At 36.7% G+C, this 115,343-nt stretch carries 94 protein-coding genes, 2 tRNA genes and 1 riboswitch (2 of these 97 running past the window's edge); of the genes, 14 read left to right on the forward strand and 82 right to left on the reverse strand.

What is annotated here, in order from left to right:
• The 5 genes from rplC to rpsL all read right to left on the reverse strand — a co-directional run.
• Window positions 1-144, reverse strand: the start of a protein-coding gene (gene rplC, locus LACWKB8_RS06810; RefSeq protein WP_034980468.1) for a 50S ribosomal protein L3. It extends 486 nt beyond the left edge of the window; 144 of the gene's 630 nt are visible here — the first part of the coding sequence; its start codon is at window positions 142-144; the stop codon falls past the left edge of the window.
• Window positions 145-170: 26 nt separating this feature from the next.
• Complete coding sequence (rpsJ, locus tag LACWKB8_RS06815) at window positions 171-479, reverse strand: 30S ribosomal protein S10 (protein WP_038523766.1); 309 nt, start codon at window positions 477-479, stop codon at window positions 171-173.
• Between the two features lie 406 nt (window positions 480-885).
• Window positions 886-2,979, reverse strand: coding sequence for an elongation factor G (gene fusA / locus LACWKB8_RS06820; protein ID WP_038523769.1), 2,094 nt, complete (start codon window positions 2,977-2,979; stop codon window positions 886-888).
• Between the two features lie 22 nt (window positions 2,980-3,001).
• Window positions 3,002-3,472, reverse strand: a complete 471-nt coding sequence (gene rpsG, locus LACWKB8_RS06825; RefSeq protein WP_038523771.1) for a 30S ribosomal protein S7 — start codon at window positions 3,470-3,472, stop codon at window positions 3,002-3,004.
• Between the two features lie 14 nt (window positions 3,473-3,486).
• Window positions 3,487-3,894, reverse strand: a complete 408-nt coding sequence (gene rpsL / locus LACWKB8_RS06830; RefSeq protein ID WP_038523774.1) for a 30S ribosomal protein S12 — start codon at window positions 3,892-3,894, stop codon at window positions 3,487-3,489.
• A gap of 177 nt (window positions 3,895-4,071) precedes the next feature.
• Here rpsL and LACWKB8_RS06835 point away from each other — a divergent pair, with 177 nt between their 5' ends.
• Window positions 4,072-4,761 (forward strand): A24 family peptidase, encoded by a 690-nt coding sequence (locus LACWKB8_RS06835; protein ID WP_038523777.1) that lies wholly within the window; start codon window positions 4,072-4,074, stop codon window positions 4,759-4,761.
• 193 nt (window positions 4,762-4,954) lie between these two features.
• Here LACWKB8_RS06835 and rpoC read toward each other — a convergent pair whose 3' ends face one another.
• The 6 genes from rpoC to LACWKB8_RS06865 form a co-directional block, all read right to left on the reverse strand.
• Window positions 4,955-8,614, reverse strand: coding sequence for a DNA-directed RNA polymerase subunit beta' (rpoC, locus tag LACWKB8_RS06840; RefSeq protein ID WP_038523780.1), 3,660 nt, complete (start codon window positions 8,612-8,614; stop codon window positions 4,955-4,957).
• A 16-nt stretch (window positions 8,615-8,630) separates the two neighbouring features.
• A complete protein-coding gene (rpoB, locus tag LACWKB8_RS06845; protein ID WP_038523783.1) occupies window positions 8,631-12,269 on the reverse strand; it encodes a DNA-directed RNA polymerase subunit beta in 3,639 nt (1,212 codons plus the stop codon).
• 210 nt (window positions 12,270-12,479) lie between these two features.
• A complete protein-coding gene (locus LACWKB8_RS06850; protein ID WP_038523786.1) occupies window positions 12,480-14,975 on the reverse strand; it encodes an ATP-dependent Clp protease ATP-binding subunit in 2,496 nt (831 codons plus the stop codon).
• A 193-nt stretch (window positions 14,976-15,168) separates the two neighbouring features.
• The gene (locus tag LACWKB8_RS06855) at window positions 15,169-15,357 is read right to left on the reverse strand and encodes a hypothetical protein (RefSeq protein ID WP_038523789.1); all 189 of its coding nucleotides are present in this window, start codon (window positions 15,355-15,357) and stop codon (window positions 15,169-15,171) included.
• A 232-nt stretch (window positions 15,358-15,589) separates the two neighbouring features.
• A tRNA-Pro gene (locus tag LACWKB8_RS06860) sits at window positions 15,590-15,663 on the reverse strand.
• Between the two features lie 44 nt (window positions 15,664-15,707).
• A tRNA-Gly gene (locus LACWKB8_RS06865) sits at window positions 15,708-15,779 on the reverse strand.
• A gap of 199 nt (window positions 15,780-15,978) precedes the next feature.
• On the opposite strand from LACWKB8_RS06865, the gene LACWKB8_RS06870 reads away from it, so the two are divergent.
• On the forward strand, window positions 15,979-16,824 hold the full coding sequence (locus LACWKB8_RS06870; RefSeq protein WP_038523791.1) for a DUF2785 domain-containing protein: 846 nt from the start codon (window positions 15,979-15,981) through the stop codon (window positions 16,822-16,824).
• Window positions 16,825-16,856: 32 nt separating this feature from the next.
• Here the strand turns inward: LACWKB8_RS06870 and lysS are convergent, their stop codons facing one another.
• From lysS to pth, 12 genes are all read right to left on the reverse strand, one after another.
• Entirely contained in the window at window positions 16,857-18,398 is a 1,542-nt protein-coding gene (gene lysS, locus LACWKB8_RS06875; protein WP_038523793.1) for a lysine--tRNA ligase, read from the reverse strand.
• Between the two features lie 17 nt (window positions 18,399-18,415).
• Window positions 18,416-19,435: a tRNA dihydrouridine synthase DusB gene (dusB, locus tag LACWKB8_RS06880; protein ID WP_038523794.1), complete on the reverse strand. Its 1,020-nt coding sequence runs from the start codon at window positions 19,433-19,435 to the stop codon at window positions 18,416-18,418.
• A gap of 96 nt (window positions 19,436-19,531) precedes the next feature.
• Window positions 19,532-20,173 (reverse strand): histidine phosphatase family protein, encoded by a 642-nt coding sequence (locus LACWKB8_RS06885; RefSeq protein WP_052059672.1) that lies wholly within the window; start codon window positions 20,171-20,173, stop codon window positions 19,532-19,534.
• 117 nt (window positions 20,174-20,290) lie between these two features.
• Window positions 20,291-21,892 (reverse strand): ATP-binding cassette domain-containing protein, encoded by a 1,602-nt coding sequence (locus tag LACWKB8_RS06890; protein WP_038523797.1) that lies wholly within the window; start codon window positions 21,890-21,892, stop codon window positions 20,291-20,293.
• A 55-nt stretch (window positions 21,893-21,947) separates the two neighbouring features.
• Window positions 21,948-22,820 (reverse strand): Hsp33 family molecular chaperone HslO, encoded by an 873-nt coding sequence (gene hslO / locus LACWKB8_RS06895; protein ID WP_038523800.1) that lies wholly within the window; start codon window positions 22,818-22,820, stop codon window positions 21,948-21,950.
• 48 nt (window positions 22,821-22,868) lie between these two features.
• Window positions 22,869-25,151 carry an ATP-dependent zinc metalloprotease FtsH gene (gene ftsH / locus LACWKB8_RS06900; protein ID WP_038523803.1) on the reverse strand — a complete coding sequence of 761 codons (2,283 nt, stop codon included), beginning with the start codon at window positions 25,149-25,151 and terminating at the stop codon, window positions 22,869-22,871.
• Window positions 25,152-25,237: 86 nt separating this feature from the next.
• Window positions 25,238-26,494: a tRNA lysidine(34) synthetase TilS gene (gene tilS, locus LACWKB8_RS06905; RefSeq protein ID WP_038523806.1), complete on the reverse strand. Its 1,257-nt coding sequence runs from the start codon at window positions 26,492-26,494 to the stop codon at window positions 25,238-25,240.
• Window positions 26,481-26,849 carry a S1 RNA-binding domain-containing protein gene (locus LACWKB8_RS06910; RefSeq protein ID WP_038523809.1) on the reverse strand — a complete coding sequence of 123 codons (369 nt, stop codon included), beginning with the start codon at window positions 26,847-26,849 and terminating at the stop codon, window positions 26,481-26,483. Before LACWKB8_RS06910 ends, tilS begins: the two co-directional genes overlap by 14 nt.
• The gene (locus LACWKB8_RS06915) at window positions 26,849-27,226 is read right to left on the reverse strand and encodes a septum formation initiator family protein (RefSeq protein ID WP_038525035.1); all 378 of its coding nucleotides are present in this window, start codon (window positions 27,224-27,226) and stop codon (window positions 26,849-26,851) included. The genes LACWKB8_RS06910 and LACWKB8_RS06915 overlap by 1 nt, the downstream gene beginning before the upstream one ends.
• A gap of 73 nt (window positions 27,227-27,299) precedes the next feature.
• Window positions 27,300-27,542 carry an RNA-binding S4 domain-containing protein gene (locus LACWKB8_RS06920; protein ID WP_038523812.1) on the reverse strand — a complete coding sequence of 81 codons (243 nt, stop codon included), beginning with the start codon at window positions 27,540-27,542 and terminating at the stop codon, window positions 27,300-27,302.
• Window positions 27,543-27,551: 9 nt separating this feature from the next.
• Window positions 27,552-31,046, reverse strand: coding sequence for a transcription-repair coupling factor (gene mfd, locus LACWKB8_RS06925; RefSeq protein ID WP_038523814.1), 3,495 nt, complete (start codon window positions 31,044-31,046; stop codon window positions 27,552-27,554).
• 1 nt (window position 31,047) lies between these two features.
• Window positions 31,048-31,614 carry an aminoacyl-tRNA hydrolase gene (pth, locus tag LACWKB8_RS06930; RefSeq protein WP_038523817.1) on the reverse strand — a complete coding sequence of 189 codons (567 nt, stop codon included), beginning with the start codon at window positions 31,612-31,614 and terminating at the stop codon, window positions 31,048-31,050.
• A gap of 224 nt (window positions 31,615-31,838) precedes the next feature.
• Between pth and cbpA the strand changes: the two genes are divergently transcribed.
• Complete coding sequence (gene cbpA, locus LACWKB8_RS06935) at window positions 31,839-32,546, forward strand: cyclic di-AMP binding protein CbpA (RefSeq protein WP_038523820.1); 708 nt, start codon at window positions 31,839-31,841, stop codon at window positions 32,544-32,546.
• Between the two features lie 40 nt (window positions 32,547-32,586).
• Here the strand turns inward: cbpA and alr are convergent, their stop codons facing one another.
• The 10 genes from alr to LACWKB8_RS06985 form a co-directional block, all read right to left on the reverse strand.
• A complete protein-coding gene (gene alr / locus LACWKB8_RS06940) occupies window positions 32,587-33,714 on the reverse strand; it encodes an alanine racemase (RefSeq protein ID WP_038523823.1) in 1,128 nt (375 codons plus the stop codon).
• Window positions 33,715-33,716: 2 nt separating this feature from the next.
• A complete protein-coding gene (acpS, locus tag LACWKB8_RS06945; protein WP_038523826.1) occupies window positions 33,717-34,070 on the reverse strand; it encodes a holo-ACP synthase in 354 nt (117 codons plus the stop codon).
• Window positions 34,071-34,148: 78 nt separating this feature from the next.
• Entirely contained in the window at window positions 34,149-35,633 is a 1,485-nt protein-coding gene (locus LACWKB8_RS06950; RefSeq protein ID WP_038523829.1) for a DEAD/DEAH box helicase, read from the reverse strand.
• A 10-nt stretch (window positions 35,634-35,643) separates the two neighbouring features.
• On the reverse strand, window positions 35,644-37,011 hold the full coding sequence (gene murF, locus LACWKB8_RS06955; RefSeq protein WP_038523832.1) for a UDP-N-acetylmuramoyl-tripeptide--D-alanyl-D-alanine ligase: 1,368 nt from the start codon (window positions 37,009-37,011) through the stop codon (window positions 35,644-35,646).
• 132 nt (window positions 37,012-37,143) lie between these two features.
• On the reverse strand, window positions 37,144-37,392 hold the full coding sequence (locus LACWKB8_RS06960; protein WP_038523835.1) for a type B 50S ribosomal protein L31: 249 nt from the start codon (window positions 37,390-37,392) through the stop codon (window positions 37,144-37,146).
• A gap of 116 nt (window positions 37,393-37,508) precedes the next feature.
• Window positions 37,509-38,354, reverse strand: a complete 846-nt coding sequence (locus LACWKB8_RS06965; RefSeq protein WP_038523837.1) for a transporter substrate-binding domain-containing protein — start codon at window positions 38,352-38,354, stop codon at window positions 37,509-37,511.
• 10 nt (window positions 38,355-38,364) lie between these two features.
• Window positions 38,365-39,105, reverse strand: coding sequence for an amino acid ABC transporter ATP-binding protein (locus LACWKB8_RS06970; protein ID WP_038523840.1), 741 nt, complete (start codon window positions 39,103-39,105; stop codon window positions 38,365-38,367).
• A 6-nt stretch (window positions 39,106-39,111) separates the two neighbouring features.
• Entirely contained in the window at window positions 39,112-39,789 is a 678-nt protein-coding gene (locus tag LACWKB8_RS06975) for an amino acid ABC transporter permease (RefSeq protein ID WP_038523843.1), read from the reverse strand.
• Window positions 39,770-40,429, reverse strand: a complete 660-nt coding sequence (locus LACWKB8_RS06980; protein WP_038523845.1) for an amino acid ABC transporter permease — start codon at window positions 40,427-40,429, stop codon at window positions 39,770-39,772. The genes LACWKB8_RS06975 and LACWKB8_RS06980 overlap by 20 nt, the downstream gene beginning before the upstream one ends.
• A 454-nt stretch (window positions 40,430-40,883) precedes the next feature.
• Window positions 40,884-41,660 carry a MurR/RpiR family transcriptional regulator gene (locus tag LACWKB8_RS06985; protein ID WP_038523848.1) on the reverse strand — a complete coding sequence of 259 codons (777 nt, stop codon included), beginning with the start codon at window positions 41,658-41,660 and terminating at the stop codon, window positions 40,884-40,886.
• Window positions 41,661-41,793: 133 nt separating this feature from the next.
• On the opposite strand from LACWKB8_RS06985, the gene LACWKB8_RS06990 reads away from it, so the two are divergent.
• Window positions 41,794-43,251, forward strand: a complete 1,458-nt coding sequence (locus LACWKB8_RS06990; protein ID WP_038523851.1) for a glycoside hydrolase family 1 protein — start codon at window positions 41,794-41,796, stop codon at window positions 43,249-43,251.
• Window positions 43,244-44,665 (forward strand): PTS transporter subunit EIIC, encoded by a 1,422-nt coding sequence (locus tag LACWKB8_RS06995; RefSeq protein WP_038523854.1) that lies wholly within the window; start codon window positions 43,244-43,246, stop codon window positions 44,663-44,665. Before LACWKB8_RS06990 ends, LACWKB8_RS06995 begins: the two co-directional genes overlap by 8 nt.
• A 157-nt stretch (window positions 44,666-44,822) precedes the next feature.
• Here LACWKB8_RS06995 and LACWKB8_RS07000 read toward each other — a convergent pair whose 3' ends face one another.
• A complete protein-coding gene (locus LACWKB8_RS07000; protein WP_038523857.1) occupies window positions 44,823-45,731 on the reverse strand; it encodes an L-lactate dehydrogenase in 909 nt (302 codons plus the stop codon).
• Between the two features lie 150 nt (window positions 45,732-45,881).
• Window positions 45,882-46,796 (reverse strand): ribokinase, encoded by a 915-nt coding sequence (gene rbsK, locus LACWKB8_RS07005; protein ID WP_038523859.1) that lies wholly within the window; start codon window positions 46,794-46,796, stop codon window positions 45,882-45,884.
• A gap of 198 nt (window positions 46,797-46,994) precedes the next feature.
• Between rbsK and LACWKB8_RS07010 the strand changes: the two genes are divergently transcribed.
• From LACWKB8_RS07010 to LACWKB8_RS07020, 3 genes are all read left to right on the forward strand, one after another.
• Window positions 46,995-48,302 (forward strand): APC family permease, encoded by a 1,308-nt coding sequence (locus LACWKB8_RS07010; RefSeq protein WP_038523862.1) that lies wholly within the window; start codon window positions 46,995-46,997, stop codon window positions 48,300-48,302.
• Between the two features lie 230 nt (window positions 48,303-48,532).
• Window positions 48,533-49,279, forward strand: coding sequence for a DUF5986 family protein (locus LACWKB8_RS07015; RefSeq protein ID WP_038523865.1), 747 nt, complete (start codon window positions 48,533-48,535; stop codon window positions 49,277-49,279).
• A gap of 17 nt (window positions 49,280-49,296) precedes the next feature.
• The gene (locus tag LACWKB8_RS07020; protein WP_038523868.1) at window positions 49,297-50,436 is read left to right on the forward strand and encodes an ImmA/IrrE family metallo-endopeptidase; all 1,140 of its coding nucleotides are present in this window, start codon (window positions 49,297-49,299) and stop codon (window positions 50,434-50,436) included.
• Window positions 50,437-50,635: 199 nt separating this feature from the next.
• Here LACWKB8_RS07020 and LACWKB8_RS07025 read toward each other — a convergent pair whose 3' ends face one another.
• The 9 genes from LACWKB8_RS07025 to guaA form a co-directional block, all read right to left on the reverse strand.
• The gene (locus LACWKB8_RS07025) at window positions 50,636-51,025 is read right to left on the reverse strand and encodes a DUF3021 family protein (protein ID WP_038523870.1); all 390 of its coding nucleotides are present in this window, start codon (window positions 51,023-51,025) and stop codon (window positions 50,636-50,638) included.
• Window positions 51,026-51,027: 2 nt separating this feature from the next.
• Entirely contained in the window at window positions 51,028-51,480 is a 453-nt protein-coding gene (locus tag LACWKB8_RS07030; protein WP_038523873.1) for a LytTR family DNA-binding domain-containing protein, read from the reverse strand.
• A 1-nt stretch (window position 51,481) separates the two neighbouring features.
• Window positions 51,482-52,327 (reverse strand): hypothetical protein, encoded by an 846-nt coding sequence (locus tag LACWKB8_RS07035; protein WP_038523876.1) that lies wholly within the window; start codon window positions 52,325-52,327, stop codon window positions 51,482-51,484.
• A complete protein-coding gene (locus tag LACWKB8_RS07040; RefSeq protein ID WP_038523879.1) occupies window positions 52,328-53,182 on the reverse strand; it encodes an ABC transporter ATP-binding protein in 855 nt (284 codons plus the stop codon).
• A 165-nt stretch (window positions 53,183-53,347) separates the two neighbouring features.
• Window positions 53,348-54,925 (reverse strand): ABC transporter ATP-binding protein, encoded by a 1,578-nt coding sequence (locus LACWKB8_RS07045; RefSeq protein WP_038523881.1) that lies wholly within the window; start codon window positions 54,923-54,925, stop codon window positions 53,348-53,350.
• Window positions 54,915-56,516 (reverse strand): ABC transporter ATP-binding protein, encoded by a 1,602-nt coding sequence (locus LACWKB8_RS07050; protein ID WP_038523884.1) that lies wholly within the window; start codon window positions 56,514-56,516, stop codon window positions 54,915-54,917. Before LACWKB8_RS07050 ends, LACWKB8_RS07045 begins: the two co-directional genes overlap by 11 nt.
• Window positions 56,517-57,604: 1,088 nt before the next feature.
• Window positions 57,605-59,341, reverse strand: a complete 1,737-nt coding sequence (locus LACWKB8_RS07055; RefSeq protein ID WP_038523886.1) for a DUF2971 domain-containing protein — start codon at window positions 59,339-59,341, stop codon at window positions 57,605-57,607.
• Window positions 59,342-59,487: 146 nt separating this feature from the next.
• Window positions 59,488-60,198, reverse strand: coding sequence for an acetolactate decarboxylase (budA, locus tag LACWKB8_RS07060; protein ID WP_038523889.1), 711 nt, complete (start codon window positions 60,196-60,198; stop codon window positions 59,488-59,490).
• A 120-nt stretch (window positions 60,199-60,318) separates the two neighbouring features.
• The gene (gene guaA, locus LACWKB8_RS07065) at window positions 60,319-61,869 is read right to left on the reverse strand and encodes a glutamine-hydrolyzing GMP synthase (protein ID WP_038523892.1); all 1,551 of its coding nucleotides are present in this window, start codon (window positions 61,867-61,869) and stop codon (window positions 60,319-60,321) included.
• Between the two features lie 192 nt (window positions 61,870-62,061).
• Window positions 62,062-62,159: riboswitch (purine riboswitch) on the forward strand.
• Between the two features lie 81 nt (window positions 62,160-62,240).
• Here guaA and LACWKB8_RS07070 point away from each other — a divergent pair.
• Both LACWKB8_RS07070 and LACWKB8_RS07075 read left to right on the forward strand, forming a co-directional pair.
• Window positions 62,241-62,819 (forward strand): xanthine phosphoribosyltransferase, encoded by a 579-nt coding sequence (locus LACWKB8_RS07070; protein WP_038523895.1) that lies wholly within the window; start codon window positions 62,241-62,243, stop codon window positions 62,817-62,819.
• Window positions 62,819-64,132, forward strand: coding sequence for a nucleobase:cation symporter-2 family protein (locus LACWKB8_RS07075; RefSeq protein WP_052059674.1), 1,314 nt, complete (start codon window positions 62,819-62,821; stop codon window positions 64,130-64,132). The genes LACWKB8_RS07070 and LACWKB8_RS07075 overlap by 1 nt, the downstream gene beginning before the upstream one ends.
• A gap of 72 nt (window positions 64,133-64,204) precedes the next feature.
• On the opposite strand, the gene LACWKB8_RS07080 is transcribed toward LACWKB8_RS07075, so the two are convergent.
• Together LACWKB8_RS07080 and LACWKB8_RS07085 are read right to left on the reverse strand one after the other, a co-directional pair.
• Window positions 64,205-65,089, reverse strand: a complete 885-nt coding sequence (locus tag LACWKB8_RS07080; protein ID WP_052059675.1) for a phosphotransferase — start codon at window positions 65,087-65,089, stop codon at window positions 64,205-64,207.
• A 62-nt stretch (window positions 65,090-65,151) separates the two neighbouring features.
• The gene (locus LACWKB8_RS07085; RefSeq protein ID WP_038523898.1) at window positions 65,152-65,496 is read right to left on the reverse strand and encodes a hypothetical protein; all 345 of its coding nucleotides are present in this window, start codon (window positions 65,494-65,496) and stop codon (window positions 65,152-65,154) included.
• Between the two features lie 294 nt (window positions 65,497-65,790).
• Between LACWKB8_RS07085 and LACWKB8_RS07090 the strand changes: the two genes are divergently transcribed.
• Window positions 65,791-67,206: a C69 family dipeptidase gene (locus LACWKB8_RS07090; protein WP_038523900.1), complete on the forward strand. Its 1,416-nt coding sequence runs from the start codon at window positions 65,791-65,793 to the stop codon at window positions 67,204-67,206.
• Window positions 67,207-67,371: 165 nt separating this feature from the next.
• On the opposite strand, the gene tkt is transcribed toward LACWKB8_RS07090, so the two are convergent.
• The 22 genes from tkt to LACWKB8_RS07200 all read right to left on the reverse strand — a co-directional run bounded on the left by tkt (window position 67,372) and on the right by LACWKB8_RS07200 (window position 89,500).
• On the reverse strand, window positions 67,372-69,357 hold the full coding sequence (gene tkt / locus LACWKB8_RS07095; RefSeq protein WP_038523902.1) for a transketolase: 1,986 nt from the start codon (window positions 69,355-69,357) through the stop codon (window positions 67,372-67,374).
• A 27-nt stretch (window positions 69,358-69,384) separates the two neighbouring features.
• Window positions 69,385-70,752 carry a PTS ascorbate transporter subunit IIC gene (locus tag LACWKB8_RS07100; RefSeq protein WP_038523904.1) on the reverse strand — a complete coding sequence of 456 codons (1,368 nt, stop codon included), beginning with the start codon at window positions 70,750-70,752 and terminating at the stop codon, window positions 69,385-69,387.
• Window positions 70,752-71,057, reverse strand: coding sequence for a PTS sugar transporter subunit IIB (locus LACWKB8_RS07105; protein WP_038523907.1), 306 nt, complete (start codon window positions 71,055-71,057; stop codon window positions 70,752-70,754). The genes LACWKB8_RS07100 and LACWKB8_RS07105 overlap by 1 nt, the downstream gene beginning before the upstream one ends.
• On the reverse strand, window positions 71,054-73,093 hold the full coding sequence (locus LACWKB8_RS07110; protein ID WP_038523910.1) for a BglG family transcription antiterminator: 2,040 nt from the start codon (window positions 73,091-73,093) through the stop codon (window positions 71,054-71,056). The genes LACWKB8_RS07105 and LACWKB8_RS07110 overlap by 4 nt, the downstream gene beginning before the upstream one ends.
• A gap of 221 nt (window positions 73,094-73,314) precedes the next feature.
• Window positions 73,315-74,187 carry a fructokinase ScrK gene (gene scrK / locus LACWKB8_RS07115; RefSeq protein ID WP_038523912.1) on the reverse strand — a complete coding sequence of 291 codons (873 nt, stop codon included), beginning with the start codon at window positions 74,185-74,187 and terminating at the stop codon, window positions 73,315-73,317.
• Window positions 74,188-74,385: 198 nt separating this feature from the next.
• Entirely contained in the window at window positions 74,386-75,021 is a 636-nt protein-coding gene (locus LACWKB8_RS07120; RefSeq protein ID WP_038523915.1) for a hypothetical protein, read from the reverse strand.
• Between the two features lie 145 nt (window positions 75,022-75,166).
• A complete protein-coding gene (locus LACWKB8_RS07125) occupies window positions 75,167-76,438 on the reverse strand; it encodes a UDP-N-acetylglucosamine 1-carboxyvinyltransferase (protein WP_038523918.1) in 1,272 nt (423 codons plus the stop codon).
• Between the two features lie 128 nt (window positions 76,439-76,566).
• Window positions 76,567-78,186 carry a CTP synthase gene (locus LACWKB8_RS07130; RefSeq protein WP_038523921.1) on the reverse strand — a complete coding sequence of 540 codons (1,620 nt, stop codon included), beginning with the start codon at window positions 78,184-78,186 and terminating at the stop codon, window positions 76,567-76,569.
• A gap of 125 nt (window positions 78,187-78,311) precedes the next feature.
• On the reverse strand, window positions 78,312-78,866 hold the full coding sequence (gene rpoE, locus LACWKB8_RS07135) for a DNA-directed RNA polymerase subunit delta (RefSeq protein WP_038523924.1): 555 nt from the start codon (window positions 78,864-78,866) through the stop codon (window positions 78,312-78,314).
• Between the two features lie 47 nt (window positions 78,867-78,913).
• Window positions 78,914-79,318: a DUF1934 domain-containing protein gene (locus LACWKB8_RS07140; RefSeq protein ID WP_038523927.1), complete on the reverse strand. Its 405-nt coding sequence runs from the start codon at window positions 79,316-79,318 to the stop codon at window positions 78,914-78,916.
• A gap of 653 nt (window positions 79,319-79,971) precedes the next feature.
• Window positions 79,972-80,742 carry a carboxyl transferase domain-containing protein gene (locus LACWKB8_RS07145; protein ID WP_038523929.1) on the reverse strand — a complete coding sequence of 257 codons (771 nt, stop codon included), beginning with the start codon at window positions 80,740-80,742 and terminating at the stop codon, window positions 79,972-79,974.
• The gene (locus LACWKB8_RS07150) at window positions 80,732-81,586 is read right to left on the reverse strand and encodes an acetyl-CoA carboxylase carboxyltransferase subunit beta (protein WP_038523933.1); all 855 of its coding nucleotides are present in this window, start codon (window positions 81,584-81,586) and stop codon (window positions 80,732-80,734) included. Before LACWKB8_RS07150 ends, LACWKB8_RS07145 begins: the two co-directional genes overlap by 11 nt.
• Window positions 81,576-82,973: an acetyl/propionyl/methylcrotonyl-CoA carboxylase subunit alpha gene (locus LACWKB8_RS07155; RefSeq protein WP_038523935.1), complete on the reverse strand. Its 1,398-nt coding sequence runs from the start codon at window positions 82,971-82,973 to the stop codon at window positions 81,576-81,578. Before LACWKB8_RS07155 ends, LACWKB8_RS07150 begins: the two co-directional genes overlap by 11 nt.
• A gap of 11 nt (window positions 82,974-82,984) precedes the next feature.
• The gene (gene fabZ / locus LACWKB8_RS07160) at window positions 82,985-83,431 is read right to left on the reverse strand and encodes a 3-hydroxyacyl-ACP dehydratase FabZ (RefSeq protein WP_038523938.1); all 447 of its coding nucleotides are present in this window, start codon (window positions 83,429-83,431) and stop codon (window positions 82,985-82,987) included.
• A gap of 11 nt (window positions 83,432-83,442) precedes the next feature.
• Window positions 83,443-83,901 carry an acetyl-CoA carboxylase biotin carboxyl carrier protein gene (gene accB, locus LACWKB8_RS07165; RefSeq protein WP_038523940.1) on the reverse strand — a complete coding sequence of 153 codons (459 nt, stop codon included), beginning with the start codon at window positions 83,899-83,901 and terminating at the stop codon, window positions 83,443-83,445.
• The gene (gene fabF / locus LACWKB8_RS07170; RefSeq protein WP_038523943.1) at window positions 83,902-85,134 is read right to left on the reverse strand and encodes a beta-ketoacyl-ACP synthase II; all 1,233 of its coding nucleotides are present in this window, start codon (window positions 85,132-85,134) and stop codon (window positions 83,902-83,904) included.
• A gap of 10 nt (window positions 85,135-85,144) precedes the next feature.
• On the reverse strand, window positions 85,145-85,879 hold the full coding sequence (gene fabG, locus LACWKB8_RS07175) for a 3-oxoacyl-[acyl-carrier-protein] reductase (RefSeq protein WP_038523946.1): 735 nt from the start codon (window positions 85,877-85,879) through the stop codon (window positions 85,145-85,147).
• Window positions 85,876-86,826, reverse strand: a complete 951-nt coding sequence (locus LACWKB8_RS07180) for an ACP S-malonyltransferase (RefSeq protein ID WP_082229355.1) — start codon at window positions 86,824-86,826, stop codon at window positions 85,876-85,878. Before LACWKB8_RS07180 ends, fabG begins: the two co-directional genes overlap by 4 nt.
• The gene (gene fabK / locus LACWKB8_RS07185; protein WP_038523951.1) at window positions 86,813-87,766 is read right to left on the reverse strand and encodes an enoyl-[acyl-carrier-protein] reductase FabK; all 954 of its coding nucleotides are present in this window, start codon (window positions 87,764-87,766) and stop codon (window positions 86,813-86,815) included. The genes LACWKB8_RS07180 and fabK overlap by 14 nt, the downstream gene beginning before the upstream one ends.
• A 3-nt stretch (window positions 87,767-87,769) precedes the next feature.
• On the reverse strand, window positions 87,770-88,018 hold the full coding sequence (locus LACWKB8_RS07190) for an acyl carrier protein (RefSeq protein WP_038523954.1): 249 nt from the start codon (window positions 88,016-88,018) through the stop codon (window positions 87,770-87,772).
• Between the two features lie 37 nt (window positions 88,019-88,055).
• On the reverse strand, window positions 88,056-89,027 hold the full coding sequence (locus tag LACWKB8_RS07195) for a beta-ketoacyl-ACP synthase III (protein WP_038523957.1): 972 nt from the start codon (window positions 89,025-89,027) through the stop codon (window positions 88,056-88,058).
• Complete coding sequence (locus LACWKB8_RS07200; protein ID WP_082229356.1) at window positions 89,027-89,500, reverse strand: MarR family winged helix-turn-helix transcriptional regulator; 474 nt, start codon at window positions 89,498-89,500, stop codon at window positions 89,027-89,029. Before LACWKB8_RS07200 ends, LACWKB8_RS07195 begins: the two co-directional genes overlap by 1 nt.
• Window positions 89,501-89,808: 308 nt before the next feature.
• Here LACWKB8_RS07200 and LACWKB8_RS09030 point away from each other — a divergent pair, with 308 nt between their 5' ends.
• A complete protein-coding gene (locus tag LACWKB8_RS09030) occupies window positions 89,809-90,573 on the forward strand; it encodes a biotin--[acetyl-CoA-carboxylase] ligase (RefSeq protein ID WP_052059677.1) in 765 nt (254 codons plus the stop codon).
• A gap of 235 nt (window positions 90,574-90,808) precedes the next feature.
• Here LACWKB8_RS09030 and LACWKB8_RS07210 read toward each other — a convergent pair whose 3' ends face one another.
• Together LACWKB8_RS07210 and LACWKB8_RS07215 are read right to left on the reverse strand one after the other, a co-directional pair.
• Entirely contained in the window at window positions 90,809-92,413 is a 1,605-nt protein-coding gene (locus tag LACWKB8_RS07210) for an ABC transporter ATP-binding protein (RefSeq protein WP_038523960.1), read from the reverse strand.
• 470 nt (window positions 92,414-92,883) lie between these two features.
• Window positions 92,884-93,714 (reverse strand): helix-turn-helix domain-containing protein, encoded by an 831-nt coding sequence (locus LACWKB8_RS07215; protein ID WP_038523963.1) that lies wholly within the window; start codon window positions 93,712-93,714, stop codon window positions 92,884-92,886.
• 199 nt (window positions 93,715-93,913) lie between these two features.
• Here LACWKB8_RS07215 and LACWKB8_RS07220 point away from each other — a divergent pair, with 199 nt between their 5' ends.
• Window positions 93,914-95,272 carry an HD domain-containing protein gene (locus LACWKB8_RS07220; protein WP_038523966.1) on the forward strand — a complete coding sequence of 453 codons (1,359 nt, stop codon included), beginning with the start codon at window positions 93,914-93,916 and terminating at the stop codon, window positions 95,270-95,272.
• Window positions 95,273-95,322: 50 nt separating this feature from the next.
• Here the strand turns inward: LACWKB8_RS07220 and LACWKB8_RS07225 are convergent, their stop codons facing one another.
• The 12 genes from LACWKB8_RS07225 to LACWKB8_RS07280 all read right to left on the reverse strand — a co-directional run bounded on the left by LACWKB8_RS07225 (window position 95,323) and on the right by LACWKB8_RS07280 (window position 112,161).
• Window positions 95,323-96,915, reverse strand: coding sequence for an ABC transporter ATP-binding protein (locus LACWKB8_RS07225; RefSeq protein WP_038523969.1), 1,593 nt, complete (start codon window positions 96,913-96,915; stop codon window positions 95,323-95,325).
• A 92-nt stretch (window positions 96,916-97,007) separates the two neighbouring features.
• Window positions 97,008-98,597 carry an ABC transporter ATP-binding protein gene (locus tag LACWKB8_RS07230; protein ID WP_038523972.1) on the reverse strand — a complete coding sequence of 530 codons (1,590 nt, stop codon included), beginning with the start codon at window positions 98,595-98,597 and terminating at the stop codon, window positions 97,008-97,010.
• The gene (locus tag LACWKB8_RS07235) at window positions 98,587-100,206 is read right to left on the reverse strand and encodes an ABC transporter ATP-binding protein (protein ID WP_242491926.1); all 1,620 of its coding nucleotides are present in this window, start codon (window positions 100,204-100,206) and stop codon (window positions 98,587-98,589) included. The genes LACWKB8_RS07230 and LACWKB8_RS07235 overlap by 11 nt, the downstream gene beginning before the upstream one ends.
• 139 nt (window positions 100,207-100,345) lie before the next feature.
• Complete coding sequence (locus LACWKB8_RS07240) at window positions 100,346-101,320, reverse strand: ribose-phosphate diphosphokinase (protein ID WP_038523978.1); 975 nt, start codon at window positions 101,318-101,320, stop codon at window positions 100,346-100,348.
• 236 nt (window positions 101,321-101,556) lie between these two features.
• On the reverse strand, window positions 101,557-102,453 hold the full coding sequence (murQ, locus tag LACWKB8_RS07245; RefSeq protein ID WP_038523981.1) for an N-acetylmuramic acid 6-phosphate etherase: 897 nt from the start codon (window positions 102,451-102,453) through the stop codon (window positions 101,557-101,559).
• A 39-nt stretch (window positions 102,454-102,492) separates the two neighbouring features.
• Window positions 102,493-103,929 (reverse strand): PTS transporter subunit EIIC, encoded by a 1,437-nt coding sequence (locus LACWKB8_RS07250; protein WP_038523984.1) that lies wholly within the window; start codon window positions 103,927-103,929, stop codon window positions 102,493-102,495.
• Between the two features lie 13 nt (window positions 103,930-103,942).
• Window positions 103,943-104,836 (reverse strand): esterase family protein, encoded by an 894-nt coding sequence (locus LACWKB8_RS07255; protein ID WP_038523987.1) that lies wholly within the window; start codon window positions 104,834-104,836, stop codon window positions 103,943-103,945.
• A gap of 269 nt (window positions 104,837-105,105) precedes the next feature.
• Window positions 105,106-106,161, reverse strand: a complete 1,056-nt coding sequence (locus LACWKB8_RS07260) for a DUF871 domain-containing protein (RefSeq protein ID WP_038523990.1) — start codon at window positions 106,159-106,161, stop codon at window positions 105,106-105,108.
• Window positions 106,162-106,289: 128 nt separating this feature from the next.
• Window positions 106,290-107,387: a DUF871 domain-containing protein gene (locus LACWKB8_RS07265; RefSeq protein WP_038523992.1), complete on the reverse strand. Its 1,098-nt coding sequence runs from the start codon at window positions 107,385-107,387 to the stop codon at window positions 106,290-106,292.
• Between the two features lie 18 nt (window positions 107,388-107,405).
• Entirely contained in the window at window positions 107,406-108,761 is a 1,356-nt protein-coding gene (locus tag LACWKB8_RS07270) for a PTS sugar transporter subunit IIC (RefSeq protein ID WP_038523995.1), read from the reverse strand.
• 316 nt (window positions 108,762-109,077) lie between these two features.
• A complete protein-coding gene (locus tag LACWKB8_RS07275) occupies window positions 109,078-110,634 on the reverse strand; it encodes an SLAP domain-containing protein (RefSeq protein ID WP_038523998.1) in 1,557 nt (518 codons plus the stop codon).
• 183 nt (window positions 110,635-110,817) lie between these two features.
• Window positions 110,818-112,161 carry an MFS transporter gene (locus tag LACWKB8_RS07280; protein WP_038524001.1) on the reverse strand — a complete coding sequence of 448 codons (1,344 nt, stop codon included), beginning with the start codon at window positions 112,159-112,161 and terminating at the stop codon, window positions 110,818-110,820.
• A gap of 351 nt (window positions 112,162-112,512) precedes the next feature.
• Here LACWKB8_RS07280 and LACWKB8_RS07285 point away from each other — a divergent pair, with 351 nt between their 5' ends.
• Window positions 112,513-115,343, forward strand: the start of a protein-coding gene (locus tag LACWKB8_RS07285; RefSeq protein ID WP_166484952.1) for an SLAP domain-containing protein. Its footprint extends 8,059 nt past the window's final position; only the first 2,831 of its 10,890 coding nucleotides appear in the window; its start codon is at window positions 112,513-112,515; its stop codon lies beyond the right edge, outside the window.

Genomic DNA, 115,343 nt, shown 5'->3' on the forward strand with positions numbered 1-115,343 from the left:
TGCTTCGTAACCGTCTGATTCAACAGTCTTAACTTGCATAACAACGTTAGGAGTTGCTTCAACAACTGTTACGGGCACAAGGATACCATCTTTAGTGAAGATTTGAGTCATACCAACTTTTCTTCCTAAGATTCCTTTGGTCATGATTACACCTCTTTCTTTTTTAAAAATTAAAGTTTAATTTCGATGTCAACACCGCTTGGTAAATCAAGCTTCATTAAAGAGTCAACAGTTTTAGGTGTTGGGTTTAAAATATCGATTAAACGCTTATGTGTGCGCATTTCGAATTGTTCACGTGAATCCTTGTTCATATGTGGTGAACGCAAAACAGTGAACAATACCCTTTCTGTTGGCAATGGAACTGGACCTGAAATTTCGGCTCCAGTCCTCTTAGCTGTAGCTACGATCTTAGCAGCTGATTCATCGAGAATACCATGTTCGTAAGACTTAAGTCTAATACGAATTGATTGACTTGCCATTAAATTACCTCCTCAACGTCTTCTTTAAAAGATGACTAGCTTCCGCAAAAATTCCCGGCACTACCTCTGTGGCAATGCAGCCTGGTGTGCCGCAACCTTTTGCATCAATGCTTTACAACAAAATGCGTTTTAGGGCAGAATATGCCCTAGACGCACAAAAAATAGTATACCTGTTTTAAGCTGAAATATCAAGGATTATAGGATAAATTTTCTTAATATAATGCAAAAAATAGTATAGTTTTTATATAAAATTTGACTGCTAAATTATTAGCGCTGTTTAAAATACTACCTCAAACAAATCTTAGCAAGTTATTTGCCTAATCTTGAACACAAGTAAAAGACAAATTTATTTCCTAATAAACATATAAAAAAGAGCTATTGGACTTGCCAATAGCTCTTTTTCTAATTAGTCAGCGTTACCGCCGCGTTTTTTAATAATATCTTCTTGAATAGATTTAGGTGTTGGTGAGTAGTGATCAAAGACCATTGTGAATGTACCACGACCTTGAGTTGAAGAACGCAAGGTTGTAGCATAACCAAACATTTCAGCAAGTGGAACCATTGAATTTAATACTTTAGCACCTGAACGGTCCTGCATGTTGTCCATAGTACCACGACGTGCAGTAATTGAACCCATAACGTCACCTAAATATTCTTCAGGCGTAATTACCTGAACTTTCATAATAGGCTCAAGAATAACAGCACCAGCCTTAGGAGCAGCATTTCTCAATGCTAATGATGCAGCAACTTTGAAGGCAGCTTCAGATGAGTCGACTTCGTGGTAACTACCATCATAAAGCTTAGCTTTAACATCGATCAATGGGTAACCGGCAAGAATACCGTTCTTCATTGACTCTTGCAAACCAGCATCTACAGCAGGGATAAATTCACGAGGTACGACACCACCAACAATGGCATCTTCAAATTCGTAGCCTTTTCCTCTTTCATTTGGTGTAAATTCAATCCAAACGTCACCATATTGACCTTTACCACCTGATTGACGCACGAATTTACCTTGTGCTTTAGCAGGCTTAGTGAAGGTTTCACGGTAAGCAACTTGCGGTTCACCAATTTTAGCTTCAACGTGGAACTCACGCTTCATACGTTCAACCATGATTTGCAGGTGTAATTCACCCATTCCGGAAATCAAAGTTTGACCGGTTTCAGCGTTTGTTTCTGCTCTAAAAGTTGGGTCCTCTTCAGTCAATTTTTGCAAAGCAACATCAAGTTTGTCACGGTCAGCTTTTGATTCTGGCTCAATTGAAACTTGAATAACTGGATCTGGAACTTCCAAACTTTCCAAAATTAAGGCGTGATCAGGATCAGTCAATGAATCACCAGTTGTGGTGTTCTTCAAACCAATAGCACCCGCAATATCACCAGAAAAGACTTCAGGAATCTCACTTCTGGAGTTAGCGTGCATTTGCAATAAACGACCAACACGTTCACGGCTGTTCTTGGAAGCGTTCAAAACGTATGAACCTGATTCAAGGGAACCAGTATAAACACGAATATAAGTCAAACGACCAACAAATGGGTCAGTAGCAATCTTAAATGCTAAAGCTGAGAATGGTTTGTCATCCCCTGCTACTAATTCAACTTCTTCGCCAGTCTTTGGATCATGAGCAACATAAGGCTTAACATCTAATGGTGATGGCAAGTAGTCAACAACACCATCAAGCATCATTTGTACACCCTTGTTCTTGAATGCTGAACCGGCAAAAACTGGGAAGACTTTCAATTCCAGTGTAGCTTTACGAATAGCAGCTTTTAATTCATCAACAGAAATTTCATCACCGTTAAGGTATTTTTCCATGATGTCATCATCAACATCAGCTACTTGTTCAATTAATTCAGCGCGACGCTTTTCAGCTTCTTCTTTGTACTCGTCTGGAACTGGAATAGTATCCCATTTAGAGCCAAGTTTATCTTCATCATAAACATCGGCTACCATATTCAGTAAGTCAATAACACCTTCAAAGCTTTCCGCAGAGCCGATTGGCATCTGAACAGCCAAAGCATTGGCGTTTAAACGTTCATGCAAAGATGTAACAGATTTGTCAAAATCCGCACCAATCTTGTCCATCTTGTTTACAAAAACAATTCGAGGAACACCGTAAGTTTCAGCTTGGCGCCAAACGTTTTCAGTTTGAGGTTCAACACCAGCCTGAGCATCAAGAACAGTAACAGCCCCATCAAGTACCCGAAGTGAACGTTCAACTTCAATAGTGAAGTCAACGTGTCCTGGGGTATCAATAATGTTTATTCTGTAGTCATGCCATTGTGCAGTAGTAGCTGCAGAAGTAATGGTGATACCACGTTCTTTTTCTTCATCCATCCAGTCCATTTGTGAGTCACCCTCATGGGTTTCACCAATTTTATGGATTTTTCCAGTGTAATAAAGAATACGCTCTGTTGTGGTAGTTTTACCCGCATCAATGTGGGCCATAATACCAATATTACGTGTTTTTTCTAATGGAAATTCACGCTTATTAGCCATAGATTTTTCCTCTCCTTAAAAATTAGAAACGATAATGTGCAAATGCACGGTTGGCTTCAGCCATACGGTGAACATCTTCACGCTTCTTAACTGCTGAACCAGTGTTGTTTGAGGCATCAATAATTTCATTAGCTAAGCGTTCATCCATAGTATGTTCATTACGTAAACGAGCGTATGAAACTAACCATCTTAACCCTAAAGTGGTTTTTCTTTCTGGGCGAACCTCAACTGGAATTTGGTAGTTTGAACCACCAATACGGCGTGCTCTAACTTCCAAAACTGGCATAATGTTGTTCATTGCTTCTTCAAAAACATCAAGTGGCTCCTTGCCAGTCTTTTCTTTAACAATGTCAAAAGCATCATAAAGGATTGAAGATGCCTTAGCTCTTTTACCATCAATCATCAAGTGGTTGATTAACTTAGTTACAAGCTTTGAATTGTATACTGGATCTGCTAAAATATCTCTTTTAGCTACGTGTCCTTTTCTAGGCATTATTTAACTCCTCCTTAATCTTTCTTGGCACCGTACTTAGAGCGACCTTGCTTTCTGCCGTCAACACCGGCAGTATCAAGAGCACCACGAATAATATGGTAACGAACACCAGGAAGGTCCTTAACACGACCGCCACGGATTAAAACAACGGAGTGTTCCTGCAAATTGTGGCCTTCACCTGGGATATATGCAGTAACTTCAATTAAGTTTGAAAGACGTACACGAGCATACTTACGTAAAGCTGAGTTTGGTTTCTTTGGTGTCATAGTGCCCACACGAGTTGCTACTCCACGCATTTGAGGAGCAGGATTTGCTATAAGCTCCTTCTTCATACTGTTGTAACCGTAGCTTAAAGCTGGTGATTTTGATTTTGTCGTCTTTGAATGACGGCCTTTTCTTACCAATTGGTTAATGGTTGGCATTAAATTTTCCTCCTAAAAAATGATTATTTTGTTCACACACCCAGGAGTTTCTTTTTTAACTCCCAGAGAATTCTTCAAAATACACAAAGAATATTGTACTCCTTTATCAAAAAATTGCAAATCATTTTTTCTCATGAAAAAAGACCAATATTGCGTACTTGTATATAGGAGGCAAAAATGGACTGGCTTTTTAATATCTGTAATTTTTTAATAGGAACTTGTTTAGCTTCACATGCGTGTGTTGTTGTAGACCGTCTTGGCAAAGAGGATTTTATCTTTTCACGCTCCAAATGCAACTATTGCGGCTGTGAGTTAAGCTTGCTTGATGAAATTCCGTTAATTTCCTATTTATTTTTAAAAGGACGTTGTCGTTATTGTCATTCTGCAATTCCAATTGAATACTGGGTAATTGAATTTATCGGTGGCAGCGCCTATTGTACTATCAACTTCGCCGATAAGAAAAGTATTCTTACAGCAGTTGTGATTTTTTGTCTGCTACTGGCTGCTATTAGCGATTATCAAAAGCAGTCATTTGACGTGATACTAATTCTGCCCGCATTGATCTTGGCTTTACTTCAAGGTAGTAAAACCGTGCCGCAATACACTATTGTTGACTATTTTCAATTATTGCCCATTTTAATTCTCTTTATCTATGAAATATATCGGCAAAAACTGGGTAGCGGCGATTTACTAATCTACCTAATTCTCTCTTTTTATTTCCAACCTGAATTTGCCAATTTTACACTTTTATTAGCCTCAGTATTAATGCTAATTAACTTTATCTTAACCCACGTAAGAGAAAGCGAGCCAATTGCTTTTGTTCCGTTTATCTTTTTAGGATTGACGATTCAATTACTAAGCAGCTAAAAAAATACGCCCATACTATTATCACTGGCAAGCCAGCAGTATTTTTTTAATAAAAATGCTTAAAGTCAGTTACTTAATTTTCTTTTTTAGGTAATATCAATCTACTGGATGACTTCAGCTTTTTTGGAAAAATTAGATAAAAAAACTGCCCTGTTAAGTAAATACTAACAGGACAGTTTTTATTTAAATTATTTTATGATTCCTTAGCTTGGTCAGCTTCCTTCATCTTTTTTTCAATATCAGCAATTGAATAAACAGATTTAGGTTTCTTGACATCTGACTCAGGTTCCATATCACGATAAATCGGAAGACCTGTACCAGCTGGAATAATCTTACCAATAATAACATTTTCCTTTAATCCAAGTAGCGGATCATTCTTGCCTCTAATAGAAGCATCTGTCAGAACACGAGTAGTTTCTTGGAAGGAAGCAGCAGATAAGAAACTATTAGTTTCAAGAGCTGCCTTAGTGATACCCAAAATTACGCTTTGCGCAGTGGCAGGGATGCCACCAGAAATAATTACAGATGTGTTGCGGTCTTTAAATTGACCAATATCCATAATTTCACCAGGTAAAAGATCAGTTTCACCAGGATCAAGGACGCGGACTTTCTGCAGCATTTGTCTGGTTAGAACCTCGACGTGCTTATCAGAAATATCAACACCTTGCATTCTATAAGCTTTTTGAACTTCTACTAGAATATATTCTTCAGTAGTTAAAGTATCAGTAACTTGGATTAACTCCTTAGGATCAATTGAACCCAGAGTCAATTTGTCACCACGACTGACCTCATCACCTTCAGCTACTGCTACAGAAGCTGTATAAGGTACGCTATAACTTCTGGTATCAATTCTACCTTTAACAGTAATTTCACGAGTATGTTCTGCAGGGTTTTCTTGAATTGAATCAATCACTCCGTCGACTTCTGAAATTACTGCACGACCTTTAGGATTACGTGCTTCAAATAATTCTTGCACACGAGGAAGACCTTGTGTGATATCTTCAGCGCCGGCAACACCACCGTTGTGGAAAGTACGTAAAGTAAGCTGTGTACCAGGCTCACCAATTGATTGAGCAGCAACTGTACCAACTGCTTCACCAACTTCAACTTCCTCACCAGTAGCTAAGTTCATACCATAACATTTACGGCAGACACCGTGTGGCGTATCACAAGTTAAAATAGATCTTATCTTGACATTAGTTACACCAGCATCACAAATTTGGTGTGCCAAATTCTCGTCCATCATAACGTTACGGCCAACAATAGCTTCACCGGTCTTTGGATCCTTAACTGTTTCTGCTGTAAAGCGACCTAATAGACGGTCATAAAGTGGCTCAATTAATTCGTCACCTTCCATGATTGCATGAACGTCAATACCACGGTCGGTACCACAATCATCATCACGGATAATAACGTCTTGGGCAACGTCAACCAAACGACGGGTTAAGTAGCCAGATTGAGCCGTCTTCAAAGCAGTATCAGTCATTCCCTTACGAGCACCGTGAGTGGACATGAATAATTCCAGTACAGATAATCCTTCCTTGAAGTTGGAAGTAACTGGGATTTCGAACAATCCACCGTTTGGAGTCGCCATTAAGCCACGCATACCTGCAAGCTGGGTAAAGTTAGAAATGTTACCACGGGCACCAGAGTCGGCCATGATGGTAATAGGATTACGTGGATCATAAATCTGAGCAATTTCGTTTTGTACCTGATCCTTACAATCATTCCAAATACTAATTACTCTGTCATGACGTTCTTGCTCAGTGATCAATCCTCGTCTAAATTGCTTAGAAACAACGTCAACCTGCTTGTGCGCTTTTGCTACCTTTTCATCTTTATCCTGAATTTCAGGAACATCAGTCATACCAATAGTAATTCCTGAAGTTGTTGAACTGGTATAGCCCAAGGTCTTCAAATCATCAAGATATTCGGAAGTTCTCTGAACTTTGTAATACTTGTAAATAGTAGCAATAGAATCAGATAAGAATGATTTCTTAAACGGAGTTGAAATTAGATCACCAGCTACGGTGTCAATCTTTTCATGAATATCCTCACCTGGTTCCAAGAAATACTTAGCAGCAAGTGGATTATTCAAATTTTCTTCTGTAGGCTCGTTAACGTAGAAGTAATCTTCAGGGAAAATTTGGTTAAAAATAATACGTCCATACGTTGTGATGAAAATACCATGTTCATAACCCTTAGGCCATGCTTTCTTTGGCATCGAATCGGCGGACATCCCAATGATAGTGTGATAGTGAATATCACCGTTGGTATAAGCTACAGTGGCTTCGTCCGGTGAATTGAAAATCATACCTTCACCTTCACGACCCTTTTCAGCTTGGGTCAACCAGTAGTTACCCAAAACTATATCCTGAGAAGGAGTAACAATAGGTTTACCGTCCTTAGGAGCAAGAATATGATGAGCTGCCAGCATTAACATACGTGATTCTGCAACAGCTTCGTCAGAAAGCGGCACGTGAATAGCCATCTGGTCACCATCGAAGTCGGCATTGTAGGCTTCACAAGCAAGTGGGTGCAAACGAATTGATTTTCCAGGTACTAAGACCGGCTCAAAAGCCTGAATACTCAAACGGTGCAATGTAGGAGCACGGTTTAATAATACCGTTCTTTCCTTGATTACATCTTCTAGTACATCCCAGACATCATCATCTTCACGATCAATCTTACGCTTGGCACTCTTAATATTAGTGGCAATCTTACGCTGAACCAATTCGTGCATTACAAATGGTTTAAATAACTCTAAAGCCATTGGTCTAGGCACACCACATTGATAAAATTTCAATTTTGGTGAAACATCGATAACAGAACGACCTGAGTAATCAACACGCTTACCTAGTAAGTTTTGACGGAAGCGACCTTGCTTACCCTTAAGCATGTGTGAAAGTGATTTAAGTGGTCTGTTGCCCGGGCCCACAACTGAACGACCGCGACGACCGTTATCAATTAGCGCATCAACTGCTTCTTGCAGCATTCGTTTTTCGTTTTGCACAATGATATTTGGTGCATTTAAATCTAACAGTCTCTTTAAACGATTGTTACGGTTAATGACTCTTCTGTATAAATCGTTGAGGTCAGAGGTCGCAAACCGTCCACCTTCAAGTTGAACCATCGGGCGCAAGTCTGGTGGAATAACAGGTACTGCATCAATAACCATCCATTCTGGCTTGTTACCAGAATCTTTAAATGCATCTAAAATGTCGAGTCTTCTAATTGCACGCGTCCGTTTTTGACCAGTAGCAGTTTCCAATTCTTTCTTTAAGCTGGCAACTTCTTTATTTAAATCTACTTTTTGCAGTAAATCGCGAATTGCTTCGGCACCCATTTTAGCGGTAAAACGATTGCCGTATTTTGCCTTTTGTTCACGATATTCTGCTTCAGTTAAAAGCTGTTTAAACTCGAGGTCAGTATCGCCAGGATCAATTACGATGTACGCAGCAAAGTAGATAACTTCTTCAAGGAGTCTGGGAGAAATATCCAAAATGAGTCCCATTCTTGAAGGAATCCCTTTGAAGTACCAAATGTGAGTAACTGGCGCAGCCAATTCAATATGACCCATGCGTTCTCTTCTGACTTTAGACGAGGTAACTTCAACACCACAGCGGTCACAAACAATGCCGCGGTATCTCACACCTTTGTATTTACCACATGCACATGACCAGTCCTTTGTTGGCCCAAAAATGCGTTCATCAAACAGACCATCTTTTTCCGGCTTTAACGTACGGTAATTAATAGTCTCAGGCTTTTTAACTTCACCGTATGACCAGCTGCGAATTTTGTTCGGAGATGCAAGGCCAATCTGCATGCTTTCAAATTTATTTACGTCGATCAAAAGTTTAACCTCCTACTTATTGAGAAATCTTGTTATCATCATCGGATTGATCTACAGGAGCATTAGTTTCTTCTGGCTCTGCTTCTTCATCCTCAGAATTTGCGGTTTCTTCGGCTAACTTCTTCTTTTGTTGTTCTTCAGCCATCTTGGATAAGGTATCAATATTCAAATGTTCATTTGAATCATCATCCATATCACGAAGTTCAATTTCCTTATGATTCATGTCAAGAACACGAATATCTAAACCAAGAGATTGCAGTTCCTTAACAAGAACGCGGAATGATTCCGGAACACCCGGTTTTGGAATTCTTTCACCCTTAACAATTGCTTCATAAGCTTTAACACGACCAACAACATCATCTGACTTGTAAGTCAATATTTCTTGTAAAGTATATGCTGCACCGTAAGCTTCAAGAGCCCAAACTTCCATTTCACCGAAACGCTGACCACCAAACTGTGCTTTACCACCAAGAGGTTGTTGCGTTACTAAAGAGTAAGGCCCAATTGAACGTGCGTGAATCTTATCATCAACCATGTGAGTCAATTTCAGATAATGCATGATACCAACTGAAACACGGTTATGGAATGGTTCACCTGTGCGGCCATCGTAAAGAACGGTTTTACCATCTTTATCAATACCAGCTTTATGAACTGTATCCCAAACATCATCTTCATTGGCACCATCAAATACTGGTGTTGCCACATGAATACCTAAATTAGCTGCGGCACGACCTAAGTGTAGTTCCAAAAGCTGTCCAATATTCATACGTGAAGGGACACCCATTGGGTTTAAACAAATATCTACTGGTGTACCATCTGGTAAGTATGGCATATCTTCTTCAGGAACAACTGCAGCAACAGTACCCTTGTTACCGTGACGACCGGACATCTTATCTCCGACTTGAATCTTTCTCTTTTGTGCGATATAAACGCGGACTAAGGTATTAACTCCAGGAGAAAGTTCATCGCCATTTTCACGTGTATAAACTTTGACATCGCGGACAATTCCGCCACCGCCATGAGGAACACGTAATGAAGTATCACGTACTTCACGCGCCTTTTCACCAAAAATAGCGTGGAGAAGTCTTTCTTCAGCTGATAATTCAGTAACTCCTTTAGGTGTTACTTTACCAACCAAAATATCTCCGTCATGAACTTCGGCACCAACACGAACGATACCTTGACCATCAAGATCTTTTAGAGCATCTTCACCCACATTAGGTAGTTCACGAGTAATTTCTTCCGGGCCAAGCTTAGTATCACGCGCTTCAGATTCATAGTCTTCAATACTGATTGAAGTATAGACATCATCCTTAACCAGACGTTCAGAAAGCATGATAGCATCTTCATAGTTATACATGTTCCAAGTCATAAAGGCGATTACAGGGTTTTGACCTAAAGCCAGTTCGCCGTGATCCATTGTCGGACCATTAGCGATGACCTCGCCCTTTTCAACCTGATCACCCAGCTTAACGTTTGGCGTTTGGTTATATGATTTAGAGTTATTTGAGCGACGATATTTTTCAAGGACATATTTATCCAAGGTACTGTCAGCACGTCTTACTCTAATTGTATTGGCATCAACATATTCAACTTTACCAGCTGCTTTAGCTAAAACTGCGGCACCTGAATCATGAGCTGCGCGGTATTCCATTCCCGTACCTACAAGGCAGCTATGAGGATTAATTAAAGGTGCAGCTTGTCTTTGCTGGTTAGCACCCATCAAAGCACGGTTAGAGTCATCGTTTTCCAAAAATGGAATACATGCTGAAGCAACAGAAACAACCTGCTTAGGAATAACGTCCATGTAATCAATTTTATCTGGACTAACTTCGACGTTATCTTCCTTGTGTCTTGCTAAAACCAGATCATCCTTAAAGGAACCATCTGGATTAAGAGGAGTATTGGCACCCGCAATAATATAATTATCCTCAACATCAGCAGTCAGGTAATCAATTTTGTCAGTAACCTTATGAGTAGTCCAAGAAACGCGACGATAAGGGGTTTCAATAAAACCGTACTTATTGATGATCGCATAAGTAGCCAAGGAGTTAATTAAACCAATGTTAGGACCTTCAGGAGTTTCAATCGGGCACAAACGACCGTATTGAGTATAGTGAACGTCACGCACTTCATAACCGGCACGGTCACGAGTTAAACCACCAGGCCCCAAAGCTGACATACGACGTTTGTGAGTTAGCTCGCCCAATGGGTTATGTTGATCCATAAACTGTGACAATTGTGATGAACCAAAGAATTCTTTGATGCTGGCTACAATTGGTCTGATATTAATTAATTGCTGCGGTGTCACAGTTGAAGGGTCTTGAATTGACATTCTTTCCCTTACAACACGTTCCATGCGCGCCAAACCAATTCTAAATTGGTTTTGCAATAATTCCCCAACACGACGAATGCGGCGATTACCCAAGTGATCAATATCATCAGTATTCCCAATTTCATCTTGCAATAAGAAGAAATAATTAATTGATGCTAAAACATCAGCAGGTGTCAGATACTTAACTTTCTTGTCAATGTGACCGTTAGAAATTATCTTGACAACACGCTCTGGGTTAACTTTTGAGTAAACCTTAATTTCCTGCACATTAATAGGATCAGGTAAAACGCCCTCTTTAGATGGCTGATAGGTCACCATCTTAAAGTCATCACGATCAAGGTATTTTTCTAAAGAGTCCATTACTTCGTGGGTAACAACAGTACCCTTTTTAGCAATAATCTCGCCTGTATCCGGATCTGCTAAAGTTTCTGCTAAAGTCTGACCATATAAGCGGCTCTTTAATGATAATTTCTTGTTAACTTTATAACGACCAACCGGCGCTAAATCATAGCGACGTGGGTCAAAGAAACGTGCATAAAGAAGTGAACGTGAAGAATCAGTCGTTTTTGGCTCACCGGGACGTAAACGTTCATAAATATCCTTTAATGCTTCAGCTACACGGGAATCAGCCGGATTCTTATGGACGTCTTTATCCAAAGTAAATTGCAATGTATCACTTTGACCAAAAACATCTAAAATTTCATCATCTGAGCCGATACCAAGAGCTCTGACTAAAACAGTCAGAGGAAGCTTACGGGTGCGGTCAACACGCACATAAGATACATTTTTAGCATCAGTTTCATATTCAAGCCAAGCACCACGGTTAGGAATTACCGTGGTACCAAAAATCTGGCGGCCATTCTTGTCATAATCACCCGAATAATAAACACTAGGTGATCTAACTAACTGAGAAACGATGACTCTTTCGGCACCATTGATAATAAATGAACCAGATTCGGTCATTAACGGTAAATCACCAAAGAAAACATCTTGGGTTTTAATTTCACCGGTTTTTTGATTAGTTAATTTTAAAGTTACGTGCATTGGTGCGGCATAAGTCGCATCGTGATCACGTGCTTCATCGACGGTATATTTAGGTTTTTGCAGCTTATAACCTAAATATTCGAGGGAAAGCTTACCTGAAAAGTCACTAATTGGCATGATATCGTCAAAGACATCTTTAATACCCTCATCCAAAAACCATTGGTATGATTCGGTCTGCACATCTGTCAAGTTAGGCAGGTCCAACACTTCTTTAATGCGGGAAAAACTGCGTCTTGTCCGATGTTTGCCAAAATTCACTACGTGTCCGTTTAACAAGGAGAAAACACCCTTTCTGTCAGAGAAAGCTAATATTACATTTTGATTACAAATTCAAAAAGCCGGAATTTTATGCATAAAAAAGACAAAAACAACAATCGTCGTTTTTGTCCTTTATTATTTTGCTGGACAATAGATCAGCAAAATCCTGAAAATCAGCTTTTTTATCACGCACTACTATAGCAAACTATTAGTAGTGTGTCAATTATTTTACTTTGCGCCTACTAAATTATTTTTATCTTCTTTAATTACATCAAATTTCAAATGATTGCGACTGCAACCAATCTTTAATGTGTCTCCTGTTTGAAGATCACCCTTAATAAGCATAGAAGCAATCTCATCTTCAATATCTTTTTGAATTGCTCGACGCAGTGGACGAGCCCCCATCTCAGGATTATATCCATCTTTAGCAATCTTATCTAAAGCAGCACGGGAAATCTTTAGCTGTACGCCTTGCTTATGCAAACGATTGATTAATCTGCGCGTTAAGAGCGTTACAATCTGACGCAATTGTTTTTGATTGAGCTCATCAAAAATAATTGTCTCATCAATTCTGTTAAGAAATTCCGGTCTAAAGAATTGTTTTAAAGCCTGCCGTACTCGATCCTGACGCATTTTAACCTGACTGGTATTATCGGCATTAAAACCAACAGCTTGTGTCTCAAACAATGAACGTGAGCCTAAGTTGGAAGTCATGATAATAATAGTGTTTTTAAAGTCTACTTTGCGGCCCTTTGAATCTGTTAAGAAACCATCTTCAAGAACTTGCAACAATAAGTTAAACACGTCTGGATGGGCTTTTTCAACTTCATCCAATAATACAACTGAGTATGGATGACGGCGAACTTGCTCAGTTAATTGACCACCTTCATCATAGCCAACATATCCTGGTGCCGAGCCAATCAATTTACTATTGGCAATCTGATCCATATATTCAGACATATCAATTCTGATTAAATTGTTTTCCGAACCAAAGATAGCTGCAGCAATAGCTTTTGCCAATTCAGTTTTACCAACACCCGTTGGGCCCAAGAATAAGAATGAACCGATTGGTCTATTTTCATCTTTGATTCCGCTGCGGCCGCGGCGTACTGCACGGCTAACGGCAGTAACTGCTTTATCTTGACCAATTATGCGTTTATGTAAATCAGTTTCAAGGTTAGCCAGCTGTTTAGTTTCGTCCCTATTCATTTGTGTAACCGGAACGCCCGTCCAGTTAGAAACTACTTTAGCTACATCTTCAGGCTGAACCACAGCATCTTTGCTAGTTGCCTGATCAAGTTTAGCAGTTAGCTCATCTTGTCTTCTCTGCAAGCTGTTTTGTCTTTCTTGCAACTGAGCAGCTTTGGCAAAGTTTTGGTTAACAGCAGCACGGTTTTTCTCACTGATTACTTTTTCAATTTGATCATTAATCTGCAATAACTGATTATTTGAACCTTTACCAGACTTAATCTTAACAGCCGCACTAGCCTCATCAATCAAGTCAATAGCTTTATCAGGTAAATACCTATCTGAAATGTAGCGACTAGAAAGATCAACTGCATTTTCCAAAGCTGAAGTTGAAATTTTAACATGATGGAACTTTTCGTATTTAGGCTTTAATCCGTTTAAGATTGCCAAAGTTTCACTTCTAGAAGGTTCATTTAACCTGACAATTTGGAAACGACGTGCCAAAGCCTGATCTTTTTCAACATATTTTTGATATTCATCAAAAGTGGTAGCACCAATCATTTGAATATCACCTCGAGCTAGGGATGGTTTCAAAATGTTGGCTGCATCAATTGAACCTTCAGCTCCACCTGCACCAATAAGGGTATGCATTTCATCTACAAATAGTATGATATTGCCGTTGACGGTAATTTCCTTAATGATTTTCTTCATTCGATCTTCAAATTCACCGCGGTATTTGGTGCCGGCAACCAGACCACCTAAATCAAGTGAAATAACCTGTTTTTTGAGCAAATCATGTGGCACTTTTTTAGCGACAATGGCAGTCGCAATAGCTTCTGCCACTGCTGTCTTACCAACTCCCGGTTCGCCAATTAAAACTGGGTTATTTTTGTTACGCCGAGATAGAATTTCGATTACACGGGCAACTTCGCGATCGCGGCCAATAACCGGATCAATTTCACCGTTTTCAGCACGTTCATTCAAATTAACCGATACTTGATCAAGAGTGGGCGTGCTTGAGTTTCTGTTCGTGCTTTCTTCAGAACCATTAAAGCTTGACCAACTATTATCGTCTTGCTCGTTTTCATCCATATCTTGCTCATCTTCACCTAAACTATGAAGAATATCATTACGTAAACCATCAAGATCGATATTTAAGTTACGCAAAATAACTGATGCCAGAATTTGTTCATTTAAAACCAAACCCAATAGAATATGGCAAGTTTTAATTTTAGAAGAGCCTTCACGTTCTGCCAAAGTGCCAGCATACGCTAAAACCATACTTAAACGAGGAGACATTTGCATAAAACTTGTTTTACCAGCTGAGCCGTATCCCGTATAACGTTCAATTTCCTCACGAATTGCCTTCGGTGTTGCACCCCAAGCCCGCAAATTTTTGCCAGCTTCACCATCAGATTCAATTACCATCGCGAGCAGTACATGTTCAGTACCAATCAAACGATGATGAAAATTCTGTGCCTGCTCTCGTGCAATTTCTAATACTTGGTTTGCACTAGTCGTATAAGATTTTTTCATCATAGCACCACCTTTAAAAATGACGTGTATACACTATAAACCTTTTTGAGAATTTGTAAAATATTCTGTTTGAGGCCAAATGTAAGTGTCATGTCAAAAAACTTTGCAATCATTATATCAAAGACAAGCACTTCTTGCGAATTAACATTCTTCTTTATTTAGTATGCTCCTAAAATGAACCACGGTAACTTGACTATTTGGTTTTAAAATGGGAGATGATTTTACCAACTAATAATGCAAAAAGTACATAAGCAATCATTCTAATTAAATCCTGGATGACTCTATTGGGAAAAGCAATTTTTTGATCAATAAATAGACTATAACAGAATCCAAAAATAAAAAATGAAATGCCATAGATCAGGCTTTGTTCAATGCGGCTCATAGTTAAAAATTCTCCTAAAAAATCTATCACCAGATTTTAATAATTTATTTTTATTAGTATATTATTTTCAGTTTTAAAACTCAATTAGCTTTTTTAGTCCTTAAAGCCGGCTTTTCTTTCATGACAACGATTGTTAATTAAAATTGCTAAGAAATATTTGTTATTGCCTTGGTAAAGTATAAAAAAATCTCATACTTGCAAATTTAAAATTACAAGCATGAGATAGCGATGATCGGGAAAACAGGATTCGAACCTGCGACCTCTACGTCCCGAACGTAGCGCTCTACCAAGCTGAGCTATTTCCCGTTTATTAAAAAAACTCACCAAAAGCGGTGAGTCTTTTTCTTGAAAGCGGAAGACGGGATTCGAACCCGCGACCCCCACCATGGCAAGGTGATGTTCTACCACTGAACTACTTCCGCAAGACAAATATTATTATAGCAAACCAATTTCAATTTGCAACCTTTTTTACCAAAATAAATCGCTGAAATTAGCATTCTAACGGGAAAGCTTGCCAGCTTAGAGTTTATACCCGAAACTTTTTTAGATTTCGCGCTTTTTAGCTGCAATTTTTCTTTACAAAGAATACCTGTCAGTATTAGATTATTAAAAAAGCAATTGATGAAGAAAGTGGTAAGGAAACAAAATGCAAGAAGAATTGGAAAAATGGTTCAGTTAGAGTCCGGTAAACTAAGTTTTACGGATAATCAAATTGACTTCATGTTACAAAATATTGGCAATTTGGATCCTCACTTGCGGGATGACGTTGTTTATACTCTTTTTGCCCGGGGTTTTACTGAGAATTCCCTTACATCAGAACAGAAAGCAAAAATTGTTACCAGTTTTATCAATTCAAAAAGTCTGTTTAAGGGCATCGAACAGCCAGACAACGATTTAGTTTTTATCAGAACATTCAGTGCATTACTGGGTTCCCTAATTTTAGAGGACGATAAAAAGCATTCTATTTTAGATACAACTGAACGAAATACTATTTTTAATTGGAGTATTTGCTATTTGAAGGCAGAAAAAGACCTTCGCGGATATGTTAAAGATAAAGGCTGGGCTCATAGTATTGCTCATGGTAGCGACTTTCTAGGCTCCACTCTAAGTCATCCAGATTTTATGGTAAATAATACTGCTGATTTTTTTGCTATAATTGAAACAGTCTTTCAAAATATGCAAGGACCTTTTATTGACGACGAGGAGCAACGATTAGCTTTTGCCTTTTTTCAAGGAGTTTATTTTGGCAAAATACCAGCTAGTGATTTTAATTCTTTTGTGAGTTGCTTTAACAAGCGAATCTATGGTCAACTTGATCAAGACGAGCGTATTAGTTGGTTTCGATTAAGTTCCTGGTTTAAGTTGCTGCAAAACTGGTATTTTTATTTTTCTGGTAATAAGCCTATTCAAGATAAGTTGCTTAAAAAAATCGTTGACTATAACAAATACATGGGATTTTCAATTTAAACAAAAATAAGACCAAATTAATGGTCTTATTTTTAATTCTTCTTTTTCTTCATGTCTTCTTCGACTTCGCGTTCAATATCTTCAATTCGTTCTGGACGCATTGTTGGGAATAGTAAAACATCCCTAATTGCAGGCGCATCAGTCAGAAGCATTACAAGACGGTCAATTCCAATACCCAATCCACCTGTTGGCGGCATACCATATTCCATAGCACGCAGATAATCTTCATCAATCATATCAGCTTCATCGTTTCCAGCTTCACGTTCTGCCATTTGCGCTTCAAAACGTTCACGCTGGTCATCAGGATCATTTAATTCGGAAAAGGCGTTGCCATATTCTTCACCCATAATGTAAATTTCAAAACGATCAGTAAATCTTGGATCATCTGCATTTTTCTTAGCCAGTGGTGAAATCTCAACTGGATGGCCGTAAACGAAAGTTGGATCAACAATTGTTTCTTCACAATACTTCTCAAAGAAGGCATTGATAATGTGACCCACTTTCCAGAAGCTTTCAACTTTAATGTCGTGATCTTCTGCAATTTTGGTAGCTTCTGCCACGCTCATTTCTTGCCAGAAATCAACGCCAGTCTTTTCCTTAATCATATCAACCATGTGAACACGGCGGAATGGCTTGCCCAAATCAATGTTAGTCCCCTGATAAGTAATTTTACCATCATCAGATACAACTTTAGCAGCTGCGCGAATAATGCCTTCTGCTTCGTCCATGACATCATGGAAGTCCCAGTATGCACAGTAAGTTTCGAGTTCAGTAAATTCAGGGTTATGGTGAGTGTCAAGTCCTTCATTTCTGAATACCCGACCAATTTCGTAAACTCTTTCCATATCACCAACAATTAACCGTTTCAATGGCAATTCCAAAGCTATTCTCATGTATAAGTCAATGTCTAAAGCATTGTGATGTGTAATAAATGGCCGTGCCTCTGCACCACCAGGAATATTATGTAAAACGGGAGTTTCAACTTCTAGGAAGTCCTTGCTGTTGAGATATTCACGAATAGCTTGGATAATTTTGGTCCGATTAACAAAACGTTCATAGCTTTCTCTATTAGTAATCAAGTCAAGGTAACGTTGACGATAAATTTGTTCAACATCTTTTAAGCCGTGATACTTTTCAGGTAAAGGACGCAAAGCTTTTGATAAGAAAGTAACGTGAGTTGCACGAATGGTTAATTCACCCGTGTCAGTTTTCATAACTTCACCATCAATACCTAAAAAATCGCCGATATCAGACTTTTTAAAGATCTTATAGTTGTCTTCGCCCACAATATCCTTACGAACGTAAATCTGTATTTTACCTGTACGATCATATAAATCAGCAAAGCCAACTTTACCTTTGCCTCTCTTAGCTAACATTCTGCCAGCTATTTTAGTCTTAGGTAGTTCTGCGTTTAGTTCATCTTTGTCATCTTCGGCATACTTTTCATTCAAAGACCGCGCTAAATCCTGCCGATCAAACTTTCTCATTCCAAAAGGTTCGATGCCATTTTCACGTAATTCGTCTAATTTTTGGCGCCGAACGATTAATTGGTCATTCATTTCACTTTTAGCCAATTACAATTCCTCCATTATTAATTAGTTTCACTTCTAGCAGCTCTTTGTTTTTGCCGCTTTTCATAATCGTCAACGAAGTTATCGAGCAAATCATAAACTTCTTGTGCCGTCCAAACCTCATTTATTTTAGCACGAGTACGAGCCGAACGGGGAACTCCCTTTAAATAGTAAGCAGCTTGTTGCCTAAACTCGGGAACAGCAATTTTTTCCCCTTTTAATTCAACTAAACCTTTAAGTTGATGCTTAGCAGTGGCAACTTTCTCTCGTACTGTTTGCGGTTTTAGTCTTTCACCAGTTTCTAAGTAGTGTACCATATCTTTGATAATCCAAGGATTACCTAATGCTGCACGTCCTACCATCACAGCGGTAGAGCCGATTTCAGCTAGAGCTTTTTTGGCTAATTCTGGTGTCGTAATATCACCGTTTGCCACAAACGGAATATCAAGAACTTGAGCAACATCATGAAGTGTTTCCCAATCGGCTTCTCCCATATACATTTGCTTACGCGTTCTACCGTGCATTGCAATCATGCTGGCACCAGCTTCTTGGGCTGCCAAAGCATTTTCCACCGCAAAAATATGTTTACGATCCCAGCCAATACGCATTTTAACAGAAACTGGTTTTTCAACGTTTTGGACAACTTTATGTACCATCTGGTAAATTTTATTAGAATCCAAAAGCCATTTAGAACCTGCATCTGTTTTAGTAACCTTAGGAACAGGACAACCCATATTAATATCTATTATATCGGCAGCGGTATGCTGATCGATATACCGCGCTGCTTCAAGCAAAGTTTCTTCAGTACCACCAAAAATCTGAATACTCATCGGGTGTTCACGCAGATCCACCTTCATCATAGACATGGTTTTTTTATTACGATAAATGATACCGTGATCTGAAATCATTTCACATACGACTAGACCAGCACCAAATTCCTTACAAATCATTCTAAACGCAGAATTAGATACACCAGCCATTGGCGCAACAACAACTCGATTAGCAATCGTTAAATCGCGAATTTTCCAGCTATTATCCACTTAATCACCCTTTCAAACACCCTAATATCTTAACAAAAAGGATCATTTATGCAAAATCAACAGTCCTTTTCATAATAAAAAGGTAAGGCTATTTGATTAAGCAGTTCCATGTTTATCCTCAATAAAAAATTTCCCAGGCGCAATCCTGTTATAATACCGCAAAAATACTTTTTTAGTCTGATCGTCTACAGCTAAATTAATAACAGCAGCATTTTGAATCAAACTAATCTCCGTCATACTGGGAATTCCCAGTAAAGTTTGCACCAAAGTTCGAGATGCAATACCGTGGCAAACCAATAAAACTGATTCATGTTCATGATTATTAATCAATTCATGCCAAAAATCCATTAAACGATCTGCCAGGTGCTGATAACTTTCACCAGTACAATAATCGACATAATTTTCTTTAAAATACCCTAGTTCATCGAATGCTTGGGGATATTTCTCTTGTATTTCTTCAATACTTTGACCGTCCCAATTACCAAAATATATTTCCTTTAGACGCTCATCGACATTAATCTCAAGTTGACCCTGAGCTAAAATTTCTGCAGTCTGACGAGCCCTAGTCAGTGGACTGGCATAAATATAATCAATCTTGGTAATATCAAAACTATCCCTTAATGTTTCAACTTGTTGCTTTCCCAATTTATTTAAAGGCAAATCAGTGCCAGAACCATTAATAGCTGCCACTTTATTAGTATCTGTTTGACCATGACGCACAATAAATACATTTAGCATTAATATTCTCCTTAAATCTTTTTCCAACTTCTTCATTATAGCAAAATTGGTACGGACATATCGGCTAATTCCTAAGAAAAGCTAATAAAGTGAGTAATATTAGAGCAGGATCCTCTATTAAAATTGGTTCTTTAAACTATGTGGTTGACCAAGTTGAACTACCTCATCATAGTATTTTAATTCATCATAGCGATGAACCACGCTGATAATAGTAGTTGATGGCAAATACTTTTTTATCATCTGATAAACAAGAATGATTGTTTTCTCATCCAAATTACTAGTAAATTCATCCAACAACAATATTTGTGGTTTTGACACAAGCGCTCTTAAAAAAAGTATTTTTTGCCTTTCACCACCAGAAATCTTATTTTTGAAATCTCCCGGAGTTTTGACAGTGAGATCAGTAGCAGACTTAATCAATGTATCAAGGTTAATTTCTTTAATTAAAGTAAGCAACCGTTCTGTTGTAACTTGTTGTTTTGGATAACAAATATTTTCTATAATCGAACGATTAAATAGCTGCGCACTTTGGGGCAAATACAGTAAAGTTGGTTGACTGACAAAAGGCAAAATAATTTGTCCCGACTGTGGCTGATAAAAACCCGTCAAAATTTTTAAGAGTGTACTTTTACCAGAACCGTTTGGTCCTACTAAAGCGGTCAGCTTATTTTTGGGAAAAAATAACTCTAAGTTGTGAAAAACTTGTTGGTTGTTCTGATAAGCATAACTGATAGATTTCAAAGAAATTGCGTTCTTAGTTCCATCAAGTTTAAAAGGCAGATTAGGAGCAGGTGTTTCTTTTCCATATTCCAGTTCATTTAATCCAGCACGAATTCTATTTAAAAGCTCCTCAATAGCCAGATATTGGGTGCCAAAGCCGGACAAATTAACAATAGAATATAAAAGAACCAAAACTAGTGAAAGTGACAAATTTCCTTTTGTTCCCGTTAACACTTGTCCCAGAATCACAATAATACACGCTAAAACAACAATTAAGAATTGCTGAAACAAAGAGGCAATATTAGTAATTTTTTGCACATTGGTAAAAGATTTTTGTTCTTCATTTAAAATGTTAGCCATGTTGTGCTCTTCAAAGTCTTTGGAATCACTTGCTAAAACCGTTTCAACGTTACGGTAATAATCGATAATGTACTCATTGACTTTAGAAGCACTCTTTAGTGAAGCAGCCACGTTACTTCTATTTCGCTTGGCCATCCATACTGAGACCATCATGTAGCCTAAAAAGAAAAACAAGTATGACATACCAACAACCAAATTTTGCAAGCTGAGCGTTACTGAATACATAATTAGCATTACTGTCATTTGCACAACAACAGCCAAACTGGTTTGTTCCAATTCGCGACAGGCAAACGAAACATCTTTAATATAACTTTGAACCATACCAACCGGCTTGTCTGAATAATATCTAAAAGGTTTGTTAACCACAGACTCCCACAAAATTTGTTTTGAATATTTACGGACAGCCTGAATAAACGAATTATTACAGCTATTAATAATTGGCACCATCATCAGCGAAAGAGCTAATGCGCATACCAATAATATTTGTAAATCACGGTTCAATTTTTGCTCAAATAATTTAGTAATTAAATATGGTTGGGCAAAATACACGACATAACCAGCAAAAAGAAATGTGCTAAAAAGTGCAACTTTGACAATTCCAATTCTGGTTATTATTTTTCGTATATATTTCCAAGCCATAATTTACTTTCCCTTTTCACTCAAAAGGAAACAAGATTTATCTGTCCTTTACCATTTATTTTGCGGACAAAATTGCCTTTAATTCCTCTTCTGAAAATTGATATTTATTACCGCAAAAGTTGCATGTCAACTCAGCACCATGGTCTTCATTGATCATGGCTTTCAGCTGACTGTCCTTTAAAGTTGCTAAAATATTACCATATTTTTCTTTAGAGCAATCACATTTAAAAGCAACTTTATCTTTTTCCAAGATTTTACAATCATCCCCCAAAATCATAGCTGCAAGTTTTTCAGGAGTTAATCCATCTAAAAAGGCACTCGAAAGAGCAGGCAAGCTATTGATACGATTGATAGTTTCAGTAATTAAACTATCGGAAGCCCCAGGCATTGCCTGCAGCATAAATCCACCGGCTTCACCAATTGTATTATTAGGATTTACAAAAACTGATAAGCCGACAGCAGATGGAATTTGTTCAGATTTTGTTAAATAATAGGCAATATCTTCAGCTATTTCACCAGATACAATTGGCACTTGTCCTGTATACGGCTTCTTCAATCCTAAATCCTTAGTAACTTCAAGCCAACCTTTGCCAACAGCTTTTTTCACATCAATATGACCATTCTTCTTTGGGGGTAATGCAATATGGGGATTCTTAACATAGCCCTTTACCGTTAAATCAGACTTGGCAGTCACAACTGTTGGACCAACAGGACCATCACCCAAAAGTCTGACGGTCAATTCTTCCTTGTCAGTCAATTCAGCTCCAGCCAGTAAAATTCCTGCAACTAAGGTTCGTCCGAGCACGGCAGAAGAAGCTGACCATGTATCATGACGGGTTTGTGCCTCTTGAACCAAGTTCGTAGCAGTAATTGTTAATAAGCGTAAATTTTTAGTTTTATCTATTGCTTTAACTAAATAATCGTTCATTTCATTCTCCTAAAAAAATAGAGCCTGAAGTAGGCTCTATTAATTTTATCAGTCTTGTGAGTGATCATTTTCACCTTGTGAATGATCCTCTTCACCTTGTGAATGATCCTCGTTATTTTCAGAATTATGCTCTTGCCCTAAATCCTTATTTTCAGGTTCAAGTTGCTTTTCAGCAGAAGTTTTTTCTTCAGTAGTAAGATCCGTTTCCTTTGGAAATTCAGCTCTTTCTGGATTTTCAGGATTGGTTTCTTCTGCTTCTTCATTTTTTTGTTTAGGTGATTCTAATGAAGTTTCTCTTTCTTTTTGAGCCTCATCTGAATTAATTATGTTCTTTTTCTGAGATTGACTTTCTTTCTTTTCTGCAGCAGCTTTAGCTTCTTCATAAGTGGAAGCCTTAGATTCGCTTGGATATTCCTGCTCTGTTTTTTCAGGCATTTTGCCAGTAGTATAAAGAGACATAATCTGCTTCTCATCTAAGGTTTCATATTTCAGTAAAGCCTCGGCAATAATCCGGTGTTTTTCCCGATTATTTTTAACTATTTCAACTGCTTTAGCATGGGCCTCATCAAGTAACTTCTTAACGGCCTCGTCAATCTTAGCAGAAGTAGCTTCACTATATGGCTTAAAGCCGTAAGGATTGGTTTCGCCTTCCTTTTCAAGCTCAACCATTCCCAATGAATCAGTCATACCATAGTTAACAACCATACTATGAGCAATCTGTGTAGCTTGTTCAAAGTCGTTAGACGCTCCGGTAGATTGGTCACCTACTACAACTTCTTCTCCTGCACGTCCTCCCATTAGACCAACAATTTGTTCCATCAATTGTTTCTTGGTTAGCAAGAACTGGTCATCTTTTGGCAACATCAAGTTATAACCACCGGTTCTGCCATGAGGTACGATCGTAACTTTGCGCACTGTTCGGGAATCACTTAGAACTAAACCACAAATAGAGTGACCGGCTTCGTGAAAGGCTACTCTACGTCTTTCCTTTTGAGAAATTAAGCTATTTCTCTTTGCAGGACCAGCAATTACACGATCTTCAGCTTCATCCAAGTCAGACGCAGTAATATTATTACCGTTTCTTCTAGCAGCAAGAAGTGCCGCTTCATTAAGTAAATTGGCCAAATCTGCCCCAACAAACCCAGGGGTCTGTCTTGCTATTTCTTTTAAGTCGACATCGTCAGCTAAAGGCATGTTTTTGGCATGAACACGTAAAATTGCTTCACGGCCGCGGACATCTGGAGTACCTACTAAAACTTTACGGTCAAAACGACCTGGACGAAGAAGCGCCGGATCCAAAACATCAGAACGGTTAGTAGCGGCAATAACAATAACACCTTCATTACCTTCGAAACCATCCATCTCTACCAGTAATTGGTTTAAAGTTTGCTCACGCTCATCGTTGCCGCCACCGCTGGCATTACCACCACGTCTTCTACCGATAGCATCAATTTCGTCAATGAAGATAATGCTGGGTGCATTCTTTTTAGCATTAGTAAACAAGTCACGTACACGACTGGCACCAACACCAACAAACATTTCCACGAAATCAGAACCTGAAATTGAGAAAAATGGTACGTTTGCTTCACCCGCTACAGCACGAGCTAGTAAAGTTTTACCAGTACCCGGAGGACCTTCAAGCAAAACACCGGAAGGAATTTTAGCACCCAATTTAGTAAATTTAGCCGGATTCTTTAAAAATTCAACGACTTCAACTAATTCCTGCTTTTCTTCTTCTTCTCCGGCTACATCAGAGAACCGTACCTTGTTTTTCTTAGGATCTTCGGGCTTCACATGTGACCGACCGAAGTTCATAATGCCGCCGTTACCACCACGTCCACCACTACTTTGGCTGAACATCATCCATATCATAACGATAAAGAGAATGGTTGGCACAAACATCACAAGTGTAGAAATCCAGTTGCCCGATTGCGACTCACCTTGAGTAGTCATCTTAGCGTCATTTTTTTGCGCTAAGTCCTGAACTTTGGACACACTTGAATCATTTTGTAACATCGTGGTTGAAAAGCGAGTTACTTTTGAACCTGAACTACCGTTAAAAAAGTCAAATGTATTTTTTGACTGTGCTTTACTTTCTTGTGCTTCCTTATAAGTTCCTGAAACGCTGTATACGCCATTAGCAGGCTGAACATTAAAGTTTTTAACTTTTCCGTCGCGCAAATCTTTGACAAATTCGGAGTAGCTAATATTTTCATTGCTGCCTGAATTATCTGATCCGCCAACTGCCCAGTTGATTGCTCCTATTAATAAAAGGAAAACAAGTATATAGAACAAGCCGTTTGAAAACAGCCGATTCCGGTTATTTTTCATAAAAAACCTCCGCAAAGTTTCTAGAGATATACGAATAAAAGTTTATCACAAATTCTATTTATGCTCTAATATTTTAAAATTTCTTATTAATTGTCCTCATACAAAAAATAACATTTTTGTTTAGCAGCAATTTTTTGGTAACAGTATGTTTGTTCTACGAAAACAACATTGTTATTATCATATATCGTTAAGCAATAAGGACGCAATATATTAGGGATGCCACTTTCAGCAAATTTTTTCTTGCTTTTAACATGGTCGCCATTTTTTAATAATAACTTTGTTCCGGTTTTAATGGATCCAACACTAAAATTCGCGCTTGCTGGCGCAAAAAATTTGCCTATTAAACGGTGTGATAAATGTTCTGTTAAAGAAAGAAAAAAATGCCGTTGCCCAAAAGCGAATTCATGATCTAAATGGACTTTTTTGGGGGTTGATAAGGTAGGTAAATCTTTGAATAAATAAAAGTAATCCTGATAGCTGAGTAAAGTATAATTAGCTAAATATTTATTTACCCGCTGATGCCATGTCTCCCAAATAAAATTCTGCCAAAAGGCTGCTTGTTCGCCTTGCGTTAATTCTTTAAGTTCATCTTTTCTTAAGCGGTAAGCAAAACCTAAATACTTTTCAGGCCGCTTAATTCGTGCAAAATTTTGACTTGCTAATTTTGTCAACAAACTAACTTGCTCGTTAAACCTAATAGCATTCTGAATAATTTGAGGATTTTCTTGTTTTAATAACGGAACCACGTGATGTCGCAGCCTGTTACGTAACGTGTCATCATCATTATTTGTTTCATCAATGATATACTGTATTCCCTTTTTTTGATCGTATAAAAGCAAATCAGCTTTTTTCTGCGTCAAAAGTGGTCTAAGTAATGTAAAACCATTTACTGAACTAATCGCATGCAAACTATTCATTTCACCAGGATTTCCTGAGCGAATAAATTTAAGCAAAATGTTTTCTAATAAATCATCCACATGGTGAGCAGTCAGTAAATAATCGCCGTGATTTTCTTGCAGCACTTGCACTAAAAAATGGTAACGATATTTTCGCGCTGCAGCTTCAATGCCAACATTAGGATGCTCTTTTGGCGGCCAATACCCATTTACTACCTTAATATCCTTACCTTGGCTATACTTACTAATCACGTTTTCTTCTTTAAAAGAATCAGATCTTAGTTTGTGATCCAAATGAGCCGCTATCAAATTGAATTGATAGCGGCTTTTCAGTTCATACAGTAAATCAAGTAGCGCCAAGGAATCAGGTCCACCACTAACTGCAACAACTAAAGTTTTACCAGTTAGTGCTAAATCGTGCTTTTTAAAAAAGTTATCTATCTGCATAACTAATCAATTCATGTTCTAAATTCTTAATTTCGCTGCGAGCATTTTTAATGGTTTGAGATAGAACCGAATCAAAATCTGCATTTTTTGTGCTAGAAAAAGGGTTAGTATGATCAATTATCTCTGGATCATTAATCCGCTTTTTTGAGAGAGCTATTTTACCTTTATAGTTGTGAATAATTACCACTCTAATTTGCTCACCAATATTAAAATTATTTTTTTCGCGCAACCAGTCATTACCAAAATCACTATGGTGAATCAATCCCGAAACGTGATGTGGAAGCGTAACAAAAATGCCTAAATCACTAATATTATTGATAGTTCCTGTAAGTCTTTGACCAACTTGGTATTTCATTAATTATTATTTTTTCCTTCAGGTAAATTGTAAATTGTTTCGTTAGGTTTAGAATAAAGAAATTTAAAACGGACTAACTTGGCCACGTAATCAGGATCCTTTAAATCATTTTTCTTAGCAATTAGTGTTTGCTTTTGATTATTAATTTTTTTAAGAGCTTTTTTCGAAGTTTCTACTTGCCCGTTAATACGGTCAGTTTGTGCATGGGTGACACCGATTTGCACACCTAAAAAGGCAAAAATCACCACAAAAGCTGCAATTATCCGATTACGCCGCACACGGTGTACTTCTTTTTCTCTTTTTTCCTGTTTCCGTCTTAGTCGTGCTATTTGTTCTTCCGGGCTAAGTGAATTATATATACGTGGACCGTTCATAATTTCGACCTCTATTACCAAAACAATACTATTTTAATTATAGCAAGACCACCTAAAAATGTCATTAAAGAAAAGACTAATTTTGCAATTCATATAGTTCACTAGCTTCAGCTTTTTTGGTTGTTTCTTTAATAGCACAAACCTTAGCTTTAACTTGTTTTGACCCATAACCTACTTCAATGATGTCACCAATCTTGACGTCATAACTGGATTTGACTACGTGGTCATTCACTTTAATTCGACCTTGATCTGCCATTTCCTTAGCCACCGGGCGTCTTTTAACCAAGCGGGATACTTTTAAAAATTTATCAATTCTCATATTTTCTCCTTATCTTTGAATAATATCACTTGCTGCAGTCATAAAAGTAATTAAATTATTGAATAGTTGCCGGTTATTTATATTAGTAGGCAATTCCAGCAACACAACCATTCTCTTAGATGGAGTCAAGTTGATTTTAGCTTTAAACGAAACATGTTCCAGTGCTTTAAAAATATTTGGTCCTTTTAGTTCATCAGAAGCTGCTCTTGCAAATTCGATTTTTATCTGATTGGCACTTATTTTGGTAATATTGCGTACTTGGGCCAAATCAGCCTCGGATTTTAATGCGGAAATTGCCAATAAATTTTCAACCGGTTTTGGATAATTTCCAAAACGATCAATCAATTCATCCTGAATTTGCACTATGTCAGCAGCACTTGCGGATTTTATCTTCTTATAAAATTCAATTTTTTCCTCTTGGTCACCAATATAATTATCTGGAATATATGCTTCAAGACCCAAATCAATTTCAGTATTGCTCTTTTTGACTTTCTTCTTAGTCTTACGATTTTTAATAGCATCAGCCAGCATTTGAGAATATAGGTCGTAACCAACACTATCAATGAAGCCATGTTGCTGTGATCCTAACATATTGCCGGCACCGCGGATAGCTAAATCTCGCATCGCTATTTTAAAACCGGAACCCAGTTCAGTAAAATCACGTATTGCGTCTAAACGCTTTTCACCAATTTCTGTTAGCACCTTGTTAGGTTGATATAAGAAATAAGCATAAGCTAAGCGGGCGCTGCGACCAATCCGACCACGCAATTGATAGAGTTGACTCAAGCCATAATGATCAGCATTCTCAACAATCATAGTATTGACATTAGGCATATCAATGCCCGTTTCAATTATGGTGGTAGTGACTAAAATATCAAATTCGCGATTTAAGAAACGATATAAAATATCTTCCATCAAATTCTTGCTCATCCGACCATGCACACTGACAATTTTCGCCGTAGGAATTAAGTTTTCTAGTTCAGTAACAACATCATCAATATCTCCCACACGATTATGTAAATAAAAGACCTGACCACCGCGTTCCATCTCCCGCAAGCAGGCATCTTTAACCACACTTGGTATTTGCTCCATTACATAAGTTTGAATGGGGTATCTATTTGAAGGGGGCGTCTCCATAACTGAAAGGTCGCGCACACCAACCATAGACATGTGCAAAGTCCGCGGAATTGGCGTAGCCGTCAATGTAAGAACATCAATATTAGCTTTTAATTCCTTTAGCCTTTCTTTATGCTTTACCCCAAATCGTTGCTCCTCGTCAACTATCAGCAAACCCAAGTCTTTGAATTGCACATCTTTTGACAATAACCTGTGTGTACCGACTACTAAGTCAATTTTACCCGTCTTTAAACCTGCAGTAATTTTTTTAGCTTCAGCTGGAGTTTGAAAACGGGACAAGACAGCATAGTTAACAGGAAATTTCTTAAAACGGTCCTGAATGGTTTCATAATGTTGTTGCGCCAAAATAGTAGTAGGCACCAAAAATGCTACTTGTTTATTATCTTCAATAGCTTTAAAAGCTGCCCTGAGTGCTACTTCAGTCTTGCCAAAACCCACATCCCCTACAAGTAAACGGTCCATGGGTTTATCTTGCTCCATATCATGTTTTATTTCCTTAATTGACCGCAACTGATCCGGCGTTTCCACATAAGGAAAAGCATCCTCAAATTGGCGCTGTAAATCATCATCTTTTGAAAAGGCGAACCCTTTTTCCGATTCTCTCTTAGCATAAAGATCGATTAACTCATCGGCAATATCTTCAACTTTCGACTGCACACGACTTTTAGTCTTGGCCCATTCACTACCGCCGAGTTTGTTGACGTGTGGTCTTTTACCTTCTGAAGCGACATATTTTTGCACCAACTTCAACTGATCAGCCGGAACAAATAATTGATCGCCATGTTGATAGGTAATGGTAATGTAGTCGCGTTTGACCCCGTTATTTTCTAAAGTCTTGATCCCTTCAAAGCGACCAATACCATGATTAACATGAACAACGTAATCTCCCGGCTTTAGTTCTGTATAACTACGCAGTCTTTGCGCATTTTCTAAAGTTCTAATTCTGCGATTGTGATGAGTTACTTTATTAAAAAGCTCGTGTTCAGTTAAATAAACTAAATTATTATTAGGTAAGGTAAAACCACTAGTAAAAAAGCCCACTGTAATTTGGGTCTGTTTTTCACTTAAATCGCCAGGGTTTACTATTGGAACATCCATACCAAATTCAGCCATTGTTTGACTGATTTGCTTAGCTCTTTTATTATTGTCAGCTTGCAAAATAACGGTCTGACCCTTTTTTTGAAATGATTCGATTTCAGACTTAATCAGGGGCATTTGACTGAAGAACTGTTCGGGTTCTCTAGTTTGCCAGTCAAACAACTGACCCAGTTTTATTCTACCGATACTGCGTTGAAATAATGAAAAGTAGATATGATTATGCTCATCTTTGCCCCAGACCTTGTAAAAATCGCTTCTCAAACTCTGTCCGGGAATCATCGCACCAGTCTTTAACTCATCATCAATAAAGCCCTGATTCTGCTGGTTCACCGTCTTAACGGCTTGATTTATTAATGGCCAATCGTCTAACATTACTAAACCAGTATTTGACAAGTAGTCAAGTAAACTGCGCGGCTTATCAATTAAAAAATCAACTAAAAAAGCATAATTTTGGGGCAAAAAGCCATTATCCAACTCAGCTAAAGCGTCAGCAAAATGCTCATTGACATTTTTTTCAGGTGCAGGAGCGTCTGCCACTGCTTTTCTGATCATCTTAGCAGCGCGCTCAAAGTCGCTTTTAGTAAAAACACGGTCTTGAGCTGCAGATACAAAAAAGTGATCAATTTGCTTTTGGCTTCTTTGACTGGCAAGGTCAAATTCCTTGATAGTGTCAATTTCATCACCAAAGAATTCTATTCTTACGGGACTTTCACGATCAAGAGGATAAATATCCAAAATATCTCCTCGTAAGGCGAATTCACCCGGCTTGGCAACCAAATTTTCTCGCCGAAAACCCGCTTGAACTAACCAACTAGTTAACTCAGATAAATCAAATTCTTTTCCCGACTTAAATTCACGTCTTGCTGTTTGGTAGTCTGCTGGAGCAGATAATTTATATTGCAAAGCTTGGGGAGTAGCGACCACCACACCCTTTTCTGCGCTCAGCAAAAAATTTAAAGCCTGAATACGGCTGCTCAACTCATCTGGTGAGGTAACAGCAGTTTGAGTCGCAATTGTAGCATCAACTGGAAAAATCTGCACGCTTTCTTCAGGCAAAAGCTGGACTAATTCACTATAGATTTTCTGAGCCTTATTCTCGTTTTCTTCCAGCAAAATTATCGGTCTTGCCAGTGTCATTACAATCTGGCACAAGAGCATGTCAAAAGCACCGGCATTAGCACCGGTGATTAGTGAATTTTTAACTGTAGTCGTTCTATTAATAAAATCTGTCAGATCATGATCTTTGGCTATTATTTCTGTTAAACGCATTTTAATTGTATTTGTTCATCAAATATTGGCTGCTCTTTCCGGCTATGAAATCAGAAATAACTTCACTGGCTGTGGCATAAGCAGTATCCATTAACTTTTGTTGTTCGGTATTAAACTGTGAAAGTACCCAAGAAACTACACTCGCTTCTGTCACGTTATCTGGGTGTCTAATACCAATTTTCAGGCGGTTAAAATCACTGGTACCTAAATCACGAATAATACTCTTAATACCATTATGACCGCCTGACTTGCCATTTGCACGGATACGGATTTTACTTAACGGCATGTCCATATCATCATGAATTATTAGTATGTCTTGCGGGTTAACCTTAAAGAAACGGGCAAATTGCGCTACCGAACGACCAGAATCGTTCATAAAAGTCTGCGGCTCAAGTAAAATAACATCATTGCCAGCAATTTTTTGCTTGGTATATTTACCTTCAAATTTTTCCCGTTCCAAAGTTAAAGAATTTTTTTGTAAAAAATAATTTAAAGCCATAAAACCGGTATTATGTTTCGTGCCGTCATATTTTTTGCCTGGATTGCCCAGACCTGCTATAATTTTCATCTAAATTCCCCTTATTTTTAGTCGTATTTAATGATAGCACAATCACAACGCTTGATTTTGGCAAAGACTATTACACTTTAATTTCATTGCATAAAATAAGCTTTTTAAATTAAGTAGCACGTGCTAAAATTTATTTAATTGATGATTTTATTTTCATTTTTATTTAATCATTATTCTTTTTATGATATAATCATTGAGATTTATTTTTTTACGGAGGCAGTTTCATGCTTATCAAATCTTTAGTTATTAAAAAAGATTATTTAACTACAGTTAACGAACACGCTACTCTTGAAGAAGCACTTAAAATTTTAGAGGATTCTGGCTTCAGATGTGTGCCAATTTTAGATGATACTGGTACTATTTTCCGCGGTAATATTTACAAGATGCATATATACCGCCATAAGTCACAGGGTAAAGACATGAACTTGCCGGTAACTTATTTATTAAAAAATGCTACCAAAACAATAAAAGTTAATTCGCCATTTTTTAAAGTTTTCTTCACAATTAAAGATTTGCCCTACATTTCGGTTTTGGATGAAGAAAATAAGTTTTATGGGATACTAACTCACTCAAGATTACTTGATATGTTGTCAGATGCTTGGAATATTAAAAACGGTTCTTATGTCTTAACAGTGTTAACTGATAATTCACGTGGTAATTTAGCTAAAATGACCAGAATCATTAGTAAGTTCTCTGCCATTGCCGGTGTTATGAGTTTAGATGCTTCAACAGCGGGTAAAAGTAATAATTCTGTCAGACGTATTTTATTTACTTTGCCTGCCGGTGTAGGCGAGGACACTTTAAAAGAAATCGTTAAAAGACTTGAGCGCAAAGGCTATGTGGTTGCTGAAATTGAAGATCTGCAAGCAGGAATGACATTAATGAGTGATGAAAATCCTGGCGTTTACGTTAACCAAGACGAAAATAACTAATTAAAGACATAAAAAACATTGCAAGAAGTGCAATGTTTTTTTAATTATAATATTTGCGGGGTAAGCGGTCATCAAGTAGGCAAGCCACTTCATAATGAATACTGTCAACATAATCAGCAGCTTTTTTGATTGAATTAGGCGCTGCCGGATTATTAGAAATCAGAACCACTTGAGTCCCCACTGCCATTTCATAGGGTAATAGCACCATAAGTTGATCCATGCAGACCCTGCCAACAATTGGACAAAATTCGTTACCAACTTTAATCTTGAAGCCTTGAAATTTACGGATAAAGCCGTCAGCATAGCCCACTGGCACCGTGCCAATTATTTGATCCTTATCAGCGATGTAAGTTGAACCATAGCCGACGCCCTGCCCTTGATGTATTGTGTGGACCTGAACTAATTCACTCACAAATGACAGTGCCGGCTTTAATTTAATTTGAACTGGTAAATCAGGACTTGTAGGGTTTGAAGAAGGGTTTAGACCATAAATTCCAATACCAAAGCGTACCAGATCGCTATGAACTTTTTTATTAAAAACACTGGCAGCAGTATTATCAACGTGAATCCACCTTGGTTTTACTTTAAGTAACTTTCTAAAGTGTGTAAATCTATCAACTTGACCTTGAAAATAAGTATCATCTGCACTATCAGCTGAAGCAAAATGGGTGAACATCCCCTCAACATCAAAATTGGGATTATTTAATAGAAAATCATTTGCTGCATTAAATTCACTATCTTCGCTAAAACCAATACGCCCCATGCCTGAATCAACTGCCAGATGAATTTTTAACTGTAAATTATTTTCTGCAAGCTTAGTTTGTGCGTCTTTGAGCCACTTTAAACTGGGAACGGTCAAAGAAATACCGTTAGCTGCAGCAAGAGCCGCGTATTCCGGTTGGGTCACGCCTAATACTAAAATTGGTGCAATTATTCCTGCCCGCCTAAGTTCTAAAGCTTCATCTAGTATAGCAACACAAAAGCCGCTGGCTCCTGCTTTTACAGCTTCTTGGGCAATTCTGACTGCACCATGACCATAGGCATTAGCCTTTACTACGGCAAATAATTTCTGCCCAGGCTGTAGGTGCTTAATTTCTTGTTCAATATTTTGTCTAATTGCAGCTAAATCAACATATACAGCTGCTGGTCTATGGAATCCTGGAACCATTTTTACTTCTCCAACACAATTAATGTTACTATTTCATGACGATCGTGGCTGATACTTGGGAAAATTTTGCCGGTAAATTTGCTAGATGTTGTAACTGGGTGCCCCAATTCATCCCACAAGGTTTCAATATCCTGTAAGCCTACACCTTTACCAAAACCTATGCCTAAAGCTTTTACAAAAGATTCTTTAAGGGAAAAGCGACCACCTAAATATTCAATTTTCCGTTTTCCAGCTAGTTTCTCATACTGTGCAAATTCTTTTGGTGTTAAGGCCTTGCGGGCGAAGTTATCACCTTTGGCGACAATTTTTTTGACCCGTTCAACTTCAACAACATCTATACCGACTCCAACAATCATTTTATTTACCTCTTAGTATAGAAATTATAATATTAAAAAAGAGTTGTAAATTGTTGCAACCCTTTTTTAGTAAAATCGTTAATCTTTTTTGTTCTTAATCACAAAATTATGACCATTGCCGGATCTTCTTGAATGTCCGCCGCGATAACTTCCACGGCTGCGGCTGCCGCCACGATAACCGCCGCGACTATTCTTACCACGATTATAACGACCACGGCCTCTGCCACCACGACCATTGCCCTTATACGGCAAAGGTTTTTCTGAACTAATCTTAACTTCAACACTGGAAGAATCCTTAGACAAGTTTTTAAGAAAAGCAGAAACTAAATCAACCGCAGAATAATTTTCTAATAACTCGTCCGCATCATCAGTATATTTAGATAAGTCCTCTTTCATGATATCTTCAATCTTGGACTTTGCAACTTTAAGTTGACCGCGCAATGCCTGATCATCAGATGGTGGACGCAGCGGTGTCATTTTCTTCTTAGTTAGCTGTTCAATTGTTCTCATGTAGCCAATTTCATTTGGTGTAACAAAAGTGATTGAGCAACCATTTTGACCAGCACGTCCAGTACGACCGATCCGGTGAACATAAGAATCAGGATCTTGAGGAATATCATAGTTGTAAACATGGGTCACACCAGAAATATCCAATCCCCGGGCAGCCACATCTGTAGCAACTAAGATATCCAACTTGCCGGCACGAAATCTTTTTAATACAGTAATTCTACGAGCCTGTGACAAATCACCGTGAATACCGGCAGCATTATAGCCACGTGCTTGCAGTCCTCTTGTGACTTCATCAACTCTACGTTTAGTCCTGACAAAGACTACTGCCAAATCAGGACTTTCAACATCTATCAACCGGCACATTATGTCGAATTTTTCTGCATCCTTAGCACGGACGAAATATTGGTCTATTAAATCAGCAGTTAATTCCTTAGTTTTAATGCGCACAATTTCAGGATTGTTCATGAACTTTTCGCTGATGTTCAAAATTGGCTTAGGCATCGTGGCACTGAACAACAAGGTTTGCTTGCGGTTTTTAACGTAACTTAAAATACTTTCAATGTCCTGGATAAAACCCATGTCCAGCATTTCATCAGCTTCATCTAAAACAATGGTATTAACATTTTCTAAATTAATAGTCTTGCGTTTTAAGTGATCGAGCAAACGTCCCGGCGTACCAACTAAAATAGCCGGCACATGATTTTTCAAAGAGCGAATTTGGCGACCAATATCGGCACCGCCATATACAACCTGTACACGCGCATTTTCATCGCGACCCAGTCTAAAAAGTTCTTCCTGAGTTTGAATAGCAAGTTCCCTTGTTGGTTCAATAATTAATGCTTGGATTACCTTATTATGTTTATCCAAATTCTGCAAAATCGGCAATGCGAAAGCTGCAGTTTTACCGGTACCGGTTTGAGCTTGACCAATCACGTCCTTACCAGCTAAAGCCAAAGGAATTGTTTGTTCCTGGATTGGCGTGGCTTCCTCAAAGCCTGAACGCTTAATTGCTTTCAAAAGCTCATCTTTTAAACCTAATTCTGAAAATTTCACTAAATTCTCCTTACCTAAGCCGTTCAACTACTTTTTCAAGGTGCATTCCGTGCGAACCTTTTAAGACTACTATGTCGTTTGGCTTAATATCATTTTTTAAATCTGCAATCATATGTTGCATTTCGTCTTGGGTGTAATAATGCAAATTTTCGGGATCGTAACTGTCTTTTAATGCTTCAGCCAGATGTTTCATTTCTGTACCAAACAGGTAAACTTCATTAATTACCTGCGGGTCTAAACAATCTGCTAACCCAGCATGAAGAGCAGCTGATCTTGGCCCTAGTTCCAGCATATCGCCCAAAACGGCAATTCTACGGCTTCCAACAGGAACCTGAATCTGCCCAAAACTGGTTATTACAGCACGCACGGCGGTAGGATTAGAATTATAGACATCACTCATAATGTCCTCACCTACATCGCCTTTTTCCCATTCCATTCTGTTTGCGGTTGGAGTAAATTTTTCTAAAGCGCAAGCAATTTCTTCATCGCTTTCACCAAAATGACGTCCAACACAAATAGCAGACAGCGCATTAGAAACATTATGTTTACCAATCATTGGAATAGAAAATTTACGTTCAGAGTTATTAACTGTAAAAGTAGCATGGTGCTTATAACTGCGATAACCTGTTGCATAAACTGTATCATTTTTTGCAAAACCAAATGTAACTTTTGCTTGTTTTATTTTAGCAGCTCTTTCACGTAAAAGCGGTTCATCACCGTTATATATCAATTCGCCGTCTTCACGTAAAAAATCCGTAATTTCCATTTTAGCATCTGCAATTCCAGCACGTGAACCAAGAAATTCAATGTGAGCCTCGCCAATCATGGTAATAACAGTGACATCAGGGTGGGTCAATTCACTCAATTGGTGTAATTGCCCAGCATGATCCATACCCATTTCTAAAACCAGAATTTCTGTATTCGGTTTCATATCTAAGATAGTCATAGGTACGCCAATTTCATTGTTGAAGTTAGCATCAGTTTTATGAACATTGAACCTTTTAGCTAAAACTGCTGCTGTCATATCTTTAGTAGTTGTTTTACCATTTGAACCGGTAATGCCAACAACAGTAGGATTTACCTTATTTAAATAGTACTGTGCCAATTGCTGCATACTCTTGAGAGGATCTTCTACTTCTAAGACAGCGATATTATCAGGCTTGTTCGGATGACCTTTTTGCCATAATGTCGCACTAGCACCATTACTGATGGCACTATTAATAAAGTCATGACCATCCCGTTCACCTTTTAGCGGTACAAACAAGCCACCCGCAGCGATCTCTCTTGAATCAAAGGCAACAGAAGTAATAACAGTTTGCTCGTTACCCTCACACTTTGAATTAATTGCTTTGGCTATTTCTGCCAGTTGCATTTTCATCTTGTCTCTCCTAGCCAAAAAAGAATTTTTTTGCTAAAGAAGTAATTATACTCCTTAATAAAGTAGTATATCAATTAAGTTTTACATAAAAAAGCAGCCCCAATGGGGCTGCCTTCCACCAGATTGAAGATATTACTTGTTGTTCATGCCATATTTCTTGTTGAACTTTTCGATTCGACCGTCGGCTTGAGCAAACTTTTGCTTGCCAGTATAGAATGGGTGTGAATCTGAAGTAATTTCAACACGGATTAATGGGTAAGTCTTACCTTCGTAATCTACTGTCTCTTTTGATGTTAAAGTTGAACCAGCAACAAATTTTGCACCTGTAGCTGAATCCATAAAGACTACTTGTTGGTAATCTGGATGAATACCTTGTTTCATAATTTATTACTCCTTTGCCATGACTCCTATTGCAAGTCATAGATTAATCGATTAACGTTTAATACCTTATCATCTTTAAAGGTAAATTTCAAGACTTATTTATTATAGCAGCTGGATTAATTTAAAACAATATCGCTAGGTTTAACCTCTTTACCAAAATAAGGTTTTAATTCCTTATTATAATCAGCAATAAAGAACTTTTTCTTAGTTAATTTAGTAATTTCTTTATTAGTCCAGTTTAAAAGTGACTTATTGCCTTTTTTAACTGCGGGTGAGATAAATTGATTAGGCCCAATGTTTTTAATTCCAACCGTGTAATTAGGGTTCTTTTTTACCCAAGCATAGAGATAAGAATTGTCATCCGCTAAAGCAGCAGCGCGTTTGTTTTTAAAAGCATTAAATTGTTGCGTTTTGGAATCAAATTTCAGCAATTCTACGCCGCCTTTTTTGGTAAAGTAATTTTCTGCTGTTGTACCCTTGTTGACAATTAAGTTTTTACCCTTTAACTGACTAGCGCTAGTAATTAGGGAATTCTTCGGGGAAACTACCCCAACCGATACTTTCATGTATGGTTTAGCAAAATCAACTACTTGTTTACGCTCGGGTGTCACCGTGAAGTTGGCTAAAATTATATCGGCTTTATTTGAATTCAGGGTGTCAACGCGGTTGTTGGCATTAACTTGGGTAAATTTCACTTTAACGCCCATATCTTTAGCCATTTGACGTGCAAGGCGAACGTCGTAACCCACGCGATTGCCGTGATCATCAACCCAACCATAAGGTGGCAGATCGCCAAATACAGCAACTCGTAAAACGCCCCGTTTTTTAATTGCACTCACACTGCTTTCGTTGGCACTAGTATTGTTACTTGTTCCTGATTTGATACCAAAAAATGCTGCCACAGCTATGATTAAAACTACTAAAATTCCAATGATGATATTTCTATTTTTTTTGTTTTTCATTTTCTACTCCTTAAAAATCCATACTCGTAAGGAAATCACGGGCACGATCAGTTTGTGGGTGTGCAAAAAACTCTTTGCCAGAAGTATTTTCTAAGATCTTACCGTCTTCTAAAAATAACACTTGGTCCGCTATTTGCCGCGCAAAGTTCATTTCATGAGTGACGATAATCATCGTCATATGGTCTTTTTTAGCCAAGTCTGCCATGATCTGCAAAACGCCACGAACCATTTCCGGATCCAGTGAAGCTGTCACTTCATCAAAGAGCATGATTTCGGGATGAAGGGCTAGAGCGCGAACAATTGCAATACGCTGCTTTTGACCACCTGACAATTCTCGGGGGTAGGTATCGACGTATTTTTCTAGTTCCACCCGCTTTAGCAAGCTGATAGCTTCAGCCCTAACCTCTTTTTCAGAACGTTTCTGCACCTTGACTGGAGCGAGCATGATGTTCTCAATCACAGTTAAATTAGGAAAGAGGTCGTAACTCTGAAAGACCATGCCAATTTTTTGCCGCAAAGCTTGCCAAGTTTTACTAGAGCCATCTATTTTTTTACCCTTGAAGTAAATAGCACCACTGCTAAATGTTTCAAGTCCATTTAAACACCTGATTAGCGTACTTTTACCAGAACCGGATGGACCTAATAAAGTCAGCACCTCACCCTTGTACAATGTCAGGTTAACATCATGCAGAGCCTGCCAATCACCATAATACTTGTTCAAATTTTCAACTCGTAAAATTTCTTCTGTCATTTTTCCTTACCTCTTTTGCTTGGCAGCTAGGCGCTTAGCCCAAAGGGACAACGGATAATCAATTGCAAAGTACAAAATAAAAATCAAGCCGTAAATCCAAAAAACTGCACTCGGATACTGCTGGTTGTTGGCTTCAATAATCTGCTGACCAATTGCAATCACATCCATGATGCTGATCAGCATGAGTAGCGATGTGGTTTTAATTACCCGCGTAGCTAAATTTATGGTCGCTGGTAATTCTAATTGCATTGCTTGCGGCAGCAAGACATAACGAAATAATTGACTGGCGCTCAAGCCCAATGCTTGACCGGATTCTTTTTGCGTAATTGGTACTGACTCAATAGCTCCGCGCACAATATCACTGAATTCAGCTGACACCCATAATGAAAAGGCTAAGACTGCCATCCAACTAGCCGGCCAATTGATATGCAAGCTCCGCGGCAAAATGTAGTAAACCAGATACAGCAAGACAATAGTAGGAACAATACGGAAAAATTCCAGGTAAGCCCGTAAAATAAAGCGAATTGTTTTATTAGGCAGTGTTCTTAAAATGCCAAGCAAGGTTCCCAGTACTAAACCGATTAATAAACTGAGTGCAGCAATCCAGACCGAAGTCCACAGACCTTGCAGAATCCGCGCAAAATTATTACCAGCAAAGAAGACGTTAATTGCCGAATGTTCCATAACGCACTTTCCTTTCTACAAAATTCAATAGTAAGATTACTGGCACCAAAATAATGGCATAGGCAATGACCAACACGAGAAGATATTCATTTGAGCGATAATACATTCCGATCAAATCCAAAGCAGTGTTAGTCAGTTCAGGAATTGCAATGACTGAAAAAATCGATGTCTCTTTTATCAAAAAAATAATATTAGCCGCTAGAGCTGGCATACTCAAAGCAAAACCTTGTGGAAAAACAACGTAGCGTGCTAGTTGCAAATCATTCATCCCTAATGCTTTGCCATCATCAATTTGACTTGGACTAACCCCAGCAAAACCACCTGTAAAACCTTCAGCCATGTAGGCTCCGCCCAAGAACACCAGACCGATGATACCGCAAACTTGGGCCGACATTTTTAAGCCAATGACCGGAAAGGCATAATACAAGAAGAACAATTGAATCAAGAGCGGAGTATTGCGTGCAAGCTCCACGTAAACTGTCAAAACTCTACCCAGTATGGGCACTTTAAAATACTGCACCAAGCTGGTGATAATACCAACAAGGATTGAGCACACAATGCCTACACACGATAGCCAAAGGGTTAATTCAAAGGCTTTTAAAAAAATAGGCAAACTCTGTGTAATTATCTGCCAACTCATTTTTTACCTCCCACTTTTATGCAGACGGCCTGATCTCAGAAAAAGAGCATCAAGCACAGTCACAAAAATAAAAAATCTACGAACTATTTTTTTCGTAGATTAAATGTCATAATTGCTAGCACTATTGCGACAAGTGAACGACAAAGACCCAACTGGTTTGATCAGGAATAACCATTACTTTTCCTTATTAGTATTTGGTCTCGCCCTTTTTCATTTCACTTCCTTTTTGTTAGCAACTATCAATGTCTCTAATGCTATGCGTTTACTTACTTTTTGTCAATTATTTGAATTGCCTATTCCTTCACAATATTCAAGTTTGTACACAAAAAAAGCGTTAAGCATTTTTAAATAATCTTTAGTTACGCTTAACGCTTTAACAGCATGATTTTTAGCTCTTTTTCAAATGACGAAAAACCGCTTTTGTGCTTTGTCAGAATAAAATATTTGTTGCTATCTATAAACTGTCATTATTTAGCAAAACATCAACATAATTACACAAAATATCATTAAAAATGTAGAAAAAGGTGTGATTGCTAAACAAAAAAGAGTTGTCAGCACCGACGTTAGGCAGTACGAAAAGTGCATTTAATGGCACATCAATGTTTTCATTGGTTGTAACCATGTAGACATTAGCCTTTTTCTCTATTGCACCTCTCATAACAGCATTAGTAAAAATGCTGTGACCAGACACTGTATAAACTATAACTACATCATCATTATTAAATAAATATCCAAAATCATTAGCATAATAGATCGAATCCATTATTTGGGCATAAATTCCCAGTGTTTGCAAACTATATTTCAATTGTTGCGCTACCGGACTGGATTTACCAGTGCCAATAATTTTAAGTGGTTTGTGTTCAACAATACTGTTTGCTAACTGCTTAATATCGTTATCTTTTAGTTTTCCTTTCGTTTCAATTTCGCCGATTTTATCCTTATACGTAGTGATTATCTCATGAATAAAATTATTACTGGAAGTGGCCTTATTCCGCATTCTGCGGTTGATAAATTTGATATATTCATATTTAAATTCCGTGTAGCCGCTAAATCCCAGTGCCTTGCAAAACCTTGTAATGGTATTACGTGAGACATTAATGCTCGATGCTAATTTTGCAATGTTTTTTTCAAGAGCAAACCTGGGATGCTTGATTAATTTATCAGCTACCTTTCGTTCTTGTGGTGTCAATTTTTGGTAATTTAATTTGATCAGGGTGTCTAAGTCAAGCATATTTTTCTCCTAATTGATTTTTTGCACAAAATATTTTTATTTATTGTGCCGTTGCACATGGTTGAATTTAATGATAAAGTTTAGCCATGATGTTAGCGTTAACAAATATTTGAAAAGTTTAGAGGTTTTTACTATGGAAAGAACAAAGTTATTTCCTAAAAAATTTTTATGGGGCGGTGCCATTTCTGCTAATCAAGCTGAAGGAGCTTGGAATGAAGACGGAAAGGGTCCTTCAACCGCTGATATTATGCAATGTAATGCTACTGATCTGAATCATCTATCAGTTGAACAAATCAATGCGTTTTTAAAAGATCATAATGATCAAAATTATCCTAAAAGGACCGGGATTGATTTTTATCATAGCTATCAGAATGACATTGACTTACTCTCCCAGATGCACATTAATGCTTTTCGCACATCAATTGCTTGGACTAGATTATTTCCCACTGGAAGTGAGTCTAAACCTAATTATAAAGCTGTTACTTATTACCGTAACTTATTTAAAAATTTACGAGATCATAATATTGAACCTGTTGTTACATTATCACATTATGAAATGCCAATTAAACTAGTAGTTGAAAATAACGGTTGGACTAGTCGTGAAGTTATGACAAGTTTTATCCATTTTGCGACAACAGCAATTGATTTATTTCAGGACTTGGTAAAATATTGGATACCATTTAATGAAATTGATAGTGTACTAAGGCATCCTTTTGTTAGCGCAGGATTAACATCGAACTTGATTACCAAAAAGAATGAGTACCAAGCTATGCACAATCAGTATGTTGCTAGTGCAAAGATTGTAGAATATGGAAGAAAAATTGATCCCCAAGCACATTTTGGCTGTATGATTACAGGCTTGACTGCGTATCCTTATTCTTGTAAACCGCAAGATGACATGTTGGCGCAACAATTAAGACATTATACTTACTTGTCTGGTGACGTTCAAATAAAGGGACACTATCCTAAATCAACTTATAGGATGTTAACAGAAGATTTAAATTTAGATATCACTAATCAGGACTTAAAAGCAATTGCTACGGGCACCTGTGATTATTTAGCCTTTAGCTATTACATGTCGGTAACAGTTGGAACAGAAAATGATGTAGCCCAAGTAGAAGGTAACACAATTAAGGGTAAAAGCAATCCCTATCTGAAACGAAGCGATTGGGGTTGGCAAATAGATCCTCTGGGATTAAGAATTCTTTGCCAAGATTTATACAATCGTTTTCAAGTTCCCCTATTTATTGTTGAAAACGGTTTGGGAGCACGAGATGTTGTAAATGATGATAAAAAAATTAATGATGATTATCGGATTAGCTATCATCAACAACATCTTGTCCAACTAGAAAAAGTAATTAATGTAGATCACATTGAAGTAATGGGCTATTTAGTATGGGGGCTGATTGATATTGTCAGTTCTTCCACTGCAGAAATGGCTAAAAGATATGGTTTTATTTATGTCGATCGAGATAATAAAGGCAAAGGAACCCAACAACGCTGGCCCAAGAAAAGCTTTTATTGGTATCGTCGAGTAATTGATTCTCAAGGAAAAAATTTGTTTGAGAAAGAAGGAACTAATCATGAATAGCAAAGAAATTGCTCAAGCTTTATTGCCACTAGTTGGCGGGAAACAAAATATAGAAAAAACTTGGCATTGTGCAACTCGCTTACGAGTAATTCCCAAAAACCCAGAATTAATAAATATTGAAAAAATCAAATTAATTTCCGGAGTGATAGGTGTTGTTAAACAGGGAGACCAAATTCAAATAGTCATTGGAAATCGTGTTGATGATGTCTATAATGCTTTTCAAGAATTGATAGCAAATGAAAATGACACCAATTCCGAAACTCAAGAAGTACCGAGAACAAAAACTAAAGAACATACAAATATAATTTCTAAAGTTTTAAGTGCTATTGTAGGTTGCATTACTCCTTTAATACCAGTATTAGTTGCTGGTGGTATGGGAAAATGTTTGATTTTGATTGCTAAAATGGTACATCTCGTATCTGATAAAGATATGACTTATCAAATTCTACTGCTAATATTTGACTCTGCCTTTTATTTTTTGCCAATATTTGTCGCCTTAGCGGCAGCAAAACAATTTAAAGCCAATCCTTATCTAGCAGCACTAGTTGGCTGTGCATTATTAAATCCAACTTTTATCAAGTTAGTAGCAAGCGGTAAGCCTTTATCTATCTTCGGACTACCAGTAATGTCCATCAGTTATGGCAGCACCATTATTCCCGCAATTATGGCAATTTGGATAATGTCATATATCCAACATTTCTTGGATAAACACTTGTGGAAATCCATTAAACCGTTTATGTCACCATTATTAACCATTCTAATCATAGTTCCGCTAACATTAGTGGTTATAGGACCGGCAATGACAGCAGTGTCATTTGCTTTATCTAAAATTGTCTTTTTCCTAAGTGGCAAATTAGGACCTTTGTCATTGGCCCTATTAGCATTAGTATATCCTTGGATAGTTACAACTGGTATGCACTCAGCACTGGCAATTGCTGGTATCGAAGCAATTAATAAAAACGGTGTAGATCCATTAACTAGAGCTTTAACGCTTATGCATAATATTACCCAAGCATCTGCAACTTTGGCCATTGCGTTCAAGACCAAGAATCCAGAACTTAGAGGTACTGCAATTTCAGCAGGTTTAACAGCACTTTTTGCCGGTATCACTGAACCATGTTTATATGGTGTTACACTCCGTTTGCGTAAACCAATGTATGCGTGTATGATTGGCGGATTTTGTGGCGGGCTATATGCCGGCTTTAAGGGACTAAACGCCTATGTTTTTATGACACCGGGACTAATTACCCTACCAATGTGGATTAATCCAGCAAATCCTAATAACTTAAGTAATTTGTGGACCGCTATCATTGCCATGATTATTGCAGCGGCTGTGTCTTTTGTCATGACTTTAGTTTTAGGCTTTGAAGATATACCTAGTAAAAATAAGCAAGCTGCTCAGGGTTTAGCTTAATATATAACATTATTTTTAGAGCAGAATTTAATTAAAAAATTAGTAACGATTTGTCAATAAATTTATAATGCAGTTGCTAATTTAACCACAATAATACCCCCAATTTATAACAAATTGGGGGTATTAGTATACAAGCTTATTTTTAAATTTCAGATATTTAGGCTTGGGATTTTTCCTTAATTGCTTCAGCAGACTTTTGCAGCAATTCTTCTTCTTCGGCAGTTAATTGTAAATCAATTTTGTGAACAATTCCATCACGCCCAACAATGGCTGGATAAGACATATATGTACTATACTTATCTTGGAAACTTGAAACCGGCAATTCAGTGCGGGAATCTGTCAAAACGGCACGGACAATTCTTACAGCAGCGGCAGAAACACCATAATTAGTGTAATGCTTGCCCATAAAGACAGTTTGTCCACCAAACTTAATTTCATCTTCAAGGTCACTAGGTTTCCATGATTCCGTCTTAACTAATTCTGTTAACGGCTTTTCGAACACTTTAACTGTTGACCAAGCTGTAAATTGTGAATCACCATGCTCACCCAAGGCAAAACCACTTACTGAACGAGGGTCAACATTGAACTTTTTAGCAACAACTTTCTTCATTCTGGCAGTATCAAGTAGTGTACCTGTACCTAAAACATGTTCTTTAGGTAAACCTGTCAATTGTTGATAAAGACTTGTAATCGCATCTACTGGGTTGGAGATGACAATCAGAATGCCATTAAAGCCACTGCTTTTAATTGAATCAGTAATTGGCTCTAGTTGTTTCTTGTTGTATTCTAACTCTTGGAAACGATCGCCTTTTGTTTCCAAGGATATTTTGCCCAAAGTACTGATAACGATATCAGCATCCTTCAATGCGCTATAATCGTTAACAATAATATTAACGTGATTAGTCAAGTTAGCCATTGCATCTTCAAAGTCAATTGCATCTGCCTTAACTTTACCTTCGTTAACATCAATCATTACCAAATCGTCAACCAAACCTGAAATAATTAACTCGTGGGCAACGGTACAACCAACGTGTCCATCACCAATAATACCAATCTTAGTTGTCATAATTAAGAGCCTTTCTTATTAAAAATCAACTTGCCGGCATAGATGTCAGCATAATCTAAACTACATTTATATTATATAGAAATAGGGCTTTCAATAACAGAGGTATAAGCGCAAAATATTGTAAACTTAATTTTTACCAAAAATTTGCGTTCACTTAACGAGCCTAATATCTTTAGCAAAAGGGATTGCAGGCTGGGCGCCAAACTTTTGCACTGTTAGGGATGAGGCTTTATTTGCAAAAAGAATTGCTTCTTTTAAATTGGTCAAATCCGTTTTGAGAACACTAGTCATAGCTCCAATAAATGTATCTCCAGCAGCAGTGGTATCAACAGCCTTAACTTTAAATGCGGGAATTAATGCACACTGTCCCTGGTAATCATAAAAAGCGCCTTTTGCTCCAATGGTAATAATAACTGTTGCTACACCCTGCTTGTGTAGTTTTGCAGCGGCTTCTTGGGCGGTTTTTTCATCAATTACTTTGATGCCGGTAATTGTTTCGGCCTCAGTTTCATTCGGAGTAATAATGTCGGTCAATTTTAACAAGTCTGCTGGAATTTCAGCCAGCGCTGGTGCCGGATTTAAAATAGTTGTGACGCCTTCTGCATGAGCAATTTCGAACCCTTTAATTGTTGCTTCTAGTGGCGTTTCAAACTGGGCGATGAGAAAATCAGAATTGGCGATTAAAGCCTTGTTTTGAACAACTTCATTGGGCCCAAAAGCATAATTAGCGCCAGCATAGATAGTAATTGAATTTTGGCCATTATCATCAACAGTAATAAAAGCTTGACCTGTTGATTCATGAGGCGCAGTAGTAATGCCAGAAGTGTTGATGCCTTCTTTTTTGAGCAAATTAAGCATTTCGCTGCCTGGTGCATCATTGCCAACACCACCAATAAAACTAACTTTGCAACCTGATCTGGCAGCCGCTACTGCCTGATTGGCACCCTTACCCCCAGCTGCTGAATAATGACCAGTGGCGTGAACCGTTTCTCCCGGTTTAGGCATTTTCCTTACACGTAAATTGGTATCTAAATTGATACTGCCAATAACAGTGACTCTATTCATTTTTTACTCCTTTAAAGACAATTTTGGACTTTTTAAACCAAATAATAACATATTCAAACTGCCTTTCAACCACATCTGGCTATTGCACTTTTTCAGCAAATTTTTATTTAAAATTAGTTAAGCCACCCTAACTGAACTTTTTATTTTAACGGAGAAAGAATATAATATTTCTTATATTTTAATGAGCAAGGTAAAAATATGAAAAGACAACTTAACTTTTTCGCCGCTTTAGCCACTGTCATGGGCACCATGATAGGCGGAGGCGCTTTTTTTAAAATTGCTAATGTATCAGCATTAACACATAATGCTTGGCTAAGTATAATCGTATGGCCTCTTGCGGGTTTTATCACACTGATGGCTGGCTTAACTATAGCCGAGCTGGCGTCAGTTTATCCTAAAGATGGTGGCCCAGTCAGGTATCTGGAAGAAATTTACGGTCCTAAAGTAGCTTTTCTTTTCGGTTGGTCCTTAATAATTATCTATTACCCTGCTAATATTGCAGCCCTTTCGATTGTTTTCGCCACGCAACTAAAGGAAATACCGCACTTTAAGGATTTATCAACTACTGTGATTGCTTTAATTGTCATGTTGACTATTCTGTTAATTAATTGGATAGGATCAAAATTAAGTGGTCAAGTACAAAAAATCACTTTAGTCATTAAGTTACTGCCGATTGCTGCCATTATCATCTTTGCTTTATTTTATAGGGGTCCCAATCAGTTAGCAGGTGCACCGGCACCGCACATTACTTCTTCATCAGGTGCAATGGCTTTTGGCCAGGCATTGCTTGCCGTTCTTTTTGCTTACGATGGCTGGCTAAGTATTGGTAATTTGGCTAGTGAAATTAAGAACCCGGCAAAGACATTAGCGAAAGCTATCATTTGGGGACTTTTTGGCGTCACTATTTTTTATACTCTTCTTAATTGGAGTTATGTCAGGGTTATTCCGTGGTCAAAAGTTGTGGGTAATCAAACAACGGCCCTACTTACTGCAAAGAAACTCTTTGGTAGTGTTGGCGGTACGCTTGTTGCCACCGGAATTCTAGTTTCTGTTTTTGGCGCGATTAACGGTCACCTGCTTCTTGGTTCTAGAATGCCGTATGTTTTAGGCAAAGAGAACAAATTACCTGCTGCTAAATTTTTTAGTAAGTTGAATAGTAAAACCATTGTCCCTACAAACAGTATGATTTTTGAATGCGCGATCGCTACAGTAATGATCTTTTCCGGAACGTTTGACTCACTAACTAACATGCTTGTTTATGTTTCATGGATATTTTCAATCTTATTGTTTACTGGCGTCTTTATTTCACGTAAAAAACAACCAGATATTTTGCGACCATATAAAACGCCGTGGTACCCTTTACCACCTTTATTAGCCATTTGTGGTGCGTTATTCATCGTCATCACAACTACATTAACTCAACCAGTTCTGGCACTTATTGGCATTCTGCTTACACTGAGCGGCTGGCCGGTATATGTTTATGTGCAAAAAAGAAATCGTACTTAAATTAAGTATAAAAATCTATATTAAAGACTTTTACAGAACAAATAAAAAATATAGCCTTGGAGTATTTTTCTATTTCAAGGCTTTTTATGTTAAATATATTATTACTAAGAAAAATAAATATTTTTAGTCAATTTAGTTAAATATCTCTTTTTAATAATAAATTTTTATCAACTAATATCGTTATTTGACAAAAAAAGTCAACCGCCATATAATATGGTAACAATTAGTTTATGAGTGGAGGTAAACTAAAATTGAACTTTAACAATAAATATATTAGAAAAATTTTACATGTAATGAAAATTACAAAAAAAGATGTTAAAGACGATTATAGAGAGTCTATTTCTAAAACAAATCATAATGGAATTGACTCAGCTGTTTGGGCAAGAAGAAGTGACGAACTTGAGAAGCAATTTTTCGATTGTCCGGAGATTGAAATTTTACATATAAAAAGAACAGCTATATGGCAATTTGATCCAGTATTTGATACTAAAAATGGTACAATATTTTTACTTTTCTCGGATAAAAACCTTAACCGGATTAGAAACACATATTTAAAAAAAGGAAAAAGTAGCCATTACACATTAAGTTTTCTATTGAAAAATGAAGGAATTTTTCCTAAATCCGAACAGTTACATTTTTTCTCTTTAAATAAAGAAGAAATAGAGACTGAAAAAGAAAGAAGAAAAAAAGATATCCAAAAAATGTTAGGGAAAAATGCTGACAATGTGAAAAAAGTAGTTATGGTTAGTGTAACTTACATAAATGATACTGCAATTGATGCCGAGTTATTAGACTATGATTCTAATTTTAAACTGCGTGAGAGTCAGAATGTTTCTGATCTTCTAAATTTAACTTTTTCTGGTGATAATAATACTAATGATATGTCTGATAGCATTATAAGCCACGAAGATTCACAGACCAATAATCAATTAGTCACTTTAAAACAGAAAAAAGCAAAGAAAGATAATAAAAATTAGAAAGTTGAACTAAATTTATGTTTTTTAATGGTAATAGATTAAGAGAGGCTCGCTATTTTAGACAGCTTTCAATTTCACAACTTGCAAAGACGGCTAACGTTTCTAAACAGATGATTTCAAAATATGAACATAATGAATCCCAACCAAGTGGTAAGACATTCAAAAATTTGGTAACATCATTAAAATTTCCATTATCCTTTTTCCAACAAAAAGATAATTTTACGTATGATAATTTTGGAACCTTTTATAGAAGCAGATTAACTTCTACTCAATCAGAGAAAAAGCCTAGTGAATTTTTAAAAAAATACTTAGCTGTTCTTGTTAACTTTTTTGAAGATTATGTTAATTTCCCTTATCTTGAAGATCTAGAATTGTCAGAGAATCCAGATATAGCGGCTAGTCAACTACGAAAAGCTTGGAATTTAAATAATAAGCCAATTTCTAATATGTTAAATCTTCTAGAGTTAAAAGGATTTCATTTGGCAAGCATTAAATCAACTTCTCAAAAAGTAGATGCGTTTGGAAGTCAAATTAAAGTATGTGGTCGCAAATACTATTGCATTTTAATTGATCAAGATAATAATTCTTTTTATCGACAACAATTTAGTCTTGCTCATGAATTAGGTCATTGGGCTCTTCATTCAAAAATAATAGATCCACAAGACTTAGATCCGCAAGAATACCGCGACATGGAAAATCAAGCAAATGCTTTTGCTGCAAGCTTTTTACTTCCTAGTAAAACATTTTCTGAGGATATTAGGCAACACGCCTGTGATTTAAATAAATATATAGATTTAAAGAGAAAATGGAATGTATCAATAGCAAGTATGATATTTCGGGCGAAATCTTTAAATATTATTTCTTCCAAAGATTTTATTGTTTTACAAAAAAGGATGAACGGACGAAGATGGAAGAAATGTGAGCCATTTGACGATTTACATACAGTCCCAAAACCAATGGGAATGAAACAAGCTTTTGAACTTTTGGTTAAAGCAAATATTATTGGTGATGAGTCTTTGGAAACAATGTTTGAGCAACAATATAACTTAAGTCTACCACCGGAAATTATTGCAGAGTTAGTAGGAATTTCTGTTAAAGATGTAACAAAAAGCAAAAAAGAAAAAATTGTCAAATTAAAAATTTTGAATGACAAATAGTAGCTTAATATATATAAATTTCTTAAATTTAAAAATTAAGACAATGTAGTTATTTATGCTGTAAACAATAAATCAAGTTAGTTTTTAAGAATTAGACAAATAGGTTCACTAGTAAAACTACGAAAATTATATTTAAATAATTAAAAAGCCAGAATTTTATTAATTAAAAATTCTGGCTTTTATATATCGAAGTCAGATTCTATTTTCTAGAATTCCTCTTTTTAATGCTGGAATTAATTTCCTTAACAATCCGCACTTGCGACAAAATAACGATCAGCCAAATAATGATATAAACTAATATAAATACGCCTATCAACCAAAAATTAATCGGCCACTTATTTATCCAAGACATTAATAACACCAGCAAAAATGTGCCTATGATATGAACACTAAAGGCAATAGCAGGTGGTATATCCATTGCAAAAATCATTGATAAAATGCCTATTAACCCTGAAATAATAAAAACAGAAATAACACCTAAACGGCTAGGAACACTAGGTGATGCAAAAGTGATAATGATCAAATAAGTAGTTGCACCAAAGCCAACACCGGTAAAGAAATAGTTAATGAAATTACTCAATTTTCTCATTTTTATAGCCCCAATTCTTTTTTTAATGCCGGCAAATATAATCTGGAAACGTCAGCTTTTAAATTATTTTTTAAAAGTGCGATCATATTTCCTGCAAAGCCTACTTCTATCGATTCCAGAAAATTAATATTGATAATGCCATGTTTAGAAACTTGAATAAACCCATCACCCAATTTTTCAAGTACCTGATATAAGCGACCAGTGGTTTTTATTATGTCTTTAGTAGTATAAAATGTGATATCTGTTGTTTGGATTTCTACTTTAATAATCTCAGTAGGTTTAACTGTTACTATGCGGTCTTCTACCTTAATTGGTAAAAGATGATATTTCTTTTCGCCGAATTTATGCAAATAATCTATTAAATTATCAACTACTTCACTTTTTTGAGCTGCCTTAATTTCAACTTCAATGTCTTGTTTGTTTAAAGCAGAATCGGTCTTAAATTCAATCTTCACTTTACTTATTGCGCCTTCTGTCAATGGTAAACGAAAGTAAAATAATTACTAAAATTAGTATTGCAATCATTAAAAGTAAAACAAACATATTATTTAGTCTATTATTATTAATTTTATACTGTATTCCTAAATAGTTAATTAAATGCCGTTTTACGTTGGTAGGAAAAGTTGCTAGTGTCTGCTTAAGTAAAAAACCTCTTAAAGCAGCTGCTTCATAACTACTTGGTACTAATTTTACCAAATTTTGTGCTCCAGAAACCAATATACCGTAAGGTAAATAAGTTGCAACAGCGAAACCGGCAGCAGCGCCAAGTACGGCAGAAAACCGACTAAAAGTAGTGCTGGAATGCATGAAAAAAGCGATAACTTCATCTAATAAAGTCGCTCCCAGAGCGCCCAATAAAATAAACAGCAATCCGGGTAAAAGTGCTTTTTGAGGAATCGTCACATGATCAACTAATGAAAAGTACAATGCCATTACGATAAAGGTAATGATTTGCATAAAAAAGCTGACAACTGTACCGGATAAAATGTAAGCAAAATTTTGTGCAAACTGTGATATGCCTGTTAGCTTAAAATCAGCGTCGGCTCGCGTTTCGCGGTCACTTACTTGCTGCCCCAAAGCCTGAAAAGCAGTAGTAATACCAGAAACCGCAACAATACCAGCTATCATCCACAAATCTAACATTTTAGTAACGTGAGGTAAATTTTGCCAATTGGATTTTAAATTGTTTTGCAAAAAGCCAATATAAATAAAGAAAGATATCAGTGCACCCAAGCATGACATAATTACACCAATAATGTTAGAAAAATAGATTTTTAAATTTCTGCGAAATAGAGCAATCATTTATTGTATCTCCTTCCCAGTAATCTGCAAAAACGCATCATTGATCGTTCCCTTAGAATAAGTGAAGTCAGTGATATTTGCTTGATTGTTTTTTAATAATTCAACGGTTTCTTGGGCCGATAGAGCATCAATTTCAACTTGCTTACGATTAAGCCGAATAACTTTTTGATTAGTGTTCAAAGCTTGAATGTTATCAACAGTAAGTATTAATTTATTAGGAGCAAATTCGTTCTTAATCGTTGCGGCAGAACCACTGGCTAAGATTTGACCATTTTCAAGAATATACATTTGATCAGCATTTTCAGCTTCTTCTAAATAATGCGTTGTCAAAAAAATAGTAAGTTCTTGTTGTTGTTGCAGTTTGGTTAATAATTCCCAAATAGCATTTCTTGTTTGAATATCAAGCCCTGTAGTTGGTTCGTCTAGAAACAGTAAATTCGGTTTACTTATCAACGCACGGGCTATATCTACCCTTCTTTTTTGACCACCTGATAAAGTGCCAAACTTTTGCTTTAAAAAGTTTTTGATGCCGATTAAGTCAATTAATTGTTCAAGCCATTCCTGTGAAAATTTGGGGTACATCTTTGCTCTTAAATAAAGATTATCTTTAACTGTTAACTCGTTATCTAAAATGCTATTCTGAAAAACTAAGCCTATTTTCAAATCTGTCGCGTATGAAATGACTCCTGAAGTAGGCTTTAATAATCCGGTTAGCATATTAATCGTGGTAGATTTACCCGCACCATTTGTCCCTAAATAAGCAACAAGCTGTCCCTCTTTAATTTGAATATTAGCTTTATTCACTGCAATTTTTTTACCAAATTTTTTAGTTAATTCCTGAGTTTCTATTAGCATAATTAACACCAACCTTTTTAATTTAAATTAATCATACTAATAAAAACCAAATTTGAAGCACAATATATAATAAGTGAACATAGAAGAAACACAAAAAGCTAAAAATAAGACATGAAAATAAAAAAGGCGTTAATCAAAAATTTGATTAACGCCTTTTAACTATCACTATTTACTTAAATGAATCTCGCGGTCAAATAATTGCTGCAATTTTTCATCGAAATTATGGGCGATGAAAATGACAGTGCCCGGCAATTTAAGGAGTTCTTGCAGGATTGCTCTGGTCCCTTCCTGATCAATTGCACTTGTGCCTTCATCAATTAACAGAATTTTGCTGTCATGTATCTGGGTACGCGCTAAAATTATTTTTTGTCTTTGACCGCCAGAAATATTTAGTTTTTGCAAATTTACTTTGGTTTCTATACCCTGAGCAAATTGCGTCAAATCTGGTTTTAATCCAACGGCAACTGCAGCGGGTTCAGCTAGTTGATTTAACCGAGGATCAAACATCGTAATATTGTCTTTAATGGTGCTGGGAAATAAAACAGGATCTTGGGCAATGTAGCCGATTTTAGCTAAATCAGGTTTAATCACTTTTCCCTCTTGATCCTTAAACGCTATTTTTCCCGAACTTGGTGGCAAGATCCCTAAAAGTAGTTTAAATAAAGTTGACTTGCCTGTCCCGCTGTCACCTGATAGCAAAATTTTTTCGCCATACTTAACAGTGATATCAGGGAATTTTAAAGTTTCACCATTAGGAAAACTAATTGCCAAATCTTTTGTACTAAAAGCATAAGGTGTTGCTAAGTTTTGTTCATCGGTTTTTACTGGTAAAGTCGCTGTAGTAACTCTATTTCTTAAAGTTTTACTGCCCTTAATTAAGCCGAAATAGAATGGCAAGTATTCGATTGCCAGCGAAATATAGTGGCTAAAATTACCGATAACCGCAATCGCACCAAACGTGACCAGACCGCTTTTAATTAAAATACCCGTCCAGACGAACAATATCAGGATCATAATTTGCGCAACACCATTAGTAATAATGGACAGAACTTGTTGCTCCTGTGTCTGCTTGAGATTGGCTTTTTCTAAGTCGCGTGCACCTTTATGCATAACGCTGGTTAATTTATCACCAGCAAGATACCGCTCTAGTTCAGCAATACCGCTTAGCCATTTTTCAATCAGATCCAAATACTGCCTATTTTGACGAGATACTTTCTCCGTGGCTCTTTGCAGCGGCTTTTCAATTATTTTAGGTAAAACAAGGGAAACGGCTACCGAAATTAAGATGAGCAGCAACAAACTCCAGTGCATCGTCAGCAAGGCAATTACGGAGAAAATAACATAGCCTAAAAAATTACAAATGACTGGAATTAAGTTAAAGGACTGATTGTTAACCGTATTAAGATCATTGGTCAGACGATTTTTAACTTGCGAAGTTTGATAATTTTTACGGTCATGGTAGATATGACTTACCATTTTGCTTCTTAACGTGTGATTAAATTCTTGAATTTTTCGTGTTAGTAAATATTCAGAGCCCCAGTCAAAAGCATACGATGAGAGATAAGCTAATGTAGTAAAAATAATGATTAACAGCCACGCTTGACCGTCATGCTGGCGCAAAGCAGTAAATTCCCACATATTTAAGTATGATGCACCGATTAAAACAACGGGTTGCAAGAGGCTAAAAAGCACAATGAATATGAAACGAATTCGATTGGTATGAAAGAAGTTTTTAAAAGTCATGGTGGTTCTCCTTCTGGCTTACTAACCGAATCGTTTTATCAAACATATTTTTAACTTCAGAATTAAGATTATGAGCAATCATGATCACAGTCTTATTAGTGTGAACAAGTTCAGCAATAATTTGCTTAGTTGCTTTACTATCAATGGCACTTGTCGCTTCATCCAGCAAAATAATTTCATCAGCGAAAACTTCTGATCTGGCAAGGATAATCTTTTGCCTTTGACCACCGGATAAATTATTTTTATCCAAATCAACTTGGGTATCAGTCCCTTGGGGAAATCTCGCAATGTCGCTCTGCAATTGCACTTTATTAATTAAATTAGTTACTTGATCCAACAACTGCTGGTGAAACATCACGATATTTTCCGCAATTGTTCCTGGAAACAATTGCGGATCTTGAGCAATGTAACTAATCCGGTTTAAATTTGGTTGAAAAGCTTGCCCTGCACTATTTCTAAAAATAATCTGCCCTTGATAAGGCTTGATCTTACCCAAAAGAGCTTGAAGCAGTGTTGACTTGCCAGTTCCGCTATCGCCTGCAAGTAAAACTTTTTCACCCTTATTGACCACAAAATCGGGATATTTAATTATTGGACCATTAGGATATTTAAGCGCCAAATTTTTAATTTCAATTTGGGCAATTTGAGCAGATGAACCTTTTTGTCTTGATTTAGTGTTAGAAATCAGACTAGCAGTAGTTTGATTGATATTTTTAGTAGATTTAATCTTGACCGCAGCACTTGTAATAGAGGATACAGCTGAAAAAATACCAAAAGCAAAAGAAGTCGAAGCTAATGCCGCCCCAATTTTTATTTGACCAGTTAAAAATAGGATACCAGCTAAAAAGGCAATCGACATTTGCCCTAAAGTATTACCAATTCCATTAATTGTATTGGAAGCACAGTTTTTGTTGGTTTGATTGACTTTGGACTTTTCCAACTTCTCAGCGTAGCTGCTCATTTCTTTATTTAAGATCGTCCAAGCATGATACCGCCGCAGTTCATTTAAGCCATTGATCCATTCACCGATACCAGTTAAAAAAGCGCTAGTATTTTGCATCACTTTTCTACTTGCCTCTGAAGTCATGCGCGCCATTATTTTGGGTAAGCTTAAATCAATTAAAACAAAAAATGCAGTTAGTAAAACGAAAGACCAATTTAAGCTAAAAAGAACGCCAGCAGAAAGCAAGATAATGAATAAATTGCTAAGAACATTAACCCACGGCAGAGCAAAATCGCTGGTTAAAGTATCGAGATTGCTTTGCAGGTAATTCTGCATTTGCGCGACTGTCGCATCGTTTTCAGTATAAAAATGGTCTACCATTTGCCCTCTTATTTGATCAAGATATTCCTGAATCTGTGCGTTAAAAAGGTAAGTCGCCAAAGGCAGAATAAATACACCACAAACTACCGGGATAAATTCAATTAATTGCCAGCGAATGTAAACTGGCAAATTGCCGACGCTTAATCCATTAACTGCAAATTGAAAAAAATATTGGTCAAGTGAGCCGGTGACAGCGAAAATAAAATAAAGTAAAATAATAAAAATTGCTCGTTGTTTATTAGAGCTAATCAGTCCCTTTAATGTCATATGCTTGCGTCTTTCATTTTATGCTAAATCAATTTTATTAAATTTATCTAATAATAAAATGAATTAGCAAGGGTGTCAAATTAGCAGATGAAATATAGTCGTCGGTTATAAATAAAAAACTAATTTCTTTGAAGAAATTAGTTTAAAAATGTTTAATTTTTGATTTGGTAGTTTACAGTAATATCGATAATTAATAGTATGCGTTTTGAATCTAATCTTTTTATTTAATTTCTTTGCCATTTTTTGATCTAGATACCTTTTGTTACCTAACTCTCTTTTTAAAAGTTATGAACTAGCACAAACTTTGTGTGCTATAGTCCCTTGTTAACAGCTTTTTTGATAGCACAGTCAGTCTTATCTAAGTGTTTAAAGACATTAAAGCAGTAATTTATTAAAAGCTCAACAAGACAATTTCAGGAAAACTTGTGTAAATTATCCATACTTTCAGTTCCGACGTATGAATTATATCGGTCATTCTAATTCAATTGATATTAACATCCGCTTGGTATGCATACCCTTATAGGTATGTGCACTAGTTTGTAGAAATCAATTCTTCTTGGTAAAAGCATTAATTAAACTTGACTTTCCAACTCCTGAATTACTATAAACAAAGAGTTTCTAAAACTAAATATGTGAGGATAGTTGTGCAATTCCCTTTTTTGCGACACATGACGTATGAAAATATTAAATTTATTTTTTATATAATTTATTCTCTATTAATGGGGTCATATTTTTCAAGATAATTACAGTCTTATGTTCATAATAGCTCCTTTTTATAAAACTTAAAGGAAAAATAGAGTATACAACTTTTATATTTTTATAAGCCATTAAAATATGCTTAAAATTATCATTTAAAATATAACCACAAAAATGTAATATAAAAACATAATAAAAAAAGTTTACCTATCTCAATTAAGTAATTTCTTAGCACTTGGCTCGTTTAACAATCATTAAAATATAGATTTAGCTTTTCATGGCAATAAAAACAAAATGAAGAAAGATATTTTGAAAATTATGTAATTCTGTTTAGGTCATGTAATTCTATTTTTATTCAATATTAGCCTTATTAGTTTTAAAGCATCTATTAATTATCTATATTGTATTTTCGAAGTTGTAATTGTAATATTCTTATCACAATATTTGATAATTTCAGCTATATAATTTAAATCTTGAATAGATTTTGGACCAACCATAATTTCTTTAAACTTTAAAGGTAACTTATTTCCTTTTTCATCATATAGATATGTATGCATCTTATATCCCCAAGGTATATTATCTATTTTTTGATATTCAATTTTTGTTAAATCTTGCTGATTTACCAATATTCTATATTCATCTTCATATTGATAATCAACTTTTTTAAACAAAAATTTGAGAATATCCATATATTTTCTCCATTTTTGCAAAATTTTTGAATTATTTTCATTAGTTTGAAGTTTTTTTTGCATTATCGTTTTAATTTCTTTTAAAGAGTTCCGTATCTCATCTTCAGGGTCTTTTTCAAAGTATTTTTCAAGGTCGTCTTCAGAGTCTTCTGAAGTTTTGTTGTTTTCTGATGTTGAGTATGGCAGAAAAACGTCACCATTTTTTGGATTAAGATAGCAAATTTTATATATACAGTGCTTTTTAATAAGACTATCACAAAAAGATTTACTATCAAAAATTGTAAAAACCCCTTTGGCATTATCACCATATTGTTTCCATAAAGGTAAATTATCTTTAACTGGAGTGGTAGAAGCTAGGTAATTATTGGTACTTTCATATTCATTTGTATCTATATCTAAATACGAAAATAACACTTTCCCTTCCATAGGATCATTCAATTGGTTACCATTAGTTAGTCGAAGACTTGGAATAGATTTTTCTTTTGTAGAAGGTTTTATTTTACCATTACTGTCACTATTCTCCTTGGAAATAGGTAATAAATATTCTAATGTTGCCAAAGAAGTATACTGACCCAAATGCTCTGGTATTTCGTTGATGCGAAGAATATCTTGAATTCGGAGGACATTTCTGAATATTTTCTTATCATCCTCGATGTCACTGTCAGATTCTTCTAACAATTTCGGTACTTTTTCTGAAATAACTTGATAATAGTTAGTGTCATCCATAATGATACTAACGAATTTCACAAAGTCACTTTCCTCTAAACCCGATATAAATTTATTTACATTCTTTAATCTGTATATGATTTCTTTTATTTCTATATACTCCTCATCATCACCCATATATTCATTATTAATAAATCTCTTGAAATAATTATAAAATTTAGGTGCATTTTTAGCTTCAAGTTTGTTTGCAACTAATTCTGAAAAATTTATACCAATTTTATTACAAAAATTTGCTAAATTGTATGGCTTATCTCCTTCTCTAATTAAACCATTATCTATCAATTCTTCTTTCTCATTATCAAACTTTTGATAAAAAGGATTTTCACTTGGTTCATTTTGAAGTTTTTTCTCAATATATTCTAGTTTTTCTTTATTTATAGTGATATCATGAGTCGTTTCTAAAAAATCATTTAATTTTTCAGAACCGATTTTTTGGGCTAATGAATCATAAAATTCTAAATTTGTATGAAAACCAAGAAACTTATATTCGCTCAAATCACTAAAGCTAGAAATACCTTGTATTTTAGTTTCATCCTGAAATTTAAAATTGTTATCAACAACTAAAATTCTGTAACCAGTATCATAAAAGTCCCAATCTTTTAAAAATATACTATACAACATACAATTTCCATAATCGTTCCAATTATTAAAAATAAAATAAATTGTATCTTCATCAGGTTGATAAATATTTTCATTCGAAAACTTATAATTCATTTATTTTACCTCTTTAGCTAATTATTTAATATACGTTACTATATTAGTATGTTACTTTAATTAAATTATTTCAATATCTCAACTAAAAAAGTACACAATAAGCTCTCGTTAGTATGTACGATAACAAATATATAACTTCAATAAATTTATTCCGACTTCGAAATAACCCTATCCAACTTGCTGGTGTCACTTAAATTGGCATTTAAAAATTCCTGATTATCAATTGGTAAATGCAATTTAAAGTTTTCTATTGGTTGGATACTGACTGCTACATCACTCATCGTAGCTGCCAAAACATGACCGCCAAAGCTTAAGTCATCTGCCAAAAAATGATTGTGAAATCCTGATACCCCAACACCTTGAAAAACAGGCGGCGTGTAATAAGTAATCATTGTGCCTGAAATATTTTCAGCTTCAAATTCTACTTGATTTTCCGCAATTTTCCCTAGAGACGGATATGGCTTATGAGATTTTTTAGAAGACCTTGTACGAATTTTTCGAAAAACACCTTTAGTCAATATTGCGAAAAATTGATTTTGAGCGTTATTTTTTGTTAAAACATCTTTTAGCATTTCTGTTAATTCGACATTTTGGTATTCTTTGAATTCGTGATAATCCGCAAAACTAACGTCAGCATAAGTCACTTTAAAGTCATCTGGCAATTTCACAGCTGGACCACTAACATCTATTTTGTAACCGACGCCGTCCAATATCACTAATTCACCATCAACGCCATCACCAGTTCCAATGCCAATATTGCCGTGTTTTAGCAATTCTGATAGCGGTAAAGTGCCTTCCAATAAGCTTTCAACTAGCATTTGCATAGTGCCATGTTGAAATAATGTATTTTTCGTCATATTTGCTGCTCCATTAATTCATATACTTATAATAAAAAACAATCTTAACTTAATATTATACTCATAGTTTAGCTTAATACTAATGAGCTGTAATCTAATAAGTTGAGATTGCTTTTTTTGTTATTCCCACTCAATCGTTGATGGTGGCTTGCTGGTGACATCATAGACTACACGGTTAATGTTGGGCACCTCGTCGACAATGCGCGTTGAAATTTTTTGCAAAACATCCCATGGCAAGTGGGCAAAATCAGCGGTCATCCCATCAATTGAAGTAACGGCGCGAATACCAATGGTATAGTCGTAAGTGCGACCGTCACCCATCACGCCCACGGATTTGATACCGGGTAAAACGGTGAAGTATTGCCATACTTTTTCCTGTAAACCGGCTTTTTTAATTTCATCCCGCAAAATTGCATCACTGTCACGCACCAGTTTGAGTTTATCCTCAGTTACTTCGCCAATAACGCGAATGCCAAGACCAGGTCCTGGGAAAGGCTGACGCCAAACCAAATCATGCGGAATGCCTAATTTTTCACCCAGTTCACGCACTTCATCCTTAAATAACTTGCGCAAAGGTTCAATTAATTTAAAATGCAGATCTTTAGGTAACCCACCAACGTTATGGTGCGACTTGATTGTCTGGGCAGTATTTGTGCCACTCTCAATCACATCGGTGTACAGGGTGCCTTGGGCCAAAAAGTCTACATCCTTAATTTTCTTTGCTTCGTCCGCAAACACCTCAATAAACTCTTTGCCAATGATTTTCCGCTTTTGCTCGGGATTGGTGACACCTTTGAGTTTATTTAAAAAGCGCTCTTGGGCGTTAACTCGAATAATGTTAACGCCTAAATCACGGTTCAAGGCAGCCATTACTTCATCGCCTTCATTTTTGCGCAACATGCCGTGATCCACAAAAATAGCTGTCAGCTGATTGCCAATTGCTTTGTGTAAAAGAGTCGCGGTGACGCTGGAATCTACCCCACCAGATAGACCCAGAATTATTTTCTTATCCCCCACAGTTTTTCTAATTTCAGCAATTTGCAAGTCAATAAAATCGGTCATTGACCAGTCAGCTTTAGCGCCGCAGACTTTAAAGGCAAAATTACGCAAAATATCAAGACCATACTGCGTATTGCGCACTTCCGCATGGAACTGAATACCATACATTTTAGCTTGATCGTTAGCAATAGCGGCAATCGGGCAATTTTTACTTGAAGCGACCGTTTCAAAGCCAGCAGGCGCACCAGTGACCAAATCACCGTGACTCATCCAGACGTATTCATCTTTGGACAAACCGGCAAATAAAACGGAGTTAGTATCTTCAACTTCGATGTCGGCACGACCATATTCAGAATTATCAGCTTTTTCAACCTTGCCGTTTAGATAGGAAGTCATCAGTTGCATCCCGTAACAAATGCCTAAGATAGGAATGCCCAACTTAAAAATTTCAGGGTCAACTTTCAAGGCATTTTGGTCATAAATACTGTTAGGACCCCCGGAAAAAATAATACCCTTAGGGTTAATCTGCCTAATTTTAGTCATACTAATATCATGGGGCAACAATTCAGAATAAATACCAAAATCCCGCAACCGCCGCGTTATTAGTTGATTATATTGACTGCCAAAATCGAGCACAATAATTTCATCAAAGTCACTAATATTCTTTTTCACCGACACCAATACTCCTTCACTATTCATATTTAATACTACATCAACTTTACTAAGAAATACGGTCATGGTCAATAATTTTTTACAGAAAAACATACATTTTACGAACTATTTTGTAGCAGACAGCGCTAATAATTCGTTAATATCTCAAAAAAAATAATCTTGCACATACTTTGTGACTCTGTTACAATGCTTGCAACAGGAAAATAAAAAATCTATATATTGCCGTAATAAGGTCGGTAGTTTCTACTCAGAACCGTAAATTCTGAACTATGGATAATTTAGCATTTAACGCAGCCGTTTACTGCCTTTAAGGGCTTTTTTTACCATAGTTTTGGTAGAAAAAGCCTTTTTTTGTTATGAAGGAGGAAAAAGTGAAATTATTGGAAGACCGTATTCGCAGTGACGGAGACGTTCTACCCGGTAACGTTTTAAAAATCAACTCGTTTTTGAACCATCAGGTAGATCCCGAACTAATGAAGAAAGTCGGAGAGGAATTTAGTCATTTATTTAAGGATAATGGCATCACCAAGGTATTGACCTGCGAAGCCTCGGGAATTGCTCCGGGAGTGATGACAGCTTATGAATTACATGTACCACTGGTCTTTGCCCACAAGAAAAAGCCGGCTACGCTTAATGACGCAGTTTATTGGGCTGATGTTTATTCTTACACTAAAAAAGTTACTAACCAGATTTGCGTTGAACAAAAATTTTTACATAAGGGTGATCGGCTACTGATAATTGATGATTTTCTGGCTAATGGAGAAGCAGTTAAAGGCATGATTAACATTGCTAACCAAGCTGAAGCCGAAGTCGCCGGTGTCGGAATTGTAGTCGCAAAAACTTTTCAGGGTGGCAGCGAATGGCTTAAAAATCATGGCTATCGCCTTGAAGCACTTGCCGAAATCGATAGTTTAGCCAATAATCAAGTACATTTTGTGGGAGAGAAATAATGGCGGAAAAAGAAGTTAGCCAACAAAAAGCAGCAGTTTTAGGTTTACAGCACTTACTAGCAATGTATTCTGGCGCAGTCGCCGTACCACTTCTAATCGGTAATGCACTGAAATTCTCGGCTGCCCAAATGACCTATCTTGTTTCAATTGACATTTTCATGTGTGGTCTAGCTACACTGCTGCAATTATTACGCAACAAGTACTTTGGGATTGGTTTCCCAGTTATTTTAGGTTGCGCTATTCAAGCCGTTGCTCCACTGCAAATGATCGGGCAAAAGTTTTCAATCAATGATATGTATGGCGCTATCATTGTTGCCGGCATTTTCGTGGTTCTAATCTCAGGTGTTTTTGCCAAAATTAAAAAATTCTTTCCACCTGTTGTCACCGGCACATTAATCACTACTATTGGCTTAACTTTAGTTCCCGTGGCAATCCAAAACATGGGTGGTGGTAATTCAGCTGCTAAAAATTTTGGCAGTGGTCAGAACCTCTTTTTAGCCTTTTGCACCATGTTCATTATCTTGGCTTTAGAAATTTGGACCAAAGGCTTTATCAGGTCAATTTCAGTTTTAATCGGCTTAGTTGCTGGAACTGCTATTGCAGCTTGCATGGGACTTGTTTCCTTCACTCCTGTCATGGAAGCATCTTGGTTCCACTTGCCGCAACTCTTTTACTTTGGCGTACCAAAATTTGAATGGTCTTCCAGCCTGACAATGATCATCATTGCTCTAGTCTCAATGGTTGAGTCAACCGGAGTATTCTTTGCAATTGGTGACCTCTTACACCATGACGTCACTGAAGAAGATTTGAAAAAAGGTTACCGTGCAGAAGGTATCGCCCAAATTTTTGGCGGTTTATTCAATGCTTTTCCTTATACCACTTTTTCGCAGAACGTTGGACTTTTACAACTATCAGGCATAAAAACCAAGCGTCCGATTTACTGGGCCGGTGGTTTACTCATGGCTATGGGCTTATTACCTAAAATTGGCGCAATGGTAACAATCATTCCTACCCCAGTCTTAGGTGGAGCCATGCTTGTCATGTTTACCATGATTGCTGTTCAGGGCATTAAGACTTTAGCTAAAGTTGACCTTACTGACAACAACAATGTCTTAATTATTGCGATCTCAGTTGGTCTGGGACTAGGCGTTACTATTTATCCGCAATTTTTTAAAAACCTGCCAGCAACCGTTCAACTGTTTTTAAGCAACGGCATCGTGATTACCAGTTTGTCAGCAACAATTCTGAATTTCTTACTTAAAGGAGGTGATAGGAAGACAAAACAAGAAACACAACCTGCAAATATCATGTAAATAAGATTGTTTTTACCCTTGAGACAATTTTATTTGCGCCAAAAAAGTATCTTCTTATAAGAAGATACTTTTTTAATTGGTAAATATTAAAGCGTGCATGTTAGCTTTATCGTTTTTATGACTGCCAACACCTAAAAATGAAAAACAGGTTGCCAGCATTTGCTCACCAATTTCCTTAAAAGGTTCGTCCACAATTTTTTCAGTATATTTCATAATACCAATTGCAGTTATAAAAATGAGAAAAGCTTGCGTCAAAGTTGTAACTGCAACTTCTTCGCCACATTCCTGATAACCGCTGATAAAGGAAGTAATTAATCCTTGATTTAACCTAAAATCTTGGTAAAAGAGTTTTATGAAGTCCTGATAATTTACCCCCATGCGAGCTCGTTCAAAATCAATTAAACTCAAATGGCCTCCAACAATTTTATAATTACGCAAGCCAACATCCCCGTGTAAAACTGTAGTTGCATGAGCTGTTAGGTCTTCTGCAATATCCGCTTTTCGCGCTGTAAATAAAGCTAACACTTGCAGCAATCTGCATTTAATTTCTTCATTCTGTAAACTATTGCTGTCAAATTTTGCTTTCTCAAACAGCTGATTATTAAGATATATTCCAGAAAATGGTTTGACGTTTTGGTGAAAACGAGCTAACTGTATTCCCATCTTAAATGCTAAATCAGAGGTAATTTGTCCTTTAACATCAGTTGGCGCCAAATCTTTCATGACCAAAACAAATTGTTGCGTTTGTTTGACAGCAAAGGAGTCTAATACACGAGTATTTAGTTGCTCGTTCACAGCTTTTTCAGTTAAAAATTTTCCTCTTTGTGCAAAGACTTTGACAAATATTTTTTGCTTAAACTTTGCACTATCACCAACAAAGGTGCTGTTTTGTGACTCGTGTGTGATCTTTGTTAAGTCAGCCTGCAGTTTTTCTTGTAAAAATTTTTCTATAATCATTAGCCTAATTCTTTCATTTCACTAATTTGGGCAATGCCAAAACAATATAGTATAAAAGTAGTTTAGCGATTTTCTTGCCAATCAAGGTAGCAGTATGAATACGCAAAAGCCCATTCCTTCAAAATAATTATTCCACTAATAACTAAAATACTCAGTAAGGAGAGTGAAATATGAATAACTACGCATTGTAAGGGCAACTTTTCAATAAATAGCAAAATATAAAGCAAAGCAGGAAAGCAGAATAAAGTTACTCTACCACTAATATAGTATGCTCGCAGCATTAAATTCCATTCACGTTCATCATTAAGCGACATACCGACTGGATACCTATCACTTTTCCGATCTGATGTGCGCTTGTGGTTTAAACCTAGCCTTTCTACTTGCACTCTTTCTAAAACTGAACACATCAATTCCAATAGGTTAATGGTCAATCTAAAAAAGAAAGGAAAATTTGGGGAAATCGCAAATAAAGCCGTCAAAGTAAACACAACTGTAATTAAAAACGCACTATAACCCTAAAATTAGGACAATTTTAGTAAAACTTCTTTTACATTTTATGTCAATCATAAATTAGAATTTAATTAGAAGCAATAATTTACAAGAGTAATAAATAATTTAGGTTTAAGTTTACTCATTTTTTTGCAAACAACCTGCTTTTTTTAATACAATATAGGTTAAGTAATTTTGAAAGGACAGATTAAATGAAAAAAGCAGAATGTACGACTATTCTTGTCGGCAAAGCCGCATCAATTGACGGCTCAGCAATGATTGCCAGAAGCGAAGACGGCGGTCGTGAAATAATTCCTGAAGGGTTTGAACTTATTACCCCTGAAAAACAACCCAAGCATTATGAAAGTGTCATTAGTCACCAAAAGATTGATGATGAAGATTTAGCAGAAAAGCCTTTACGTTATACCAGTGCACCTGATGTTTCTGGGGAAAGCGGCATCTGGGCTGCAGCCGGAATTAACTCAGAAAACGTGGCAATGACTGCTACTGAAACTATTACCACTAACGCACGTATTCAAGGGATCGATCCACTGGTTACTGAGGGTGGACTTGGTGAAGAAGACTTTGTTACTTTAACTTTGCCTTATATCCATAGTGCTCTTGACGGCGTTAAGCGCATTGGCTATTTACTGGAAAAATACGGTACTTACGAAATGAACGGTATGGCTTTTGCCGACCACGATGAAGTTTGGTACCTGGAAACTATTGGTGGTCACCACTGGATTGCACGCCGTATTCCTGATGACGCCTACGTTGTTGCTCCTAACCGTTTAAACATTGATGAATTCCACTTTGGTAAAGATGGTTTCTTAGCTGACGATACCTTAGAAGATTTAATAGCTGAATATCACCTCAACCCTGACCGTGAAGGTTACAATATGCGTCACATCTTTGGTAGTTCAACTATCAAAGATGCCCATTACAATAATCCGCGCGCTTGGTTTGTTCACAATTACTTTAATCCAGAATTTGGTGGCAAGCCGGGCGACCAAGATCAACCGTTTATTTGTCATGCTAACCGCAAGATCAGTATTGAAGACATTTGTTTTATCGAAAGTTCCCACTATCAAGATACGCCATTTGATCCTTATGGCGATCAAGGTACACCAGAACAAAAGAAGACATTCCGTCCAATTGCTCTTAACCGGAACTTTGAAACTCATATTCTGCAAGTTAGAAATGACGTTCCTGAAGAAATTGCAGGTGTGCAATGGCTTTGCTTTGGTCCAAACACCTTTAATAGTTTTGTCCCATTCTACACCAACGTTAATGACACACCCGCAAGCTTCCAAACTGGACCTAAATTTGATTTGAACAAGATTTTCTGGTTAAACAAATTAACAGCGCAACTTGGTGATACTAACTTTAGAGTTTATGGTGAACTCGAAAATGACTTTGAGCAAAAATCTTTAGCGCAATGCCACTTTATTCAACACGAAACTGATAAAAAAGCAGCCGGTCTTTCGGGTAAAGAAGCTGAAGACCTGTTAACTGCAGCTAACCAAAAGATGGCTGACCAAGTTTACAAGAACACTATTGAACTGTTGAGTAATATGGTCAATGAAGGCCACAACCTAGCAACACTTAAGTTCGATTTATTAGATTAAACTCTTAGTGCCATGTAAATAGATAACTTAAAAGCCGCTGACATTAAGTGATGTCAACGGCTTTTTATTTTTGACAATTCTGACAAAAAAGTGCTGGGATTTCGCCCAACACTTTTTTATTATTCACTTAAATCATATTTAAACAAAGCATTACAGCTTACTGTGCTACTTACAAATATCTAGGTATGTTTTGACAATATTATCAACCGTGAAACCAGATTTCTTTATCAGTTCATCACCATCACCACTTTCACCAAAGTGATTAATGCCGATAGCTGTTCCGTCTAAACCTACAAATTGTCCCCAGTCATAAGTAGATGCCATTTCAATTGATACACGGTGCTTAATTGATTTAGGTAGAACTTTTTCTTGGTATTCTGGATCCTGTTTCAAGAATAGTTCAAAACTTGGCATTGATACCACACGGACATTTTTGCCACTTTGTGCCAATTCTTTTTGCGCTGCTAAAGCTAAGCTTACTTCAGAACCGGTAGCCAGTAAAATTCCTTCCGGTTCACCATTTTCTGCTTCTGCTAAGATATAACCGCCTTTTGAAACGCCGGCCTTAACACTGTCTTGATAATTCAAGAGAGTTGGTAAATTCTGACGACCCAATACAAATGCTACTGGGTGGTCTTTTTGATTAATCGCGTATTGCCAAGAATAAATTGTTTCCAAGTAATCAGCCGGACGAAATACTATTAAGTTAGGGATTGCCCTTATTCCTGCTAATTGTTCAATCGGTTGATGGGTAGGACCATCGGGTCCTAAAGAAATGGAATCGTGACCAAAAATGAAGATTGACGGTATTTGCATTAAGGCAGACATTCTGATCGCATTTTTCATATAGTCTGAAAAGATAAAGAATGTGTTAGCAAATACTCTGGAACCACCGTATAAAGTAATGCCGTTAATTGCCGCACCTTCAGCAAACTCGCGAATACCAAAGTACAAGTTATTTTTATCGTATGAATTTGGCTGAAAACCTTCATCACCATCAAAGTAGGTTTTGTCAGAACTACCTAAATCTGCAGAACCACCCCAAAGATTTAATTCTGACTTGCCAGTTTGCTGTATAACTTGATGAATAGAATCTCTTGTTGAAAGAGCATCTGGTATTTCTAATTTATTTTCGTCAAAATCAAGTTTGACATTATTGTTAATATTCTTAATTAGTTGGCCGCCAAGTTCAGGATTATCTTCAATGTAGTCTTGCAAAAGTTCTGACCATTGCTGGTGAGCTTTTTGTCCTTCTGCTTTAACACTCTCAAAAGCGGCATAAGCTTCTTGAGGAACCTCAAATGGACCATATTCATAGCCCAAGTGCTTCTTAGTGGTAGCAACTTGTTCTGCATCCAAAACCGCTCCGTGAGCTAAATGGCTATCTGCAAGTGGAGACCCATAGCCTAAAACAGTGTTTACTTCAATTAAGGTCGGTCTTTTCTTTTCATCTTGAGCAACTTTAATTGCCGCATCAATATCATTTAGATTATTGCCATCAGCAACTTTAAGGTAATTCCAGCCATAAGCTTCAAATCTTTGTGCAACATTATCATCGCATTCTTGCGCCATGCTGGCATCCATAGTATTGCGGTTTGAATCATATAACACAATTAAATTATTCAGTTGCAGGTGTCCAGCTAAACTGGCAGATTCATGGCTGATACCTTCCATTAAGTCCCCGTCACCAACAATCACATACACCTTATTATCAATTATTTGGTAATTAGGCTTGTTGTATAGCGAACTGAGGTGTTTTTCTGCCATAGCCACACCGACTGCCATACCGAAACCTTGTCCTAATGGCCCAGTAGCAACATCAATTCCCGGAGTAGTAATTTCTGGGTGACCAGGAGTTTTACTACCTAAAGTTCTAAATTTTTTCAAATCAGCGATTGAAATATCAAAACCAAGTAAATGTAAAGTAGCATATAACATTGCTGACCCGTGACCTCCTGATAGCACAAAACGGTCACGATTGAACCAATGTGGATCAGTCACGTCAAACTTCATATTTTGATAAATAGTATAAATTAACGGAGCAGCACTTAAAGTAATACCACTATGTCCTGAGTTGGCTTTGTGAATTTCATCGATACTTAGGGCCCTAATAGCATTAACTGCTAAGTTATCTTTTTCCGTATATTTCATTTTTGACTCCTTAATTTTTATAAATTTTTATTTGGCTGATTTAACTGCGTTCTTTTGCTTTTTATCTAAAATAATTGATACGATAAAGAAAATTACCAAAGCAGCTACCAATGCAGCAATGATTAATGAACGACCACCAAGTAAACCACTATAGCCTACATAGGAGCCGACAATACCAAAGTCAGCGTCTGCATAACTAGCTGTACCTAAGCCCAAGTGGCCTAACACTGGGATTAAAATAATTGGTACAAAAGAAATTAATAATCCGTGAATAAAAGAACCAATGATACAACCACGACGACCACCAACTGTATTACCAATAACGCCGGCAGCACCACCACACATGAAGTGAGCCACAACGCCGGGAATAACGATGGTCATGTGGCATAAAACCATTAGTAATGTGGCAACCAAGCCGCCTACAAAACTAGAAAAGAAACCGATAATTACGGCATTAGGTGCGAAAGTAAACAGGATCGGGATATCCAAACCGGCTTTAGCATTAGGAACTAATTTAGTTGAAATACCCTTAAAGGCAGGAATTAATTCGTTTAAGATCATTCTTACTCCGGCTAACATAATGTAAACACCGGCAGAAAATGAACCAGATTCAATTAAGGCATAAATTATGTAGTTGATTCCACCGCTTAATTTTTCAACATAAACGGGACCTGCAAACAACGCAATAATCAGATATGCCACTGCCATCGTGATTGTAACGGCAATCGTGTTATCTCTTAAAAATGATACTTTCTTAGAAACGTGCAAGTCTTCTGTTGATTTGGATGGATCACCTACAACCTTTGCGACTAAACCGGCAATTAAATACCCAAAATCACCCGTATGCGCAATCGCAATTTCATCACTCTTAGTCACCTTTTTAACAAAGGGCTGAATTAAGGCCGGCATAATCGTGTCAAACAGACCTAAAAAAGTACCACCAACTATAATTGAAGGTATTTCTGTAAAGCCTGCTACTGCAAGCAGTACCGCCAACATACATGACATGTTGATCATGACATGCCCTGAAAGATAAATATATTTAAAGTGCGATACTCTGGCTAAAATGACATTGACTATCATCGCAATTAGCAAAATCATCGCAGTAGCACTGCCGTATTTTGTTAATGCGGTGGCAGTAAAAGCTTCATTGTTAGGGACAACGCCTTGAACGTGGAAAGCCTGCATAAACATTTTGCCAAACGGTGTTAAGGCATCTGTAATTACTCCCGAACCACCAGTTAAGACTAAAAAGCCGACAAAAGTTTTCAAACCACCTGAAATTACTTCTGTTGAATCTTTTTTCTGCAGAAGTAAACCTAAAACTGCTACCAGTCCAACTAAAATTGAGGGAGTTCTAGCAATACTTAAGAAGAAGTTTAAAATTTCATTCATTAGTTATCACCTTCACTTTTTTGATCAGTACTATTCAAATAAGCTTGAATTTTTTCCTTTAATTCTTCTTTATCAATGATGCTGTTTAACTCTGTCACATTATCTTTACCAACAACATTCGCTACAGCGTCATACATATCGCGTCCTACAAAAAAATGATCAGCCACGCTCGGATTAAGTCCAGAAAGATCAATGTGAGTAGTTTCTACATCCGATCTTCCTATTTCTTTAAGTACATCTTGCATATTCATGTCTACCATGAAAGATGAGCCTACTCCTGTACTACAACATGCTCCTAATTTCATTTTTCGCCTTTCTTAATCAATTCTTCTATTTCACTTGCATTTTTAGCATTCATTATCTTGCTTACATCTTCTTTGTTACCTAAAATTTTGGCCAACTCAGAAAGAGCCCTTAAATGTGAAGTTGAGTCTTGGGCTGCAAGCACAATAATCAATTTAATTTTGTGTTCTTTATCTACCAAATCAATGTCATGATCCAATAACAACAAAGACATTCCTAATTTGTTAACCCCTTGACTTGGTCTTGCGTGCGCCAAGGCAATTTCAGTACCAATATTAATATATGGTCCGTTATCTTTAACGTTGTTAATCATCGCAGTCACATAGGATTTTGTAATGTTACCTGCTGTTAATAATGGTTGGGAACATAATTCGATTGCCTGTTCCCAATTTAGGGTTTTGTCATGACTAAATTTAATTTTGTCTTCTGTTAATACTTCACTTAGCAATGGTCCAGTCCTTTTTTTCTTTTTCTCATGTTTCTTTTTATCTACCAATATCTGCTTAATTCCTTTTTCCAAAGCCTTGCCATGAATAACGTTCGTATTGTCATAAATAGTTTCCATGATTGCTTTAAATTCAGTCTGGAGGTTTTCTGAATTAGTAATACCGTTAAGCTGGAAAAAATTGTCAATATTTTCAAAATCTTTACTGGTTAAGACTGAATTGACCTTTAACCACGGCAATTTTGTGTCAGTCAAAGAAATATTAGTAATAATCGCCCTTTCTTCAATTGGTTTATTTGTTAATTCGGAAGGAGCTATTGGCAAACTAAAATTGACATTAGGGTATTGTTCTACCATCTGGGTCATGAGAAACCCGGCAGAGCCATTGCTACCTGAACTCACTAAAAGTACTTTTGGATCATTTTCATTTTTACGTGAAATTTCTGATGCAAAATAAATCGAAACTAAACCAACTTCGTAGTCATTTAAACTGGCACCAATAAATCGTTCAAAAGGGTGAATGCTCATTTTGGTATAAATATATATATCTGGATAATTTTCTTTGATTGAATCAAAGTCATTATTTTGATATTGCTGCCGGTATTTAACACGGAAGAAAGTAGTTGCCAGATGGACAACCAAATCTTGATGCAGTTTACTTTCATCTTTAAAAGCACAATCTGCTAAATTCTTGAAACTATTAATAATGACATAAACAATCTTACTTATTTCTGTGTTAATACTGTCTTTAGGAAGTTTACGTTTTTGACCTCCTAAAAGAACAGAAGTCAAATAATTATTCTCAAACTCACTGTATCTATCTCCTAGGAGAATGGATAAAAACGAGGAAGAAAATTTATATTCAGGTGTTTCCTGCAATTTCGCGCTAATCGGATACTTCTTACCTTTAAGTACAGCATTATTATTAAAAATTCTTTTTAAAATTAGTGCGTAAAAATTAGCGAAAACATAAATGAATTCATCAGAATAAATGATGTTGTTAGAATTTTCAAATGAGCTCAACCATTGACTGATTAATACCTTTAATTCTTTTATTTCCCGCGTTTCATAAATACCTGCTAATTCATGATCAGAATAAAGCCATGAAAAAAGGAACTGCCTAATTTTTATTTCTTGTCCCTGCAGAAAATGTCCCCGATAGTTCGAAACTATCGTTATTTCAAAACTTTTCATTTTCTGTTTAAGACTTTGAATATCTTTTAAAATTGTTTGTTTACTGACACCACATCCCTGCGCAATTTTTTGAACACTAAATCTACTGTCAATCAGTAAATTAATAAAAACTATGTACTGTCGTTCTAAAGAACTATATTTACTTGAACTTTCATTGGCTAAGTACTTCTGTATCTGTTGCTTGCTTTTTTCGCTCAAATAATAGCCTTGACCATAAACATTGCGTGTTCCTTCAATGTCCAATGTCTTTAATTTCTTATTAAGTGAACTTAGATTTTTATAAACACTCCTTTCTGATACTTTAACTTTTTCAGACATGTCACCAACCGTCATGAAATATTTAACTTTTACAAGGAGATCTATAATTTTAAGTTGACTCTGGTTAAACTGTACCTGCATTTGCAATGCCTCCTTGTTATTTTTTATTATGAATAAATCGCTTCCAAGAAAAAAGTTAACAAAGTTCAGTACAAAAACTGAACTAACAAAAAAAGCATGAAGATTTTTATCTTCATGCAATTATTAATTATCTTATTACTTTCTGTTTATGCAAAATCAATTCTAAAATATGCACGTTAAACTGCTAAAGTGCCGTTTTTTAGCGCTTTACGAAAAAATATTTACTCTCTTAACAATCTTTTTGCTAAAGCAAAATCACCGACTGTTGCTGAACCATTATTAATTATTTCAGGCATTGTGATGTATTGTTCTAATGAAGGAACATGGACATAGTCATTTAGCAAGGCCTTAAAATCACGTCGCACTTTTTCTAGGAACTTTTCACTAGTGACTCCCCCACCGAAAACAATTTTGTCTGGACGCAAAATTAACGTGGCTTGCAAAGCAGCTTGCGCCACATAATAACTCATGATATCCCATACTGGATTTGATAACGGAACTTCTTCGCCCGGCTTGTTAAGGCGTGCTTCAAACGTTGGACCTGAAACCAGGCCCTCCAAACAATCCTGATGAAAAGGACAAACACCAGCGAAATTCATATCATCCGGATGACGTTTAACTTTGACATGACCCATTTCAGGATGACCTAAAGAACCCACTAATTTACCATTAATAATTGCTCCGCCACCTACACCGGTACCAATGGTGTAATAAACCAGAGAATCCACGTCTTCATTTGCAAGTTGAGCCATGACGTATTCACCATAAGCAGAGCCGTTAACATCGGTAGTAAAGAAAACCGGAACTTTAATTGTCTTAGTCAATCGCCCTACAAAGTCTGTATTAGCCCAACCTTTTTTCGGAGTATCAGTTATATAACCATAATTAGGTGCTGTTTTTCTGACTTCAATTGGTCCAAAAGATGCAATACCAATTGCATCGACAGCAAATTGCCTAAAATAATCTACAGTTTTTTGCAACGTTTCTGCTGGCGTTGTCGTGGGAAAAGTGGTTTGATCCTTTATTTGATAATTTTCATTACCAATAGCACAAACAAACTTGGTACCGCCAGCTTCGATTGATCCTAATAACATTTATTACTCCTTATTTCGTCTTTACTTCTGTTACTTTTTTATTATAACTCTCAATTTTAGACAAAAAAGAATTTTATTAAATAAATGCCTGCCTAACTTTTTACAACTTAAACACCGATTATTAAATTCTATATTAATGCAAAAAAAACCTGAAGTTGTCACACTTCAAGTTCTTTTTTCATTTAAGAATAGTTATTTCTATTTTTGGATAACAGGATAAAGACCAATGAGAAGCACAGGGATTTCACCCAACGTGCCATATTTAATAAATTCCTTCACTTGTTTAATTGAAGTCAGTGCAATTTTCTTTTCTCGGCCAGTTAGTTTATTTGCCAAAGCTGCAGCTTTACCTAACAATTTTGCAGTTGGCTTTTTATTAGCTTTGGCAGTCATCACACTTAGTTCTGCCTTAATTAGAGGCTGTAGTTTCTTATCGTGTACATGTTTGTTATAAATACCGTTTAAATAGACGGTAGTGCCCTTATACTTACCACCTTTTGAAACTAAATCAACAAGCATGCCATTGTGAATTGGTCTGACTTTTTTGACCTTAAAAAGAGTATTATTTTTAACAATCTTTTGCAGTACTTTTGGACTATAGGATTTACCATTAGTTTTAATTAGTGCCCCGTCTTCTGCATCAATTAGTTTAAAAACATAACCTTCACGAGCAAACTTGTTAGTTAACTCCTTATTAGAATAATGGTAAGGAGCAGCCTTAACAATATCTGTTTTTGCAACAACATTATTTGCTGCCAAGGTTGAACCTACCGGTACACTTAAGAATACTGCTGCTATAAAAGTCTTAGGAAGACTGTGTAATTTAAATTTCATTATTGCACCTCGCTATTTAATTAGTAATGACTAAAGTATATTACAATTTAATTACAAAAGAAACAATAATGACATATTTGTTCATAAAACAATAAAAAAGACTAACCGTAACGATTAGTCTCTTGCTAAATATTAAACTAGCTATCTACTCTGCCACATCCTGAATTTTTACATCAGCACCCAGCAAACGCAATTTTTCTTGTACTCGGTCGTAACCCCGTAAGATATTGCCAGCATTATTAATTACCGTTTTGCCCTCTGCCATTAATCCGGCAATCATTAGGCAAGCTCCTGCGCGAATTTCTCCTGCAGAAACTATAGCACCGTGAAGTTTAGCAGTAGGATGAATTAAAATAATGTTGTCTTCAACTTTGATGTCTGCACCCATTTTGCATAATTGCTTGATATGACCAATCCTTTTGGGATATATCTGGTCAATAATCACGCCTTCTCCGCTTTTAGCAGATAGTAAAAGAGGGGTAACCGGCTGCTGTAAATCTGTCGCAAATCCGGGATAAGAACCCGTTCTAATTTGCGTCATCTTCAAGTCACCAGCAGGATAGACAAATAAAGAATCTTCAGTAGCATCTATCACTAGACCCATTTCTTCAACTTTAGCTAAATATGAGTCCAAGTGTTCCTCAATAATGTTATGAATGCGAATACCATTTCCAATACAGCCAGCTAACGAAATATAAGTGCCGGCTTCAATCCGGTCAGGGATAATTGTATGAGGTGTCTTGGCTTCAAGCCGCTTGACGCCCTCAATTCTAATGGAATCTGTTCCAGCACCCCTGATAACAGCTCCCATATTGTTCAAAAAAGTTGCTAAATCAATTATTTCTGGTTCTTTAGCAGCATTGTTGATAATAGTTTGGCCCTGAGCAGTAACGGAAGCCATTATTATATTCATCGTTGCGCCCACGGAAGGCATTTCTAAATGTATTGTGGCTCCATGCAAACCATCTGCTGGAGCCGTAATTTTTATTTGATCATCTTCATTTTTTACACATGCGCCTAAGGCTTCAAATCCCTTAATATGTTGGTCAATGGGGCGGGGACCGATATCATCTCCACCAGGGAAGCCCACAACAGCCTTACCAAAACGACCAAGAAGAGCTCCCATAAAGTAATAGGAAGCACGTAAACTCTTGATTTTACCACTTGGCAATGGGCTCATCTTAATGTGTTCTGGATTGATACGCAATGTCGTATTATTAAAGTCACTGACGACATCCATTTCACTTAGCAGATCCATTAAGTTGTCAACATCTGCAATTCTGGGAACGCCCTCCAAAATTACTGGTGTTCGCGACAAAATTGAAGCTGGAATCAGTGCAACGGTTGAGTTTTTGGCACCACCGATCCAGACATCACCCTGCAGGGGCTTTCCACCATGAATAATCATTTGCTTCATTGGCGAAAAAATCCTTTTCTATTTCGTTTAGTCATAATAATGTTAAAGGAATTTAACAGAAAAAACAAGAGAAGACCTTCGCCTTCCCCCGTCCAAAAATTTGATTTTGTATTATCTAATTACGCCAATTAAAGCTTTTCTTCAGGAAGACCGCTAGCAGCGCCAATAAATGCCTTGTATAGACCTTCTGGTCTTTGCGGCCTACTTAAAAATTCTGGGTGATATTGTGCAGCGATAAAGAATTTATTTTTAGTCAATTCAATAATTTCAACTAAATGATTATCTGGTGAAACGCCGGCAAAAGTCATGCCTGCTTTTTCAAACGCATCACGAAATTCATTATTAAATTCGTAACGGTGACGGTGACGCTCTTGGATGACATCCTGATTGTCATAAGCAGCAGCTGTCTTTGTGCCCTTCTTCAAGGTTGCAGGATAAAGACCCAAACGTAAAGTTCCGCCGATATTTTCTTCATCACGCTTATCAGCCATAATATCAATTACATTGTGCTTAGTTTTAGGATCAGCTTCAGTTGTATTCGCATCTTTATATCCCAAAACATCACGGGCAAATTCAATAGTAGCCATTTGCATCCCCAAGCACACACCCAAAAATGGAATATCATTTTCGCGGGCATATTTAATCGCGGTAATCATCCCTTCAAAGCCACGTGAACCGAAGCCGCCAGGAACAATTAAACCGTCGGATCCTTGCATGTAGTCAGCAATATTATCTTCAGTGATATCTTCTGCTTGCACCTTGTTAATTACAACATTGGTGTTATAAGCATAGCCGGCATGTTTAAGCGCGTCGGTTACAGAAATATAAGCATCTTCAAGTTCAACGTACTTGCCGACTAAAGTAATCTTAGTGGTGTGTTTAAGATTCTTAACCCTCTCAGCAAGCCGTTGCCATTCTCCCATATCTGCTTCATCTTTAGGACTCTTGATATGTAAGAAATCACAAACCTTTTGATCCATTCCCTGCTTTTGGAAAGCTAGTGGCAAATCAAAAAGTGATGGAGCGTTAATGGATTCAATAATACGGTCAACCGGTACATCAGTAAAGTTCGAAATCTTATCTTTATGTTCTTGGTCAATCGGCATTTCTGCACGTAAAACGAGCATATTAGGTTGGATTCCGATACTCCGTAATTCAGCTACTGAATGTTGAGTTGGCTTAGTTTTCATTTCTTGAGCTGCATGAAGATAAGGTACTAAAGTACAGTGAATGTACATCACGTTTTCTTTACCGACTTCACGCCGCATTTGTCTGATAGCTTCCATGAAAGGAGTAGATTCAATATCGCCAACAGTACCACCAATTTCTGAAATGACAACATCAGAATCAGTAGTTAAACCGGCGCGCATAATTTTTTGCTTGATCATGTCTGTAATATGAGGAATTACTTGAACGGTAGCACCGTGATAATCGCCCCGGCGTTCTTTTTCCAATACTTCTTTATAAATCTTACCGGTTGTGACGTTTGAATATTTGCTTGTCCTTACATCAACGATTCTTTCGTAGTGACCCAGATCAAGGTCCGCCTCAGTACCATCATCAGTGACGAATACTTCACCGTGTTGATAAGGATTCATTGTTCCGGGGTCAATGTTAATGTAGGGATCAAACTTTTGCATCGTAACCTTTAATCCGCGGTTTTTTAATAGTCGACCTAAGCTAGAAGCGGTAATTCCTTTGCCCAGTGAAGAAACAACACCGCCAGTAACGAAGATATATTTTGTCATTAGCCAAACTCCTTTGCAAAAAATAAAAATAATCAAAAATAAAAAAAGCTCCCATACGGGAGCTTAAACGCACATAACGTGCCCAAGTAAAATACTATCTATTTTAAGACTCAAAGTCAAGAAAATTATTCGTCTTCTTCTTCATCATCATCATCATTTAATTCAGATAACTGACCTTCAATGCCGTCTGGTAAATCCTCATCATCTTCATCATCGGTATTGACATAATCTTCGTCATCGTCAAAGTCATCAGTTTCATTATCTGCGGTGGCGTCTAAATCTTCATCTTCTGGATCATCATTATCGTAATCAATAATATCATCGCTACCAGTAGCACTGGCTAAGAAGGCATTAACTTTCTTATGGTGGGTACGAGTATCCTCCTCGTCCTCATCTTCAGGGTGGTTAACTTCTTCATCCACTGATTCATAAGGAAACCATGAACGAAGTGCCCAGACATTTTCACCCATAGAAATGAACTCACCATTAGTGTTCATATCAGTATAAAATTGGGGCAAACGTTCCCTTATTTCTTCATCACTCACGCCTAAGTATTTTTGCACGGCATTAACAATATCAGCGAAAGCCATTCTTTTATTGTTGTCTTCCAGAATTGCGCGAGCAACTTCAATCATTGATAATTCATTGCGATTTTTATTTTTAAAGTCGTTTAATCCCACAATTGTATTCCTCTCTCTTAAACAGTCTTTTTTATTTTACTAGGCGTTCAAGTAAAAATCAATGTGATGGTATAGTTACCTATTAAGTATAGACCACTATAAAGGTCATATTCAATCTGAAGTTCACGTGAACCATCATTTTTAGGGAAAAATTTAATAAATTTTGTCGTGCTTTGTAAGTCCATCTGATAACCTTGCGCAATGTAGCGGCAATTCATCCGCTCACCAACAATAAAATGTAATTGCGAGTAATTATTCTTATCAGTTCCACGCCTAATTATTACATTATTTTCTCTAATTAAAATTTTAACTGGAATTTGATTGTCTTCCAAGTATGAAACTCTGACAGCTCCCTCTGATTCAGTTAGATTACCTTGAGCTTGTTTTTTAAAAGTTTCACTTTCTTTACCTTGAATAATTCTACTAGTAAAATCAATTTTTACTTTAGTCATATATTTGATTTCTTTACAATAAAAAAGCTAATCAGGTTGATTAGCTAAAATAGCTCATTATTTTTATATCATTTTAGCAGACAACATTATAGAATAAATTATTTTATTATGCCAGTAATTACTCTAATTAGTTTTTTAGGCACTGTCAGCAAAATATTAATACCACCAATTATAATTAGGCTTGTACAAACAACAATAATAAATTTTTCACCAACATGATCAAGAATTATTCTGGCAACGACTGACGAAACGGGCCCACCAATATTGGCAAAAGTTCTGATTGTGGTTAAAACTCGTGCTCAGTAATTATCAGAGGTCGAAGTTTGAATAATAGATTCTTCAAGGACATTATGAATACTGGTTGCAGGGCCAAAAAGAAAAAGTAATGTACAAAGAAGTACATGTTTTTTAAAGAAAACAACGTCAAAATAAGCGGTATGGCGCTAATAGTCCAGGCCAAGTCAACTGTTATAATTCTTGCTTTCATTTTGCTGGCTATTAAGGCTCCCAGTATTATTCCCACCAGTATGCAACGGACTTTTTTCTAACATAATTTTTCTCGTTTCGCGCTAGTTCCGTTAAAATTCTATTTCAATTAGAAACTAATTAAATATTTAAAGCAATATATTTTTTATTAATTAGGTTAAATTCTTTTAGAACTTGCGGTATCTTGCATGTCTTTTATCTAGTAAATCTACCAAATTTTCACTTTGAAATTTTTTTAGCTTTTGTCCTATTAAGTCTTTTAATCCTTGTGCTTGATTTTCTAACACTTGTTCAGGCAAAACCCGTTCAACTATGCCCTGCTTCTTTAACCACTCCGGTTCAATGTGCATTATTTCCGCAGCCTTTGTGGCCAGTTTGGCGTCCTTCCACATAATTGAGGCAAATCCTTCAGGTGACAAAACTGTATACATGCTGTGTTCCAGCATCCAGACTTCATCACTGCAGGCCAAGGCCAACGCTCCACCTGAGCCGGCTTCACCAATAATAATAGTTAGAATTGGTACCTTTAACTGTAACATCTCACTAATATTAGCAGCAATAATCTGTCCCTGACCATTCTTTTCTGCTTCTGCTCCCGGATAGGCGCCTGGAGTATTAATAAGAGTGACAATGGGAATACTCATTTTGGCAGCTGTTTTCATTACCCGCTGTGCTTTGCGATAACCTTGGGGCAAGGGACTGCCAAAATTAGTTGCCATGCGTTCTTTTAATTCTTGTCCCTTATTAGTTGCAATGACGCAGACACTCATATCTTTTATGGTTGCAAAACCCGCGATTATTGCAGCATCATCACTACTTGTGCGGTCTCCGTGCATTTCAAAAAAATCTGGAAACAATTGAATTACCAGACGATGCATGTTACTTTTATAGTCACTTCTTGCCCCATCCATAATGGCTAAAATTTTATCATTCGCCATGAACTTGAGCCTCCCATTTCTCTGCAACAAAAATTTTAAGTATCTGACCAAGTTTGGCTACCTGTTCATCTCGGGGTACAATACTATCAATAAAGCCATTTTGGTAAGCATTCTCAACTGTCTGAAAATCTGGTGGCAGTTTCTTATTAATAGTCTGTTCAATTACTCTGCGTCCAGCAAAGCCTAATAAAGCTTTAGGCTCAGCTAAAATAATGTCTGCTTGCGAAGCAAAACTGGCAGTGACACCACCAGTTGTTGGATCCATAATTACGCTGACATAAATTAAATGTGCTGCGCGATGGTCATTAACTGCCTGCGAGATTTTAGCCATTTGCATTAATGAATGCATTCCCTCTTGCATTCTGGCACCACCTGAGGCAGTGAACAAAACCACAGGTAATTTCTTTACGGTTGCTTTTTCAAACAAGCGGGTTATTCGCTCACCAGTGGCTGTTCCTAGACTGCCCATTATAAACACCGGATCCATAATACCCAAAGCAGTTTCGTAACCGGCAATATTTGCTTGTCCAGTTAAAACCGCATCTTTAAGTTTAGTTTTGGACTGCATTTTTTTAATTGTAGCCTGATAACCAGGAAAATCGAGTGGATCAGTAGTTGCTAAATCTGCATCCCATTCCGTAAAGTCCTTTGTCAACATCTTCAAGCGTGCTCTGGCAGTCACTCGAAAACCGTAGCCACAATTAGGGCACAGCTGATATTTACCAGCACGATGAAAATAAAATTTATTGCCACATTTAGGGCAAATTCTAAAAATGCCTTTAGGAACATTTTCCTGATACTTTTTTAATGCACTGTGGGGATGACTTGCAAATCTAATTGCCATTAACCTGCGCTTCCTTTTCATTATGTCTTAGTTGCCGAAGATAATCGGGTAAAAATTCTTGATCTATATACGTTGTTAAATATGTACCGGTCTGAAATTTATCATCATTAAGCAAAGCAATCAAAAAATCGCGGTTAGTAACTAAACCTTTAATCTCAAATTCTGTTAGTGCATCAATCAAACGCTTAATTGCCATTTGCCTGTTAGCTGCATGTGCAATAATTTTGACAATCATCGAATCGTAAAATGGTGAAACGGTATCCCCACTGTTAACTCCACTTTCAATCCTAATACCTAAACCACTAGGCAATACCATTTTTGCGATCTTACCAGCCTGGGGGCAAAAATTTTTACTAGGATCCTCTGCATTAATGCGGGCTTCAATTGCAGCACCATGGACATGCACATCTTCTTGAGATATGCTCAAATCTTTGCCTGCAGCAATATTAACCTGTTCTTTAACGAGATCAATCTGAGCAACTTCTTCAGTAATTGAATGTTCAACCTGAATCCTAGTATTCATCTCCATAAAATAGAAATGATGGTCAGGATCCATTAAAAATTCGATAGTACCGACATTTTCATAATTTATTGCCTTTATTGCTTTAACAGTTATCTGTTGCAAATAGTCTCTTTCTTTTGCACTGATTTGTGAACAAGGCGTTTCTTCAATTACTTTTTGCTGGTGACGTTGCATTGAGCAGTCTCTTTCGGGAAGTGCCACCACATGTCCTGTTTTATCTGCCATGATCTGTACTTCGACGTGTTTGGCTGGGGAAATAATTTTTTCCAGATACATTCTTTCGTCTCCAAAAGAAATTCTGGCTTCTTCTTGTGCCTGGTTAAATGCTTCAGTTAAGTCAGCAGCTTGAGTCACACGTCTTATTCCTTTTCCGCCACCACCTGCAACGGCTTTGAGCATTACGGGGTAGCCCACTTTATTTGCAATTTTGATTGCAGCTGCAGCATTTTTAACAATCCCATCACTTCCAGGAATAACAGGTATATTATTCTTGCGCATCATTTCCCGAGCGTTAGCCTTATTTCCCATTAAAGAAATGGTTTTTGACTTGGGACCAATAAAAACCAGGTGGCATTCTTCACACATTTGAGCAAATTCAGGACTCTCTGATAAAAAACCGTATCCTGGATGAATTGCATCTGCTTCCGTTAGGACAGCCGCACTGATAATATTTTGCATATTTAAATACGAATCGGCTGGTTGGGGAGAACCAATACATATTGCCTCATCAGCTTCTTTCACATGTTGGGCATGTTTATCGGCCGTTGAATAAACAGCAACTGACTTAATTCCCATTTCGCGTAAAGCTCGAATTATCCTTATAGCAATTTCTCCACGATTCGCTATCAAAATTTTTTTAAACATAATGTCACACTTTACTGAATTGCAAAAATTAACTGAGCAGTACATGCAACTTTATCTTTAACAGTTGCTTTGGCCTCACCAATCCCGGCATTTCCACGCAGCTTATCCAGCTTAACTTCTAAATTCAAAGTATCTCCCGGCTTAACCATTGCTCTAAAGCGAGCATTCTTGATACCACCAAAATAGACAGTTTTTCCTTTAAATTCCGGTAGTGTCAGCAATGCAACTGCACCAGTTTGCGCCAAAGCCTCAGTTATCAAAACACCCGGCATTACCGGATTACCCGGAAAATGTCCCTGAAAATAGCTTTCGTTAATTGTGGTATTCTTTTGAGCAACAGCATATTTTCCAGGCTCATAATCTAAGACCCGATCAATTAACAGCATTGGGAATCGGTGAGGCAAAATAGCCTGAATCTGCAAACTATCTAAAGTGTGTAACTTTTTTGGTTCACTCATATTTGCTTCCTTCATTCTGGAATAACCGTGATCAGTGGTTGATCATATTCAACCACTTGTTCATTTGTAACTAAAATTTTATCAATAGTCCCTGTAAAGTCGCTTTTAATTTCAGTCATCATTTTCATTGCTTCAATAACGCAAACCACATCACCTTTATTGACATGATCACCCGGCTTTTTATATTGAGGGTTTTTTGGACTTGCTTGTAAATAAACTATGCCAACAAGTGGTGCCTTAATTTTTAAAGTTTTCTCCTTAGGTGCAGCTATCTTGCCAAGTGGTTGATGAGCAGTTGCCAGCGTCTCTTTAGCAGCTGGTTGACCACTTGACCTTTCTTCCCTAATTTCTACCGGTGTAGCTTGACTTTTGTCAATCTTAATATGGCCACCTTTAAAGTCCAAATCCAGTTTGGTGATATCACTTTGATTAATTTCTGCGATCAATTTTTCAATTTCTTCAAAAGTCATTTAATCATTCCACCTTTTTAACGCGATCACGGCATTATGTCCACCAAAACCAAATGAATTGCTAATGGCATAATCTATTTTTTGTTGACAATTTTGTTTGTTGACCAAATTAACTTTGCACTCGGGGTCTTGCTGGGTTACTCCTACATTTATCGGCAATAATCCTGAATTAAGTGCCAAAATTGTGGCAATAGCTTCAATAGCTCCTGCTGCTCCTAGTAAATGACCCGTCATGCTTTTAGTACTCGAAACAAGGACATTGCTATTCTGACCAAAAACCTGATTAATTGCTTTAGACTCAGCCCAATCATTTGCTTTGGTACTTGTCCCATGAGCATTGATATAGCCCACTTGCTCAGGGCTGACCTGAGCTTCACTAAGAGCCAGTTCCATAGCTCTTGCAGCCTGACTACCACTTGGATCAGGAGAAGTAATATGGTGTGCATCGGAACTCGTCCCATAACCGACAATTTCACCTAAAATATGTGCGCCGCGACTTTGAGCATGTTCTAGCGATTCTAAAACAAGAGAGCCAGCACCTTCTCCCATCACAAAACCGTTACGATTTTGATCAAAGGGAATACTTGCTTTTTCAGGATCCGTTGTCGTGGACAATGTTGAAATTGCAGCAAAACCGGCTATCCCACTTTCATTGATTGCGGCTTCTGAGCCACCGGCAATCATAACATCAGCATAGCCATCTTTTATCTGTCTGAAAGCTTCACCAATTGCATTTGTACTGGAAGCACAGGCAGTCACAATTGTGGTACTGATTCCTTGAGCATGATAGCGAATAGAAATATTGCCTGCTGCCATGTTAGCAATTGAAGTAGGAATAAACATTGGCGAAACCCGATCCAGGCCTTTTTCGTGCCATTTAATGACTTGTTCCTGAATGGTAGTTAATCCACCAATTCCCGTGCCCCAAATTACGCCAAAACGTTCACTATTGGTATTTTTATCATCAATTCCTGCTTGTTCCATGGCTTGTGCAGTTGAATACATCGCGTATAGTGTGAATGCGTCCATGCGTTTGGTATCTTTTTTAGTTAAAAAAAGCAAGGGGTCAAAATTATCCAGTTGCCCAGCCAGTGTAACTCCACTTGTACCAGCATCAAAATAAGTGATCGGCTCAAAACCAATTTTTTGACTATTGAGTCCAGCTTCAAAACTGGTAACGTTATTACCAATAGGTGTTAAGGCACCCAAACCTGTAATTACTACTCTTGTCATTACTTACTCCTTACTGCATTGTCAATCCGCCGTCTACAGTTATTGTTTGGCCAGTAATATAGTCATTTTGGGCTAAAAAAACTGCGGTTTGTGCTATTTCTTCAATTTGTCCCAAACGTTTCAGCGGAATTTCCTTAACTAATTGCTGTTGGATTTTTTCACTAAGATTTCTGGTCATTTGTGTATCAATCATTCCTGGAGCAATGGCGTTACAGCGTAAATTGCGCAGCGCTGCTTCTTTAGCAACAGACTTAGTTAAGCCAATAATTCCTGCTTTACTAGCGGCATAATTAGCCTGACCAATGTTACCTGTTAAACCAACTACACTCGATAAGTTAATAAAACAGCCATTTCTCTGCTTATACATCGGTCTCAGTGACTGTTTAGTAACATTAAAGGTGCCAATCAAATTGGTGTTAACTACACTTTGAAAGTCTGCTTTAGACATGCGATTGAGCAGTCCGTCTTTGACAATACCAGCATTATTGACCACAACATCTAGATGTTCAAAATGATTGATAATTTTGGTAATCATTTCTTTCACATCTTCTTCTTTTGTAACATCTGCGCTAATATCCATTACTTCAACATGATCTTTTTCAAACTGGTCGATGACTTCAGAACTAATTGGTTTGCGGGCGTTTAAAACTATTTTTGCTTCCTGTTTGGCAAAAGCTTGAGCAATTGCCAGGCCAATACCGCGTGAACTACCAGTGACCAAGACCACACTATCTTTTAACTTCATGAATTAAACTCCTTTAAAGCAGAAATTGTTTCTTGCATATTTGTCACACTATCTGTTTGATAGGTTGGAATTCCTTTAAGAATTTTTCGTGCAAAAGAAAGCAAAGTTTTACCTGGTCCTAATTCAACAACCGCAGTTATATCTTGACTATGCTGAGCCAAAGTTTTTGCAAAATAGGTAGTCGAAACTAGCTGCTCCGTCAAAGTCGAAACAAGGTTGTCAGGTGCAAACTCTTTTTGGGTCGTAGTGCTATAAATTGGAAACGTGCCATTATGCCAATCAACTTTGTTCAATTCAGTTTTCAAAGCTGCTTGAATTGATTTCATTAATGGTGTGTGAAAAGCACCGCTTACTTTTAGTGGAACTACACGCGCACCGTCTTTTTCAAGTTGTTCACGCAAATTTTGAACTGCATCTTTTTCACCACCAACAACAATTTGATTAGGAGTATTAACATTTGCTATCCCAATCAGACCTATTTTTTGGGCATCTTTTACAGCTAATTCAACATTTGCTAAAGAACTCTTCATGACAGCCACCATAATTCCTGGATTTTGACTGCTTGCTTGCTGCATAAGTTCACCGCGTCTTTTTATCAAGCGAAGTGCTGACTCAAATTCTAAGTAATTGGCACAAGCAAGACCGCTATATTCACCCAGGCTAAGTCCGATGCCTAATTTTTTAAAATCAGCATTTTCACTAAGAATTTGGTACAAGCCGTAACTCATTGTCAAAATAGTGGGTTGAGAATAACGGGTTTGCGCCAGCTCATTTGCTTTATCTGGGTCAAATAATAATTCCGCGAGATCTAACTGCAATATATCACTTGCTTTAGCGATGATTTTCCGGTAGTGCGGTTCAGTTTGGTATAAATCATATGTCAGACCAGTTTTTTGAGCCCCTTGACCACTAAATAGTAAACAAATCATTTGCTTATCTTTCCCCATTTAGTAATTTGTCTGCTTGACTATAAACCTCAGCCAGAATTTCAGCTGCAGGTTGTTCCTTTTTTACCATGCCTGCAATTTCTCCGGCCATAAATGAACCAGTTTCAGAATTGCCTTCAATTACCGCCCTTCGCAGACTACCAGTTCCCAGTTCTTCCAACTTGTCGTAATCAGGATGCGGCTTTAATGCCTCTTCTTTTTCAAGTTCAATATATGTTTTAGCCATCTTATTTTTTAAAACCCGTGAAGGATGGCCTGCATATTCACCAGTAACTAAGGTACTGGCATCTTTGGCACGTAAAACAGCTTTTTTATAATTGGGATGTATCTTTGATTCAGTTGCTACTAAAAAACGAGTGCCCATTTGCACGCCCTCAGCACCCAACATGAATGCAGCAGCCATACCGCGACCATCGCCTATTCCTCCAGCTGCAATTACGGGAATTTTAACTGCATCTACAACTTGTGGTACAAGGGCCATCGTCGTTAATTTTCCGATATGACCCCCTGATTCCATCCCTTCGGCCACAACAGCGTCAACACCTACACGTTCCATCATTCTGGCCAAAGCAACGGAACCAACAACTGGGATTACTTTAATACCAGCATCTTTTAACTTTTCTATGTATTTTGCCGGATTACCCGCTCCAGTAGTAACAACTGCAACACTGTCTTTATTTGCCAAAATAACCTTGACAACTTCATCTGCATAAGGTGAAAGCAACATCACATTGACACCAAAAGGCTTTTTTGTTAGTGATTTAGCTGATTCAATCTCGTCAGCCACAACACTGCCAGGTGCATTGCCCGAACCAATGATTCCTAAGCCACCAGCATTTGAAACAGCAGCTGCCAGCTTACCATCTGCAACCCAGGCCATACCTCCTTGAAAAATTGGGTATTTAAGACCCAGTTCTTTCATAAATGGACTTAATTCCATTTGTTAACCTTCTTTCGCTGCCAGTTGTTTTTTAACAAAATCGACTAAATCCTGAACTGTTTCAATACCTTCTTCACTTTCGATCTTGATATCAAATTCATCTTCTAATTCATTAATCACTTCAAACACGTCCAGACTGTCAGCATTTAAATCATCTTTTATATTGGATTGAGCTGTAACAGCACTTTCGTCTTCTCCAGTTTGTGCAACAATAATTTCTTTTACTTTGTTAAAAATTTCTTCTTCAGTCATTTGATTTCTCTTTCTTAATAAATTATCTTTATCGTTTTTAAAAACTTAAGGCAATACTGGCAACCGTCAGACCACCACCAAAGCCACTTAATATTAGTTTTTGCTTGCGTTTAATGATGCCAGAATTAACTGCTTCATCCAACAGTATTGGCACACTGGCAGCAGAAGTATTGCCATATTTTGCAATATTTTCCAAAAATTTTTCTGCAGGAATATTTAGATGCTTTGCTATTGCGGATATAATGCGTCCATTTGCCTGATGGAGCAAAAACCACTGCACATCATTTTGTTCCCAGTTTGCTTTAACTATAACTCGCCTAATGGAATTAGGTACTTCATGAGTAGCAAAGTTATAGACAGCTCTACCATCCATTTCGAAGTACTTTTTGTGCACAGAGTTGCTATCTGAACTATACGGTGAACACAAGGCTTGATATCCAGCAGTCAATTTTGTTCTTTGTTCTCCAAAAGCTGCCAAATCTTCAGCAATTATTCCTTCTGCTTGAGAACTTTTTTCAACTAGCACTCCCCCACTGCCATCCCCAAAGAGAACAGCGGTTGAGCGCTCTTGCCAATCTATCAACTTGGACAAAACTTCTGCTCCGATAACTAATCCTCGCTGATATGGTCCTGCTAGCAATTTATCTGCAATTGCTAAAGCATAGATAAACCCAGAACACGCTGCATTAATATCAAATGCCAATGCTTTGCCAGCGTGCAGTTTCCCCTGCACAATTGCTGCAGTTGAAGGTGTCAGATAATCAGGCGACATAGTTGCCACAATAATAAAATCTAGTTGTTCAGGTTTGAGATTAGCTCTTTGCAACAGTAGTTGAGCAACAGTTAAAGCCAAATCAGAAGTCTGCTCATCTTGAACTACATGACGTTCTTTAATTCCGGTTCTTGAAGATATCCATTCATCTGAGGTAGTCATTATCTCCGCTAAGTCATCATTGGTAATTACCTTAGGGGGAACATAATGAGCAGTTTGACTAATTCTTAAACTCATCAGTTAATGCTCCTTTTATTATCAATTCTTGCCGGAAACTCAAGAAAAGCACGCAAGTTCAACAGCGCACGTTCAATAATTGCCACCTGTTCATTATCAAAACCTGCAATAAACTTTTTTACCATATGGCGGTGAAATGAATCGTGCGCCCGATAAATCAAGCGACCACGACTAGTTAAACCCAGCCGAATTATCCTTCTGTCATCTTCACCATTTATTCGTATTACATAGCCCTTACGAACCAAGTTATTAACCATAGTTGACAGCGAACCCGCTGTTACCATCAATTCACTTGCTACTTGGGAACTGGTCTTGTGTTCATACATAGTAATCGCATCGATTGCGTGTAATTCTCTTAGTGAAATGTCTTTAAATTCACTTTTTCGCAATTCACGTTCTTCGACTTTCATAATATCCGAATAAACTGTAGACAAAAGATTATTGATGCGTTTTAAACTTGTCTCCAATAGCATCACCTCTTACTCAACTATATAATCCATAAGGATAAACATATTTTTTAACATATATAAAGCCATAATTAAACTTTTTAATTCAAATAATTTTGCTTTATATTAACTATCAGCATCTCCTTTAAATACTTTTATATTCAAAATAAATTATTAGAGTATGATATGGTATTATTTATTAAATGTCAAACTCTATTTTGCAATATTAGTTTATTTACGATATTAAGGCAAGTGTTTTTATAAAACTCTAAAAATAAATAGTTTGAATATCAAAGTATTTATCAAATTAAATTAGGTATAAGGATAGATTATTAATGAACAGCTTAAAAAGAGAAGAAAATCTAAAAATATTGTTAACCAAATTTCAACTAGAAATTAATTGGTGGAGAAGTATTAATTCCACAAATTTGTATGCAAAACAAAAACTAGCTTCTAAGGGATATTTAGGTCCCGTGCTATACGGAAGTGATGAGCAAACCTCTGGCTACGGTAAACAAAGTCGGTACTTTATTTCACAAAAAGGTGGTATCTATCTATCACTAGTAATTAAGGTGCCGCAATTGAACTGGCAGAATCAAGGATTATTAACTACCGGTATTGCATGGCAACTGCATTTGGCTATTAAAGAGATATTTCATCTAGATACTCAATTCAAGTGGGTGAATGATCTGCTTTTTAAAGGGAAAAAAATAGCTGGTATTTTGGTTGAAGTACCACAACCCCAAGTTGCCATTATTGGGATTGGCTGCAATCTTTACCAAGACCATTTGAATAATGAATTAAAGACTGCTGGCAACTTACTAACAAAAATTGCAAGTGAAAAGCAAATTTGTCAATTTATCGCTCAAATTACAGAAAATTTATTAGAATTTATTCCTCATTTTGATCAAATCAATTTTTTGCCTGAATACAAAAAAAAGCTTGCACTAATGAATAATGACGTAGTACTGGCACTCGGCAAACAAAAAATAAAGGGGAAAGTGACAGACTTAACGCCACAGGCAAATTTAGTCTTAGAAACTGAAGAGGGTTTGAAAAATTTTAATGCTGGCGAGGTAACAAAAGTGAGAGATTTTTAACAAACAAAAAAGACGAAACTACTTCGTCTTTTAAAAATATATCTTATCTTAAATAGTTATAGCTTTTAATATAGCAAGCACTTCTGCAAATAATGCATTTTACAGGTGCGTATGCAAATCTATTACTTTCTCTCTGCCTTATTGAGCGAGTCTTTGACAGCTTCTTTTATTGTTTAAATGGTGCCGATTCATATTAAAGTCAATCACCTAATTACATAAGCGACTTTTTAATAACTTAAACGGTGATGATTTGGTCAAATTTATCTTTATTTTCTTCGTGTAACTGGTGACTAACAAAAACAACGGTTATTTCAGGCTGAGCTAAGAAATCATTTTCTACTTTAATTGCGCCTGCTTTGTCCAAGCTACTTGTAGATTCGTCAAGCAAGTATAATTTGCGATTTCTAAGTAATCCGCGAGCTAGTGCCAAACGCTGCTTTTGTCCGCCAGACAAACTAGCACCACCTTCGCCAACTTGAGTGTCTAACTTTTGCGGCAAAGAGCTCACAAAGTCCCATAAATCAGCCTTTTCCAGTGCAGATTTTATTTCTTCATCAGTAAAATGTTGACCGAGTTCCAGATTATAGCGTACTGTATCATTAAAAAGATACGCAGTTTGATCAATGTAAACTATATTGGCGCGTAAGGTACTATTAGCAATATTTTTATATTCAGTATTATCTAATTCAAGTTCTCCCGTATAATCGGTTAAACGACCAGCCAAAATTTTTAGAAGAGTACTCTTGCCACTGCCCGATTCGCCATCCACCGCAATTTTTTGCCCGTCATCTATCGTAAAATTAAGTGGTTTTTTAAATACTGGTTTATCTGGATGATATGCAATTTGTAAATTTTTAGCTGAAATATTGATAGTAGCAATTTCTCTACCACTTTGAATATTAGCTTTAATCGATTCATCTAATTGATATTTGCTAAAAATCGGATTGAGTGCCTGCAACTCAGTCAAAATCGGTGCAATAACAGCTAATGAATTAAAAACATTAAAGGCCAGCGAAGTAGATGAATTAATTACCCCAATAGTTACCTGCTTTTCTAAAATCAGAAAACCTGTCCAAGCCTGAATAGCTACTTGACTAATAACATTGCTGGCGCCAGCTATACTGTTATTATATGAACTATACTTTGCTTGCCGAACTTTTGCCCCAATTAACTTTTTAACGGCGCTAGTAATCCGCTTTTCTATTTGCTGTTCAGCGGTAAAAATATTATAAGTGGCAAAGCCTTGCAGGCAATCATTAATAACATTAACTACTTTTTCATTTTCCTTACTAGTAGTGAAGTTGCTGCTGGCAACTTTTTTACGCACAAGTTGCGGCAATCCTAAAGTAAAAAAGGTTAAAATGACTACTAATGGTAGAAAAGTCCAGTTAAATTTGAGCAAAGCAATTAAAGAGAAAACTGAATCGCCAAAAATTTGCACCACTGAGAATAAATTGGTAAAGCCATTTTCTTCGACTAAATTCATATCATTAGTCAGCCACGAGGTGTAAACTCCAGTATCATGTTGTTCAAAACGTGAAACCGGATAGTTCTCTAAGTGCAAAATAATGTCTTGCCGTAATCTTAAACTTAGAAATTGAACCGTTTTTACACTTAAAACCTGCTCACTAATTAGAAAAATGGTCATTACCAAAAATAGTAAAATATTGAGCAAAATGTACTTAAAAAAAGCTTGAAAGTCAAGCTTTATCAAGCTATTCAAAATGAAAACATTAATTAATGAATTAAGCACCCGAAAAACAGAACAAATCAGTTGTAAAATAACTACCACTGTCACTTTTCCCGGTTCTTGTTTAACGTATTTAAATAGATTTTTCATAGTAATGTGACCTATAAGTTTTTTATTTCATAGTTTATGTGACTTGCTTTAACAAAAGCTGTATGTAAATAAGTGTATCATAATTAATCTTAAATTAAAATCTCATTTTCAATTAATTTATAATGCTAAAATTGTTTAAATTATCATAAAAAGGAAGATGCAAAAAAAAGAGCAAAAATACTTTTGCTCTTTTATTTAATAGTTTATAACCTATATTTTTTAAATTAATACAAAAATATAGGTTATATAAACTAGGTATAAACTTTTTGATTTTTTTGCATCAAACTCAATTAAAGTTTAATTACTTAATAAATTAAAGTAATTATAAATCTAACCTGGATGATCAGGTAAGATGACAATTACATCTCTTAATAAGTCCATAATATATCTCCTTTTTAATCAACATTGTTAATATAATTTATCCTACTACTAATAACACTATTTACAAGTATATTTTCATATTTGAAAAACTATTTAACTATCTTATCAACAAAAATGGAGTATCCAGCCTTATTTAAAATAACTCTAATTTCATTGGCTTCATCATTTTTATTACCCACAAGGTCACCAAAATATAACCCCAATATTTTGGCAAAAGCCAAGTCCATTTTTTCAGGTAATTTTTTTAGAAAATTTAGTGGCTCATAACAAAAATTAAATTTTCCCAATTCTATACACCAGTTAACATAGTTAACCATTAATACACTTAAAGCTACCTCAATCTTATTTTCAAGATTTCCAGAATTACTATAACGCCTAATAATATTTTTAACTAAGAAAGTTGCTTCTTCAATGCTATATATTCGAATGATATTCGCTAGTATCACAATACGATAATATTCATTTCCATCAGTGTCTTTTTGGAAAATCATTTTCTTAATCTGATTTTTTTGTTTCGACGTTAACCTTCTAATTGCTTTCTTGTCATGAGTGTTCGCAATTAATTTGGCTGCTAATTTAGTAAACTTAATAGACGGAGTCTGTATTTTTATCTTATCCAGGTCTTTGATTACTTTATTAATCTCGACATCATTATCTTCTGTTGCAACTTTTATAAATCTATCGAATAAGTCATTTAATTTCTTTTCATTATTTTCTTCACTTGTAATGTCACCGAAGAATTCCTTAGGGGTAACATCATGACTTTTCAAAATTTCTAAAAAGTCATTTACCCCAATATCATTCAAACCCCGCTCCACTTTAGAGTAAAAGGACACAGAAATAACACCAGCTGCCATTTCTGTTTGTGTTAATCCCAATTGTTGGCGCAAATTTTTAAGTTTATCACCTATATAATTCATTAACTCACCTATCTCTTTTTGTTTATTTATGCACTTACAATTATGCTCACAATTGCTCAAACTAGCAAAATTTATTATTTAATTTTAATAAAAAACGCGAAAAAGACAAACAAGTTAAACTATACGGCTTAAATTTGCTATAATTTAAGTAATTAATAACATTTTAAGCAGATTTGTTAAATAGCTATAGGGGATATACATGCCAAACTTTCATAGTAATAGACTAGCTAAAGAAGTAGTTTTAAGAGATCCGGTACACGAATACATTCACATTGAAGATCAGGTTATTCTGGACATTTTAAAGACTAAAGAATTTCAGCGCATGCGTCGTATCAAGCAGTTAGGACCGATTGCCTATGTTTTTCCCGGTGCTACTCATACCCGCTTTGAACATAACTTGGGTGTTTATGAATTAACTCGCCGCATTTGTAATATTTTTGCCAAAAAGTATCCTTCAAGACGCTCAGGTGATGGACTTTGGGATGACAATAACAGGCTTTTAGTGGAATGTGCTGGTCTTCTTCACGATATTGGTCACGGGCCCTATTCTCACACATTTGAGCATCTTTTTGGAACTGATCATGAAAAAATCGGGCAAAAAATTATTACGGACCCCAGCACTGATATTAACCATGTCTTAAGCCAAGTTTCGCCCAACTTTCCTGCGTTAGTTGCCAGCGTGATTGCAAAAACGTACCCCAATCCCCAAGTAGTAAAAATGATTTCGAGCCAAGCTGATGCAGATCGGATGGATTATCTTAAACGTGATGCCTATTTTACTGGTGTTACTTACGGTGAATTTGACTTGTCCAGAATCTTACAGGAAATTCGTCCATATAGTGATGGCATTTGCTTCACTATGGCTGGAATGCACGCTGTTGAGGACTACATCGTTTCCCGTTACCAAATGTACCAGCAAGTCTACTTTCATAGGGTTGGACGCTCAATGGAAGTTATTTTGCAGCATTTACTTGAACGAGCAAAAATTGCCTACCAACAAGGTAATTTGCCGGTCACACCTAGCTTAGCAAAATTTTTAGCTGGAAATTGGGATCTTACCGATTATCTCAAATTGGATGACGGCGTGATGGAAACCAATTTTTCAATGTGGACTAAATCAAGTGATCCCATCCTGGCTGATTTGAGTAAACGTTACCTTTTCAGACGACCGCTTGCCAGTGTTTGCATTGATGAAGAAACTAAAAGTTTGTTGCCCAAGCTAAAAACCTTAATAAAACAAGCTGGTTTTGACCCTAATTATTATACTGATACTAACTCTGCATTTGATGAACCCTATGACGCTTATAAACCAAGTGGCAAAAATGCTAACAGTCAAATTGAAATTATGCAGAATGACGGTCAATTAATAGAACTATCACAACTAAGTCCGCTTGTCCGTTCACTTAACGGGACATTGCAGGGAGATGAAAGATTTTTCTTTCCCAAAGTTATGATGTCTAACAACCTTGAACCACAAATTTTTGATCCCCTGTATCAAAAGTTTCAACGTTACGTCAAAAATGGTACTCTACGCTATATTAGAAAACCCAAAAAATAAAAAACTGAATCTGCTAGATTCAGTTTTTTGCTGTTTATTCAAAGACAATTTCACCCTTTAACATTTTTTACCAAGTGAATTTCTCTATCAAACAGCTGTTTCATCTGCTTGTTAAAACTGTGAGCGATAAAAATTACTGTAGCAGGGGTAGCTATAACCTCATGCAAAATTTGCATTGTTGCTTCTTGGTCAATGGCACTAGTGCCTTCATCAATCAAAATAATTTCACTCTGATGAACTAAAGCTCGTACCAAAACAATCTTTTGCCTTTGACCACCTGAAATATTCAAATTATTAAGATCAATCTCTTGTTCCAGCCCATTATCAAATTTAGCAATATCTCCAGCTAATTGCACTTTCTCAGTCAGAGCTGGTAAAGCACTCTTTAGTTTTTCGACAAACATCGTCATGTTATCGGCAATGCTGACGGGAAAGAGAACTGGATCTTGGGGAATATAACCAATTTTACTCATATCGGGTGTAACCACGACTCCATCTTTATTTTTAAAAATGACTTGACCAGAACTTGGTTTAATTTGACCTAAAATCAGCTTAAATAATGTTGATTTTCCGGCTCCAGAATCACCAGTTAATAGTATTTTTTCGCCAGGTTTCACATTAACGTCAGGAAAGAGCAAACTCTCACCATTGGGAAATTTTAGGCTCAGATCATGCGTACTAATTGCAGCAGGCGTTGCTACCTTTTTGGTCTCTACTTTTTCTATCGGTGCAGACGTTTTAGCAATTTCCTTATTTAAAGATTCGGTTCCCTTCATTTGACCATAGCGATTAACTATAAGTTCAATACTTTGTCTTAAATAGAAATTACAATTGCCTACTCCAGTGATTGCACCAAATGCTACTACTTTAGCTTGGAACAAATAACCTGCCAGTATGAACAAAATTATAGAAAAAGAAATGGATACTAATCCGTTAATAATAGACAGTAACTGCATCACGCCATTTTGCTTAATATTGGCATTTTCTAAATTTTTACCAGCCGCACTAGTTATTTTAAATAGCTTATCTCCAGCAAAATAACGTTGAATTTCTGCCAGACCGTTCAGCCATTTTTCCAAGCAGTCAAGATATTTACTATTACTTTCAGAAATTTGATTCATCGACTTTTGCAATGGCTTTTCTAACAATTTGGGTAAAGCTAGTGAAATAGCTACCATTAAAGCAATTGTCAAAAGTAAACTCCAGTGTAATGAGATCAGTAGAACAACTACAGAGATTAAATTGATGACACCACCAATTAGAGTAAAGAATGGCGTGAAATAATTTTCCTGACTTTGAACCAAGTCATTTGTCAACCGATTTTGAATTTGAGCAACAGAATGTTCTTTTTGATCTGCATAAAAGTGAGATACAGATCTTTTTCTGATATGAAAATTAAATTCCTCTTGTTGTTTTGATAGAAGGAACGCATTCAGTCCTTGTATTAAATATTGAAATAGGAAAGCGATAAAGGAAATAACTGTCATAAGTAAAAACTGGTGCAATTTTTGTTGCTGAATTGCTGTAGTTTCCAGCATAACTAATTGTGTAGTTACAATTGGTAAAGCCCATTCCAAAATCGTGGTCAAAATCAGTATCATGAAGCGTAAAGGGTTTTGTCTGTACAAGTCTTTGATTGTCATAGCGGGTTTGTCTCTCCTTTCTATTAGTTTACTTTTATTATCTGGGTCAATTTTTTAATGTGAAAATACAATTTGAGTTGTAAATCACATTTTTATCTTGTTTGTTTAACTAGGTGAATTTCCCTATCAAAGAGTTGCTTCATTTGTGTATTAAAACTATGAGCAATAAAAATCACTGTGGCTGGTGTTGCTGTAACTTCCCGTAAGATTTGCATTGTTGCTTGCTGGTCAATAGCACTAGTGCCCTCATCGATTAAAATAATTTCACTTTGGTGAACTAATGCCCGCACCAGAACAATTTTCTGTCTTTGCCCACCTGAAATATTCAATTTATTTAAATTAATTTTTTGGTTTAAGCCCTCATCAAATTTAGCAATATCACCTGCCAGTTGCACCTTCTCTACCAGTTGAGGTAGAGCACTTTTTAGTTTATCGGCAAACATTGTCATGTTATCGGCGATGCTTACTGGAAAAAGTACCGGATCTTGGGGAATATAGCCAATTTTACTCATGTCGGGGTTAACTATATTACCATTTTTGTTTTTAAAAGTGATTTGTCCCGAACTAGGTTTAATTTGCCCTAAAATGAGTTTGAATAACGTTGATTTACCTGCTCCAGAGTCACCGGTTAAAAGAATTTTTTCACCGGCTTTTACATCAATGTCAGGAAACAGCAAACTTTCACCATTAGCAAATTGCAAACTGAGATCGTGTGTAGTAATTGCAGCAGGTGTCGCCACTTCTTTTATTTCTTTTGTTGTTACTGGCGCAGCCGTTTGGGCAATTTCCTTGTTCAGAGCGCCCGAACCTTTCATTCTGCCGTAAGAGGTTACTATAAACTGAATTCCTTGTTTCAAGTAGTTTAGGCAATTGCCTACTCCTGTAATGACGCCGAATACAACCAGATGTTGTTTGAACAAATAACCTGCCAGTAAAAATAAAATCAATGAGAAAATTGTTGATACCAAGCCATTAATGATAGTCAATAACTGCATGACTCCATTTTGCTTAACATTAGCATCTTCTAATTCCTTCGCTGCAGCACTTGTTACCTTAAATAATTTTGCGCCACTAAGATAACGTTGTAGTTCAGCAAGTCCATTCAGCCATTTTTCCAACTTGTCAAGATACTTTTGATTACTCTTTGAAATATTAAGCATTGACTTTTGTAACGGCTTTTCAAGCAGCTTGGGTAAAGCTAAAGAGATTAGCACCATGATTAATATTGTTATGAGCAAACTCCAATGTAATGAGAGCAATAAGACAACAGTCGCAATTATAATGACTATTCCGCCAATTAAACTAAAAAGAGGGGACAGAAAATTTTGCTGACTTTGAACCAAGTCATGGGTTAAGCGGTTTTGAACTTGTGCTACTGCATGGTCTTTTTGATCTGCATAAAAATGTTTAGTGGTTTTATCCCTGATTGCAACATTATATTGTTCTTCCTGCTGAGACAAAATGTATTGTGACAGCCCTTGCAGTAAATAATCTGACATTGCACAGACAAAAGCACATACAATAGCAATTAAAAACATTTTAAAATTGCCTTGTTGAATTGCGGTTGTTTCAATAATACTGAATACCGTACTAAGAATTAACAGTGCATAGAAACTGACATTGATTAAAAGTAAAATAATAAAACGTAAGGGATTTTGTTGATAAAAGTCTTTAATTGTCATCCGAATTACCCTTCTTTTTATTTGATTGTAAATAAATTTGATAATCAAATTTTTCTTTTAATTCAGGGCTAAAGTTATGAGCAATCATTAAAACCGTCTTATCAGTATCAAGCAAATCACCAATGATTGCACTAGTGGCATTACTGTCTATTGCACTAGTAGCCTCGTCTAGTAGCAGAAACGGCTCATCATGAACCTCCGCTCGAGCTAAGACTACCTTTTGTCTTTGTCCACCTGATAAATTGCCCTGATCTAGATCAACCACAGTATCAATTTGCTTGGGAAACTTGGCTAAATCTGGCACTAATTGAACTCTTTGAATGACTTCTTTGAGCTTGCTAGTCAATTTACGATTAAACATCGTAATATTATTAGCAATAGTGTCAGGAAAAAGAGTTGCATCTTGAGCGACATAACCTAACTGAGCGTTTTGCGGTAAAATTTTGGTGCCGTCTTTGCCGGTGAAATAAACTTCACCTGTTTCAGGTTTAAGTTGTCCCAGTAAAACTTTGAATAAAGTCGACTTGCCTGTACCTGAATCACCAGAAAGTAAAACTTTATCACCTTTATTGATCGTAAAATCGGGATAGGTAATGCTTTCACCATTTTGGTATTGCACCATTAAATTGTGACACTCTACGCCATAAGCAACAGTACCTTTTTTTCTTTCAGGAATTGGCTTGGTCAATTGTGCAATTTCCTGACGCAATTTTTTGGTGGATCTCATCTGCGTCATTGCACTAATAACTGACCAGAGACCATTAAAAATTGTTGAAGCGAAGCTACCAGCTATAAACCAATCACCTAAAGTAATTACATGTGCAAAAAATAACAGGCCACTCCATAAGCTCGCACCTATTTGACCAATGGCATTGCCTAAGCCATTAATGCTAATAGAAATTCCTTGCACTTTTCTTCTATAAATATTGGCTGCTGCCAGTTTACGGCTGTCTTGGCCAAGTGCTCTGTCCAAGCGAGCCCCCGCACTGTAACGGCGTAATTCTCCTAATCCGGAAAACCAATTTTCAATGGTATTTAAAAGCTGCGCATTTTTCTTAGCTGCTGCAGCTGTAGAATTCGATAACTTTTTGGTCATAATTTTAGGTAGCATCAGCACAATAATTGCCGCTACAGCAACAAATAAAATTAATGACCAATGCAGAGTTATCAATGTGCCAATTGCAAAGACAAGACTTAACAAATTGGTCCAAATTTCAATCCAAGGTGTAGCATAATCATCTGTTAAAATCTTGAGATTGTTGCCTAACTCATTTTGCATTTCTGATACTTTATAATCGCCAGAATTGTAATACCGCCGCATTATCTGGGCACGAATGTTGTGCACGCATTCCTGAATTTGTTTATTGAACAAAAAAGTACCTAACGGCAAAGACAAGACTGTGAATATCGAAAAAGCAAAATCAATAAGCATCCACAATACAAATCTTTCCCAATTACCTTTAGTTAAATCATTAATTGCATATTTAAAAAGATAGGTCGAGATTGTTCCACCCACGGCATAGGCAAAAAAGATAAACAGAATGAAAATTGCTCGTGGAATATTAGTTTTTAATAGCTCTTTGAGTGACATCGCTTTTCGTCCTTTCATTTTTACTATGATTTTATTAAACTTTAATTTAATTTTAAATGCAATCAAATTTTACCAAAAGGTCATTTTATTGAACTAAGTGGTCATTTGCCCAAACTAAAAGACCTGCTTTAATTAAGCAGATCTTCTAGTTTATCTTTTATTTGTGTTTATCTTTTTCATATCTGGTATTAAATAAAGGACTAAGTGCTTCGTGCTTTTGAATGCACTTGATTGCATCCCCAATAAGTGGACCAACCGAAACTAAAAGTGTTTTTTCCAGTTTCTTTTCAACTGGTTGATTGATGGAGTCCGTTAATACCAAGTTTTTAATCGGAGAATCGTTTAATCTTTGAATAGCAGGACCTGATAAAACTGCATGTGTAGCACTAGCATAAACTTCTGTTGCTCCAGCATCTATTAATGCTTGTGCAGCTAGGGTGATTGTTCCTGCTGTATCAATCATGTCATCAATAATGATAGCGCGCTTACCTTTAACGTTACCAATGATATTCATTACCTCTGAAACATTGGCACGTGGGCGACGTTTATCCACAATTGCAATTGGTGTCTTTAAAAACTCTGCTAACTTGCGGGCACGAGTCACACCACCATGGTCAGGTGAAACTACCACGGCATCTTTTTGCAAATTATTCCTTAAAAAGTAATCAGCAAGTAAAGGTGCACCCATTAAATTGTCAACTGGGATATCAAAGAATCCTTGAATTTGTGGGGCGTGAAGATCAAGTGACAAAACTCGAGTTGCACCAGCTTCTTGCAACATATCAGCTACTAGTTTAGCAGTGATTGGCTCACGGGGTCTTGTTTTACGATCTTGACGAGCATAACCATAGTAAGGAATTACAATATTAATCGTCTGTGCACTGGCACGGCGCACAGCGTCAATCATGATTAGCAACTCCATTAAGTTATCATTAACCGGCACACTGGTTGACTGAATTAAATATACATCTTTACCCCGGACAGATTCATCAATATTAATTTGAATTTCGCCGTCACTAAAGCGTTGAACGCTGGACTTACTTAGGGGTACCCCCACACGTTCGGCAATTTTTTCTGCCAGCGGAACGTTTGAATTAAGGGCAAACAACATCATATTGTCTTTATAAGACATAATTTCCTCCGTATTAAAATTGTTAACAACTTATTATTTTACCAAAAGTTGTCTGAAAAAGTTACTTCCTATATTATTATTCAACTTTAATGAATGACATTCAAGCCTTGAATACTAGATTAAACCGTAAAATAGGACTTTTTAACAAAATAATTCATAATTTATCAAAGAAAAACCTTTCAGTTGGTTTAAATACCATCTGAAAGGTTAGCCAAAATTATTTGCAGCCAAACATTTTATTCTCCCTGTAATACACGGCTAACATTGCCATGATATCTTGTGAGCAACTTGCCAGCTGCATTTTTATCTTTTTTAGTTTTTGACATTATTATCGCTAAGTCAACTTTGTTATCGGCTTGTTTTAAGTAAGCTAAAGCCTCCTCAGTGGTAACGCTTGTGGTCTCACTTATAATGCGACATGCACGGTCAACCAACTTCGCATTAGTCGGTTGCACATCAATCATCACATTTTGGTAAACTTTACCTTGTTTGATCATTACACCGGTTGAAATCATATTTAAAATCATTTTTTGTGCTGTACCGGCTTTCATGCGTGTTGAACCTGTGACGACTTCAGGTCCAACTATTGCCTCAATCGCAATCTCGGCTACTTGACCAATAACTGAGTTTGGCACACAAGCTACTGCAATGGTTAAGGCACCTTCTTTCTTGGCATATTGCAGTCCGCCAACAACATAAGGCGTCCTACCACTAGCAGCTAATCCAATAACCACGTCATTAGCAGTTATTTTTATTTTGTTTAAATCAGTACTGCCCAGTACAGTAGAATCTTCTGCACCTTCTACGGCAGAAAACATTGCACCTTTACCACCGGCAATTAAACCAACTGCTCTCTCCGGTTTAATACCATACGTAGGCACTAATTCTGCAGCGTCCAGTACGCCTAAACGGCCACTGGTGCCAGCACCCATATATACTAAACGGCCACCCAGTGCGTATCTTTTTGCGGCTTCATCAATCGCAAGTGCAATTTGTTTTTCTGTAAGTGCAACAGCTTGAGCTACCTTTTGATCTTCTGCATTAATCGTCTTTACCATATCAAGTGTGGACATGGTATCAATGTGAGTCGTAGCAGGATTACGAGTTTCGGTCACTAATTTTTTTATTTCCATATTATTCCTAACTTATTTTTTAATTGATATAGTTAAATCTTATTCTGGAAATAGTTCATTAATTCGGTTTTGATCAACACCAAAGAACCAAGTACAAATGAAACCACCTAAATATGCGATTAACATGGCAATCACAAATTGTAACTGTTGTCCTGGTTGAATTATTAGTAAACCAAAAATTCCTGAAACGCCCTGAGAAACAGTCCCTAAATGAAAGAGTGAGGCTGCTATACCGCCAAAGCCGGCACCCAAACACGCAGTAATAAAGGACCTGCCTAATGGAAGTGTGACAGCGTACATTAAAGGTTCGCCAACACCTAAAATCGCAACTGGAATTGAACTCATGACCAATTTCTTAAACCTTTTGTTTTTACTCTTGAAGTATAAAGCAAGTCCAGCTCCAACTTGACCGCCACCGGCCATTGTTAAAATGGGTAATAAATAGTTAATTCCGTGAGTAGGACCAGTAGGATCATTCAACATAACATGGATAGGAGTTAGAGCTTGATGCAATCCTACAGAAACTAACCCTAAGAATGTTGAGGATAACAGATAACCACCGATCCAGCTTAATTTGGTATATAAGAAATCAAGGACTACATAAATAATATTTGTTAGCCAATTTCCGACTGGCTGCAGGAAAACTACCGAAATTAAGCAGCAGAAAATCAGTGTCAAAATCGGAGTGAAAAATGTGTCGAATATATTAGGCATCCATGTTCTAATCCATCTTTCCGTCAGTGCGATAAATATACCCATAAATAAAGCGGTCAGTAAGCCACCGACACCCGTAACATAAGGTTTATTTGTGAAAGGCATAGAAATTGCAAGCGAAGCTAAAGGAAATGTTGGTAAACCTAGACTTAAACAGAAGATACCGCCAATACCACCAAGGATCGGACTACCTTTAAATTCTTTGGCGGCGTACATCCCTACAAATACTGGTAAAAAGGCAAACAGACCCCAGCCAATTGTTTTAATAGCCATGTACCACCAGTCATTAGCAAATGCACTGCCAGTTTGGTAGTCAATAACATTGGTAATACCATTTACCAGACCTGCGGCAATAATACCTGGTAAGAGCGGTACAAAGACATTAGCAATATGATGTAACCCTCTTTGGAGTGGTTTGTCATGCTTAGCCTTTTGGGCAGCTTTATTTTCCTGGGCTTGTTTTTTCACCTCTGCTAAATCACTGTTACCATCTTCAGTAGTGAGGTTGATATCAGCTAAATTAGCCATTATTTGAGCTACTTTCGTAACTTTTCCGGGTCCTAAAACAATTTGCAGCGTTTCTGATTGTACAACTCCTAAAACACCAGCGACTTTTTTCAAAGCATCAATATTAACTAGTGAATTATCTTTGATAGTTAAGCGCAACCTTGTCATACAAGAAACAATTTCACTTATATTTGATTTACCACCGACTAATTCTAATATTTCTTGTGCTAAATCTTGCTCAGATTTTTTTGTCATTTTGCTCACCTCACTAGTTCATTTCATCCAAAGCCCAATTATAGGCATTTGGCGCAGCTTTGGCCCAATAAGTCCAGTTGTGATTATCGCCACTGTCTTTGACATATTTAACGCTGATATTGTTACTTTGTAGTTTTTTCACAAAGCGGTTAACATCTTTTACCGGTACAGTAGTATCTGATGACGTGGTTTCGACAAAAAACTTGCTTTTGGCTGATTGATCACCAAGGTAATCTGTCGGGAATAAAGACTGGTAAACTTTATCCGACCAGCTCTTTTTTCCATCAGTAAACGCGTGCATGCTCATTTTAATAGGGTTAGTGTTAGGCAGGTTATACCACACTGAAGGTGAAATCAAAACTGCCTTACCAAACAAGTTAGGATATTTCAGGACAAATCTGGCTGCTCCATAGCCGCCCATTGAAATCCCACCAATTGCCGTGTGATCAGGATCTGTTTTAGTTTTATAAAGTTTATTAATTGTCGGGACCATGTCGTGAACGATGGCATCTTCCATTGGCAAACCGTCTTTTTGATTAACATAAAAACTGTTAAACCCATCTACAAAAACCACTATCATTTTCTTGTTCTTGCGGTGGACTAAACCATCCAAGATCTGTTGAGAATTAAACCTTTCAAGTAAGTTCCTGTGATTGCCGTTTACACCGTGCAGCATGTATAAAACAGGATATCTTTTATTGCCACTAGGATCATAACCCGCTGGCAGATAGACATCATAATTCCAGTCCAAGTGCATTTTTTTGGAATACATCGTTGTAGTAACTACTTGACTCTGATTTGGCTTGACAGCAGGATTAGCTGCCTTCTTTTTACTGCCACAACCAGCTAAGAAGAAAACAATCGGAAGTAGCGTTAAAATGGCTAATCCGCATTTTTTAATTTTCATTTTCGACTCCTTTAATAAGATTACAGAAAAATAATTTAAGTGAATATTTTTATATCCTTCGACAAAATATTTACTCAAAACAGTGTCAACACAAAGTAAGTATAATATTAATTATACCAATTTTCAATATTATAAATATATTATCTAAATTTTAGGTAATTATTGCACTATACCAATTATATGATTAATATATTGCCTGCCCAAATATTTTAGCTGGAAAAATCTAGACATTCATGCTAGATGGCTTTTTAATTTATACACAAATACTCCTAGTCTTTTTTCAGCTCCACAAAATGAATTTTCTGACCTGCACCTATTTGATCTAAAAGCGGTAAGTCTTGAGGCACGACATGTCCTAAAACGTTAACTTTCTTATCTACTGGTAAATCACGCTTAGTTATTTGTAATTCACCCTGATAACGCAGGTATAATTTGTTATCACAGGTAATTGTTCCCTTAGGACGTGCACTTACTTTTGTCTCTGGTTCTGTGTTAAAAAGTTGGCGGCTACGCCCCTCCGTCAATCTAATCACATCTCGCGCCACATCTGGACGATTGCTCCATTCATAATTGAATAATTCAGGCAGGTTCCCATCAACGTGAAGTGTAATAGTCTGCTGTTTGATGTAATTTTTAAAACAGTCAATCATATTCGTTGTTAGAGAACCATCTCCAATAAAGACATGATCGCAACCAAGCTGTTTCAATTCCAATGCGGCAGCTAAAGGATTCTCACCCCTATGTTTTTCAAGAGTTGGCAGTCCAGCATGAATAGGTCCACGCAGAACATCATCGCCCGCAACAAACGCCATCGTTTCCAAATTCATTTGGTGTAACCAATTATTTTTTTGTTCCAACCAATTTGCATCTAAGCCAGTTTCTGGGCGCGGATAAAAGTTATGCCAAGCTTGTAAATTTTCGAAACTGGCGCCGTGTTCTCGTAAAGCTGTGATGTCATCTTCATTTATAGTGCTGGCATTCAGAGCAATGGGCATTTTCTGCGAAAGTTTAGCTATAGTAGCTGACGTCACACCATCATCTATTCTTAGTCCAGTTAACCCCAGACTTTCAATCTGCTTTTCGTTATCTAATGCAATACCTAATTGCTCTAATCCCTCCTCTGAAACGTCGGCAATTATATCTGTTTCTAAATTCTGACACCACTTCGTTAACTCAGCTAATCTTTTCAAAACAACTTTTTGATCATCTTCTGGTATATGCAATGAAGTAAAGACAGTGGTTAAACCAGCATTACGCATTGCCAGCAAATAATTATAATCTGCAGCCGTTAAGTCGCGGTTGAGATATATTGAAAAACCTAGCATGTGTTTCTATTTCTCCCTTTTTATGAAATCACTTACATTAATTATTATACTATTTTATTTACGGTAAAAAATGAGCAAATAAAAAACCGTGAACAATTTGTTCGCGGTTTTTAAAACAAAACTACGTATTAACTTTCTTGCAAAAGGAATGTACTCCACGGCTCAATTTTCTGCAATAAGTCTAAATCATCTGCACATAAACGTCCAACCAAGTTACGTCTACCATCATTTGGAAAAGGTGTTAAGACAATCTGCAATTCACCTTTATAACGAGGATACTGGTCATTAACAACTACAATATCTCCGCGTTCAAAAGTTGGTTTATTATTATTGTGAGCTGGAATATCTTCTTTTGCATAAATAACACGTGGCTGAGTATCACGTAGTAAGAATTCTGAAGCATCGCCACGGTATAAATGTGGTTCTTTTAAGCAAATAGTTCTTTCAATTGGCTTAGTTCCCTCATCAAATTCCATTGTCAAAGTGGCAAAAGGACTCTTAAAAGCCTTAGCTGCAGCAGCTAATTCATCTTCACTAGCAAAAGCGTTACCAATAATTATATCATCAATCTTTTTGCTCAAACGTAAATGAGTAACTTGACTAAAAATATTGCGTTGGCGATCGCTTTCCATAGTCGGAAGCCCTTCATGAACAGGCCACGGACCAAATTTCGCATTCTTTGATGAAATAAATGCAGCTGTATGCAATCCATAATCACGATATTTCTGCGAATACTCATTAAAAAATTTTTCACTTAATCCAGTATACTCCTGAGGATAAAAGTTATGACAACCGATCAAATTATCAACTTCAGGATCATAAGCCATAATACTGTCAAGATAATTTGTACCCCGACTCATATTTAATTCAATCTTGAGTCCATAAGGATTATGAGTCATCGCAGCTTCTTCCATGCCGCTGAAGCCTTCATCTAACCTTAAGCCCCAAACACCTAAGTCCTTGAAAAAGACCAGATCGTTATAGTCAATTTTTAATGCTTTAAATAAAACAGGGTTAATATCTACTACAGTTTTAAAGCCTAGTTCATTAGCATAAGCTACATCTTTCTTTAACTTTGCGAGGATATCTTCTCCACTCGCACTTTTTAACTGCAAAAGTGATGTAAATATTCTGCTATAGCCATAATGATGGGCTAAATCCATATATTCTTTATCCTGTTCAAATGTACTTTGCTCAGGATAAAGTGAAATACCTAATTGCTTCATTTAAAACTCCTTAAAAGATTATTCAGCTGCAGGTTTAACATTGTTAGCGGCTTTAACAAATGGTACATAGATTAAGAAACCTATAACCATATTTACAGCCTGTAAAATGATTGAACGCCAATCCAATGTGCCGATAAACGCATTTAGAAATGGTGGCATACACCATGGCACATTAGCCTTGATTGGTGCTACCCAACCAAGATTTAGTGCCGCGTATGAAGTTGAAACCATTACAATCGGAGCTAGAATGAATGGAATAAAGTAAATCGGGTCCAAAACAATTGGCATACCAAACATTACTGGTTCGTTAATATTAAATAATCCTGGAACCAATGAAACTTTAGCAACTGCACGTTGATCTTCACGCTTAGAAAATGCCAGAATAGCCAAAATTAGAAGCAGAGTTGAACCTGCACCACCGATCCAGACATAAAAGTCAAAGTCAGTTCTAGTCCAAACGTAAGGTAGCGGTTTACCATTTTGACCAGCATTAATATTTGCAATCTGTGCTGTCATCCAAATAGTTTCGGTAATCGGCATAAGTACATTCGTACCGTGAATACCAAAGAACCAAAATACTTGGACCAAAATAGTGATAAGAAGCACACTACCATATCCTTGACCAATCTTAAGCAAAGGATCCTGAATAGTCTTAGAAATAAAGTCAATCACCGTTGTTTGGTTGAGACTAAATAGGTAATCAATTACGCCAACAGCATACAAACCTACTGTTGCAGGAATAATGCCAGTAAAGGCATTAGAAACTGCAGGTGGGACACTATCAGGCATTTTAATAGTTATATGTTTCTTAACCAAGTAAATATATATTGTAACTGAAATAGCACCCATAATCATGACGGTAAAGAACCCGGCAGATCCAAAGTATTTATTAAAGTTAAAATAACCCCAAGCACTAACATTTTTACCAGTTACTGCAGTACCAGCGTCAGTTAAAGTTTTAATATCACCCTTAGTTAAGGCATTCTTCAAATCAACAGTGAAGTTTTGTGGTAATCCCATAATGAAAGTACCCAAACTGACTAGACCACCAGCGATTGGTTCAACTTTGTATTGCACACATAATTGATAACCAAATGTGAACGAGAATAATAGACCCAAAATGGCCATAGTACCCGTCCAAACTAGTGAGTTGAGGCTAATCAGCCACTGCATTGAATTGACAAAGCCAATCCAACCAAAATTAGTTGGAATGTCCCTGACTAAAGCATTAAGAACGGTAGCGAAAGAACCGGCTAATGTTAATGGCATAATTGCAATGAAAGCATCACGTAACGCCACGAGCCAGCGAATCGATCCAATCTTAGCGGCAATCGGAACGACATGCTTATTTAACCAGTTAATCAAAGCATTCATAATTATTTCCTCCTACTAAATTTTTACTCCACTTGTATTATACCACATTGTTTGGAAACGCTTTACTTTTTTCGCTAAAATTGTTGCGGCAGTAGGTTTTTCGGCTTTGGTATACACCAAAATATATAGTACATATAGAGTATATTTTGATACAATATAAAAGTGGTATATACCATAATTTTTTTGTATTTTTCTTTTAATAGATATACAAATTAAAATATAAACATAGTTAAACACACCAAGTGCAATTGAATATTAAATATTTCAAATAAAAAACGGCATCATCATGATGTCGTTTTTTTTAATTTGTTAAAAACTATTTATTAGTTGCAGCGTAGTCTGCAATATTTAAAATTTGCTGGAAACCATTAGCACTCGTAACAGTTAGCATTGAATTATTATTAATAAACTGCACTGCACTCTTGTCTACACCATTCACGCTAGCTACCAAGTTAACAATTTCTTCGGACTCTGCAAAAGACAAATTCTTCAAGTCATTGACAATAACTTTTTTACCGTTTAAAGCAGCTTTCGCAGCAGTAATTTGATTTACAGAATCGGTAATATGAGCAACAGTAGAGATTGCACTGTTAACCTGATTACCCGTTGCAATTGCACTATCATAAGCATCACGAGCTGATTTAGCAGAAAGCTTATAGGTATCACTTGCTTTTACTGCAGCATCCTGACTTAGTAAATCACTAAGTGCCTTTTTATCTGTGGCTGTGGCAGTGACAGTTTCACTCTTAGCAGTTTCTGGTGTGTTAACTGGGGTTAACTTGGCACCACTTACTAAGCTAATATCTTCTTCTTTAAGATACCCATTCTTATCGCTTTGGAGTTTATAGAATAATTCTGCCTTATTGTCAGCACTTATCCAAATATAACGAAGTTCAGTTACTCGTGCTCTATGTCCTTTAGCAAAAGTTTTGGTAGGTTGAACTACACCCTTGTTGTTATAAACATTTGTATTCCGTGCCAAAGTGACAGTAGTTACATCAGTATCATCTTCCGGCTTGGAATTTGAAGGCTTTAATTGCTTACCATTAACAATTCCTACATTATTCTTCTTTACCCATTGGTCAGCACCCGGATAATTTGTGTCATTTAGGTGATAATACAATTTCTTGCCAATGTATTTCAGTTCATCAACTGTAACCTTTTGTCCTGTTCTGATTAAGACTTTAGTAGACTTACCATTACCATCATATATGTAAGCATTGTGGCTCAAGGTAATTACAGTTGGATCATTTTGGTTGTCACTCGGGGCATTATCATTTTTACCGGGCTTTTTATTAACAGGTTTTAATTTTGCACCAGTTGTTTTACCCACATTGGCTGCCTTAATAAACTGATTATTTTGACCATTTATTCTGTAGAAAAGCTTTTTACCAATGTAAATTAACTGATCAACAGTAACTGTTTGCCCTTTTTTAATCTTCTTCTTTTCTGTCTTACCCTTAGCGTCATAAATATAGGCATTGTGCTTAATCTTAGCTTTTGCTGTAGGTGCTGATTTAGTAACTTTTTTACCATTAACATAACCTACATTAGCTGCTTTAACGTAGGCATTGCCACCTATATCATAGTAATCTTTATTATTGATCGTAACTTTGGTATTAAAGTTTAGGGTAATTCCCTTGCCAATTTTGGTTCTTTTGGCACTACCCATATAAGTTTTTAACCTCTTACCATTTTTATCATAAACATAAGCATTATGATTTAACTTGATTGTATTTTGTTTGACATTGTTTTTCTTTGCTGCAGGCTTATCAGCAGCTTGCACTACGGCAACTTGACTGCCGCTTAATACTGGGCTGATACCAATTAACGCAGCAGCCGATACCATCATAAATTTATGACTAAATTTCATTTACTCTCTACCTCGTTATTATATTAAAAATCTATCAACATTGTTTATTGTATACTAAAAAATCGTTCGCAAGTCGTCAGTAAAGAATTGCTTACCTTTTCTTAATACAATTGCACAAATGTAAAAATACGGTAAAACTAATCTTTTTCAAGCAAGTTAAAACGCGAATTACTGATAGCTTAATTATTTAGCTGCTTCTTTACGGAGTTTATTTTCACTAATCGCGGTGTAAAACAGAAAGATTAAAGCAGCAAATGAAGCAACATATAAGACCGAGTTGCTGGCAATCCAGCCAAACTTATCAACTAGAATACCGATTAAAGCTGTTGCCAAAGTTTCACCAAAAATATACTGAAAGAAGCCCATGAAACCAGTCGAAGCACCTACAGCATATTTGGGAACAACCTCATTAATCATTAGACCTACAAGAGTTAATGGAGCGTATATTAAATTACCCATAATAATCAGCGCAATAATAATTAAAGTATGATTATTACTGAAAAAGTAAAACGTTAAACAAATTAGCGTCCCAATCACGCATGCAATTGAAACTAGTGCGCGGCGTCCTTTGAGAGCGTCCGAAATAGCACCAATAATGATTACTCCGGGAACTGATGCCAATTCAAAAATACCAATAACCCACTTGGCAGCCGCAGGATCAAACCCCTTATTTTGAACTAAATATGACGGAATCCAGCTTTGAATACCATAACGAACAAGGTAAAGCGACATTGACGTCAGGGTAACGGCCCAAACCAACTTATTTTGTAGTATGTATTTAACAAAAATTTGACCAACACTTAAATCCGTTTGATCGGCAGTAGAAACCTGACCATTGTCCAAAATGACTTTATCACCTGTATAAGTAGAAATATCCGGTAAGCCTACAACTCTAGGCCTATCAGCTCCTAAAACCAAAATTAGGATACAAATTAGAAATGAAATTGCAGATGACGTATAAAAGACTGCGGGTATTGAGCCTGAAAACAGGAAAACAGCCAATTGAACAATCGCAACACAAATAAATGATCCGGCATTATGAGCGGAAGACCAAATGGAATACATTGTTCCTCTCATTCTAGGACCCCACCACAACTGAATCATTTTTTGACATGCGGCAGCACCCATTCCTTGTGTAACAGCCATTAAGAACATTAACAGCATCATTAAATACAGGTTACGTGTTGAACCTAAAAAGATATTTAATATTGCTGATAACAAAAGTCCCACCATTAAGTAACGGTTAGAATCACATTTATCCGCTAAAACGCCCATAAAAAGCTTTGCGACTCCATAGCCAATACCAAAACAAGATAAAATCAAACCAATATTAGCAGTAGTAAAATGATATTCTTTCATAATATCATTCTGCTCAGTTGTAAAAACCAAGCGAATAATGTAATAACCAATGTAACCTATACATGTTGCTAGCAAAACCCCGAATTGTCTCCACCTGTAGGTACTGGCAATTTTAGCTTGAGGAACCAACCTATCTGAGTCAGGTTGTTTCATAATCCATTTAAACATGATGTAACCTCCTTCTATTAAATTTATGATAGCACTTTCTTGTATTTTACAATAGTGTTGCAATGTCAGACTCCTAACAAATCTGCTATTTTTGTTAATCATTTTGTTTAAAACAAATGCTAAATGAAATTTTTATTAAATTTATTTGGTTTTAGTTATAAAAATTTTGTTATCTAAATTATAAGAAGCATTGTATTTTTAAGTCCTGTTATGTATAAACTAATGATATTATAATCGCAATAATTGACATTTATATAGGCATCTACTAAATTGATAATTGTATAGTAGTTGAAAATAAGAAAGGACATTTGTATGTTAGGAAAGAATAATAACAATGAACGGGTGAAAAAAATGGCAATGCAAGCTAAGCAAGACCATTTCTCAATTCGTAAATTGAGTATTGGCGCTGCCTCAGTATTGCTTGGCTTTACTTACCTAGGACTTAGCAGTAAAACAGTTAGTGCCGATACTGTTATTCCACCCCAACAAATAAGCAAAAAGTCAAAAGTAACAGCAAAAATTGACGCTCAGGCAACTCTCACTCCTACCCCTAGGGATGATGCTGCTCAAAATTCAGCTACTGCTACTAATAATATGACTAAAACCACTAAGCCAGAAAGCGAACCCAATTTAGGAACGTTTTCTGGCTTAAGTTCTTTTTTAAGGGAAAATAGCAGCAACAATGAGCAAAGTAACACAGAGGTTAAAACGGACGGCGAAGACACCAATGCGATTAAAGGTGACAACCAGAATTCCGTCACTGGCAATGTGCAAAACGATAATGAGCAGAGCGACCAAGATAAAACGGCTGATCCTACCGCAGTTGATACTGCAGATAGGGATCAAACCGAGCAAAAGCAAGACAGTTTAACTTCTAAAATCACCAATAGAGATTTAAGAGATGTTGGCGAAAAAAGAAGCGTAGGTAACTGGAAGGACTTTATTAGTGCTCTAACAGACAGTAGTGTAAGCGAGATCGATATCACCAATAATATTAGTGCTGACAAAGACAAACGCCACTCCTATTTTCAAGGCAGAAAATTATTAATTAAGTCTGCTGGTAATGCGAAGTACACTCTTGACTTCAAGGGTATCGATCCCGCTCTTGCCAGTAATTCTTCTTTAGATATGACTTACGAAAACCTGATACTGAAGAGTACTAACTATTATGGTGTCATTAATACCTCTAATATGAATAGAGACCAAAAAGCTAGAGTTACTTTTAAAAATATTGTCTTTTATGGTTCACAGTTAGTCTTTACCAGAAATAATACCGATATTATTTTTGAAGGACAAATTCACGCGGAAACTGTCAAAATTCCAAGTAGTGTCGGTTGGTTATTTGATGGTAGCAATCAGCAACTTTTAGAATTTACCAATAGCAATAATAGCATTACTTTTAAAGCGGGTTGCCACTTTGACGGTTCAACATTTGGCGGTACCTTGATTGAAATGAGAGGAGTAGGCAACTCCTTAAATGTTGAAGAAGGAGCAGTTGTTAACTTAACCCCACTTAAAACGTACGACGGCACAAATGGTGCTAATAACAGTGAACACGGCAATCCAGTCAGTGCCATCTTTATTAGTGATGATGCACAAGTAACTGTTCATGGTCAAGTGAACATTAACATCGGACAAAGTGAAGGAATTAATTATGCGGGCAAACAAAATAACGGTCAAGCCAGAGCTATTTACCTAGATAATGCCAAATCAAAAGTTAATATTGGTAGAGGCGGCATTATTAACGTCAACACAAATGGTAATATTTCTACAAGAGATAAACAAAATTTGATTTATATTGGGGGTGACTTTGCCATTAACTCCGGCGGAGCTCTCAAGATTACTGGGCAAAACATGGGCAATTATACTGGTTCGCTAGTGCAAATTGATGGTACAGCCAATGTCCAAAACGGTGGTTTTGAAATTCAATTAGTTGGTAATGCCGGTACAGGTGCAATAAAGCTGGTTGATGTGGCAAACACCGGGCAATTGATTGTCAATAACCCAACATCTCTTGTTTTAGATGCTCATCTGAACAACAATGACCGCACCAGCATTATCGGTGATAATAAAATAACTGTCACAAATGTTCGCCAGTCCTTAAACCTTAGTGATCTTTTGAATGGATCAGTTGATAGCAACAACAATATAGTGCTACCGCCATTCCATGTCTTACAAGTAGAAAAAACCGCTAAAACTGTTGCAGTTAACAATTTGGAAGTATTAAACGGTCAAAGGATCTTCGACTTAGAAAAAGCCAAAAAAGATAGTCCACAGCTTAATGCTATTCTCAATAATGCGCCTAAAAACTTCCAGAAATTGCTGCAAAATTACAATCATCAAAGCTATGACCTGCTCTTTCGAGCCATCGTTGAAGCAGCTTTTTCCAGTAAAGATAACCCAGGCTACAATAACATCAGATTTACACCAGCCAATCAAAGCGGTTTCTTAGATATTGACCCAGAAGATGTAACAGTAACCAGTCAAGAAGATGGTTCAAAACTAGTCAAAGGTCATGTATTATACTATGATCCTGCAAAAGATGGTCCTGATAGTGATAACTTTTTTAAAAATATCTTACCTGGCGGTACTGAAGCCTATGTTTTAGCCAAGTTTAAAGATAGTGGTGTATACAAAAATGGTCAAGCTGTTATTGATTCCACAATAGCTAATCCATACGCTAAAACAGTTGATACTTATCGCGGTGAAGCAAATGATTTGGCATTTTTACCAACAAAATTTGCCGCTAAAGTAGCTCCAGATGGCACCTTTACCATTACTATTCCTGCTGAAATTACTACTAAAATGGCTAAAGACGCTACAATTCAACTAACTCCTCATGCGAATTTTATTGAATATAGTCCCTTAGATATTGCCAGTGGCGTTCGCCCTACTACAGTTAGTCTAGGGATTAAACCATTTAGTGAAATACAACAAGAAGCAGCTCAGGCAATTAAAGATGCTATTAGCACAGCTAAAGCCAATAAGCCAAATAACTTGACTGCAGATCAGGAAAAAGCATTCACTGACGCACTGAATGAAGCCGCTAAGTATGCTGCAAATAGTACAGACAGCAACTATGATTCCGGCAAATCAGTTTACGGAGTGCAACCTTCCAAGACTGCAATTAGCGAAGTAAATAATAGAAAAATGACCGTTTTAGACTTGGTAGAAAAGGCTGT

Origin of the sequence: Lactobacillus sp. wkB8 (assembly GCF_000761135.1) — a bacterium.
Taxonomy (GTDB): Bacteria; Bacillota; Bacilli; order Lactobacillales; family Lactobacillaceae; genus Lactobacillus; species Lactobacillus helsingborgensis.

What these genes read in the sequence shown, in the direction of transcription:
- LACWKB8_RS06975 (WP_038523843.1), bottom strand. Translation starts at nt 39,789, where the DNA reads ATGGAACATTCGGCAATTAACGTCTTCTTTGCTGGTAATAATTTTGCG.
- hslO (WP_038523800.1), bottom strand. Translation starts at nt 22,820, where the DNA reads ATGAACGATTATTTAGTTAAAGCAATAGATAAAACTAAAAATTTACGC.
- LACWKB8_RS06890 (WP_038523797.1), bottom strand. Translation starts at nt 21,892, where the DNA reads ATGGCTTGGAAATATATACGAAAAATAATAACCAGAATTGGAATTGTC.
- LACWKB8_RS07265 (WP_038523992.1), bottom strand. Translation starts at nt 107,387, where the DNA reads ATGAAGCAATTAGGTATTTCACTTTATCCTGAGCAAAGTACATTTGAA.
- LACWKB8_RS07110 (WP_038523910.1), bottom strand. Translation starts at nt 73,093, where the DNA reads ATGCAGGTACAGTTTAACCAGAGTCAACTTAAAATTATAGATCTCCTT.
- LACWKB8_RS07040 (WP_038523879.1), bottom strand. Translation starts at nt 53,182, where the DNA reads ATGCTAATAGAAACTCAGGAATTAACTAAAAAATTTGGTAAAAAAATT.
- fabZ (WP_038523938.1), bottom strand. Translation starts at nt 83,431, where the DNA reads ATGAGTGAACCAAAAAAGTTACACACTTTAGATAGTTTGCAGATTCAG.
- accB (WP_038523940.1), bottom strand. Translation starts at nt 83,901, where the DNA reads ATGACTTTTGAAGAAATTGAAAAATTGATCGCAGAAATTAATCAAAGT.
- budA (WP_038523889.1), bottom strand. Translation starts at nt 60,198, where the DNA reads ATGACGAAAAATACATTATTTCAACATGGCACTATGCAAATGCTAGTT.
- LACWKB8_RS07100 (WP_038523904.1), bottom strand. Translation starts at nt 70,752, where the DNA reads ATGAATGAAATTTTAAACTTCTTCTTAAGTATTGCTAGAACTCCCTCA.
- tkt (WP_038523902.1), bottom strand. Translation starts at nt 69,357, where the DNA reads ATGAAATATACGGAAAAAGATAACTTAGCAGTTAATGCTATTAGGGCC.
- LACWKB8_RS07250 (WP_038523984.1), bottom strand. Translation starts at nt 103,929, where the DNA reads ATGACAAAAAAATCTGAGCAAGATTTAGCACAAGAAATATTAGAATTA.
- LACWKB8_RS06965 (WP_038523837.1), bottom strand. Translation starts at nt 38,354, where the DNA reads ATGAAAAACAAAAAAAATAGAAATATCATCATTGGAATTTTAGTAGTT.
- LACWKB8_RS07120 (WP_038523915.1), bottom strand. Translation starts at nt 75,021, where the DNA reads ATGAAATTTAAATTACACAGTCTTCCTAAGACTTTTATAGCAGCAGTA.
- LACWKB8_RS07150 (WP_038523933.1), bottom strand. Translation starts at nt 81,586, where the DNA reads ATGGCAATTAGATTTGCAAGTCATCCCCACAGTGCATTAAAAAAGTAT.
- LACWKB8_RS06960 (WP_038523835.1), bottom strand. Translation starts at nt 37,392, where the DNA reads ATGAAACAAGGTATTCATCCAGATTACCAACAAGTAGTCTTTATGGAT.
- LACWKB8_RS07230 (WP_038523972.1), bottom strand. Translation starts at nt 98,597, where the DNA reads ATGACAATTAAAGACTTTTATCAACAAAATCCCTTACGTTTTATTATT.
- ftsH (WP_038523803.1), bottom strand. Translation starts at nt 25,151, where the DNA reads ATGAAAAATAACCGGAATCGGCTGTTTTCAAACGGCTTGTTCTATATA.
- LACWKB8_RS07085 (WP_038523898.1), bottom strand. Translation starts at nt 65,496, where the DNA reads ATGTGTTCAGTTTTAGAAAGAGTGCAAGTAGAAAGGCTAGGTTTAAAC.
- LACWKB8_RS07130 (WP_038523921.1), bottom strand. Translation starts at nt 78,186, where the DNA reads ATGACAAAATATATCTTCGTTACTGGCGGTGTTGTTTCTTCACTGGGC.
- LACWKB8_RS07105 (WP_038523907.1), bottom strand. Translation starts at nt 71,057, where the DNA reads ATGAAATTAGGAGCATGTTGTAGTACAGGAGTAGGCTCATCTTTCATG.
- LACWKB8_RS06985 (WP_038523848.1), bottom strand. Translation starts at nt 41,660, where the DNA reads ATGCTTGACTTAGACACCCTGATCAAATTAAATTACCAAAAATTGACA.
- LACWKB8_RS07055 (WP_038523886.1), bottom strand. Translation starts at nt 59,341, where the DNA reads ATGAATTATAAGTTTTCGAATGAAAATATTTATCAACCTGATGAAGAT.
- LACWKB8_RS07075 (WP_052059674.1), top strand. Translation starts at nt 62,819, where the DNA reads ATGGCGGAAAAAGAAGTTAGCCAACAAAAAGCAGCAGTTTTAGGTTTA.
- LACWKB8_RS07015 (WP_038523865.1), top strand. Translation starts at nt 48,533, where the DNA reads ATGAGTGGAGGTAAACTAAAATTGAACTTTAACAATAAATATATTAGA.
- cbpA (WP_038523820.1), top strand. Translation starts at nt 31,839, where the DNA reads ATGCTTATCAAATCTTTAGTTATTAAAAAAGATTATTTAACTACAGTT.
- mfd (WP_038523814.1), bottom strand. Translation starts at nt 31,046, where the DNA reads ATGCGTTTAACAGAAATAATAGCCAAAGATCATGATCTGACAGATTTT.
- alr (WP_038523823.1), bottom strand. Translation starts at nt 33,714, where the DNA reads ATGGTTCCAGGATTCCATAGACCAGCAGCTGTATATGTTGATTTAGCT.
- LACWKB8_RS07140 (WP_038523927.1), bottom strand. Translation starts at nt 79,318, where the DNA reads ATGACTAAAGTAAAAATTGATTTTACTAGTAGAATTATTCAAGGTAAA.
- LACWKB8_RS06920 (WP_038523812.1), bottom strand. Translation starts at nt 27,542, where the DNA reads ATGAGAATTGATAAATTTTTAAAAGTATCCCGCTTGGTTAAAAGACGC.
- LACWKB8_RS07010 (WP_038523862.1), top strand. Translation starts at nt 46,995, where the DNA reads ATGAAAAGACAACTTAACTTTTTCGCCGCTTTAGCCACTGTCATGGGC.
- LACWKB8_RS07240 (WP_038523978.1), bottom strand. Translation starts at nt 101,320, where the DNA reads ATGTCTTATAAAGACAATATGATGTTGTTTGCCCTTAATTCAAACGTT.
- LACWKB8_RS06910 (WP_038523809.1), bottom strand. Translation starts at nt 26,849, where the DNA reads ATGAAATACCAAGTTGGTCAAAGACTTACAGGAACTATCAATAATATT.
- LACWKB8_RS07080 (WP_052059675.1), bottom strand. Translation starts at nt 65,089, where the DNA reads ATGATTATAGAAAAATTTTTACAAGAAAAACTGCAGGCTGACTTAACA.
- LACWKB8_RS07275 (WP_038523998.1), bottom strand. Translation starts at nt 110,634, where the DNA reads ATGAAATTTAGTCATAAATTTATGATGGTATCGGCTGCTGCGTTAATT.
- LACWKB8_RS07260 (WP_038523990.1), bottom strand. Translation starts at nt 106,161, where the DNA reads ATGCTAGGTTTTTCAATATATCTCAACCGCGACTTAACGGCTGCAGAT.
- LACWKB8_RS07270 (WP_038523995.1), bottom strand. Translation starts at nt 108,761, where the DNA reads ATGAATGCTTTGATTAACTGGTTAAATAAGCATGTCGTTCCGATTGCC.
- fabK (WP_038523951.1), bottom strand. Translation starts at nt 87,766, where the DNA reads ATGGAATTAAGTCCATTTATGAAAGAACTGGGTCTTAAATACCCAATT.
- LACWKB8_RS07225 (WP_038523969.1), bottom strand. Translation starts at nt 96,915, where the DNA reads ATGACAATCAAAGACTTGTACAGACAAAACCCTTTACGCTTCATGATA.
- acpS (WP_038523826.1), bottom strand. Translation starts at nt 34,070, where the DNA reads ATGATTGTTGGAGTCGGTATAGATGTTGTTGAAGTTGAACGGGTCAAA.
- LACWKB8_RS07045 (WP_038523881.1), bottom strand. Translation starts at nt 54,925, where the DNA reads ATGACTTTTAAAAACTTCTTTCATACCAATCGAATTCGTTTCATATTC.
- LACWKB8_RS07050 (WP_038523884.1), bottom strand. Translation starts at nt 56,516, where the DNA reads ATGACATTAAAGGGACTGATTAGCTCTAATAAACAACGAGCAATTTTT.
- LACWKB8_RS06970 (WP_038523840.1), bottom strand. Translation starts at nt 39,105, where the DNA reads ATGACAGAAGAAATTTTACGAGTTGAAAATTTGAACAAGTATTATGGT.
- LACWKB8_RS07145 (WP_038523929.1), bottom strand. Translation starts at nt 80,742, where the DNA reads ATGGCGAATGATAAAATTTTAGCCATTATGGATGGGGCAAGAAGTGAC.
- murF (WP_038523832.1), bottom strand. Translation starts at nt 37,011, where the DNA reads ATGAAAATGCAACTGGCAGAAATAGCCAAAGCAATTAATTCAAAGTGT.
- LACWKB8_RS07215 (WP_038523963.1), bottom strand. Translation starts at nt 93,714, where the DNA reads ATGAATTATATAGGTGATAAACTTAAAAATTTGCGCCAACAATTGGGA.
- fabG (WP_038523946.1), bottom strand. Translation starts at nt 85,879, where the DNA reads ATGAAGTTAAAAGATAGTGTGGTCTTGGTCACTGGTAGTTCACGCGGT.
- fusA (WP_038523769.1), bottom strand. Translation starts at nt 2,979, where the DNA reads ATGGCTAATAAGCGTGAATTTCCATTAGAAAAAACACGTAATATTGGT.
- LACWKB8_RS07025 (WP_038523870.1), bottom strand. Translation starts at nt 51,025, where the DNA reads ATGAGAAAATTGAGTAATTTCATTAACTATTTCTTTACCGGTGTTGGC.
- LACWKB8_RS07220 (WP_038523966.1), top strand. Translation starts at nt 93,914, where the DNA reads ATGCCAAACTTTCATAGTAATAGACTAGCTAAAGAAGTAGTTTTAAGA.
- rbsK (WP_038523859.1), bottom strand. Translation starts at nt 46,796, where the DNA reads ATGAATAGAGTCACTGTTATTGGCAGTATCAATTTAGATACCAATTTA.
- LACWKB8_RS06855 (WP_038523789.1), bottom strand. Translation starts at nt 15,357, where the DNA reads ATGAGCCGCATTGAACAAAGCCTGATCTATGGCATTTCATTTTTTATT.
- LACWKB8_RS07280 (WP_038524001.1), bottom strand. Translation starts at nt 112,161, where the DNA reads ATGTTTAAATGGATTATGAAACAACCTGACTCAGATAGGTTGGTTCCT.
- LACWKB8_RS07180 (WP_082229355.1), bottom strand. Translation starts at nt 86,826, where the DNA reads ATGGGGAAAGATAAGCAAATGATTTGTTTACTATTTAGTGGTCAAGGG.
- LACWKB8_RS06990 (WP_038523851.1), top strand. Translation starts at nt 41,794, where the DNA reads ATGGAAAGAACAAAGTTATTTCCTAAAAAATTTTTATGGGGCGGTGCC.
- LACWKB8_RS07125 (WP_038523918.1), bottom strand. Translation starts at nt 76,438, where the DNA reads ATGAAGCAAATGATTATTCATGGTGGAAAGCCCCTGCAGGGTGATGTC.
- LACWKB8_RS06850 (WP_038523786.1), bottom strand. Translation starts at nt 14,975, where the DNA reads ATGAAAAAATCTTATACGACTAGTGCAAACCAAGTATTAGAAATTGCA.
- LACWKB8_RS07090 (WP_038523900.1), top strand. Translation starts at nt 65,791, where the DNA reads ATGAAAAAAGCAGAATGTACGACTATTCTTGTCGGCAAAGCCGCATCA.
- LACWKB8_RS07155 (WP_038523935.1), bottom strand. Translation starts at nt 82,973, where the DNA reads ATGTTTAAAAAAATTTTGATAGCGAATCGTGGAGAAATTGCTATAAGG.
- fabF (WP_038523943.1), bottom strand. Translation starts at nt 85,134, where the DNA reads ATGACAAGAGTAGTAATTACAGGTTTGGGTGCCTTAACACCTATTGGT.
- LACWKB8_RS07190 (WP_038523954.1), bottom strand. Translation starts at nt 88,018, where the DNA reads ATGACTGAAGAAGAAATTTTTAACAAAGTAAAAGAAATTATTGTTGCA.
- LACWKB8_RS07195 (WP_038523957.1), bottom strand. Translation starts at nt 89,027, where the DNA reads ATGAGTTTAAGAATTAGTCAAACTGCTCATTATGTTCCCCCTAAGGTA.
- LACWKB8_RS06980 (WP_038523845.1), bottom strand. Translation starts at nt 40,429, where the DNA reads ATGAGTTGGCAGATAATTACACAGAGTTTGCCTATTTTTTTAAAAGCC.
- pth (WP_038523817.1), bottom strand. Translation starts at nt 31,614, where the DNA reads ATGAAAATTATAGCAGGTCTGGGCAATCCAGGCAAAAAATATGACGGC.
- rpsG (WP_038523771.1), bottom strand. Translation starts at nt 3,472, where the DNA reads ATGCCTAGAAAAGGACACGTAGCTAAAAGAGATATTTTAGCAGATCCA.
- rpsL (WP_038523774.1), bottom strand. Translation starts at nt 3,894, where the DNA reads ATGCCAACCATTAACCAATTGGTAAGAAAAGGCCGTCATTCAAAGACG.
- LACWKB8_RS07035 (WP_038523876.1), bottom strand. Translation starts at nt 52,327, where the DNA reads ATGATTGCTCTATTTCGCAGAAATTTAAAAATCTATTTTTCTAACATT.
- LACWKB8_RS07235 (WP_242491926.1), bottom strand. Translation starts at nt 100,206, where the DNA reads ATGAAAGGACGAAAAGCGATGTCACTCAAAGAGCTATTAAAAACTAAT.
- murQ (WP_038523981.1), bottom strand. Translation starts at nt 102,453, where the DNA reads ATGGAAATAAAAAAATTAGTGACCGAAACTCGTAATCCTGCTACGACT.
- LACWKB8_RS06885 (WP_052059672.1), bottom strand. Translation starts at nt 20,173, where the DNA reads ATGCTAAATGTATTTATTGTGCGTCATGGTCAAACAGATACTAATAAA.
- scrK (WP_038523912.1), bottom strand. Translation starts at nt 74,187, where the DNA reads ATGTTATTAGGATCAATCGAAGCTGGCGGTACCAAGTTTGTTTGTGCT.
- LACWKB8_RS07000 (WP_038523857.1), bottom strand. Translation starts at nt 45,731, where the DNA reads ATGACAACTAAGATTGGTATTATTGGTGATGGACACGTTGGTTGTACC.
- tilS (WP_038523806.1), bottom strand. Translation starts at nt 26,494, where the DNA reads ATGCAGATAGATAACTTTTTTAAAAAGCACGATTTAGCACTAACTGGT.
- LACWKB8_RS07020 (WP_038523868.1), top strand. Translation starts at nt 49,297, where the DNA reads ATGTTTTTTAATGGTAATAGATTAAGAGAGGCTCGCTATTTTAGACAG.
- LACWKB8_RS06870 (WP_038523791.1), top strand. Translation starts at nt 15,979, where the DNA reads ATGAAGAAAGTGGTAAGGAAACAAAATGCAAGAAGAATTGGAAAAATG.
- LACWKB8_RS09030 (WP_052059677.1), top strand. Translation starts at nt 89,809, where the DNA reads ATGAACAGCTTAAAAAGAGAAGAAAATCTAAAAATATTGTTAACCAAA.
- LACWKB8_RS06835 (WP_038523777.1), top strand. Translation starts at nt 4,072, where the DNA reads ATGGACTGGCTTTTTAATATCTGTAATTTTTTAATAGGAACTTGTTTA.
- LACWKB8_RS06995 (WP_038523854.1), top strand. Translation starts at nt 43,244, where the DNA reads ATGAATAGCAAAGAAATTGCTCAAGCTTTATTGCCACTAGTTGGCGGG.
- LACWKB8_RS07200 (WP_082229356.1), bottom strand. Translation starts at nt 89,500, where the DNA reads ATGCTATTGGAGACAAGTTTAAAACGCATCAATAATCTTTTGTCTACA.
- rpsJ (WP_038523766.1), bottom strand. Translation starts at nt 479, where the DNA reads ATGGCAAGTCAATCAATTCGTATTAGACTTAAGTCTTACGAACATGGT.
- LACWKB8_RS07210 (WP_038523960.1), bottom strand. Translation starts at nt 92,413, where the DNA reads ATGAAAAATCTATTTAAATACGTTAAACAAGAACCGGGAAAAGTGACA.
- LACWKB8_RS07255 (WP_038523987.1), bottom strand. Translation starts at nt 104,836, where the DNA reads ATGAAAATTAAAAAATGCGGATTAGCCATTTTAACGCTACTTCCGATT.